The following is a 115,343-nucleotide window of genomic DNA, read 5'->3' as shown; positions in this document are numbered from 1 at the left end:
ACTCAACAAGCCGTCGAGTGAAATCTTCGGAGTTGCAACCTTTTATTCACAGTTCACATTGACACCGAGAGGCGAACACGAAATCTGTATCTGTCTTGGAACGGCGTGTTATGTAAAAGGCGCGGATAAACTTTTGGACGAGTTTTGTAAAACTTTAAATGTAAAGCCGGGCGAAACTACAGCCGACGGAAAATTCTCCGTTATAGAAACGAGATGTGTGGGCGAATGCGGAAGCGCACCTGTTGTCACGGTCGACGGAACAAATATTCCATTTGTCAAGAAGGATATGATTGACCAAATATTATTTGATGCAGAGGGGAAATAATATGAATAGACAAGAACTCACAAAAATTAAAAGCGATACTTATCCTCAGCTCATTGAAAGGCTTGAAAAGGGTGGATTCGTAATTGACGGTGAAGATATTTATCCTGAGGGCGATTTCTACAAAAAACAAAAGAGAATTGTTTTGAGAAACTGCAACGTCATCGACCCTGCTTCAATTGAAGAATATATTGCAAGAGACGGCTATTTCGCACTTGAAAAATGTTTGAATGAAATGAGCCGTGAAGAAATTATCGACACGGTAAAAAAATCCGGGCTTAGAGGACGCGGCGGCGCGGGATTCCCTACGGGCAGAAAGTGGGAAGCGGCATTTGTTCAAACAGAGCCGACGAAATATATAATTTGTAACGCCGACGAAGGCGACCCGGGCGCTTTTATGGACAGGTCGGTTCTTGAATTTGACCCGCACAGCGTGCTTGAAGGTATGGCTATTGCAGGTCTTGCAGTCGGTGCGAAACACGGTTTTATTTATGTCAGAGCGGAATATCCAAAAGCTGTTCAAAGCTTGAATATAGCGATAAAAGAAGCCGAAGAAAAAAATCTTCTCGGAAAAAATATTATGGGAAGCGATTTCGACTTTTCGATTGAATTAAGACTAGGCGCCGGTGCATTTGTTTGCGGCGAAGGAACCGCTCTTATGGAATCCATCGAAGGCAGACGCGGAATGCCACGAAACAAGGAATTCAGGACTACTGAACGTGGACTTTGGGGCAAGCCGACGGTTATAAATAATGTTGAAACTTTTGCAAATATCGCGCAAATTATAAATAAAGGAGCCGACTGGTTCAGTTCAATCGGCACAAAGGATTCACCGGGCACGAAAGTTTTTGCGCTCGTTGGAAAAATTGAGCATTCGGGACTTGTTGAAGTGCCGATGGGAACTTCGATAAACACGATTGTTTATGACATTGGAGAAGGCATTCAAAACGGCAAAAAAGCAAAAGCCGTTCAAACGGGCGGACCGTCCGGCGGGTGTATTCCGACTGAGCTTTTTGACACCGGATGCGATTTTGAATCATTGAAGGCAATCGGCTCAATCATGGGCTCCGGCGGAATGGTTGTAATGGACGAAGACGACTGTATGGTCGACGTTGCAAGATTCTTCCTCGAGTTCTCGGTCGATGAATCATGTGGAAAGTGCACGCCTTGTAGAATCGGAAACAAGAGACTCTATGAAATGCTCGTTGATTTGACGGAAGGAAGAGGCGACGAAACTACGATTGAAAAGCTTGAAACACTTTCAAAAGTTGTTTGCGAAACAAGTCTTTGTGGACTTGGTCAATCGAGTCCGAACCCGATTTTGTCAACGCTCCACTATTTCAGAGATGAATATATGGCCCACGTCGGCGAACATAAAACATGCCCGGCAAAGAGATGTAAGGGCATTCTCGAATATTTCATAACGGACAAATGCATAGGCTGTACAAAATGCGCAAAAACATGTCCGGTAAGTTGTATTTCCGGAGAAGTGAGAGCGAAACACGAGATTGATTCTACAAAGTGCATAAAGTGCGGACAATGTATGGAAGCATGTCCTGTGAATGCAATTATTTTGGATTAGGAGGTCAAAATGATTAACCTTAAAATCAACGGAATAGATATAAGTGTGGAGAAGGGAACTACCATTTTGCAGGCTGCAAATATGATAGACATTCAAATTCCAACACTTTGTCATATGGATTTACACGACATAAAATTTATAAATAAACTTGCAAGCTGCAGAGTTTGTATGGTTGAAGATAAAAAAAGCGGAAAACTCTTTCCGTCATGCGCAACACCTGTAAAGGAAGGAATGATTATTGAAACCGACTCCACGAGAGCTGTTCAAGCGAGAAGAACGGTTGTGGAGCTTCTTCTTTCGGACCACCCGAATTCATGTTTGACATGTGCGAAGAATCTCGACTGTCAACTTCAAAAAATTGCGCACGATCTTGGAATAAGAGAAATTCCTTATCAAGGCGAAATGAGAGAGTTGCCGATTGACGCAAACAGTCTTTCGCTCGTGAGAGACCCGAACAAATGCATTCTTTGCAGAAGATGCGAAACTATGTGTAACGAAGTGCAAACGGTCGGGGCGCTCGCAGAAATCGGAAGGGGATTTTATACTCATGTCGGCAGTACATTTAACAGAACTATGTACGAAACGACCTGTACATTCTGCGGTCAATGCTTGAGTGTTTGTCCGACAGGCGCACTCACTGAAGTTTCGAATGTCAGAAAAGTTTGGAAGGCTCTTCACTCGAACAAAACGGTTATAGTTCAAACGGCGCCGGCTGTAAGAGTTGCGCTTGGTGAAATGTTCGGAATGGAACCGGGAACTGTTGTGACCGGAAAGATGGTCACAGCTCTAAGAAAACTCGGTTTTGATATGGTATTTGACACAAACTTCGCAGCCGACCTCACAATTGTTGAAGAAGCGAATGAATTTGTCGAAAGAATGAAGGGAAACGGCAAGCTTCCGATTTTGACTTCATGTTGCCCGGGATGGGTAAACTTTATGGAGCAACAATTCTCCGATATGATTGACATTCCAAGCACATGTAAGAGTCCACACGAAATGTTCGGAGCAATCGCAAAGTCATATCTCTGCGAAAAGATGAATATAAAACCGGAAGATATGGTTGTGGTTTCAGTTATGCCGTGCATCGCAAAGAAATTCGAAGCGGCAAGACCTGAACTTGAGCACAAGGGTGCGTCCGATGTCGATATGGTTATAACGACGAGAGAACTCGCATCGATGATTAAAGAAGCGGGAATTCATTTTACTGAACTTCCGGATGACGACTTCGACGATCCTATGGGAGAATCGACGGGTGCAGGCGCGATCTTCGGTGCGACGGGCGGAGTTATTGAAGCGACGGTAAGAACCGCTTATGAAACCTTGACCGGAAAAGAACTTGAAAAACTCGAGTTCACAGATTTGAGAGGGCTTACGGGAATCAAAGAAACAACCGTAAAAATCGGCGACAGAGACGTCAGAATCGCAGTTGCAAACGGACTTGGAAACACGAGAAAACTTTTAAACAAAGTTAAGAGCGGCGAAGAAAAGTTCGATGCAATTGAAGTTATGGCGTGTCCGGGCGGATGCATCGGCGGCGGCGGACAACCTTTCCACCACGGTGACATCAGCATTTTAAGACGAAGAGCCGAAGGAATTTACAGTGTCGACCAAAATAAAAAACTCAGAAAGTCACACGAAAATCCAAAGATTAAAGAACTTTACGAAACATATCTCGGCGAAGTTGCGGGACCAAGAGCTCACGAACTTCTTCACACGAGCTATGAAGCAAAACCGAAACTATAGAGACTCTATAATATCTATGTGGGAGTAAAATCCTCCATAGATATTTTTTTTATATTTTTATTCGATTTATTAAAACTAATGATACGATTTTATAAAAAGGTATTGACGTTTTTAAAATTAAATGATATAATAACATATAGAAAGATTTCTATATGAGGTGAGATTTTGGATAAGGTATATAACGATACAGCGAAAATATTGAAAGTGTTGTCCGATCCGAAGCGTTTGCGCATCGTGGATATGCTTTCTTGCGGTGAGCTGTGTGCTTGCGAACTTTTGGAGGCGTTTCATATAACGCAACCTACTTTGTCTCACGACATGAAGCAGCTCGTGAATTTAAAATTGGTGAATTTTCGCAGAGAAGGAAAAAATGTTTATTATTGTCTGAATCAGTCCACTTTGAACAATTTGCAGAAAACTTTAGATATCATGTTCTCAGATAAACCGGATTGTATTTGTCACAAGATTTTAAACACCGGAAGAGAAGGTGATTCCAATTGCGATTGCTGTTGCGACGGCGAAAGTGAATCGGATTGTGGTTGCGAAAGCGATAGAGACTGCAGTTGTGGGACAAAATAAGATTTACAATTCTGTTTGAATTGTATTCATACGCCGATGCATATTTTGGCATCGGCTATAATTAAAAGCCACATATAGAAAATCTTCAATGTATTATGAAGGAGAGATTATTATGAGCAAGATGTGTATCTATGAACCTGCCCTATGTTGTGAAACGGGGCTTTGCGGAGTAAATGTGGACCCTGAACTTCTTCGTATTTCTACAGTTTTGAATACGTTAAAAAATGAAGGGGTAGAAATTGAAAGATTTAATTTAAACAGCGCACCAATGGAATTTGTCAAAAATAATATTGTCAACCAATATTTAAATGATAAGGGTGTCGAAGGTTTGCCTGTTGTGACTTTGGACGGAGAGATTGTAATAGAGGGAAGGTATCCTGCAAATGATGAGATATTGACTCTCTTAAAGCTTCCGGCGGAAATGCTTCTCCCAAAAGGGGCGACATCATGTTGTTGCGGAGATGACGATGACGACACATGTTGCAGCGGAGACGATGGCGACACATGTTGCAGCGGAGACGATGACGACACATGTTGTTGCGGAGACGGAGAGAATAAAGAAGTTTCAAAGAATGACAAAAAAGAAGGCGGTTGTTCTTGTGGATGTTGTTAAGAAAAATGGGGGGACAAATATGTATGAACTTTTTATGCCTGACAAAAACCATCTGACAAAGTATCTTTTCTTTACCGGAAAAGGCGGTGTCGGAAAAACTTCAATTGCCTGTGCCACGGCTGTAAAGCTTGCGGATGAAGGAAAAAAAGTGCTTCTTATAAGCACTGATCCCGCATCCAATTTGCAGGATGTTTTTGATAAGAAGTTGGACAACAAGGGTGTTAAAATCGATGAAGTGAGCGGACTTACGGTTTTGAATCTCGATCCGATAGAGGCGGCAGAGGAATACAAAGAGAGTGTAATTTCGCCGTACAGAGGTAAGCTTCCTCAATCGGTTATTGCCAATATGGAGGAGCAGTTATCCGGTTCGTGCACTGTTGAAATTGCTGCATTTAATGAGTTTTCAAATTTCATAACCGACGGCGAAATTTCTGAAAAATATGACAATATTATTTTTGATACGGCTCCTACAGGGCACACTCTTAGAATGTTACAACTTCCGTCGGCATGGAGCGGTTTTATAAGTGAAAATACTCACGGTGCATCTTGTTTGGGACAACTTTCAGGGTTGGAGAGCAAAAAAGATATTTATAAAAAAGCTGTGGAAACTTTGAGTGATAAGAATCTGACGACACTTATTTTGGTTACAAGAGCCGAGGAAACTCCTATTAAGGAAGCAATGAGAGCGTCTCAGGAACTCGCACAGCTTGATATAAATAATCAGATTATGATTATCAACGGTGTTTTAACGGAGCCGACGGACGAGGTTTCCAAAAAGCTCTTTAATAAACAGCAAAACGCTTTAAAAGATATGCCGGAGCATTTGAGAAGGATGAAGACTTATATTGTTCCTTTAAGAGCGTACAATGTTGTAGGGATAGATAATATTCGTACATTATTTACAGACGACAAAATTTATGATGAGGTTGAAAAATCGGAAGTAGATAAATTGCCACATTTGAGAGAGGTAATTGACGATTTATATAAAAACGGCAGAAAAGTTATTTTCACTATGGGAAAGGGAGGCGTCGGAAAAACAACTGTTGCAGCCGCTATTGCAATGGGAATGGCAGAAAAAGGTGTGAAGGTAAATCTCGCAACAACAGACCCGGCGGCACATTTAAAATATGTTATAAGTGAAAATAAAAATATATCTATGAGTCATATAGATGAAAAAGAAGAGTTGAAAAAATATCAGGAAGAGGTTTTATCGAAGGCTAGGGAAACGATGTCCGAAGATGATTTGGAATATATAAAAGAGGATTTGCGCTCTCCTTGCACACAGGAAATTGCAGTATTCCGCGCTTTTGCGGAAATTGTGGACGAATGTGATGATAAGGTCGTAGTTATAGACACCGCGCCTACAGGACATACGCTTCTTTTGTTGGATTCATCCCAAAGCTATCACAAAGAAGTTCAACGAACACAGGGAGGAAATATTCCGGAATCGGTCAAAAATCTTTTACCGAGATTGCGTTCGGAGGAAACCGAGGTTGTTATAGTAACACTTGCCGAGGCAACGCCTGTGTATGAAGCGCTACGTTTGGAGGACGATTTAAAGAGAGCGAACCTCCCTGTAAAATGGTGGATAATAAATTCTTCACTTTATAAAGCGAACTCGACAGACAAGTTGCTTGCGGCAAAAGGAAATGAGGAAGTCAAGTGGATAAAGAAAGTTGAAGAGCATTCTAATGGAAATTTTGCTGTAATTGAGTGGAAAGCAGATGAAATAAAAGGCGAAAAACTTAAAGAATTATTTTAAAGGAGAAGTAAATGGAGGAAAAAAAATAACCGCATTTCAAAGACATCTATCGCTTTGGGTGCTTTTGTGTATGGCGGTCGGGATTTTAATAGGCAGATTTCTGCCGGGCGTTACGGAGTTTTTAGGTAAGCTTGAAATTTCAAATATATCGATTCCGATTGCAGTTTTAATTTGGATTATGATTTATCCGATGATGATAAAAGTGGACTTTAATAGCGTAAAAGAAGTGGGTAAAAATCCAAAAGGCTTGTATTTGACTTGGATTGTAAACTGGCTAATAAAGCCGTTTACTATGTATGGAATAGTATATTTCTTTCTGTTTGTGATTTTTAAAAACTATATTTCTCCGGACCTTGCAAGAGAGTATCTTGCGGGGGCGGTTCTTTTAGGGGCGGCTCCATGTACGGCTATGGTTTTTGTCTGGAGTGCGCTCACAAACGGAAACCCGGCTTATACGGTTGTACAGGTGGCAACAAATAACTTAATAATACTTGTCGCTTTTGTGCCGATTGTAAAATTTTTGCTCGGGGTTTCAAATGTAAGCGTGCCTTATAGTACTCTCTTTTTGAGCGTTTTTCTGTTTGTTGTAATTCCACTTGTGGGTGGAATTGTGACAAGGATGACGGTTCTAAAAAAACGCGGCAAAGAATATTTCGAAAGCGAATTTGTTCACAAATTTGACGGAATTACGACTGTGGGACTTTTACTAACGCTGGTTTTGATTTTTGCATCGCAGGCGGAAGTGATTCTTTCAAATCCGGTTCATATCATTCTTATCGCGATTCCTTTGATAATACAGACATTTTTTATTTTCTTTGTTTCTTTCGGAGTTGCAAAGTCAATACGTTTACCGTTTGATATTGCAGCACCGGCGGGAATGATTGGCGCATCGAATTTTTTTGAGTTGGCGGTTGCGGTTGCAATTGCACTTTTCGGAACGACAAGTCCTGCAGCGCTTGCGACAACTGTCGGGGTTTTAACGGAAGTGCCGGTGATGCTCACTCTAGTAAAAATTGCAAATAATTCAAAAGATAAATTTGAATGATATTATAAAATATCCGGAAAAATATTTCCGGGTATTTTTTATTGTCTTATTGTTTTAAGTTTTATTTGTAGTTTTATACAAAAAATATTATAATAGAATGAGGAGGATAAAATTATGTATTTAAAAAATGGAAAATATTTGACAAGAGAAGGAATTTTAAAGGATAATCCGGGAATTTTGGTGGAAGACGGAAAGATAAAATCGATTGGAGAAAGTTCAGACAAAGATGTAATCGACTGCACGGGGAAAATTATTTTTCCGGGATTTGTTGAAGCACACTGTCACACGGGTCTTGATGAACAAGATATCGGGTACGAAGGACAGGACTACAACGAAGCAAGCGATCCGATTCAAGCCGATTGCCGCGGAATCGACGCTATAAATCCTTTCGAATCCGGCATAAAGGATGCAATGGAAGGTGGAGTTACAACTTTTAACGCAGGTCCGGGTTCTGCAAATGTTATCGGCGGCACTTTCTGCTGTTTGAAATCATACGGCACATGCGTCGACGAGATGGTTGTAAAAAAAGAGAGTGCAATGAAAATCGCATTCGGTGAAAATCCAAAGAGATTTTACGGTCAGTCTCAAAAGAAAAGCCCTTATACAAGAATGAAAATTGCTTCACTTCTGAGAGAATATATAAATAAAGCTATTGAATATGGAAATGACAAGGACCACAAATTTGATTTGGGACTTGAAGCATTCCAAAAAGTTATAAATCACGAAATCCCTCTAAAGGCACACTGCCACAGAGCGGACGACATTGCAACTGCTATAAGAATTGCAAAAGAATTTGGCCTCGGTCTCACACTCGACCACGTGACGGAAGGACACAAAATTGTGGATTTGATTAAAAATTCAGGATTTAGCTGTATCGTTGGACCGAGTTTCGGCGGAAGAAGTAAAGTTGAACTTAAGGACAAATGCTTTGAAACTGCAGGAGTTTTGGCAAATGCGGGGGTTAAAGTTGCAATTATGACCGACTCGACGGTTATACCTCTTCAAGACCTTACAATGTGCGCAATGCTCGCATACAGACACGGCATGAAAAAAGAAGATGCATACAAAGCAATCACAATTAACGCCGCAGAAATAATCGGAGTTGAAGACAGAGTCGGCTCAATTGAAGAAGGAAAAGATGCGGACTTTGCAATTTTCAACGAAGATTTTATGGAATCCACAAACGCAAGATGCGTAAAGACGATAATTGACGGAAAGGTTAGATTTAGTGAAGAAATATAAGAATCTCATCTTCGACTGCGATGGGACACTCCTCGACTCAAACGAGGCGACTGTCGGAGCTTTTGACGCATTTGCAAGGCTCATGATTAATCGAGGCTTGACGGAAAAAGAAGCGGATGATATTTTTCACGCTTCTTCCGAACAGTCTGTCATAAATCTTGGAATTCCGACGACTACTGCAAATATGCTTAAGCTGCAGGAACTTTATGATGCAAACAGCGGAAGTATAAAGTTTTTCGACGGCATTGAAGATGTGCTTGCAATTTTGAAGGACAAGAAAATAAACATGGGCGTTGCGACAAACAGAAGCGAGAGCGAGACTTTGGTTGCGATGAATGTGAACGGAATCGGAAAATATATCGACAAATTCACATGCAGGGACTACGGCGAAAATCCGAAGCCGTCGGGCGACATGCTTAAATATTATTTGAAAAAGCACAATCTCAAAAAAGAGGAAACGCTAATGCTTGGAAACGCAATTGCGGACCATTTGGCAGCGATTGACGCCGGCATTGACTACGCTTATTGCATGTGGGGCACAAACCTCAAGCACGATGCCGAAGCGATTGAAATTGAAAAACCGGAGGACATTTTAAAACTGGTATGATTATTTTGGGCAGCTCATCTCCGAGAAGAAAAGACATTTTGGACATGATGGGCGTGAAATTTAAAGTTGTAAAACCGATTGTAGACGAGGAGAGCATCCGGGCGAAGTTTGACATAAAAAACGGTGACGACAAATGCGAACTCGTCAAGGAACTATCGCATTCTAAATTAAAATCGATTGAAAAGGACTTTTCAAGCGATACAATTCTCTGTGCGGACACACTTGTATTTTTGGGAAATGAAGCTCTTGGAAAACCGAAAGATCACGAAGATGCGAAGAGAATGCTCCGAGAACTGCTCGGAAAAACTCACGAGGTTATCACCGGTGTTTCGATAAAAAAAGACGGAGAAGTGAGAACATTTTCCGTGGAGACCAAGGTAAAATTTAGAGAAAATTCTGAGCTTATTTCGAGACTCATCGAGGAGTATGTTGAGAGCGGAGAAAGTGACGGAAAAGCCGGAGCATACGGAATCCAGGACAGCGGTGCACTCTTTGTCGACTCGATTGACGGGGACTACTACAATGTTGTGGGACTTCCAATCGACGCGGTTTTGGGTGTTATGGAATAATTTAAGATAGAATATCGGGCAACTGATTTTATTGTCGGGATTTTTGGAAAATCTCGGGAATATTTTCAGTTGCTTTTTGTTTGGGGAGTTGTTTATTTGGATCTACATAAAAAGTGATTAACCAATAGTTTATTTCAACTAAAGGTTAATCACTTTTAGATAATCCTATCTCGTTTTAAATTTTTCATTAAGAGAACGATATTCTACATTAATTCCATAAAAATTCCAACTCACCTGTTGCTTCTTCAAATTTTAGAATCAAATAGTATCGATATTTTTTATCAATATTTATAGTAGCATTTGGCATATTAGAATCCAGGTGTAACAATAATTTTTTGTTATTATCCAATATTTCTGCCAAAACAAGCCCATTTTTAACTATACTGTTTAAGCAAAAATCATAACTGCGATTTTCCTTAAACTTAAGTATTTTGTTAATACAGCCATTGCAGGATACAAATTTTATCCTACATCGTTTCTTATTTTTAAACGAAGCAATGAACAATTTAGCTGTTTTCCTACTTATAATTAAATACCCGTTAATCCACAAAGTATAAAACAATATTATGAAAAAAGTGATAAGTAATATACATATAAATAAGTAATCCATCTTCCTGTCTCCCTCTTTTTTAGATTATTTTTTATAACAAGTGAAAATGTTTAATTCTTTTAAGATAGTTGTACAATCTCTTTACAGCGAATATTTGAGGTGTTCCCAAAAAATTGGACACATTTATACACTTATCCTTAAGCATGCTTTCTATTAGACAGATAAATTTTTGAATTCGAGTGTCAAGCGTTGCGAAGCAACTTGCGAAGCCCTTGACATGAGTAAATTCAAAAAATTATCCGTCTGTGGCTTTTAGCAAATGTTGTTAGTTATGTTTTCTCCCTTAGATACAATTCTACTAGATTATTTTGTTCTTGTAAAGTCAATTTGTTTCTTTTGTTTGAGTCCATGAATGCATAGGGTCCATAGTTGTTGTAGGGTTTAATCCAGGCTTAAGGGGAATTTATATTTATGATTTTAAATGGTTAATTAAAAAAATGAGTGCAGTAGAATAAGAGAAGTGAAAATTAGAATAAAGAAGTGTAAAGAAGAATAGAGATGTGGAAACTAGAATAGAAAAGAGCTGAAGCGTTGAGAATAAGAGAAAAGGTGAGAAGATAAGTGATGTGATTAAGCGAGGAGATGAAAATACGGGATTAAGTGTAGAGCATAAGAGTAGAGATTAAGGAAGAAATGAAGAGAAAGATAGAGAGAAGAGTAGGATGGCAGAAACGGAGTTATAATATTGTGGATTACAGAAATTTTTAGAGAACAACTGAGATTTTACATAAAAGAATTTTTAAAAGCACGTTTTGTCATAGCTTATGTTTTTGCAGTCTAAATTTTAAAAATATCTGAAGATATATAAAAACTTTATACAAAAATAAAAAATTAAGAAATAGAAATGCAATATTAAGATTTCGCAACATTGGGGAATAGGAAGGGGAATTTTTATATTGATGGATTTAAATGGATTATTTAAAAAAATTTGATTGGAGTAGAATAGGAGTAGAATAGGAGAAGAGAAAAGTGGAGTAGGAAAAGAGAAAAATGAAATAGGAAAAGAGAAAAGTGGAATAGAAAAAAGAAGAAATTAAAATAAATTGATTAAGTTCCAAAGTATGCGAAGTAATTGCGAGTTGTATGCGAAACGTATACGTATGGTATGCGACCGTAATGCGATGGCATAAGAAACGAATGGGAATTGAATGCGATTTTATATGAACCGTATACGAATGATATGCGACCGTAATGCGATGACATACGAATGGCATGCGAATGGTATGCGATTTTATGCAAAGAAAAGCAAAGAAAAGCAAAGCAAAGAAAAGAAAAGCAAAGCAAATAAAACAAACAAAAATAAAAAAAGCAAAATAATAATGCATCTAAATTTGTGTGTGTAAAATTTTATTTCAAAGTTAGATTTATTTTGCCTAGCAATTAAGTTAAAAACATTGTTCTTGTAAAACAATCCAAAATGCATTTAAAATCAAAAAAAGTTATAAATATTTTTTATGTGTAGAGTTAGTGGCTTTTATATCAATTCTGTTTTTGGATTCACACAAAGTCAGACAAAAATATTTAAAAGCAATGCAAAATTATTCAATTGCATTACAAACGATATGCAAGTGCATTGCAAGCGGTATGCAAAATGATGCCAAGCAAAGAAAAGCAAAGAAAAGCAAAGAAAAGCAAATAAAACAAAAACAAAAAAATTGTCTTAAAGTTTGTGTGTAAGTTTTAAATCGAGAACTAAAATAAATTTTTATAAAAAACGTCGCTCAAACTGTTTCGGTTCATAAAAACTCGATGTCGAAAATGCACATGCATAATATAACTATGCCAAGCAAAGAAAAGCAAAGTAAAGTAAAGAAAAGAAAAGTAAAGTAAAGAAAAACAAACAAAATAAAATATTCCCTCAATTTCACAATTTGACATTTCTCGGGATATATATTTCCAGAGTTTGATTTGTTTGTGTGTTTGTTTTTGTTTATGTTATGTAATCTGTATCAATTGATATATCGTTTATAAAATGTTATAATATAGCTATATGAAAGGAAGATTATTATGGGGTTATTTGAAAAGATTTTTGGCACACCGTCCGCAAAAGAGTTAAAAAAGATTGAGCCGATTGTGGATGAGGTTATGAGCCTTGAAGATAAATATAAAGCGCTATCCGACGAGGAATTAAAAAATAAGACGCTCGAGTTTAAGGAGCTTTTGAACGAAGGAAAGACGCTTGATGATATTCTCCCTGAAGCATTTGCAGCTATAAGAGAGGCGGATTATCGTGTTTTGAAGATGCGCCCTTTCAGAGTACAAGTAATAGGGGGACTCGTTTTACACCAAGGAAGGATTGCGGAAATGAAGACCGGGGAAGGAAAGACTTTGGTTGCGACTTTGCCGGCATATTTAAACGCACTTTCCGGAAAGGGAGTACACATTGTCACGGTCAATGATTACCTTGCAAAGCGTGACAGAAACTGGATGGGCAAGGTTTTTGAATTTATGGGATTAAAAGTCGGCGTTATCGTTAACGGAATGGATAATGCCGAAAGAAGAGATGCATACGATGCGGATATAACTTACGGGACCAACAATGAGTTCGGTTTTGACTATTTGAGAGACAATATGGTCATTTATAAGGGCAATATGGTTCAAAGGGGACAAAATTTTGCAATCGTTGACGAAGTCGACTCGATTTTGATCGACGAAGCAAGAACACCGCTCATTATAAGCGGTCAATCCGACAAGCCGACCGATCTTTACGGCAAGGCAAAGGCTTTTGCAAGCACTGCAACGTTCAGGTATTTGGACCCGAACGAAAAGCCGATCAGTCCGCTTGATTTCGACAAGGATATGCCGGAAGAAACGGTGGATTATGTCATAGACGAAAAGGGCAATTCCGTTTCGCTCACGGAGCTCGGCACGAAGGACGCCGAAAGGTTTTTCGGGGTTGAAAATCTTGCGGATATCGACAATATCGAGATTATGCACCACATAAATATCGCCCTTAAAGCGAAGGCGCTTATGAAGAGGGACAAGGATTATGTTGTAAAAGACGGCGAAGTTCTTATTGTCGACGAGTTTACAGGACGTATTATGTACGGCAGAAGGTACAGCGACGGGCTTCACCAAGCGATTGAAGCAAAGGAAGGTTTGGACGTAAGAAATGAGTCGATGACTCTTGCGACGATTACTTTCCAAAACTATTTCCGTATGTACGACAAGCTTTCGGGTATGACGGGGACTGCAATGACTGAAGAAAATGAATTCAGAGAAATTTACGATATGGAAGTTATTGAAATTCCGACAAACAAGCCTGTTCAAAGGTTGGATTACGACGACGAAATTTATGCTACAGTTGCAGGTAAGGATACGGCGATTGTTCGCGATATCAAGGAGTGTTTCGAAAAGGGGCAACCGGTTCTTGTCGGTACTATCACGATTGAGGACTCGGAGCATTTGTCTCGTCTTTTAAAGAAAGAAAGAATTCCGCATAGGGTTTTGAATGCGAAGTTCCACGAAAAGGAAGCGGAAATTGTTGCACAAGCCGGACGTTTGGGCGCAGTTACGATTGCGACGAATATGGCAGGTCGTGGTACGGATATCATGCTCGGCGGAAATCCTGAACATATGGCTATGAACGATATTAAACGCGAAGTCGAGGATGAAACTCTTATTCCGAATATCGAAGGTCACGAAAATACGGATGATCCGGCACTTTTGGCATACAGAAAGAAATACCACGATTTGGTTGACAAATACACAGAAGAAATTAAAGAAGAAAAGCAAAAGGTTATGGATGCCGGCGGGCTTCACATTATCGGAACGCAAAGACACGAAAGTAGACGTATCGACAATCAGTTAAGAGGTCGTGCTGGACGTCAAGGGGACCCGGGTTCGTCGAAGTTCTATATTTCAACCGAAGACGATTTGATGAGACTTTTCGGTGGAGAAACGCTAAAGAATCTCATTCAAAAGTACGGCGAAGGCGACGATGTGCCGCTTAAGCACAAGCTTATAACAAAGAGAATCGAAACTGCTCAACGAAATGTCGAAGCAAACAACTTCAGAACTCGTAAGCACGTTTTACAATACGACGACGTTATGAATCAACAAAGAAATATCATTTACGGAGAAAGAAAGAAGTTGCTTGACGAAGGCAATATCAAGTCACAAATTCTCGAAATGATTGATTCGGAAATCGATTTTATCGTGGATTCCGCTGCTTTGGATTTTGAAAAGACGGCAGAGTGGAATGCACCGGCTGCGGCTATTGAATTTGAAAGAGTTTTTGGAGTTGTTCCAAAAGAAGCCGACACGCCGAATGCGATGAAGGAAGAAGCGAAAGATTTGATTCTCGACGAATACAAGAGACGCGAAGACGAATTCGGCGAAGAAAACATAAGAAATATCGAAAGAATTCTTCTTTTGAGAGTTGTTGACGAAAAGTGGATGGACCAAATCGATGCTATGGATCAGCTTAAAACAGGTATCGGGCTTAGAGCATACGGTCAAAAGGACCCGGTTCAAGCATATCAAATCGAAGGTTCACAAATGTTTGAAGATATGAACCGTGAAATACGCTCCGACTTTTTGAGATTCCTATTCCACGTTGAAGACCCGGGAAAGGTTGAAAAAAAGAGGATGTCAAAGAATATCAAAGAAGGCGCTGCGGAAAAACAACAAACCGTGAAACGTCAAGCTCCAAAGGTTGGAAGAAACGATCCATGCCCATGCGGAAGCGGCAAAAAGTATAAAAACTGTTGCGGGAGGAATGAATAATGGAAGTTACTAAGGACGTATATCATCAGATAGACGAGCTTATAGAGAAGGTACAGGAAATCGGGGTGTCTCTTTGACCCTCAAAAAAAGAAGGATCAGTTAAATGAGTTAAAAAAGAAGAGTTTGGAGTCGGGTTTGTGGGACAATCCCGAGGAAGCCACTCTTCTTATGAAAAAGATAAATGACATCGAGTCGGAGTTAAACGACTACAATTCGCTTTTAAAGGAACTTCGGGAGCTTCGATTTATGGTCGAGCTCTCCGAAGAATACGGTGACGAAAAAGAGTATATTATCGAGCTTAAAAAGCTCAAAAATCTCGAGAGGCGAGTTGTGGACTACAGCTACAGCCAAATGCTTACCGGTGAATACGACACGGGAGATGCGGTTGTTCAAATCCACTCGGGTGCGGGCGGTCTTGAGGCGCAAGATTGGGCGGAAATGCTCTATAGAATGTATCAAAGATGGTCCCAACGAAAGGGTTTCAAGATGAACATCTACGACATTTTAAAGGACACCGAAGCCGGCATAAAGAGCGTTACTTTTGCGGTTCAAGGGCGAAATGCGTACGGATATTTGAAAGCGGAAAAAGGCGTGCATAGGCTAGTTCGTATAAGTCCGTTTGATACGGCGCGAAAAAGACACACGAGTTTTGCAAGTGTCGATGTAATTCCGTCGCTTGACGATGATATCGAGGTCTCGATAAATGAAAATGATCTTGAAATCGACACTTATCGTTCGAGCGGTGCAGGCGGACAAAGCGTCAATACGACGGACTCCGCGGTTCGAATAAAACACATTCCGACGGGCATTGTGGTTTCCTGCCAAAACGAAAGGAGTCAGCTCAAAAACAAGGAGGTTGCTCTTAAAATTTTGAAGGGGAAACTCATAGCTTTGAAAGAGGAGGAGCGCAAGGAAAAGATTGAGGACCTTGCCGGGAACTATTCGAAAATCGAGTGGGGCAGCCAAATCAGAAGTTATGTTTTTCACCCGTACAAAATGGTCAAGGACCACCGAACGAACTTTGAAATCGGCGACGTTTCGTCGGTTATGGACGGCGAGATTGACGAATTTATAAGGGCGTATTTGCTCTTTAAGAAAAAGGAAGGCGCAAATTGAAATTCGAATTAAAAAGTTTGGACGACACAACTTCAATTGCGAAGAAAATAGCGGAGATTTTAAAATCGGGCGACGTCGTTTTTTTGGAAGGCGACTTGGGAACGGGGAAGACCACTTTTGTGAATGAAATTGCAAAAATTTACGGAACCCTTGCAAAGAGCCCGACTTTTTCGCTTGTAAATATTTATGACGGCGAGAAAAAAATTTCACACATCGACCTCTATAGGCTCGAGACAATCGACGATGCGCTAAACATCGGCATCGAAGAGATTCTTGACGACGAAACGATTAAGTTTATCGAGTGGCCCGAAATTTTGGGAGATGAGCCGTTTGATTTAAAGCTCACTTTCAAATACGAAGACGGAAAACGCGTGCTCTATCTCGACGGAGCTGCATTAAAAAGAGGAGATTTTTAATGGACAAGGTTTTACTGAATTTACTTACGGGAACGGCATCCACCGGAGTTTCCATTACAAAAGGCGACGAGACTCTGATTTCGATTTCAATCGAAACGGGCATCCGCCAATCGGAAACGATTTTTAAAATGATAAAGGATGCCTTTTCATATGTGGATTTGACAATTAAAGACATTGACGCGGTTTCGACATTAAAGGGTCCGGGCTCTTTTACGGGACTTCGAGTGGGTCTTGCAGCCGCAAAGGCAATCGCTTTTGCCGTTAATGTGCCGATTGTTCTTGTTGACACGATGGACGCGATTTTTTATGAAGCAAATTATGAAAAAGACGTTCTCACAATTATGGATGCAAGGCGCGAGAGAGTTTATTTGAAAAAGCACTACGGCGACGAAAGAACTGATGAGATTTCGGAAGTTGCAGCAATTGAGTCGAGGGAAAACACTGTTGTCGTTGGAGAAAATGCGCTTAAATATAAAGAGATTTTCACGGAAAAAGGATATACTTTTATTCCGAAAAAAGATGTTTACTTAACAATAAAAGGGCTCACCGAGGCGGCGCTTCGAGTGAGTGAGGACGACTATGTCGACAGCCTGCATTCGAGGCTCGAGTATCTTAAAAAAGACAGCGACGTCGTCACAGTTAAAAAAGAAAAACTATGAATCTGAGAACGCTAGAAAAAAATGATGTTCATTGGGTGGGAAAAATCGCTTCTGAAATTTTTCACACAGGCGATTTGGAATCGTTTTTTAAAAACGAAAATTACAAAATCATCGGCATCGAAAATGTGGCATTTGCGATATTTCAACTTGTCGCAGGTGAGGCGGAAATAATTTATATAGCCGTTCGTGAGGAGTTCAGACGGCAGGGCATCGGCGGAAAGATGCTCGAGTATTTTATCGAGAATTTCAAGCCGGAGAGTATTTTTTTGGAAGTCAGAGATTCAAATATAAACGCTCAGAAAATGTATGAAAAATACAATTTCAAAAATATAGGAATCAGAAAAGGCTATTATGAAGGGGGAGAGAACGCTCTTTTGATGGAGTGGAAGATATGTTAACATTAGCAATTGAAACGAGCTGCGATGACACGAGCATTGCGGTTGTCGAAAAACCGAATAAAGTTCTTTCAAATGTCGTGCAGAGCCAAATCGACACGCACCTGAAATATGGAGGAGTTGTGCCGGAAATTGCTTCGAGAATGCACATCGATGCAATTGAAATCTGTTTAAAAGAAGCGCTTCTTCGCGCGGATAAAACGCTGGGCGACATCGATCTTATATCCGTTACACAAGGACCGGGGCTCATCGGCAGTCTTCTTGTCGGCGTTTCGTTCGCAAAGGCGCTCGGCGTCGGAACGGGCATTCCGGTTGTCGGGGTAAACCACATGAAGGGGCATATCGCGTCGAACTATATTTCAAATCCGGATTTAAAACCGCCGTATATCGCGCTTGTCGTGAGCGGGGGACACACTTATATCATAGACGTTGTAGACTACGACGAGTTTCATAAAATCGGCGAGACAAAAGACGACGCGACGGGCGAGAGCTTCGACAAAGTTGCGCGCGTCATGGGAATCGGTTATCCGGGCGGAGCGGAGCTTGAAAAACTTGCGAAGGACGGCGAGGATGTTCTCGATTTTCCGCGTGTTTATCTTTCGAAGGACTCATTCGACTTTTCGTTTTCGGGGCTTAAAACTGCGGTCATAAATTATATCAATACAGAAAATATGAAAGGCAATCCGATAAAGCGCGAAGACGTTGCAAGGAGTTTCCAGGAAGCGGTGATTGATGTAATTGTGGACAAGGTCATAAGAGCGGCAAATATGAAAAACAGAAAGACCATAGCAATCTCGGGCGGCGTTTCAAACAACAAAGCCATTCGAGACAGCATACAAAAAGCGGGCGATGAATTTCAAATAAAAGTTTTGACGCCGGAAGCAAAATACACGGGAGACAACGCTGCAATGATTGGAGTTGCAGGTTTTATACAATACGAAAAATACGGCGAATCGCCAATTGATTTTGTCGCCGACCCGAATATGGGATTGTAGGAGGAATTATGCAGAAGAAACCTTATAAAATAATGACACTTATTGTGCTCGCAATTTATTCGATTCTCATTTTCAGTTTTCTCTCTTTGAAAATTGGAAACTGGTTTGTTGAAAAAAGCGACAATGAGATAGTTGTAAATTCGGAAAAAGAAGAGGGGGAAAGCTTCTCGGAATATGCGAAACGCGTGACGAATCTCGTGCCTTTTAGAACCATTAAAGGCTATATAACACGCCTTAAAAACAAAGACATACTTCCGATTTATGCATTCCAATTTTTTGTTTTAAACCTCATGGCGGCATTTCCGTACGGACTGCTTTTGCCGGTTGCGTTTAAAAAACTGAGACATTTTTGGGGAACGGTCGGATGCGTTTTTGTTATAGCGGCGATGAAAGAAATTTTTAAACTGTTTATAACGGTCGGTAGATGCGACATCGACGCCGTGATTTTAAACGTTGTGGGCGGAATGTTCGGATTTATGATATTCATGCTTATCTACAAAAACCCAAGTATAAAAGAAGAAATTACTGACTAGAGCTGTCCGAAAAGACAGCTTTTTTGTTTGCATTTTTTTAAAAGACATATAAGTAGGTTGTGCGCTTTAAAAAATTTAACATAATTTCAACATTTGGCGGGTAATATGTATTTGAAATTTCGGGAGGGGTGTGATATCATATATATAGATAAGTGAAACAAAAATAACAATCAAAACACATGCATGCTACATATTAAACAAAGGAGGTTATTATGTACAAAAAATTTAGTTATTTTACAAAAAAGGGTAGATTCGAAAGAATTATTTGGACTGCGGCAGTTCTTTTAATCGTGAGTCTTTTTATGGGCTCGGGCGCAATGAAAAGCATCTACGAAAGCGGGCCAAAAAAACTTGAAAGCACGATGAGCATATTAAAAGTGATCGTCGGACTCCACGCAATCTGGTTCGGTTATCTCGGATTTTACGACTTCTTCAACTTTTATTTTTCGGTAAAGAAAAAAATGAGCGGAATCGTACAAATCATTTTTGGAATTGCGGTAATTCTTCAAGTTTATTTCGCAACGCTTTCGATATTTGATTTAATCGGACTTTCAAATATGCCGGATATCCACAACTTGAGCACATTTGAAGGCTTGAATAATTTTAAATTCGTATTTTTGTCGCTCGCTTTTTCAATCGTAACATATTTTATAAGAAGCCATGTTGAAAAGGGAGAATACGATTTAAGAACGACAATTGATGCAAGAATGTAAAACGCAGATGAATGGGCTGTATTGACGGCTCATTTTTTTGTGCAAATGTGAAAAGCGGGAGCGAAATGTGGTATAATATTTATATACAAGGAGGGAAAGATGGTTAAAAAATACAGAAAGCTTTTGGGTTACATAGGACCTTTTAGAAAAAGACGATTTTGGCTTGTAGTGCTTTGCGCAGCTTCGATTTTAATCGGCTCTATAATGCCGTTTTTCATCGGAAAGCTCGTAAATATGGTCACAGTGAGCGCACCTATCGCGGACATTTTAAAATTCGGAGCGCTTTTAATCATAATCGGTCTTTTGGATGCGACTTTAAACTCGACGCAAAACTACATATGGCATATGTACAGCACGGAGTATTTAAACTATTTCAGAACGATTATGCTGCAAGCGGCGCTAAAAAAGAATGTAAAATTTTTCAAAGAGAACGACGAGGATTTCACCAACAGAATTTTGCACGACACGTCGATTCTCTCGTACGACATTTCAATAGGTTTTCCGATGTTCATTTTAAACGTGCTGAGAATTGGGATTGTCGTGGTTTTGATGTTTTATATGAGTCCGATACTCACGATTTTACCTCTTTTGATTGTTCCTATATACACGTTCACATTCCATAGAATCGACAAAAAAATAAGAACGGCATCGAACAAAGAGAGACAACTTTTTACAAGAGTTTCCGAAACCGTAAAGGAATATCTGAACGGAGTTTTGCAGATAAAAATCAACGGCAAGGAAAAATTTTTCCTTGACAATTTTAAAAACACAATAAATGAATACACGAACTCGGCAAAGGATATAAAAAAATACACCGCAATAAGCTACGGTGTGGGCGGATTTACAAAGGCGCTCCTTCCGATAGTTGTGCTCATTTCGGGTGCGATTTTAATTATAAAGGGACAACTCACACTCGGCTATCTCTTTGCGTTTTATTCATATCTCGACTTTTTGTATGAGCCGATGACGAATCTTTCGGATTGGTACACGGGCATAAACGTCAGTCTCGGGATGAGCGACAGAGTTTTGAGTTTTCTTGAGGACGATATGGAAGAAGAGACCGGAGAGAAGATTCGCGGCATAAATTCAATCGAGTTTAAGGACGTTTCTTTTTCGTATGATTCCAAAAAGCCGGTTCTTAATAGTGTGAATTTCAAATTTGAAAAAGGCGACATCGTCGGCATCATCGGACCGTCGGGCTCGGGCAAGTCGACGATTATAGATATAATCCTGAAAATTTGGGACACATATACCGGAGAGGTCATTGTGAACGACACGGAGCTAAGAAAAATCGATCGCTCAAGCTACTACGACAATCTTTCGCTTGTTGAGCAGGAGCCGTTTATTTTCAGAGATACAATTCTTCGAAATATTCAATTTGACAATGAAGTTGTCGACGGAAATGTTTTGAGGGAGAGCGAACTTTCAAATCTCGTCGAGAAAAAAGACGGGAAGCTGAACCACGAGCTTACAACGAACGGAGCAAACTTAAGCGGTGGGGAAAAACAAAGAATCGCACTTGCACGTGCTCTTTACAGCGATAAGGATTTAATCATCCTTGACGAGTTTACGTCGGCGCTCGACAATGAAACCGAGGATAAAATTGTGCAAAACATAAAAAAACTCGGCGAAGAAGGCAAGATTGTAATCATCATAACGCATAGAAAAAGTCCGCTTTCAATAACGAACAAGATAATCGATTTGGAAAAGTTTTAGCCGAACGATTTAAACACAATTTAACACACAATTTAACACACAAAAATAAAGCTGTCCATACGGGCAGCTTTTTGAAATTCAATATTTTACATAAATTCTATTTATTTTGCGAGATTTCAGTTGGAGGGAACATTTCTCCAAATGCGTCGACCATCTTGTCGCCGTCAAACATACATCTTATTTTGTAACTCTTTTTTGCGATTTCGGCTTTTGAGTCGTTGATGAAAGTCACGTCAAAAGTCGCGTCCACGGCGCCTTCTTTTTTGTCCGAAGGCACGGCTTTGAAGTTTTCAATTTTATAGTCCGTGACATTTGATTCATAATACTTCGTGCTCAAAAGTTCCTGGTCGTTTAAGTATTTGATGAGCTGTTCTTCGGAGATGTACTCTCTCATGTCGTCGTAATATTTTTTTACTGTCTTTTTCGCTTCGTCGTCAGCGTTGTCATTCAGTTCTTCCAAAGTGAAGATTCGGTTATCTGTCTTTTGCAAAACTTTTACTTGCTCAAAGAACAGATTTGCAAATTCCTCCGCCTTTTTGCTTCGTGCGTCTTCATTTGTCTTGCATCCGCTAAATATCATCAGCGATATTAAAATTGCAATCATTGCAATTCGTATGGATTTATTTTTCATAATTTCTCCTTTCTACAAAAATATTGAATTCTTTAATATAGTATTACCCAATAAAGTACTATAAACAACAGTTTATATATGACCGTTATACAAAAATAAGCGATAAATTACCGCTTATTTTTTTCTGAATACATATACGGAAACAATCAAGAGAAGAACGCTCATCGCAATTTTTATATATGCCGAGTTGTATCTTGATTTGATGTATCCGTTTTTCCAATTTTCAATTTTTTCGTCAATCTTAACCCACTTCAAATCGCATATGCCGTTTTCATCGGCGCTCATTTTGTCGCTGAAAAGATTTACGGATTCAGGATTTTTAAAGAGCGTACGATTAAACATCATGTCGACGTCTTGCGGCGAGTCCACATATTTTTTAAAGAGCGACTTGTTCACAGGATACAAAATCCCGGAGTCGAAATAGTTCATGTTTTCCAAGAGGTCCGGATAGCTTTGTTTCGGAGCGGTTGTACCGACGATTTTTATCTTGACTATGTGTCCGAAAAGGCTGTCCTCATATGTTAAACCGGTTTCAAACTGCGACGTAAAATTGCTGCCGATTAAAACCGGAATCGGTTCGTCGGATTCGTAGTCGAAATCGAAATAATTTTCGAGCCCTTCTCCGTTTTCAATCTCAGGCGTCACAAGCTCGTACATATCCTTTGAAAAGAAAGTTTGTCTCGGCTCAAGCACGCCGTTTTTGTACATTTGCATAAATGAGGAGTGAGTGTAGTATGGAATGTCATTTTCCAAAAATTCATCCACAAGTTTCAGCGCGTCGTCGGTAAATTCGCTCGGATTTTTTTCGGAAACTGCATCGAGATGGTACAGTTCTTTGTTTGTGAAGACGTCCATCGCATCTTTTGGAGGTGTCGACTTTATCTTTAGAAATGCAAATATCGCAAGCGCAAGAGCGACTATAAATAAAAGCACACCGATTATTTTATTTTTCATAATAGTTCCACCCCAATTCTATAAAATTCGGAAGCTGCCTTTTTCCGAAAATCGAGTCCCAAAAACTTGATTCGATATAATAGAAATCGTCTTTCATGTCCGTCGTCGGTTTCGTGTAAAAAATCGGGCTTTTGTCCAACGCCGGCTCAGATTTAATCCAAATATTTTTAACATGTCTGTTTGATTTAAGTGCGAACGAATCGCCGTCTTTTGTTTCCTGTGAAGGACTGAACTGAATTTTTGTAATCAAATTCAAATTCAAAAGATTTTTAAATGAGTAAAAGTTTGCCATATCCTTGTTTGAATTTAAAAAGATTCGATACTCTCCGTCTGCACGTGAAACTATAGAGTCTCCGATAATCGTGTTCTTCATTTTCTTTTCACCCGCTCCGATTGTGAGCGTTTGAAGAAGTAAAAGCGAAAGAAAAACAAGTGCTGTTTTATAAAAATTTTTCATAATTTCTCCTTTCTACAAAAAAATTAAACTCTTTACTATAATAATACCCAAAAAAACGGATAAACAATTGTATATGTTATGCGGCGCAAAGAGGCCGAATTTATTATTGTAATTATAACACAAAAATATAATATAAATAAAAGTATATTTTATTTGATGTTAATGTTTGATCGTTAAATATGTATGCCGGGATTTTATAATCCCAGCTTGAACCAATCTCTTATTTCTGTGAGGCGTCTTATTCTATGGTGCGGAAGACCGGAGCGGCTGAGCTCGTGGTTTTCGCCTTTAAAGAGTACAAGTCTTGATTCAACTCCGAAATATTTGAGCGCCGTGAACATTTGAAGCCCCTCGGTGTGGTAGCATCTGTAGTCTTCGTCGCTGTTTATGAAAAGTGTCGGCGTTTCGACCTTGTCGGCATATTTGAGCGGGCTTTGCTCCCACATCTTGTCGACACCGCCCCAGCCGGAAACATTGTTCCAAATTGCGGCTCTCGTTTGGTCGTCGGCGAAATAGTAGCCGATGTCCGCCGTGCCCCACATGCTGATCCAGTTTGAAATGGACCTTTGCGAACAGGCGCGTTTGAATCTGTTTGTGTGGCCGATAATCCAGTTCGTCATAAATCCGCCGTAGCTTCCGCCCGTCACAAAAACTCTGTCCTTGTCTATTGCAGGATACTTTTCGAGCACGAGGTCGGTGAAGTCCATCAAATCTTTGTAGTCGATGTCGCCGTATTTTCCGAAAATGTCCATAAAGTCGTTTCCATAGCCGTCACTGCCGCGTGGGTTTGTGAAGAACACAATGTAGCCTTCGTTTGCTAGGAATTGAAGCTCGTGATAGAAGACTGTGCCGTAAACGGTTTTCGGTCCGCCGTGAATTTCAAAAACGGCAGGATATTTTTTCGTCGCATCGTAGTTCGGCGGAAGAAGCACAAATCCGGTGTAGTGGTAATCGTTTTTGTCCCATTCGACGAGCTCAGGCTTTGCAACATAAACATCTTTCAAACCGTCGTTTAAGTGAGTGATTTCAATATGTTCGCCGTCTTTTATCTCGTAGAGCTCTTGAAGCTTTTGCTCGATAAGAGAAATTGCATAAATTTTTCCGTTTTTCACGTCGAATGAATCGACTGAGCCGCCGCAGTTTGTGAGCTGCTCGATTTCGAGATTTTTGTCGACGCGGAAAAGTTCGCATTTATATTCGATTGTGGTTGTGAAATAGAAATAGTCGCCGTCGACTTTGAAAGTGTCGCCTTCTCTGTATCTAACGTCGCTTCCGACGCTCGACCAAAATGAAAAGTCCGGAATAACTTTTTTAAGAATTCTTTTTTCGTTCGGCTCAAACAAAATGAGGTTGCCGTTTTCGTTTATGCCGTGCGACTTCATGTCGGTTGCAAGAGTTATGATGTCGTCGCCCATAAACTTCAAAATTTGATAACTCATCCCGTATAGCGGTGTGATGTCTTCAATTTTGCCGGTTCTTAAATCGAGCATCATCACTTCGCTTGTGAGCGGCATTTTGTCGTTGTAGGCATTTGTTGTGAATGCGATTTTTTCTGTTTTTTTATTTACGTCGACAAGCTCGACATTTCTTTCTCTTTCGGTCAAAATTGTGAGTTCTTTTTTGCCTAAGTCATAGCAGGCGAGGCGACTTCTTTTTTTATTTGTAACGCCGGCGCCGTTTCCCCAAAAAGGAATTTCGTCGAACACATGATAGTCTTCGTCGTCCTTGTTTCTTGAAACCATCGCTTCTCTCGACTTCGAGTCGGTCTTGTCGTAGCCGTCCCAAATCGGGTTGTAGTTTTCTATAAATATAATTTTATTTCCGACAACATCAACGATTGAAAGGTCGGAGTCAAATTCTAAAAACTTTTCCGCTTCTCCGCCGTTTAAATTCAGTTTATAAATCTTTGTTGAAGGTGCGGCGGATTTCTTTTCGGATTTGTCCCTGTCGTCTCTGAAAATGATTTCGTCTTCATTCAAAAAACAAAAACCTTGACCGCTCTTTGTCGTAATTCTTTTTGCGTTGTTGTTTTCAATCTCAAAAAGTCCCGTCTCATATGACTTTTTATCTTCGCTTATATTTGTCACTTCAAATACAAATCTCTTGCCATCCTCTGAGAATGTCGGCTTTGAGAGGAATTTGTATTTTGTGAATGCGTCCAATGTAATTTTATTCATAAAATAACCTCCATGTTTATATTATAACAGTTTTAATGTGTTAAAATCAATTTAAAAGGGTATATAATAAATATAAAGAAAGCAAGGAGGAATATTATGAAACTCACAATTGTAGCAAGAAACTTTGAAATGACGCCTGACTTAAAGGAAATGACTGAAAAGAAACTCTCGAAGCTTGACAAGTTCTTTGCTGAAGATATAACAGGAACCGCAGTGTTCAGAAGAGTAAAGTCGGATGAAATTTTGGAAGTTACGATAACTCTTCCTGACGGACAAGTTCTTAGAAGCGAACAAAAGACAAAAGATTTCTATGAATCTATCGACAAGGTTTTGAACCAACTCGAAAGACAAATCAGAAAACATAAAACAAAACTGCAAAAGAGATACAAAGATACAAAGAGCATAAAATTCGAAGCAATTCCGGATTTAGAGCCGAAAGAAAAAGTTGAAGGACCGAAAATCGTTCGTGAAAAATCATTCTTCTTAAAACCGATGTCAAGAGAAGAAGCAGCTCTTCAAATGGACCTCGTGACACACGATTTCTATCTCTTCAGAGATGCGGACAACGACAAAGTTTCCGTAATTTATAAGAGAGGCGACGGCGACTACGGCGTTTTGAGAGAAGAATAGTGACGAAGATTAAAATATATGACTTTGATAAGACCCTGGTCGACACTGATTCGATCAGGGTTCTTATAAGATTTGCATTAAAAAACGGATATATAAATATTTTCGAGCTCTCGTGGTGGTTTATCAGGGGATTTTTTCTAATGCTTTTCACATTCAAGTTCGAAAATTTCAAAAGCGCATTTGTGAAAGTTGTGGAAGCGGTTCCGGAGGAAGCGTTAAAACAGTTTTCAAAGGAGTTAATAGAGAGCCGTGGCTACAAAAACCTGATTCGAGAAATCCACGAGGACGGCTACACCACAATTCTTTGCTCTGCAAGTCTCTATGGATATATGAAATATGTTAAGGAAATTTTGGGAGTTGATTATCTCATAGCAACGAGTCACTCGGGCGGCAAGGTTATTGGAAAAAACAATACGAAAATGACCAAGAAAGAAAACTTGGAAAAGCTTTTTAAAAACGAGGGGATTGTCGTTTTATACGACGAGTCGAAGTCCTACACCGACAGCTATGACAATGACTTTTGGATGTGCGGTTTTACAAGGAATAAGTATATTGTGAATTCAAAAAAAACATATCCGGATTTTATAAATATCGACGGGATAAATTGAGTTCTTAAATTTAATATGATATAATAAAGAAAGTATAGTTATGAAATGGAGTTAACGGATGAAAAAGTTTAAAGTCGCATTTATAACTGCTTTTTTTGCTTTTACGGCATTTTATATTTTTGCAGTTGTTAAAAATGCACACAATCCTTTTGGAAAACTTATCGGCGTCGAATCCGAGACGGAAAAGCCGACCGATGAGAATATAAATAGTTCAGAAGAAAAAGAAATCGACCTCGAAAAGATGAAGAAGCCGAAAGAGGAGTTTAAAGGCGAAATCACTTTTCTCGTGATGGGAATCGACGGGATGGATTTAACGACTGAGGATGCAAAGCACCAAAGAACCGACACGATGATTTTGACGAGAATAAATTTCGAAACGGGCGAGGTGAGAATGCTCAATTTGCCGAGGGACACGCAATATAAATTTCCAAACGGCAACTATGTGAAGCTGAACGCGGGCCATGCGACGGGCGGAAGTGAGCTTACAATGAAATATATAAACAATCTCACGGGGCTACAAGTCGAAAATTATGCGAAAGTGGACTATATGGCGGTGAAGAAACTTGTGGATTCAATCGGCGGCGTGGAGTTTGAGATTCCTTTCAGAATGAAATATCTCGATACGACGAAGGGCAAGGAGCTTTCGATAGATTTTAAACCGGGACTTCAAACTTTAAACGGGCAACAGGCGATTGAATTTTTGAGATGGAGAAAAAATTCGCCGGGCATACCGATGCCGACAGACGGCTCCGATATCTCGAGAATCGAGCATCAACAACAGTTTTTAAAGGCGGTCATAAGCCAAGCGCTTAGTTTTAAAAATATTTTCAAACTCCCGAAAATTTTGAGAGAAGTGCTTCCAAATGTTGAAACAAACATTCCGATTGAAACTATTTTCAAAATGGCGACATCCGCAGGAAAAATAAATACTGAAAACATTAATGCGATGACTCTTCCGGGACACGCCGAAAACGACGCCGAGGGAATCAGTTATTGGATTATGAACAAGGCTGAAGTCGACAAAATGATTGACGAGAATTTCAGATAAGACCGGACGGAAGTTTGGTCTTTTCTTTTTGGAGGAAAGATGAAAATAGATGTTAAAAATATCACGCTTGAAACAGATAGACTTATATTAAGAGTGTTCAAAATTGAAGACTTAGAGAATTTCTTCGAATATGCAAGAGTGCCGGGAGTGGGCGAAGCGGCGGGTTGGCTCCACCACAACACGATTGAGGACACGAAAAAAGTTGCGGAGATGTTTATAAAAGAGAAAAACGTACTCTCGCTTGTCGACAAAGATACGGGAAAAATGATCGGCACATTGGGACTCCACGAGCCGGACGGCGCGATGACGGAGCTCGTCTATGAAAAGTTTAAAAAGAAAGATATTGTCGAACTCGGGTTTGTGCTTTCAAAAGATTTTTGGGGCAGGGGAATAATGCCCGAAGCGGTCGATGCGGTTCTTAATTATCTTTTCGAAAACGCCGGTGCAGAGTTTGTTATGGCGGGATATTTTAACGAAAACGTGCGCTCAATGAGAACTCAAGAAAAAGTCGGGATGAAAAAGTTTGCCGAAGGAATGGGCAAGGACGCACACAAAAAAGACATAGGCATTTCATTTACAGGGATAACAAAGGAGAAGTATTTTGATAGAACTACCGCGAGATGAGATTAAATCAGAGAGGATAATTTTAAGAAAATGGATTGATTCGGATTTGGAAGCGCTTTACGAATTCGGAAGAGTCGAAGGAGTTGGAGAAGCGGCGGGATGGCACCACTTTTTGTCGGAATACGACGCCCGAGATTTTCTTGAAATGTTCAAGAGCTTAAACACCGTGTTTTGCATCTACCACAGGGGTGATGAAAAAGCAATCGGCACTCTCGATTTTATTGTGGACAAAGATTACCCCGACGGCAAAACCATGTGCATCGGCTACTCTCTTTCGAAGAACTATTGGGGACGGGAGATTATGAAGGAAGCGATTGAAGCGGCAATTCCGTTTTTTAAATCAGAAAATATGTCGAGGCTTTCCGCAAATGTGTACTCGACAAACGCGAACTCAATCAAACTTCTTAAAAAACTCGACTTTAAATTTATGTATGAGTTTGAAGACAAAGACGTGGACGGTCGACCGATTGTCGCGGAGAAATTCGTGAAAGAGATATAATTTGGTAAAAAAATAAAATATTTTTAGGTGTGCTATGTATTAATAAAGCCCACTAATTCTTAATCAGGATTTAATGGGCTTCAATTTTTACATATTTTTACTATCTTATAGGAATTGTTATTCTTATATCTTTTCCGACTTTGTTTCCGTCGTTGTCCGTCGGAGCGTCGATGTTCCATTCTACTGTTTCAACTTCTTTCGGGCGCATATCAAGCTTATCAACAAGCATAAATACATTTTTGGTAACTTTCCCGTTGAATTTTTCATCTAGTTTGTCACTATTGTAGTTGCCGTCTATAACTATTAGGGGTTTATATTGTTTGCCATTTATTTTCAATGATGATTCTAACAGATTTAACATTAAATTTTCTTCCGTTTTGTTTTCAACATCGATAGAAATAGATATTATCGTTTCATAGTTGTAGTGACCTATACTTGAATTAACGTCCTCTACTGCTTCACTTGTTTCGTCTATGTCTATAATGCCTGTTCCGATTGTGAATTTTTTGGTGTCGATTTTTTCTTTTATATATACTTCTCTTGCAGTTCTTATTTGAGTGCCGTCGTCTTGGTTTTTCCAACTTGTTGGCGGCGATATTTCGAGGTCGTCGATGTTTAAACTAAATTTTTTCAACTCCGCCTTTTCCGCCACAAGCAGTTAGTGTAAGTGCTACAAGTATTAATGTTATTATTTTTTTGTACATATTATCTCTCCTTAATCAATGATTACGTTGAAAATTACAACTTTTCCAACAATTTGTAAGTATTCGTCTTTAGGGTAAACGACGAACTTGCCCTCGTGTTCTTTGTTTTTTGAATCATACTTAAACAGTATGGAATCACCTATATCGTAATATCTTTTTACGCCGAAGTCAGAGCCGTATCTATATAGAACAATATCGCCTGCTTTTACTTGCGACAATATATCGTCTGTTACATATCCGATTGTTGCTCCCTCGGGGATTACATTTGTCATCGAATCGCCATAGGTTTTAACGAACTCTAGGTCTTTTCTTCCTTTATACTTGCCGACAAACTCATCGGACAGTTGTATTTTATCCGCATTGGCATAAAATATTGGATCGGCTGACATACCGGCTGATGTATAGTCGGAGCACAGTACATAGTTGTTGAATGATTTTTCTTCTCTTTCGGAATACACGTCGGTCAAACCGGCTAGATAATTCATATCTATATTAAAGGCTTTCGAATATAAAGATAAATTAGTAGCCGAAGGTTCATTGACATTGTTCTCCCACCTATGGACAGTAGATTTACTTATTTTCTTTTCGGAATATTTATTTAAAATTTCCGTTATTTCTTCAATAGTTAAATTTCTGCCTATTCTGATATTATACAGTCTTTTTCCAATATCCAGAGTATCTCTCCTTTCTATGTAATTCTTAATAATATTATACTAAATTTGTACCATTTTATCAATAAGGCATCATAATATTTAATAATGTGACAAAAATTCATTGCAGTAAAACTGTCTTCTAAGTAATGGGTCTTAATTTTTTAACACAAATGACTAAAAACGGAAGAATTGAGAAGATGTCGCCGACTATGCTACAAGCAGGTTTGAAACAAGGGGCGTTCCCCTTTGGAGTAGGATACAAAGGAACGGGAAATACGTATTACTACTATATCCACAAAAAGTTGTTTATCGAATTTTTGAAAGGTAATTTGCCTTTCGGAGCGTTCGGCAGGGCTGTTTTCGGGAAGTAGTTAGAAAATTTAGGGAAAAGACAACATTAGTTGTCATGCGAATATAAAGAGAGTATGATTTTAAAGACGACAAATAATTAATAGCGTTTATTTAATGGATATAAAAATAGAGTAAATTAGATGTATTCTAATATTTTGATTAATGTATGTATAGAATAATAGAAAAGATGTATGACTGATTGTAGAAAGGAATAGGTTAGTAGTACAAAAGTAAAAGTTATTGTAATATTGTTTTAATTGTGATTTTTTTCATAAAGACGGTGGCAATTAAAGAACATGTAATACAAAAAAATAAACTCGGCTGTGTTTTACCACAGACCGAGTTTTTTCGTGTCTATTTTGCGGAAACTTTTCTTATTTCCTTATCAAGTTTTTTCCATTCGTCGAATTTTTTAACCACAGTTCCCGATAGAAGCACAACGCCAATCCAGTTCGGGATGACCATGAGTGCATTGAAGAAGTCGCTGAACATCCAAACTGTGTCGACCGGAATGATCGTTCCGAGGACTATTGCAACGAGAACGAGAATTCTGTATGGTGTGAGTGCTTTTTTACCAAAGAGATACGCGATGTTACTTTCGCCGAAGTAGTACCAACCGACGATTGTCGTGAACGCGAAGAACACGAGAGAAACGGCGAGAAACATGAGTCCTGCATCTCCAAATGCAATTTCAAATCCTTTTTGCGTTACTGCAACAGTTTGCAGGTTGAGTCCTGCGGAGATATTGTGTGCGTTAGTGACAAGAATTATGAGAGCTGTTAAAGTACATATTAAGATTGTGTCGACTACGACTCCCGCCATTGCGACGAGACCTTGGTTAACCGGGTGCGGAACTTCGGCAACTGCGTGTGCGTGTGGAGTTGACCCCATACCGGCTTCGTTTGAGAAAAGCCCCCTTTGAAGTCCGAGTCTGATTGCTTTTTTCATCGAAATCCCGACAAGTCCGCCGAGAACGGCTTCACTTGAAAACGCTGCGGTAAAGATGCCTTTGAATACAGGGATGATTTGGTCGTTGAATTTTACCAAGATTACGATTCCGCCGACGATGTAGATGAGAGCCATTATTGGAACAACGAGTTCCGCAAATCTTGAAATTCTCTCAATGCCGCCGATGACAATCATTCCGACCAAGACTGCAAGCGCGAGTCCAGTGATTACAGGAGTTATGCCGAATCCGTTTTTAAGGGAGAGGGAAATGGAGTTCGATTGAACCATATTTCCGACGAGCCCCAATGCGATGATTATAAAAATTGAAAAAAGTGTTGCAAGAATTTTGCCGAATTTTTTATTTTTTAAACCGTGTGTGAGATAGTAGGCGGGACCGCCGTAGACGGTGTCGCCCTTTTTCTCTCTGTAGGTTTGCGCAAGGACGGCTTCGGCAAAGATTGTGCTCATGCCGAGGATTCCTGAAACCCACATCCAAAATACTGCACCCGGACCGCCGACCATAATTGCGCCGGCGACTCCGCCGATGTTACCGGTTCCGACTTGCGCCGCAATTGCCGTTGCAAGCGCTTGGAAAGGGCTGACACCGGAATTGTCGTTCGGGTCTTTTTTCTTGAAGACTCCACCGAAAGCTTCATTAAAAGCTCTACCTAATTTTGAAATCTGTGGGAAACCAAGTCTTATTGTGTAGAGCACCCCGACTCCGAGAAGCATGTATGCTATAAGGTTGTCCCAAAGAAAACTTGTTATTTTTTGAATGATATCTATCATACCTAACCTCCATAAAGTATGTGAATTTTATAATGTATCAAGCGCTTTGATGATAATACACTAAAGTGAGAATATTTACGTTATACCTATACAGAATTCATATTCATAAATTATGTACAGGAGATTGATTGGGAGGAATCATCTCCCAATCTTTATTTGAGCTCGAGGCTCTTCCAATCATTATATTTATTGACAACTATGTTCGACATAAACATTATTCCAATCCAGTTTGGAATAACCATGAGTGCATTCATAAGGTCGCTTATTGTCCAAAGTGCGTTGAAGTGTGTGACAGTTCCCATGACAACCGCAAGCACAACCAAGATTTTATACGGCACAACCGCTTTTTTTCCGAAGAGATAGACGATGTTGCTTTCGCCGTAGTAGTACCAGCCGAGCATTGTGGTGTATGCAAAGAAGAGAAGTAGAATTCCTAAGAATGCGGTTCCCGTGTCTCCAAGTGCAAGTTCGAATCCTTTTTGCGTTACGGAAATTGGGTTCATAGTAGCATCGAGCGCTGTGTGTGCGTTTGTTACAAGAATTATGAGTGCAGTGATTGTAGAAATTATGATTGTGTCGATAACAACGCTCACCATTGCAACGAGTCCTTGTTTTACAGGGTGGTCAACTTCTGCAATTGCGTTTGCTTGCGGTGTTGCACCCATTCCGGCTTCGTTTGAGAAAAGTCCCCTTTGAATTCCTAGTCTGACCGCTTCTTTGACGCTTATACCGATTGCACCGCCGAGCGCCGCTTGTGCGGAAAATGCGGATGTGAAGATCGATTTGAACGCCGGAAGGATTTCGCCACTGAATTTTGCAAGAATCACAATGCCGACTCCGATATATATTAAGATCATAACCGGAATGATGAGTTCAGCAACTTTTGAAATTCTCTTTATGCCGCCCGAAATTATTATTGCGACAAGTGCTGCAAGAACTATACCTGTGACAATCGGTTTTATGCCGAAGCCTTCGCTCATCGATGCGGAAATGGAGTTTGATTGAACCATGTTTCCGATAATGCCGAGAGAGATTACAATAAGGACGGCAAATATTGAAGCGAGGATTTTTCCAAGTTTTTTATTTTTCATGCCTTTTGAAAGATAGTAAGCAGGGCCCCCGTAAACTTCGCCGTCTTTCTTTTCTCTGTAGGTTTGAGCAAGCACAGCTTCTCCGAAAATCGTTCCCATGCCGAGGATTCCCGAGATCCACATCCAAAAGATAGCGCCCGGTCCTCCGACCATTATAGCACTTGCGATACCGCTTATGTTACCGGTTCCGATTTGCGCTGCAAGAGAAACTGCAAGAGCTTGGAAAGAAGTTACGTGGTCTTTTTCGCGACCGTCTTTTAAATATATATTTTTAAAGGCTTCTTTAAAGCCTCTTCCCAATTTTGTGAATTGGGGAAATCCAAGCTTTACGGTGTAGTAAAGACCGACGATTAAAAGTAGATAAACTACCATGTTGTCCCATAAAAAGTTTGAAATGGTTTTAATTGTATCTATCATGCCATACCTCCCTAAAATGATAAATCAAATAAAGTTAAAGCTTCTTATTCCATTCGTCATATTTTTTGACGACAACTCCCGAAAGAGCAACCAGACCTATGAGGTTCGGAATGACCATGAGCGCATTGAACAAGTCGCTGAAGAGCCAAACTGTTCCCACGGGTACAATTGTGCCGAGAGTAACAAACAATATTGCAACAATTCTGTAGACCGGAAGAGTTTTTCTTCCAAATAAGTAAACAACATTACTTTCACCGAAATAGTACCAACCGATTATGGTTGTGAACGCAAAGAATGCAAGTGCAATCGCAAGGAATATTGTGCCGGCATTTCCGAAAGCGATATTAAAACCGAGTTGTGTGACTTCGACGGTTTCAAGACCGAGATTTGCCGATTCGATGTGAGCACTTGTAACCAAAATTACAAATGCGGTGAGTGTACAAATAAAGAATGTACCGATGATAACTCCAGCCATAGCTACAAAACCTTGGTTGACGGGATGTGGAGCATCCGCAACGGCGTGAGCGTGCGGGGTGGAACCCATACCGGCTTCGTTGGAGAAAAGTCCCCTTTGAAGTCCGAGTCTCATTGCCGTCTTCATCGAAATACCGACCATGCCTCCAAGAACAGCTTTGCTCGAGAAAGCGGCGGTGAATATTGCTTTTATAACAGGGATGAATTGGTCGTGGAATTTTACGACGACTCCGATGCTTGCAAGAATATAAACAACCGCCATAACAGGAACTATTGTTTCTGCGATTTTTGATATTCTTTGAACCCCTCCGAGCACGATTAGACCTACAATAACTGCAAGCACAATGCCCGTGATGATCGGCGCGATTCCGAATCCGTTTTTAAGTGAAAGGGAAATCGAATTCGATTGAACCATATTGCCGACGAGTCCCAAAGCAATAATTATGAATATTGAAAAAAGTGTTGCTAATATTTTTCCTATTTTTTTATTCTTAAGACCGTTTGAAAGATAGTATGCCGGTCCGCCGTATTGTTCGCCGTTTCGTTCTTCTCTATAGACTTGCGCAAGCACCGCTTCCGCAAAGATTGTGCTCATACCGAGAAGTCCTGAAATCCACATCCAAAACACAGCGCCCGGTCCTCCGACCATTATTGCACTCGCAACGCCTCCGATGTTTCCGGTTCCGACTTGCGAAGCAACCGCAGTTGCCAAAGCTTGGAACGAACTGACTTCGCCTTCTTTCTTTTCGCTTTTTTTAAAAAGGTCTCCGAATGTTTCCTTAAAAATATTTGGTAAACGTGATATCTGTGGCAATCGCAGTCGAAGTGTGTAAAGAATTCCGACTGCAATCAGCATGTATGCAATCATGTTATCCCATAAAAAGGTTGTAAAATTTTCTATTATACCTATCATGTAACCCTCCTTTATACACTTTATTATAACATATTTTAATTTATCTGTAAACTGTCACTTTAGCACAAGATAATTTTATATAAAATAAATACAAATAAAAAACCCGGCTAGATAGTCGGGTCGAAAAGTGTTAAATCATATTCTCGAAGTTTCGGAATAATAAAATTTAAAACTACATATGCGTATAAAATTCCACCGATGCAGTCGGCGACGATATGTTGTTTTGTAGTCATTGTCGCAAGAATAATAAGTACCATTTGGACTTGGAAAAATTTTCCGACAAAGCCTTTGTTGTTTGTGTAATGATATGCGATTGTAGCGCACGCGACGTGTGAAGATGGAAAACCGTTGTACGGATTGTCCATTTTATAGGTGAGCATTATAAGTTTTTCATAAAAAGTTCTCGGAACAATTTCATCTCTTATGCTCACGACACTCGGCAGCAAAATGAATGTTAAAATACATAGATATTTCACAATAAAGAGCGCCATTATATATTCGCGGTCGTATTTGTCATCTTTTAAAAAGTACATTATTAAATAAAGTGTCGGATACCACGAATGGTAAATGAGAACCGTCCACGGCATCAGCTTTATTTGATCGTCGAGCCAGAAGCTTAAATCAATCGGATTTACCGGTTTGACATTTGTAAAGTTATACATCATTGCAAGGCTGAAAAAGAGTGCAATTAATTTGAAATTATCTTTGTGAATTTTTGTCAGGTCGTCTTTGTAAAATGGTTGTGTCAAAAAAATCCCTCAACATTTCTAAATAAATTTCCTTTGTTTTGTCATGATAGAGGTCGAAGCGTCCATCCTTTATGATTCTGAGCTCAGCGTTTTTTCCCATACTTGTGTAGAAGTCGACAAGCGCTTCCTGTTTTTTAATTCCGCCGCCGACGCTGTCATTTTCTCCCACCACAAAAAGAAGCGGAAGTTCGTCCGGAATATATTTTTGCGCATTCTCGTCTTGAATTTTTTTCTTTGCAAAGAGAATAGAGCGCCACATTTCAACTGTCGGCACGCCTTTCATAAACGGATTTTTATTTATCTTTTCCTCCTCATATAAATCGGAGGTCATATAAGAAAACATCGAATTTTTTATAAAAGGTTTGTTCAAATCTTTGAGCGCCTTGTCGGCAATTTTTTTCGAGCGATAAGTTTCGCCCTTGTTTGAAATTAAAAAACTTAAAATTTTGCTGTATATATTATATCGAACAGTTCCAATATATTTTCCGGCAGAAACAAGTACAATTCCGTCGGTTTCGTGACCATATTTCAGCGCATATGTTCGAAGTAAATCGCTTCCGATTCCGTTTCCTATAAGAAAATTCGGCTTGTTTTTTTGACGCAAATACGAATTCAAAACGTGAATGTCGTCGGTCGCATTGTTCCAACCGTTAAATTCTCCCAAATACAGAGACTCCGAAGCGTTTTCAATTGCGCGCTTGTGTCCTCTCATATCCATGATTGCAGCGGATGCTCCCATTTTATTCAAATCTTCCATAAGGTCGAAATATCTGTCGCTGCTGTCAAAAAGTCCGTGAACAATTTGGACTGTAAATTTTTCGTCGTCAATTCTACTGCAGTAGACGGGAATTTTATGTCCGTCGGTTCCCTCCAAAAACAACGTCTCCATAATATTAAACATTCTCCTTTATTTTTAACAATATATATATTATAATATAGTATAGATTCATTCAATTGTCAACATTGGCGGTTGTTGTGCTTATTTTATCCAAATTCGGGTAAAAATAAATTAAGATTGGAGGTTTGAATTTTGAAGGACGATTTTTATTATGACGGACCCGATGACGAAATTATTGATGAAGACAGAATCGGCAAAACGCCGAACGACGATGCGCTTCTTTCATTTATTTTCGGAGTTGTGTCCATATTTCTTGTAATTTTTATGAGAAGCGGTATACTTGCCATAATTTTCGGGGCAGTAGCATGGACCAGAGGAAACAAAGCCATGTATGTCGACAGAAAGAATTCGGCGGCGCAAGTTGGAAAGACACTCGGGCTCATTGGAATAATATTGGGAACGATATTTTTTGTGACATGCATTTCGTGCGTTTCATGCCTCGGATGCAGAGGATACGGATATAGACCTATGAATGATATGATGAGACAGTTTAGAGGCAGCTGGAGGTTTTAAGTTTTGAAAATGTTTTTTAATGTGCTGGGAGCTAAGATCCCGGCATATGGTTTTTTTATAGCAATAGGGCTTTGTTTTATAATGCTCTATTTGAGATATCAGAAATATTATAAGGAGCTCGACTTCGACACGGCGCTTAGCGCAATGATTTATGCGCTTCTTGTCGGAGGAGCGGGAGCAAAAATTCTTTATTGGATTACGGACCCGTCAAGTTTTATGATACTTTTCGATTCGAATTACCCGTTTCTTCAAAGATTGCAATACTCGTTTAGCGGGGGCATGGTCTTTTTGGGCGGACTTATTGGAGCCGGAATCGGAGTGGTTATGTTTTTAAAGAAATACAAACACATAAAACCGATGAAACTTTTGGATATATTTGCAATTTCAATGCCGATTTTACAAATGTTCGGAAGAGTGGGTTGCTTTTTTGCGGGATGTTGCTACGGAAGAGCATCCGACTCGTGCATTGCGGTTGAATTTCCAAAGGGCGGACTTGCACCGGCGGGCGTTTCGGTTTTACCGACACAGCTTTTCGGAGTTGTCGGAAATCTGATTATCGTTGCGACACTTTTGATTTATTCCAAAAAGAATAAACGACCGGGCAGAATTTTCGGACTCTATTTAATTATGTACTCAATCGGAAGATTTATTTTGGAATTTTTCAGAGGCGACGAAATCAGAGGAATCTACGGAGCATTCTCAACGTCACAATGGCTCTCGATTCCGCTCTTTATACTTGGAATTGTTTTGTTTGTAAAGGCGAAGGAAGAAGTTTATGAAAAAAATATTGATTAGCACGGGCATGCTCTATGCTGAAGACGACAAATGGAACACGCTTGTACCGATTGCGTATAGCGAAGCGATAAGAAGAGCGGGCGGCGTTCCCGTGATTGTGCCGAATATTTTAGACGACGATTTAATTGATTCATATGTTGAGATGTGCGACGGATTTCTTTTTACGGGCGGCGTCGACATAAATCCGAGGATTTATAACGAAGAGATGATTCTTGAAACCAAGAAATATTCTTTTGAAAGGGACGAATTCGAATTAAAACTTTTGGAAAAAATCAGGGATATAAATAAACCGATTTTGGGAATTTGCAGAGGGATGCAGCTCATAAATTCGGTCTACGGTGGAAGTCTTTATCAGGATATGAAAACGGCGGGATTCAATTTAAATCACAACAATCCTCAAAATATTACGGACGGCACACACTCGATTTCAATTGAAAAGGATTCGATTATGTTCGATATTTTCGGGGAAGAAACGATTGTAAACTCCTACCACCACCAGGCGATAAAGGATGTAGCGGACGGATTTAAAGTTACGTCTCGCGCAAAAGACGGTATTGTCGAGTCGATGGAGTGGACGGGCGAGAGATATATTCATCTCGTTCAATTTCATCCCGAAATGATGATTTATAGATACAAAGAGTTCGAAAAGATTTTTGAGGATTTTGTGAAAAGAGCATGAAGAATATACTTTTGACCGGAGCGAGCGGGGGAATCGGATACGCGATTGCGAGAAAATTTTTGGAAAATAGCGATGCGAAAATGATTCTTCAATACAATGCGCACGCTCAAAAAATTGAAAGTTTGAAGGAAGAGTTTCCGTATAGAATCGATTCCTACAAGGCGGACCTTTCTGATGAAAAGAGCGTTGACGAGTTTTTAAAAGAAATCGACGGCGCATATAAAAAGCTCGACATCATAATCCACAGCGCCGGAATAAGCGTTGTCGACACGATTAACCACACGAAAGTCGAGGACATTTCAAAGATTATAAATGTCAATTTGAAGTCCCCGATTTTAATCACGCAAAAACTTGTGGGAAAGATGATCGAGAAAAAATCCGGAGTTATAATTTTCATCTCTTCGATGTGGGGAATCACGGGGTCGTCGTGCGAGTCGGTTTACTCCGCAACAAAGGGCGGTATCATTGCTTTTTCAAACAGTCTCTCGAAAGAACTCGGACCGTCGAACATCAGAGTGAACAGCGTGAGTCCCGGTTTTATAAACACGGCGATGAATGACAATATAAAAGTGGAAGACAGAGACCTTTTCGTTTCGGAAATTCCGCTTCTAAGAGCGGGAGAGGCGACCGACGTTTCGAACGCGATTTATTTTCTTTGCAGCGACGAAGCTTCGTATATTTCGGGAGCGAATCTCAGAGTTGACGGCGGATATTTATAGAAGAAACTTTTATTATATGTAATTTTTATGCGGAAGAAAATTGAAAAATGTTTATGTGAATTTATATAACACGATTGATGAATTCAAAACATAAAAATAACAGGACTCGAAAGAGCCCTGTTTTTGTTTAGAATTTAAATCTTATATATTTTATTTTAACGCCGTTTTCTCTAAATCTTTCCTCATAGTGGCTTATGGGAGTTGTCGGCGGAGCGTCGTCCGACTGCTCGAGAATTATGCCGCCCACTTCTTCGATGTAGGAAAGAGTGTCCACATAAAGTTCGTCGTCGTCGGTTCTAAAGTCGATTTCGCCGTCCGGTTTTAAAATATTTTTGTATTTTAAAAGCCTCGATGGATAGGTTAGACGTCTGTTGTTTTGTCTGTTTTTCGGCCAAGGGTTCGGAAAGTGAATCGTGATTGAATCGATTTCGTTTTCTGCAAAAATATTTTCAACATGGTCGATTTCACGCGGAATGATTAGCGCATTTTCCACTTTTGATTCCAAAAGTTCGTCGAGCGCATAAACCAAAACGCCAGCTTCCTTGTCCCAAAGTACAAAATTTCTATTCTTGTCTTTTCGCGCAAGAGCAAGACAGTATCCGCCGCTTCCGCAACCTATATCAAGGTGAATCGGATTTTCATTGTTAAATTTTTCGCTCCAACGACCTTTGTTTTCCTCAGGCCAAAAGAACGCCTTGCCGCTGTCAAGTAGCGTGGGCACTGCCCACCATTTTTTTCTCATTCTCATAAAAAACACCTTATATATTTTAACATAAATATAGTAATAAATAAACCAGCGGGGATTTTGGATATGTGTTTATCATTTTAATACATTTGGTTGTGAGTTTCAAAATGGATTTAATTTAGCTCATTAAAAAGTGAATTAATATTAAGAATAAAACTTTAAATAGTGACGGGAATCACTCTTTATACGTAACTTGACTCACATATACTCAAAAGATTACGCTTTTTTATCATTATTTTATATAAAACTGTGTAATTTTTATGAAAGTGTGGTATAATGTATTTAGATGGGATGAGATATCTCATTTCAAAATATAAAGGAGGAACAACTATGACATATCATATTACAGATGATTGCATCGCTTGCGGTCAATGTCAACCTGAATGCCCTGTAGACGCAATTTCAGAAGGCGACATTTACTCAATTGACGGTGAAAAGTGCATCGGATGCGGAAACTGTGCAGACGTTTGCCCAACAGGATCATGTGTACCTTGTGAATAGTAGGTACATACCGACGACACAAGTTGTCGTTTAACAGGAGCCTTTTTATAAGGCTCTTTTTTTTGTGATTTAAATTTCTTTATTAAATATATTTATTCTTGTATGCTATTCTTTATTATTTTTTTATTTACATTTTACAACCTGCAAATATTACAAAAACAATGGCTCGCTATAATGAAAATTAGTTTCAAGGAGGTAATTATGAAACAAAGAATTTTAATTTTATTAATTGTATTTGCAATGCTTCTTACAGCAGGTTGCAAAAAGTCAGGAAGTGCAACAAAAGAAGATGGAAGAACCGTAATAACATTTTGGCACTCCATGGGTGGAAACTTAAACGAAGCAATTGACAAGATGGTTCAAGATTACAACGCATCTCAAGATAAGTATTTAGTAAAAGCTGAATTCCAAGGCGAATATGACGACGCTCTTACAAAATTAAGATCGGCATCGTCGGGCAGCGCTCTTGATGTTGATATAGTACAAGTTTTTGAATTGGGTGCAAGATTTATGATTGATTCAGGTCTAATCACACCGGTTCAAGAAATGATCGACAAGACAAATTTCAACACAGCAGATTTGGAGCCGAATCTTTTGGCATACTATACAATCGACGGAAAGTTGAACTCGATGCCTTTTAACTCATCGACGCCGCTTCTTTATTATAACAAGGATATGTTCGAAAAGGCGGGAATTACAGAAGTGCCGAAGAGCCTTGAAGAAATGGTTGAAGTCGGAGAAAAACTTAAGGCAAAAGGTGTTGAGATGCCGCTCAGTATGTCGATTTACGGCTGGTGGGTAGACCAATTTATGTTAAAACAAGAAAAACCGCTTTTCGATATGAACAATGGAAGAGGCGGCAATCCTACAAAGACAGTATTTGTTGAAAACGGAGGAATGGAAAATATTCTCGAAAGATGGAAAGAACTTGCCGACAAGGGCATTGCTCCAAACGTCGGAAGAACCGGTGGAAAACAAGAATTCGTTTCGGGAGTTTCGGCAATGACTTTCGGCTCGACAGCATCACTTGCAGGAATTTTGCAAGAAGTCGGAGATAAATTCGAAGTTGGAACTGCATATTATCCTGCAGTTAATAAAGACGACAAGGGAATGGTTTCGATCGGCGGTGCATCGCTTTATATGATAGACTCAGGAAGCGACGAAAGAAAAGCCGGTGCATGGGATTTCATTTCATATATGGTTTCTCCAAAATCACAAGCATATTGGAACGCAAACAGCGGATATTTCCCTGTAAATGTGAAAGCACACGACGAAGATGTGTTTAAAGAAAATATCAAGAAATTCCCGCAATTTCAAACTGCAATCGACCAACTTCACGACTCAACTCCGGAAAGCCAAGGAGCAATCTGTGCAGTTTATCAAGAAAGCAGACAAGTGTTTGAAAAATATGTTGAAGATATGCTAAACGGCGTCAAGACTCCGAAGGAAGCGGCGGAAGCAATGCAAAAGGATATTGACTCCGCGATAAACGACTACAACAGGGCAAACAAGAAATAGCGATGAACAGCAAAAACAAATACACAAAATCCGCATATGCTTATATTATGCCGGCGATGATCGGATTTCTCGTCTTCACATTCTATCCGTTCATAAAAACTATTTACAGAAGTCTTTTTTTGACGGACAGAATGGGAAACAGCAATCTCTTTATAGGGCTTGAGAACTACACGACGCTTTTCACATCGCCGTCATTTTATAACAGTCTCGTTGTGACCTTCATGTATGTGTTAATAGTTGTGTTGGTGGGCGTCGGACTAGGCTTTATGACCGCGCTTCTTTGTCAAAGAAGTTTTCCGGGGATCAAAATTTTCTCGGCGGCATACAGCCTTCCGATGGCAATCGCCTCTTCGGGCATGGCGCTTGTGTTTAAAGTTATGTTAAACAGAAGTATCGGAGCTTTGAATCTAATTTTCGGCTCCGACATAAGTTGGCTCGAAGACCCGACAATGGCACTCATATCGGTGAGCGTTCTTACGGCATGGCTAAATTCGGGGATGAATTTTCTATATTTGAGCGCCGGACTCGCCGCAATCGACTCTTCGCTATACGAGAGCGCAAGCATCGACGGAGCGAACGGCTTTCAAAAATTCAGATATATAACTTTGCCGTCCTTGAAACCGATAATGTTTTTTGTAATTGTCACAAATGTAATTAACGCATTTCAATCGTTCGCACAGATAAAACTGCTCACAATGGGCGGACCGGGCGAATCGACAAATGTTATAGTTCACGACATCTATAAAAATGCGTTTGAAAACTATAAATATGGATATGCTTCGGCGGAGTCCATAGTTTTATTTTTTATTGTAATGATTTTTACGATAATTTTGTTTAAGACAAACAGAGGCGGTAAGTCTCTTGCAGAAAGGTGATTTTATGCAAAAGGTACTCGAAAGAGAAAATATAAATATAAAAAGAAACAAGTCTTTTCGCTTCGATTTTAAAAAAGCGCTTCTCATGCTTTTGAATATTATCGTCGTTACAGTTGTACTGTTTCCGATAATCTATGCATTTTTGATGGCGATAAAAGACCCGAGTGAAATTTTCACAAAAGACATAAGTCTTCTTCCACAAAAGCCGACTTTGATGAACTTTGTGAACGTGTTTAAAACGGCACCGATCTCAAGATATATATTAAACTCGATTATAGTTTCCGTAATAATAACGGTTTCACAAGTTTTTACAGCGATTCTTGCGGCATTTGCATTTCACTTTTTAAAATTCAAAGGGGCATCGGTTCTCTTTGCGATAATAATGTCGACGATGATGATTCCGGGAGAAGCTACAATCATTTCGAACTTTTTGATGGTGTCGGGTTGGGGCCTTAGAGATTCGTTTTTGGGACTCGTGCTTCCATATCTCACAACCGCGATGGGAATATTTTTGTTCAGACAGTCGTTTAGATCCTTCCCGAAGGAAATATACGAAGCTGCAAAAATTGACGGTTGCTCGAATTTTAGATTCGTTTTAAACATTTTAATTCCGCTCTCAAGACCGACAATTGCAGCTCTTAGCGTTTCCTCATTTTTGGGTGCATGGAATATGTATATGTGGCCGCTTCTCATTACGGGACTCGACAAATATAGAACGGTTCAAATCGGAATTTCCATGCTTAATGCAGTGGATTCACAGTCGATGGTTTTGATGATTGCGGGAGTTGTAGTTTGTATGATTCCGTCGCTTATGATATTCCTTTTCGCGCAAAAGAATATGATTAAGGGACTTACGGCAGGCTCTGTGAAAGGTTAGGTAAATATGGCAGAAGTAAAATTTAAAAATATAACGAAAAAATATGAAGACGGATATGTCGCTGTGAACGATTTAAATTTAAACATCGAAGACAAGGAGTTCGTCGTGCTCGTCGGACCGTCGGGTTGCGGCAAGTCCACGACTCTAAGAATGATTGCAGGCCTCGAAGATATTTCGGACGGCACACTTTTTATCGGTGAGAATGCGGTGAACGATATCGAGGCAAAAGACCGTGACATTGCAATGGTTTTCCAAAACTATGCACTCTATCCGCACATGACTATAAGGGACAATATGGGCTTTGCGCTCAAAATGCAAAAGGTGCCGAAAGAAGAAATCAAGGAAAAAGTTGAAAGAATTGCAAAAACTCTTCAAATTTCCGATTTGCTCGAAAGAAAGCCGAGCGAGCTTTCGGGAGGACAACGCCAAAGAGTTGCACTCGGACGCGCAATGGTAAGAAAGCCGAAAGTTTTTCTATTGGACGAACCGCTTTCAAACCTCGACGCGAAACTGAGAGTTGAAATGCGCACTGAGATTGTAAAACTTCACAAAGAACTGGACACAACATTCATCTACGTCACGCACGACCAAACCGAAGCGATGACAATGGGAGACAGGATTGCGGTTTTAAATAAAGGTGTTCTTGAGCAGTTTGACACGCCGATTAATCTCTACAACAAACCGAAAAACAAATTTATCGCAGAGTTTATCGGAAGTCCTCAAATGAATATTGTAAAAAGTGAAATAAAAAAAGTGAACGACAAATATCAAATAAACTTTTTGGGAAAATATATAAACTTGCCGAAATATTATTCGACGGCACTCGACAATTTCGATAAAAAAGAGGTTTATCTCGGCGTTCGCTCGGAAGACTTTGTCCTAGACGAAGACGGAGTGGAAGTACTCTTTTCGAATGTGGAATATATGGGAAGCGATCTTTTTTGCTACACATATTACGACGGAGAGAAACTCGTTATGAGGTTTGACCCGGAAGACAGCATTTATGAGGAGAGAGTTTATAAAGTGCTGCCGAATGTGGACAGACTTTATATTTTCGACAAAGCTACGGAAGAGACGATTGTTTTTCCGTCGGGACTTTAGGAGAACAAAATGTACAAGGCGATAATATACGACTGCGACGGAACTCTTCTCGATTCGAAAAATGTGACGATTGAAACATATGAGTATATGATTGGAAGAAAACTCACGGAAGGCGAGATGGAAAAAGTTTTTCATCAAACGCAAATCGAAAGTTTTAAAATGTTTAATCTCAATATCGAAGAGGGAAATCTCAAAAGAATTGAAAATATGTACAAGGAAATTGACGATTCTATAAAACCTTTCGACGGAGTTATGAATCTTTTAAGAGCGGTAAAAAAGCTCGGCATCCACCAGGCGATGGCAACAAACAGAAATGCTGAAGCGGCGGAAATGGCTTTAAACGGATACGGTCTTCAAAAATATATCGAAACGGTTGTGCATGCGGACATGGTTTTAAATCCGAAGCCGTCGGGCGAGATGCTTTTAAAATATATGGACATGATGAAGCTTGAAAAAGACGAGGTGCTATTTGTGGGAAACGCAATCACCGACCATATGGCTGCGATTGACGCCGGTATAGACTTCTGCTACTGCAGCTGGGGAACTGTGGAGTATTTGGAAAAAAGTGCTATAATATTAGATAGACCGGAAGAATTGCTTCAATATGTAAAGGAGGATGTTTATGGCAAAAATTTATGCCCACAGGGGATATAGCGGCAAGTTTTTTGAAAACTCGAGCGAGGCATTTAAGAAATGTTTAGAACTCGATATATTCGGAATTGAAACCGACGTGCAGCTCACAAAAGACGGGGTGCCGGTGATAATTCACGACGAATATCTAAAACGCCTTTTAAACAAGGACGCTTTTGTAAAAGACCTCACACTTGATGAACTCAAAAGTTTGAAATATGAAAACGGCGAAAGCCCGATAACTCTTGATGAATATATAGAAATTTTTAAATATTCAAGACTTGTCAGCAATATCGAACTTAAAACGGGAGTTTTTCTCTATCAGGGAATTGAACAGAAAGTGTACGACGCATTTAAGAAAAACGATATGCTCGACAGACTTTTGGTTTCTAGTTTCAACCACTACAGCCTTTTAAAAATGAAGGAAATCGATTCGGAAATTCCTTTGGGAGCGCTCACGGGCTCGACTCTCATAAGTCCGGAAAAATATTTGAAACAATACGGTTTTCAATTTTATCATCCGGTGTTTAGCTCGGTGAACAAAAAAATGCTTGAGGATTTACACGAAAACAATATACAAGTGAATGCTTGGACAATAAACTACAAAGAAGTTTACGAAACGTCGATTCAAATTGGACTCGACGGAGTAATAACGAATTATCCGGAACTTGATTTTCCAAACTTGGGATACTAAAAGAGGTATCCTTTTTTATTGCAACAAAAAAGACCCCGAACGGGATCTTTAAAGTTTCTAGTGTGAATAATATTCGACAACAAATACGTCTTCGATTTCAATAGGAACTTCTTCTCTTTCAGGCATTTTAACCAATTTAGCTGAGAATTTGTTTTCGTCCTTTGAAATGTAAGGGTATGGGCTGTTTCCACCAACAGCAAAGTTGTCTTTGAACATTTCGTTTGAACGGCTCTTTTCTTTTAATGTCAATTCGTCGCCAACTTGAACTTGGAAGCTTGGACGGTCAACTTTTTTGCCGTTTACTAAAATGTGTCCGTGAACAACCATTTGTCTTGCTTGTCTGATACTTGAAGCGAAACCTGCACGATAAACCATGTTGTCGAGTCTTGTTTCAAGCAATTTTACAAGTGCGTGACCTGTTTGTTCTTTTGATTTTCTAGCCTTATCGAAGTATGCCTTCAATTGATTTTCAGGTACTTGATAATATGCTCTTAATCTTTGTTTTTCGAGGAGTTGTTCGCCGTATGTTGAAAGCTTTTTGTCGCTTCTGGCTGCTCCTTTTTTCATTCCTTTGTTAGCCTTTGGAAGATTGAAAACATTGAGACCGAGTCTTCTTACAATCTTTACTCTGGCTCCTTTTAAACTACTCATTTTTTGAATCACCTTTCCTAAAATTGGATTTGCCGCGGTATTCATTAAAGATTATATATCATACTTATCCGTTTGTCAAGCATTTTCACGCACATTTTATTAAAAATAAAAATTATATTATTTGACGATTTCACGTTCATAGAACTCCAAAAGAGTCGAAGCCGTTTTCACTATATCGTCGTTTTCTATGAATAAAGTTTTCTCGTCAGCTTTGAATCTGTAGTTGTGGTCGTAATACTTTTCGCAAAGAAGCCTTGCAACCTCGTCATAATTTTTTAAAATCATATTTTCTTCGACAGCCGCTCTCGTTTCCTTTCCGAGATATTTCGAAAGATTTTCGATAGCCGCTTCGAGTTCCTCTATAAGTTCCGGCTTTGCATATGTTTGTTTGAGCCTTTCAATTCGCGCACTCATCGGAGTCTCGAGATAAATCTTTTTTGACTCGAGAATTTTTTCGTACAACAAATCCTGCATAACAATATTTCCGATTCTTTTACTTTCGCCTTCGATGAAATAGGTTTTCGGCTCGTCGTCAATCGCCTCAAAGAGAAGTGATTCAAACATCTTTTGCGAGTTTGCTTTTCCAAGACCGACTCCGCCCAAAGTCGAACCCATATGATTCGCGAGATTTTCGAGGTCAATAATCGGAATGTTTCTCGAATTTAAAAGATGAAGGATTTCGGTTTTTCCGGAACCCGTCGGAGCATAGAGAGTTACGAGAGAAATTTTCGATAATTTTTCGGGTAATTTCTCGTTTATATAGTGTCTGTAGGACTTTATACCGCCCTTTAATTTGTAGACATTGTAGCCGAGAGTGAAAAAAAGTGACGCAATAGTTTTTGAGCGGTATCCGCCCCTTGCGCATGTAAAAATTATTCGACGGTCGCGATGTTTATAAATTAAATCCTCGAGTTCCAAAAGCTTTGCCGAAACAAATCGTATTGCACTTCTTTTGGCTTCTCTCTTCGAGCCGTTGTCGTACAAAGTGCCGACGATTTTTCTTTCCTCGTCGTTTAAAACGGGAAAATTTATCGAGCCGGGAATGTGAAAATCGTCAAACTCACCCCTGCTTCTCACATCAATGAACAAATCGTCCTTTGTTGTTTCTTCATAATTTAGTAATTCAAACATTATACCACCCAAATAATTATAAAATTTTTAAAAACTTATTTCAAGGCGAAAATAGGGCGTAAATGTTACAATAAAAAACTTTTTAAAAAATCACTCAAAAACCCTTGACATTTAGTTTATGAAGATATAAAATATATGCAGACTGTTTTTTAAGAAAGGACCCGGAAACCTGTCTTAATAAACGCTACAAAATGCTCGAAAGGAATGAAAATTAATATGAAATCATTTATGGCTAAACCGCAAGAAATCGAGCGCAAGTGGCTTGTTATTGACGCCGACGGATTGGTTCTCGGTCGTCTTGCTACAGAAGTTGCAACGATTCTTCGCGGAAAAAACAAACCGATTTATACCCCGCACGTTGACACAGGAGATTATGTAATCGTAATCAACGCTGACAAGATGAGACTTACAGGAAAGAAACTTGACCAAAAGAGATATTACTGGCACACAGGATATCCGGGAGGATTAAAATCTGTTGATTATAGAACTATGATGGCAAACAACCCGGAAAAAGCTCTTATGATCGCAGTAAAGGGAATGCTTCCAAAGAACTCACTCGGAAGACAAATGCTCAAAAAATTACGTGTATACAGCGGAACTGAACACGGACATGAAGCTCAAAAACCTGAAGTTTATGAAATCAAAGGGGGTAACAGATAATGTATCAATCAGTTGGTAGAAGAAAAACTTCAACAGCTCGTGCTATTTTAACAGAAGGCAAAGGAATGTTTTTTGTTAACGGCAAACCTGTTGATGAATATTTTGACCTTGACACATTGAGAAGACTTGCTAAGAGCCCATTTGTATTGACCGAAACAGAAGGTAAATACGACGTTAAAATCAACGTTCGCGGCGGCGGAAAGTCAGGACAAGCAGGCGCTGTAAGACATGCAATCAGCCGTGCACTTTTAGAAGCAGATCCTGAACTTCGTGCTTCATTGAAACAAGCAGGTTTCTTAACAAGAGACCCGAGAATGAAGGAAAGAAAGAAATACGGTTTCAAAAAGGCAAGAAAATCTACACAATTCTCAAAACGTTAGGTTTTCGAAATACTATAAAAAATATAAACCTTGTAATTTTAACGATTACAAGGTTTTTTGTTACATATGAAAATTTGAATTAATAAAATATGTTATATATTTCGCAAAAAAAACAAATCGGCATTTTATATTGACATAAACTAAATAAAGTATTACAATAAGGATAAGGGATTAAATAATAGATTTTATTTAAATTCTTAATATTTAAGGAGGGATAATATGTTAATACATAAAGAAAGGATGAATAGAAAATGCAGGATAAAGAATTAAAATTACAAAAGAAAGAAATGCTTAAAATAGTGAACAAATGGGGATTTGTTTTACTGTTATTCTTAAGTTTATTGTCCGCGATTCTTTTTGTCATCGCACCGATAACTTTGAACAATGTGGTTGAGAATGTCGGAACTATTGGAGCAAGTGATATAGTAAAGGTTATACTTCTACTTGCGGCGGGATATTTGGTAGAATTTATTTCAGTTTTTATAAAAAATGGGTTGATTCAACAATACCACGGAAGAGCCGCTGAAATTTTATATGCAGATGTATTCAGACTCAATTATGATAAATACATAGAAGAAGGGCCAACTGCAATAAGAGACCTCGTGTGGAACGCGGCCGATGCATACGCGGGATTGTATTTTGATGTAATTCCGAGTCTTATAGTTAATATTGCAACGATTATTGTAAGTATATATATTTCGTTCACTTTAAATCATATTGCTGCACTTTTGATGTTTATAACATTGCCGATTCATTATTTCGGGTTTAAGCTTTTGAACAAAAAACTTGCGCAATTGTCCGTAAAACTCAGACAGGCAAGTTCCAAGTCGCAAAGCAATATTCATTCCGTTGTATCACAAGTCGATTTTATAAAGCAAAACAGTGAAAATGAAAATCTGTTGCCGATGATTAAGAAAAATATTTTAGAATCGGAGGGCGTTCGTAAAAAAGTTAATTATGTTGCAAACGGTGTTTCAGGACTTCTAATCGGTTTAAACCAAATCATTCAATCGCTTACAATTGTATTTTTGGCGGCGCTTGCACTGAAAAACAAGGACGCATTTGGAGGCGTTGTTTATGTAATGCTTGTATTTCCTTATTTTTCAAATGCAATCAGGGGTCTATCATTTACAAACTTGGGCAGTGCCGATGTTATAGCGGCGGATGAATTTTTAAAAACAATGATAGAAAATCGCGAAGAAGACGGAACTTTGGATATGCCGGATGACGTCAGGAGCATAAGTTTCGACATAGATTCAGTTGATATATACGATAAAAATTTATTAAACAATGTTCATATGAGTTTTAAGAAAGGCGATATTGTCGGAATCAAGGGTGAGAGCGGCACGGGCAAGAGCACTCTTGTAAAATTGATTCCAAAATTCAGAAGCGTCGAGGGCATTTATATAAACGATATTCCGATTGAAAAAATAAAAAATGTAGAATATTTAAAAAACATTTCATATTATTCGCAAAACACGCCGATTATTTCCGACACTATTTACAACAATTTGAATTTCGGAAGAAAGCCGGTTCAAAAAAGCGTTTATGAAAATTTAAAATTTTTATCCAAGTTCAACAATTTGGATGAGATGATTATTGAAAACGGAGCAAATTTATCCGGTGGAGATAAACAAAGAATTGCACTTTCCAGATATTTTGTCGAAAATGCAAAGATTGTAATTTTAGATGAACCGACAAGTTCACTCGACAAGGAAACCGAAACGGAAATTATGACGGCGGTTTTAGAAAACAACAAGGACAAGATTATTTTTATCATAAGCCACAACAACGAGATTATGAACTACTGCAACTATATTGTTGAGGTTAAAAATAAAACAGTTGACGTGACGAAAAACGATAAAAAGAATTTTTAATATGTATAGAAAAACATCGATGAAACTTTATGTCTCAATCGATGTTTTTTTTATTCATTATTTATTTTTTACAAATTTTATAACATCTCTTACGAGATATAGCGAGCCGCAGACGAGAATCAAATCGTCCGCTTCGGCAATTGTCGTCGCATAGTTTATAGCTTCAACTCTGTCGGCGATTGCGACAACGTCATCTCGAACTTTTTTCACTTCTTTTTCCAAATCGTAGAGTTTGAAAGCTCGTTCCGGATTGTCGATTGTGGTTATGATAAATTTATCCGTGATTTTTGAAAGCTCTTTTATCGCGTATTCGTAGTCCTTGTCCTTCAAAATGCTGAACACCAAAATGAGGTGATTGTATTTAAAAACTTTGATGGAGTCGACAAGCGCATCCATCGCTTCTTTGTTGTGTGAGCCGTCGACTAAAATTTTCGGCGACTTTGAAATGAGCTCAAGCCTTCCGGTGTTGTGGCTTGTAAAAATCCCTTCTTTAATTATTTCTTTGTTCAAGTGGAACATATCTTTAAAATAATCGAGCACGGTTATTGCAAGTGCGGCGTTGTAAAATTGGTGCACGCCGACAAGACTTGTGCGCATATTTTTGTAGTTTCTGAAGTCGAAATCGTTTTCATGGTCGCTCGTTTCAAGCACTTTCACTTCGTCCTTCGTGAAAGTATAGAGTGGAGCGTGCTTCGAGTCGGCGACGTCTTTAAAGAGTTTGTAGAGGTGTTCGTCTTTCGGATAGAGGAAAACCGGCGCGCCTTCTTTTATTATTCCCGCTTTGTTCATCGCGATTTCTTCGATTGTGTTTCCAAGAATTCCCACGTGGTCCATAGAGATTGTGACGATGACTGAAGCGATCGGTTTTTTTACGATATTTGTCGAGTCCAAAGTGCCGCCCATTCCTACTTCAACAATTGCGATGTCAACATTTTGGTCGTAAAAATACTTGTACATAATCGCGGTCAAAACTTCGAAATATGTGTTTTTATATCCTTCGGCGTCGAGCTTTTCAAGCACGGGCTTAAACATTTCGATGTATTTTACAAAGTCTTCTTCGGAAATCTTCACTCCGTTTATCGTGATAGATTCGGTCATGCATTCCATAAACGGTGAAATAAAAAGCCCCACTTTCGATGTTTTTGAGATTGTGTTCGAAAGGAAGTTACAAGTGCTTCCTTTTCCGTTTGTGCCGGCGACGTGAATGACTTTAATCTTGTCTTGCGGATTGTCAAAAGCCTCGAGCAGTTTTTGTATATTTTTAAGGGTGTGTTTTCCCTTTTTTTCATCTCGCTTGTACATCCAATCGATGTATTTGTCAAAATCTTTCATAGTTCCTCCATTGTAATTTCTTTTAATTTATATTATAATACAAATATCAGAGTAGGTAAAGAGCGTCAAGTGTTAAGCTATGGGTTGTCGAGCTTAAACGAAAGTTATTGACTGCGGTTCTTTACCGCAACCGCTTCGGGTATCACCCTAAGCCCACTTTGAAATATTTTTTTAAGGGGAAACAAATGAATAAGAAATTCACTACCAAGAACTTAGTCATGGCAGGTGTCTTGACTGCGCTTTCTGTCATCTTGACACGTTTATTTTCAGTGCAACTGACGGAATCGATGAGAATCGGCATAGGGCCGCTTCCGATTTTGATGGTCGGAATTGCATTCGGTCCGCTATTGGGAGCAATCTCGGGACTCGGTGCGGATTTAATCGGCTTTATGATAAACGCGGGAGGACAATTTCACCTCGGTTTCACAATGAGCTCACTTTTGACTGGGCTTATTCCGGGACTTGTCGCATGCTATTTTCTAAAGAAGAAAAAGAACCTCAACCTCACAATTATTTTGTCAATTGTTTTGGTTTATGGAGTTGTCCATTTAATTCTTAACAGCTATTGGCTAAACGGACTATATGGAACGCCGTTTACAACTCTTGTCGTCGGACGTGCGACGAAAGTTGTTATCGAAGCTGTAGTTGTGGGAATTATACTTGAAATTCTTATGAGAAGATTTATCAAGTACAGCTTCGGGGAAGAAGGAACTTTTTAGAGTGTTCAAAAGATAAGGCTCATCGATTTTCGGATGAGCTTTTTTGATGCAATTAATTCGGTGAAAGGTATTTTATTTTTGGTTTTTTGTTGAATTAAGTTGCATAATAGGGTATAATAAAGTTAGGTGTCAAGCCCTTTAATGCAGTGAGAAATTTTTTGCGGCTTGAACTGAATTTGATATAAGGAGATGGTTGTATGGCAAAGAAAACACCGCTTTATGATGCTCATGTAAGACTTGGCGGGCATATGACTGAATATGCCGGTTGGGATCTTCCTGTGGAGTACAGCGGACTAAAAGAAGAACATGAGGCTGTAAGAGAAAGAGCCGGAATCTTTGATGTTTCTCACATGGGAGAAATTTGGGTTACCGGAAAGGAAGCCGAAAAGTTTGTAAGCTTTATGATGACAAATGACATCATCCGTCAAAAGGACAATCAAGTACAATACACATTTATGTGTGAACCGAACGGATTTGTTGTGGACGACTTATTGGTTTATAGATATAATAACGAAAAGTATTATTTAGTCGTGAACGCTGCAAATTCTGATAAAGATTTCGCATGGATTTTAGAAGAATCCAAAAAATTTGACGTTGAAGTTAAAAATGTTTCAGATGAAACAGGTCAAGTTGCAGTACAAGGACCAAAGGCTGAAGAAGTTGTTCAAAAATTGACAGACGAAGATTTGTCAAAAATCACTTTCTTCACATTTAAAGACGGAGTTGAAATCGCAGGAAAGAAATGCCTCATTTCAAGAACAGGATACACCGGTGAAGACGGATTTGAAATCTACACCGATTTGGAATCCATAAAAACTGTATTTGACGCAGTTCTTGAAGCAGGAAAGGATGTAAATCTTCTTCCTTGCGGACTTGGATGCAGAGACACACTTCGTTTTGAAGCATCACTCCCGCTATACGGACAAGAAATCGGTCCTGACATCAACCCGATTGAAGCAGGATTTAAATTCTTCGTCGACCTAAAGACAGACAACGATTTCAACGGAAGAAAGGCACTTGAAGAATATGCTGCCGATCCGAAGAGAATTTTAGTCGGTTTCGAACTTGAAGGACGTGGAATTCCAAGAGTCGGATACAAGATTGAAAAAGACGGAAAAGAAATCGGACATGTTACAACCGGATATTTGTCACCGACACTCGGAACAAGAATCGGTAACGCTTTAATCGACAGAGAATACAAGGGTATTGGAAACACATTTGACGTTATGATCAGAAACAAACCGGTACCTGCAAAGATTATTTCAAAGAAATTTCTTGAAGCAAGAGGAAACAAACACACAAAATAGTTTGTGATGTTATAATTTAGGCGAAAAGCCAATATAAGGAGGATTACAATGGAAGTTAAAAAGGATTTATTTTACACAAAGGACCACGAATGGTTAAAAGTTGAAGGCGACGAAGCATATGTAGGTCTTTGCGACTACGCACAAGATCACTTGGGAGAAATCGTTTACGTTGAATTGCCTGACGAAGACGACGAATTTGACGCAGGCGATTCAGTTGCTGCAATCGAATCAACAAAGGCTGCAAGTGACTTATTTGCACCTGTTGCAGGAACAGTTGTCGAAGTAAATGAAGAACTCGAAGACGCTCCTGAAATGCTCAATGAAAAGCCATATGACGCTTGGATTTGCAAAATCAAGATGGAAAATGCTGACGACGTAAATGAACTTATGTCAGCTGAAGATTACGAAAAATTCTTAGAAGAGGAAGCATAGGATGCATCCATATCTACCGCATACTGACAGCGACATAAAGAGCATGCTCGAAGCTATCGGTTTGGAAAGCGTAGATGATCTATATTCAGATATTCCTGAAAGCATGAGAATGAAGGAAGATTTGAATTTGCCTAAAGCAAAATCCGAAATTGAAGTAAGAAATATTATCGGAAAGCTTGCAAAGAAAAATCTTTCATCTGCGGATGTTCCTACATTCCTTGGCGCAGGTCTTTATGATCACTACATTCCAAGCATCATAGCTCCGCTTGTAAGTCGTGGGGAATTTTTAACCTCATACACACCTTATCAACCTGAAGTTTCGCAAGGAACTTTGCAATATATTTTCGAGTTCCAAACGCTTCTATGCGATTTGACCGGAATGGAAGTTGCAAACGCTTCAGTTTACGACCACTCAAATGCCGTAATCGAAGCTGCGATAATGTGTGCATCTGTCAATAAAAAGAAAAAAGTATTAGTAAGTGAAACATTGAATCCAAGCTCCAGAAAAGTTTTGGACAACTATGCAAAGGGCCAAGGCATCGAAGTAGTTCTTATAAACGAAAAGGACGGAGTTACGGATATTGAAGATTTAAAGAACAAGATTGATGACGACGTGGCTTGCGTTATGGTTCAAAGCCCGAACTTCTTCGGAATCATTGAAGATTTGGAAGAATGCGCAAACATCACCCACACCGCAAAGAAGGCATCGTTTGTCGCAGCGGTTGACCCGATCAGCTTGGGAATTTTGAAAAAACCGGGTGATATGGGCGCTGATGTTGTTATCGGCGAAGGACAAGCACTCGGAATTGCCACAGAATTCGGTGGACCGCTCCTCGGATTTATGTGTACAACAGAAAAGTTCTTAAGAAAATTGCCGGGAAGAATTGTCGGACAAACTGTCGACAACAATGGCAAACGCTGCTATGTTTTGACTTTGACAGCAAGAGAACAACATATTCGTCGTGAAAAAGCAACTTCAAACATTTGTTCAAACCAAGGTGTTAACACACTTGCTGCAACAATTTATATGTGTCTTTTAGGTAAGAACGGACTCAGAGAAGTCGCAGTTCAATCCATGTCAAAAGCTCACTATCTACAATCAAAACTTGAAGAAAAGGGCTTTAAACTAAAATGGGATCAACCGTTCTTCAAAGAATTCGTAGTTGAAGGACTTACAGCCGACAAGCAAAGAGAACTCCTTAAAGATAAGGAAATGATCGGCGGTTTCGGTCTAAAGAGATTCTACGAAGATTATGACAATGTAATGTTTGCTGTTACTGAAAAACGTACAAAAGAAGAAATGGACAGATTAGTAGAACTTTTAGGAGGGAAATAATGTTTAGAAAATATGACAAATTAATTTTTGAAGTTTCTACTCCGGGAAGAAAGGGCTACAATTTACCACCTCTTGACGTTGAAGAAACAGATTTAAAGAGTGCAATTCCTGAAAAATATCTTGCGGACTCATGTCCGAATTTACCGGAAGTAAGTGAAGTTGACGTTATCAGACACTTTACCAATCTTTCGAACAAGAACTACGGAGTTGACACGGGACTATATCCACTTGGAAGCTGTACAATGAAGTACAATCCGAGAATAAATGAAGAAATGGCAGCTCTTCCGGGATTTGCGGGAATTCACCCGTACCAAGACGAAGACGAAGTTCAAGGTGCTCTTGAACTTATGTACAACCTTCAAGAACAATTGAAGGAAATCGCCGGAATGGACGCAGTTACCCTTCAACCGGGCGCAGGCGCTCAAGGAGAGCTCACAGGTATAAAAATTATCAAGGCTTACCACGAAAAGAACGGTGACACCAAGAGAAACAAAGTTATTGTACCTGACTCGGCACACGGAACAAACCCTGCAACTTCTGCAGTTTCAGGCTTGATTCCTGTTGAAGTTCCAAGTGATGAAAACGGATTGGTCGATTTGGATGCACTAAGAGCAGCTGTCGGAGAAGACACTGCAGGACTTATGCTTACAAACCCGAATACACTCGGACTATTTGACCAACACATCAAAGAAATCACAGGAATAATCCACGAAGCAGGCGGACTTTGCTACTATGACGGAGCAAACGCAAATGCTATCATGGGACACTGCAGACCGGGTAGAATGGGATTTGACGTTATTCACTTTAACGTTCATAAAACATTCTCAACTCCACACGGAGGCGGAGGACCTGGTGCAGGACCTGTCGGCGTAAAGAAAGAACTCGAAGAATTCCTTCCTGTTCCTGTAGTTGAAAAAGACGGCGACAAGTTCCACTTGAACTATGACAAGGAATACTCCATCGGCAAGATGAAGAATTTCTATGGACACTTCGCTGTTCTTGTAAGAACATATTCTTACATTTTGAGCATGGGTTCAGACGGTTTGAAACAAGCTTCGGAAAGAGCAGTTTTAAACGCAAACTATCTCTTCCATCTTGTTAAGGATTACTATAATGTTCCGGTTGAATCACTCTACAAACACGAATTTGTATTGGGTGGACTTAAAGACTACGAAAAGACGGGCGTAACAACTCTCGATGTTGCAAAAGGACTCATCGACAGAGGTTTCCATCCGCCAACAGTCTACTTCCCGCTAATCGTGAACGAAGCACTTATGGTTGAACCGACTGAAACGGAATCCAAGGAAAGCTTGGAAGAATTTGCCGCAGCTCTCATCGACATTGCAAAGACTGCAAAAGATGATCCGGAAAGCTTGAAGAAATCACCTCTCACAACAGAAGTGTCAAGACCGGACGAAACATTGGCGGCAAGAAAACCGATTGTAAGATATATAAAAGAAGCTGAATAAATTTAATTTAAAATATAATGAAGGACGCGAAGTTAATTTGACAGAGCTTGCACGAGATTTGTTTGATTCTCGCGTCTTTTCATTACATAGAGGTAATTATGAGTGAAAAACAAAATCGACGGAAAAAGGTCGAAAATATTATTAAACAAAATTCTTCAATAAGTAAAAAACAGGTGGCATTTATTATAGTCGGCATTTTGATGATTGCAGCTGCAATTCATTTCTTTTTATTGCCTAGTAATCTTTCCCTTGGAGGCGCGACGGGACTTGCACTTATTCTTGCAAAACTTTTACCGCTCGACACGGGTCCGCTTCTACTTATTGTAAACGCAGTATTATTTATCATAGGATTTATATTAATAGGAAATAAATTCGGATTTTTAACAGTTATTTCGACTCTCGCACTTTCGGGCACTGTTTGGCTTTTGGAAGTTTTGGTTCCAATGAACGAGCCGATTGTACAGAATACATTTTTAAACTTGGTTGTAGCAGTTCTTATCTACGGCATAGGGGTCGGTTTTGTTTTAAACCAGGGCGCATCCACCGGAGGCTCCGACATTATTGCAAAAGTTTTGTATAAATATTTCGGACTCGACCTTGGAAAGGGATGCCTTGTAACGGACTTTTTAATAACTCTTGCCGTCGGATTTACCTATGGCGTTGAGATTGCGCTGTTCTGTCTTATCGGAGTTATAATGAACGGACTCATAATCGACTATACAATCGACGGTCTTACAGCAGGCAAGCTTTGTTTCATTGCAACCGACCACCCGAAGGATGTAAGCACATTTTTGATTTTGCTTGGACGAAGTGCAACAATTTATGAAGCGACGGGCGCTTATACTATGTCTAAAAGAACTATTGTGCAAACTGTTGTCACAAACCGCGATTTTATAAAGCTTAAGAACCACTTGAAAGATTTGGACCAAAATGCATTTATGATTGTTACAAGTGCGCACCAAGTGTTCGGATTCCACTGGAAAAGTTTTGACGATTAGTAAAAAAAGACTTTTATTTTCGATTTAAATGTGGTACAATTGAGTTGTATGGTTGATATATTTAAATATATTTTGTAGGAAGGACTTGGTCGCAAGACTTATATTATAGGGGGGTTAAATGAAAAAACGTTTTTTAGCAGTTATGTTGTTTGTAATTCTTTTCAGTTTTACAGTTAAAGCTGACGAAGAAATAAGCAAAATGACGGGAATAAAAGATCACGAATACAAGATAAAACCCTATAGTGTGAGCGATTCAACGGGCGAAACGATCTATATGATTCCGCTTCGCGAGACGTGTGAAGCGCTTGGTTTTGATGTTCATTGGAACGGCAAAGGTAATATTTCCGTTTCAAAGGGAATGTTTAAGGCGACGCTCACAGTCGGTCAGGACAACTATAAAAACAGATATGGCGATCAGATAAAATTGTATTTAAGTCCGAATATGAAAGACGGAGTGACATATGTTCCTCATATTTTCTTTTACTATGTTTTGGACCTCGATGTATTTTATCTAAATGACAATTTATATTTCAGATATAAGATTGACGACATAATGCCGAAAGTCTACAACAAATATATTTATGAGATAAATAAGGTGAATGAAAAGGACGACGAAGGAAATATTAAAAAAGTTTCTAAAAAAGCTGTTCCCGTAAAATCCACCTATATTGTCTATCCTTATATTGAAAACCAAAAGCATTCATTTGTGAATAAAAAGCTTGAAACATATATAAAAGAAACTTTCAGCGAATACGACTATGACAGGCTTTATGTTAAATATGACATCGGAATTTACGACAAGAATTTTTTGAGTGTCATTTTTGACGGTTTTTTGGAAAAAGGCAAAACCAAAAGAAAGATTTTCAATTCAATAAACTTTGACTTGAAGAAGGGCACTGTTTTAAGTCCGGATGATTTTATAAAAGTTTCTTGGAAAGATAGAGAAAAGATTGTAAACAAACTCAAAGAAAGTTACAAAAGAGGGCAGTTCATGTTCGGAGATTTGAATATGTATCTTATGAAAGATGCGGTTATATTTTTCGTTCCTGAAGCCGACCCGACTCCGATGGAATATTATAAAAACTACGAAATAAATGATATGTTGTCGGAGGAATATAAGAAAAGATTTTAATTAAATTTTTTGAAAAAGTGTATCTAGGGATCCACCCATGGAAGGACCGAGCGATACAAGGGGAGATTATTCTTCCCTACACCGAAGGGAGAAAAGCCCGGGCGGGTAGGTTTTTCCTATCCGTTCGGGCTTATTTTATTTTAACGATTCAATTTTTATGGAGGTATTAAATTGAAAGCAGCAATTATTATGGGAAGCATTTCCGACAGAGAAATCGCAGAAAAAGCAAAGAAAATTTTTGACAAGTTTGGCGTTGAAACACATATGGAAGTTATTTCCGCACACAGAACTCCAAAGAGAGCTTTTGAATTTGCAGAATCAGCTGAAAAAGACGGTATCGAAGTTATTATAGCAATCGCCGGAAAAGCAGCACATTTGGGCGGAGTTATCGCAGCAAACACAATTGTTCCGGTAATCGGAATTCCGGCAAAGACGTCTGTTATGGGCGGAATGGATTCGCTCTTATCGGTAGTTCAAATGCCGAAGGGAATTCCTGTTGCAACTGTTGCAATTGACGGCGGAGAAAATGCTGCACTTTTGGCAATTTCAATGCTCAGTTTAAAATATGATGAACTCAAAAATAAATTGGGCGATTACAGAAAAGAATTACAAGACCAAGTAGTAGAAATGAACAAAGAACTTGAGGCTTAATTTATAAATTTTTCGGAGGACTTAAAATGAGTGGTATAGCGGGTGTTTATTCCGATAAAGACGGAGCTGCAGCATACTTATATTATATGCTCTATGCGCTCCAACACAGAGGACAGCAATCATGTGGTATTGCAACATACAACAACGGACTTATGGATTATTACAAAGAACAAGGTCTGGTGAGCGATGTTTTTAAAGACGACAGAGTCGCTCAAATGAGAGGAAATTTGGCAATCGGTCACGTAAGAATGGCTGCACGAGGCGAAGGCTTTGAATACCCATACAATCAACCGATTGTCGCCGGATACAGACACGGTGCACTTGGAATTGTTCACGACGGTTGTATTACCAATGCCAAAAAACTCAAAGACGATTTACAAATGCAAGGTTATATGTTCCAATCAAACCTTGACACTGAAGTTATTGCAACGCTTATTGTAAAAAACTACAATATGGATTTGGAACATTCAATCATAGACACTCTCGAAACGCTCATGGGTTCATACGCGCTTATCGTTATGGCGGAAAATGTAATTTATGCGGCAAGAGATGAGTACGGAATAAAACCTCTTTCAATCGGAGAGCTGAACGGGCGCTATCTTGTTGCAAGTGAAACTTGCGCATTTGACTCAATCGGTGCGAAATTTGTGAGAGATGTTTTGCCGGGAGAAGTCATAAGAATAACGGACAAAGGTCTCGACATTATAAGAAAGGGCGATGCCTCAAAGAGAAAACTCGGCGTTTTTGAAATGGTTTACATCGCAAGACCGGATTCGATTATCGACGGCAAGAGCATTTATTTGAGCCGTTTGAACGCCGGGAGAATCTTGGCAAAGGAACATCCGCAAGATGCGGATTTGGTAATTGGCGCACCAGACTCCGGAATAAGTTTTGCTGTAGGATATTCCGAAGAATCAGGAATTCCGTACACAGAAGGAATTATTAAAAACCGTTATGTCGGAAGAACTTTTATTCAACCGAATCAAGAACTTCGCGATTTGGGAGTAAAGATTAAACTGAATCCGATTAAAGAATATATTCAAAACAAGCGTTTGGTTTTGGTCGACGACTCAATTGTTAGAGGAACGACTATGAAGCGAACAGTAAAAATGCTTAGAGATGCGGGTGCAAAGGAAATTCACGTAAGGATTGGATGTCCGATGGTTAAATATTCATCAAATCTTATGATGGATACACCTACAAGAGAAGAACTTGTTGCAGCAATGCACACAAAGGATGAAATCAAAAAGATGATCGGTGCAGACAGCCTTGAATACATTTCGCTTGAAGGGCTGTTTAAAGCTTTCGGCGGTGATGACTTTACACAAGGGTGTTTCACAGGAAAATTTCCGGAAGGAACAATTTATAAAGGAGAAGAATAATGGCTATTTCATACAAAGATGCCGGCGTTGACAAGAACGAAGGCTACAAGGAAGTAAAACTTATAAAAGAGCATATTAAAAGAACTCTAAGACCTGAAGTTATGGCTGACATTGGAGGTTTTAGCGGATTATTTAAACTCAAAGATTACAAAAAACCTGTTTTGGTTTCGGGCACAGACGGGGTCGGAACAAAGTTAAAATTCGCATTTATGACTGATATCCACAACACAGTCGGAATCGACGCCGTTGCAATGTGTGTAAACGACATTTTGTGTCAAGGGGCGGAACCTTTGTTCTTCCTTGACTACATTGCAACCGGAAAACTTGTTGCAGAAAAAATGGCTGACATTGTTGAAGGCGTCGCAGAAGGTTGTGTTCAATCGGGATGTGCACTAATCGGCGGAGAAACTGCGGAAATGCCGGGCTTTTATTCGGAAGACGAATATGACATCGCAGGTTTTGCAGTCGGATGTGTTGAAGAAGACGAAATCATAGACTATGAAAAAAGCGTCAAGCCGGGTGACGTTCTTGTTGGACTTCCTTCATCAGGGGTTCACTCAAACGGATTCAGTTTGGTGAGAAAAATTCTCGACACAAAAAACATCGATCTTAAAAAAGTATATGACGGTTTCGACAAACCGCTCGACGAAGTTCTTTTGACACCGACGAGAATCTATAAAAAAGCTGTATTTGAAGCGCTAAAGACAAATGCAGTTCACGGTATGTGCCACATCACCGGCGGCGGCTTCTATGAAAATATTCCGAGAATGATGCCTGAAGGTATGGCGGCAAAGGTCACAATAAAAGATATTAAGACTCCACACATTTTCGATTTGATTAAAGAATGGGGCGGAGTTGAAACAAAAGAAATGTACGGAACATTCAATATGGGAATCGGATTTGTATTTGCGATTGATAAAAATGCAAAGGATGAATTTATTAAAACACTTGAAGCAATCGGCGAAGAACCGGTTGTAATCGGGGAAGTTGTGAACCAAGAAGGCGATAAATGCGTAATCGAAGAGCTATAATTTTGATTTCCGGGTCGGGCACAAATATGCAAGCGATTTATGAAAAAAATAAAGTGATAGACATCATGCATGTTTTTTCCGACAGGGATTGTTATGGTGTTGAAAGAGCAAGGTCTTTGGGACTTCAAGCGGATTATGTAAAAGACGATTTCTTTAAAACGGTTCATGAATATGTTTTAAAAGAAAAAATTGAGCTTATAATTTTGGCGGGTTTTTTAAAGAAAGTGCCTGAGTGGTTTTTCTCGGGCGCTCCGCCGATTTTAAATATTCACCCGGCCCTACTTCCGAAATATGGAGGAAAGGGTTGCTACGGAGAACACGTGCACGAAAAGGTGCTGGGTGCAAATGAAAAATTTAGTGGAGCAACTGTCCATGTCATTGATGAAAATTATGACAAGGGCAGAATTTATCTGCGTTCTTTTGTCAACATCGAGGGGTTAAAGACAAAAGAAGAAATACAACAAAAGGTGCTTCAAACAGAGCATAACGTTTACAATTTGGCTATCACAAGTTTTGTAAGGGAGGAATTATAAATGAAACATGCACTTTTTTCATGCTACTTCAAAGATGGCATTGAAAATTTCGCAAAAGAATTGGAAGAAAACGGTTATAAGATTATTTCGACAGGCGGAACTCTGAAGGCTCTAGAAAAAGCCGGAGTAAATGTGAGCGACGTTTCTGAATTTACAGGTTTCCACGATATGTTGGGCGGAAGAGTTAAAACTCTTCATCCAAAAATTCACGCAGGAATTTTATATCGCAGAGAAAAACCTGAAGATGTGAAGGAAATAAGAGAACTCGGCACAGAACCGATCGACATCGTCGTAAACAATCTCTATCCTTTCAAAGATACTTATCTAAGCGGTGCAAGCGACGACGATATCATTGAAAAGATTGACATCGGAGGACCTTCGATGATTCGTGCAGCTGCAAAGAATTTTAAATACACTACAATCATTACAGACAACGACGACTTTGAAAGAGTTATTGCTGAAATCAAGGAAAATGGAAACACAACTCTCGAAACGAGAAGAGATTTGGCAAGAAAAGCTTTTATGCTCACCGCATATTACGATGCATGGATTGCAAAATATTTCAATGAAAAATGCGGAGTTGAATTCCCTGAAGAATTAACACTTCCTCTAAAGAAAATAAGCGAACTCAGATACGGCGAAAATCCGCACCAAAGAGGATATGCATACACTCTCTACAATGGAGATGATTCAGGAATCGGCGAAGCAAAACAATATCAAGGAAAAGAACTCAGCTACAACAACTACAACGACGCATCTGCAACAATTGAAATGGTCAAGTTGTTCTACAAAAAACCGACCTGTGTCGCCGTAAAACACACAAACCCTTGCGGAATAGGTGAAGCTGACACAATTCACGAAGCATATTTAAAAGCATATGCATGTGACGACCAATCTATTTTCGGCGGAATCGTCGGATTTAACAGAGAAGTCGACAAGGCAACAGCTGAAGAACTTGTAAAACTTTTCTTGGAAGTTATAATCGCTCCTTCTTACACAAAAGAAGCACTCGAAGTTTTTGAAAAGAAAAAGAATTTGAGAGTTCTTGAAGTACCTGGAATTGGCGAAGTAAGAAAAGGCGGACTCGACATGAAAGTTCTTCCGGGAACTGTAATCATGCAAGACCACGACGACAAAGAAGATTGCAAATTAAACGTAGTTTCAAAAGCACATCCGACAGACAGTGAACTTGATGATTTAATTTTTGCACTTAAAGCTGTAAAATTTGCAAAGAGTAACGCAGTTGTTTTGGTAAAAGACGGAGCAACAGTCGGAATCGGTCTAGGAAACGTAAACAGATTCTTTGCTGTTGAAGCAGCTCTTAAACAAGCAGGTGACAAGGCAAAGGGTGCAGTGCTTGCATCTGACGGTTTCTTCCCGTTTGACGACTGCATCAGACTTCTTGCTGAAAAAGGAGTCAAAGCAATTGTTGAACCGGGCGGCTCAATCAAAGACGAACTGTCAATTAAAGCTGCCGACGAACTTGGAGTAGCGCTCCTCTTCTCAGGCACAAGACATTTTAAACACTAATATTTATACGGCGGGGATTTTCCCTGCCGCTTAAATATAATAAAATTTGGAGGTTTTTATGGAAAAGTATTTCAAACTAAAAGAAAACAATACCGATGTAAAAACTGAGATACTTGCAGGTATAACGACGTTCATGACGATGGTTTATATCCTCGCAGTAAATCCGGGCATGCTTTCAGAAACGGGCATGGACTTCGGCGGCGTTTTCACAGCAACAGCTCTTTCAGCAGGTGTTGCAACACTTATCATGGCATTATATGCTAAATATCCGTTTGCACTTGCTCCGGGTATGGGTCTTAACGCATTCTTCACATACAGCGTATGTATCGGAATGAATCAAAGTTGGCAATTCGCACTGACAGCAGTTTTAGTTGAAGGTATTATATTTATTTTATTCAGCTTGTTAAAAGTTAGAGAAGCAATTTTCGACCTTATTCCACTTTCACTTAAAAAAGCTGTTTCCGCAGGTATCGGACTTTTCATCGCACTTGTCGGACTCAGAAACGCAGGAATCATCGTTCCGAACGACGGAACAATGATAGGCCTCGGCGATTTGACGGCAAACTCTTCAATTGTTGCACTTTTGGGACTTGTTATAATTGCAATTCTTTACGCAAGAAATGTTAAGGGTGCTCTTCTTATCGGAATTATCATTGCTACAATAATCGGAATTCCACTCGGAGTAACTACACTTCCGGAAGGATTTACAGTATTCAGTCTTCCACCGTCAGTCAAAGACGTTGCATTTAAATTTGTACCGTTCAGCGAAATAATGACAAAAGATTTCTGGATTATAGTTATCACATTCCTATTTGTTGACATATTTGACACTGTCGGAACTTTGGCAGGCGTTGCTTCAAAATCTGGAATGCTCGACAAAGAAGGAAAACTTCCAAGAGTTTCAAAAGCTCTCACAGCTGATGCTGTCGGAACAATCTTCGGAGCATGCATGGGAACATCAACTGTTACAACATTTGTTGAAAGTTCAGCGGGTGTTGCAGCAGGTGGAAGAACCGGACTCACATCAGTCACAACGGGAATTATGTTCTTACTTTCACTCTTCATTGCACCGTTATTTGCAATCATTCCTGCAGCTGCAACAGCACCTGTATTGGTTGTTGTCGGAGTATTTATGATGAGCGCTGTAATGGAAATAAATTGGCACGATTTGACAGAAGCAGTTCCTGCTTTCTTGACAATTGCAATGATGCCGTTTGCATACTCAATTGCAGAAGGAATCGTATTCGGAATCGTAAGCTACACTCTCATTAAAACATTCACAGGCAAAGCGAAAGACGTATCTGCACTTATGTGGGTACTCTCAGTCCTATTTGTTTTGAGAGAAATATTCTTATAAAAACATTTTTTTATTTGGAGGACATATGCAGATAAAAAATCTTACTATAACATTAAAGAAAGACCAAAGAAAGATTATTGATGACCTCACATTTTCTATCAACGAAAACGAAAAGATTGCACTCATAGGAGAAGAGGGAAACGGAAAGTCGACAATTCTAAAAGCGATTTCAAACAAAAGTGAAAATTTAGAATATGCAAATGTCAAAGGTGAGATCAGTAAAGACGAGTCGACGATATATGTTCCGCAAATTTTAAATGCAGCAGTTCTTGAAAAGAGCGTTGAAGAGCTTCTTTATGATGAAGAAAGCCCCGAAGCCGACGTTTCGGAGTTTTATAAAATTTTAAATCAGTTTGAGCTTGAAATCGATGATTTAACAAGAATGCTCAAAACATTTTCCGGCGGTGAGAGAGTAAAGATTCTTATTTCTCTTGCAATCTCAAGAAATCCGTCGCTCTTAATTCTGGATGAGCCGACGAACGATTTGGACTTCAAATCAATTGAAGCTTTGGAAAAAATCGTAAAAAATTACAATGGAAAAGTTATTTTCGCAAGTCACGACACGCGATTTATTCAAAATGTGGCAAATAAAATCATGCACTTCGAACTTATTGAAAACAAAACAAAATCACGCGTGAATGTCAGCTCAAATGACTATAATACATATGTGCAAAATAGAGAAGAAGCGATTAAAACACAGACCCAGAGAGCGAGAAATGACGAAGCACGTATGAATGAAAAAGAAGAACGCTGGAGAAAGGTTCACGACAAAGTCGAACGGGACTTGAGAGCGGAGAGAAACGACCACATGGGAAGGCTTTTAAAAAAGACTATGCACGAGGTCAAGGCTAAGGAAAAAATAATTGAGCGTGAGAAAGAGTTTATGACGAAGATGCCGGAGTACGAAGAGCAAATCTTTGTAAACTACAACAAAGAAAGGCTTATTGAAAACGGGAAATGCGTTCTCAGTTTAAAGCTACCTGAACTCGAAATTGACGGTAAAGTTTTATCTAAAGATATAAACTTAGAAGTTTTCGGGCCGAAAAAAATTGCAATTGTCGGAATAAACGGCGCCGGGAAAACAACGCTTTTAAATGAAATAAGAAAAAACATCAGCCAAGATTTGAGAGTCGAGTATATGCCGCAAAACTACGAAGACGGTTTGGATTTATACGAAAATGCGATTATGTATCTTAAGAGCGAGCACACAAAAGACGAGGAGACAAAGATAAGAACATATCTTGCGAGTCTCAAATTTACTAAAGATGAGGTCACTCAAAAAACTCAAAACTTGAGCGGCGGCCAAAAGGCGAAACTCTTCTTTGCTAAAATGCAATTAAAGAATCCGAAAGTACTGCTTCTCGACGAACCGACGAGAAACATATCACCGCTTTCACTTCCGATGATTACGGGAGAGATGAGGGAGTTTGGCGGAGCAATCATCTTTGTTTCACATGACAGATATTTTATCGAAGAAGTCGCGGACGAGATTTGGGAACTTGGTGAGAACGGACTTAAAAGAATTTATTTTGAATAGAGAGGGAATATGAGAAAAAGAAATTTAACAAATTTAATTATATTTGGAGTTTTAACCGCTGTGTTTGTTGCAGCCGGAGTATTAATCGGAACGAATTTGAAATTATTGCAGCTTGTCGGAGGATATCTCGTCGCGTCGTCGATTTTGTTCGGCTATGCAAAATGGATAAAAAGAGAATTTATAGTGATTTTTCTCGTCACACTTATCCTCTTTGCGCTTGAATTGCTTTTAATAATAAAAAGTGCGGGTCTTGGAAACACAGCTATAAAAATTTGGACAGTTGTAGTAACAATACTTTTTGTATTAAACTACATCGGCACACTTGTGAGCTTTTTCCACAGAAGAATAAATCCGTATCGTGTGATGAGCCTTGTGTTTTACACGCTTTTCCACATTGTAATCGGATATATTATCTATACTTATATCTCGTTTATATTTTTAATTTAGAGAAATAAAAAATCTGCAAGATTATTCTTGCAGATTTTTATTTTTTATGTCTTTAAAATATTTCGCCTGTGCATAGTAGAGTTCATTATAAAGTTCATTTTCTTTGAGCAGTTCTTCATGTGGACAGAAACCCTTTACCTCTCCCATTTCGAGAAGCAGAACTTTATCTGAAAATCCGCAGGTGCTCATGCGGTGCGTTATAAAGAGTACAGTTTTATTTTGAGTTATTTCGTCAAATTTTTCAATTATTTGGCTTTCGGCAATCGGATCCAGCGCGGACGTCGGTTCGTCAAAAATCATAATTTCGCTTTCCTTGTTCATTGCACGAACCATCGCAAGCTTTTGATACTGACCGCCGGAAAATGAGGTTGCATCGTCATACAAAGCCTTGTTTAGATGAGTGTTGAGACCGTTTTTCAGGCTTACAATTTTGTCTTTCAAACCGACCTCATCAATATAATTTAAAATCTTTTTGTCGTCATAATCCTTTTCAAGTGATATATTTTCTCCGATTGTGAAAGGGAAGAATGAAAAATCTTGAAATATAGTTGAAATCAAATTTAAATAAGCATCTTTTTGAATGTCATTTATATTTATTCCGTTTAATAAAATCTCCCCACTGTCCGGAAGATAAAATCTGCAAATAAGTTTTACAATTGTGGATTTCCCCGAAAGATTCGGTCCGACAATCGAGATTCTTTCATTTTTGTGAATGATGAAAGAAACGTTTTTCAAGGTTTGATTTGTATTTCCGGGATATGTGAAAGAAACATTTTTAAATTCGAGTGTATCAAATTTAAGTGCACTTGAATTGCCGGACTTAACCCGATTTTCGGAATCGAGATTAAGAAATGTTTCGACCGGTTTAAATTCGCTCACAAGTTCTTTGAGCTCCGAACCTGAAACAATCATATCGGTCAAAGAATCTACAACTCTCGGAATAAGCATAACTATTAAAGTGAATAGTTCAACGTCAAATGTTTGTTTGCTGCTCATAAAATACGCCGTCAAAAGGAGTATTATCGTATTTAGACCGCGAAGAAGAGAAATCGCTTCGTCGTATTTGAAAGTCTTTGTTGTTTTTTCAAGCACAAGCGCTCTTTCATCAACTGTGAGAGCATCAATATTTTTTCTCATAAGCTTGTTTGTGTTGTAGACTCTGAAGTCCATTTGGTGAAACGGCATAATCGCTTCAGATATGAAATAAATAACTCGCCAGCTTATAGGCGCGGACTTCGGAGCGTATTCACCCTCGATTTTACCTCTTTTTATTGAGAGAATGATAATCGGACTGAGAATAATAAGATATATCGGAATCAGATAGTAGTTGCTTGTGTTTAGAATTAAAATCGCCGAAATGAAAAATAAAAGGGATTTGGCGAATTTTTCTATATTGTCCAAAATTCCGGAGAGAATGTTCATATTAAAAAGCGCCTGTTCCGCCTCGCGTTTTAAAACATTTGTATTCACATCTTCGACCATATGATATGGAAGTCTTATTGTTTTTAATGCAAACTTATTTTTGTATACGGTATTTATTTTTCGTCCGATTTTATTGTTGTATGTTTCCAAATATTGTGAAATGAAATGAAGGAGTGTCCATACCGCCGCAAAAAGAATTGCGGTTTTAAGTGAATCGTTTCCGTTTTTTAAAATGGAAATCAAAACTACCGGCAAAATTGCGAGAAATAAAGATTCCAATGTTTTGGAAATGCTTAATAGAGCAGATGTGAAAAGGTATTTTCCGTCAATTTTATGAATGTCTTTTAAAATTTTAAATATGTTCTTCATAGCTCGCCCTCAAATTTGTAATAATATGCCTGTTTCTCGTACATACTTTTATAAACTCCATCCTTCATCATAAGCTCGTCGTGGCTTCCTTCTTCAACGATTTTTCCATCGTTTAAAAGCATAATCTTGTCCAAAAATTTGACACTCGCAAGTCGGTGTGTTATAAAAATAGCGCTTCTCTCTTTCAAGACCGAATCAAGATCTCTGTACACACGTTCCTCCGCAATGGAGTCCAGGGCAGCAGTCGGTTCGTCCAAGATTACAATAGGTCTTTCGCTGTTATAAATGACTCTCGCCATGGCAAGTTTTTGATTGCCGCCGCCCGAAAAGACATATCCGGTCGGATTTAATATTTTTGTAAGCGGAGTGTGGATTCCCTCCGGAAGAGTTTCAACAAGTTCATAAAGGCCGACGGTCTTTAGAGCGGAAATAATTTTTTCTTCATCCTGATTTTCTCTTTCACTCGAAGAAACAATTTCCGCAATTGTGAGAGCAAGCGGTTCAACATTTTGAAACATCGGAGCGAAAAGTGCGGAGAGCGATTTGTAGGAATAATCGCTCAAATCGTTTCCGTCAATTAGAATTTGCCCCTTGTCAGGCTTGTAGTAGCCCATCAAAAGCTTTATAACCGTTGATTTTCCGGCACCGTTTAAACCCAAAAGGGCGATGTGCTCGCCTTTTGAAATTTTAAAAGACAAATCTCTAAGAATGACTTCGCTCGAGCCAGGATATGAAAAAGTTACGTTTTTAAATTCGATAGAATCTTTAAAGATTGGGGTCTTATCTATCGGATAACGTTTGTCGGTCGTGGTCATAAATTCATTAAAAACATTGTATCTCAGCTTTTCTTCGTTGTACTGAATAAAACTCTTTAAAGTTATCGAAACAGAGGCACTGAAAATGCTTAAAATTCCAGAGATTAAAATTATACTTTCCACGGTCGAATCCTTTAAAATAAAAATAATTGCGAAAATTGAAATTCCGGTCAATATGCTTAGCATAAGATTGTATACATTTTCCGCTTTATAATATTTATTCATAAATTTTATATAAGTTTCCAAAGTTTCGTTTTGGTATAGCTCATACATCTTGTCCGCCGAAAAAAGTCGAATGTCTTTTGCATTTTTTATGTCTGTTGCAAAATTGGAATAATTTGTAATTTTAAATTCGATTTTTGAGCCGTCTTTTTTATATTTTTCTTTGTATTTTGAAATCAAATCCACAAAAATAAATTCACAAACGACGATAAATAGCAGAGCAAGAAATATTTTAAAGTCCACATATATCGCGACTGCAAAAATTATTAATATAAAAGTGAGATTTGAACCGATTGTAAGGAGTTGATTGTATGCGTTTTGAAATCCGGACTCATAGCTTGCGAGAAAACTATTGCTCTCTTTACCTTTTGACATAATTTCCGAATTTTCGAACATATCATACGGCATACTCATTGAGCGGTCCAAAAACATTTTGAAATATTTATCTTTTAAATCAGCAAACCTCAAAATATTTCGATTCTTTATGAAAAAATCAATCGCAAATATAAAAAGAAATGCGAGAGTGAAAAGAGCAAAAAATTTAACGAAACCGAAGTTTTTAATCTCTTCATTTTTCATCAGTACAAAAACGATGATAAAGATATTAAAAACTTTTAGTAAAGAATCTGCGAGAAATCCGACTGGGATGAGAATTTTGTCAAAAACCCCGAGTTCGGATGATATCTTTTTAAACATAGGAACCTCCGTAATTTTTAATTTAAAAACCGTTATGTAATACAATGTGTCAATCTACTATATATATTATAACACCACCCCTGAAAAAACAACAGTATTATTTATGATATTTTCTGTTTAATTGAATAAATTCTTTTTCATAAAATAAAACCCATCCGATTACAAATTTCGGATGGGTTCTACTTATTTTATTAATTTTAATATTTCTCCAACGAGATAAAGCGAGCCGAAGATGAGGATTGTGTCATCTTTGGCGGCGAGTTCTTTGGATTTTTCGAGAGCGTCTTTTAAACTATAAAAAGAGTAGTCCGCACTCGTTTCTTTTTTCAGTGTTTCAGGGTCCAAAGCTTTGCTGTCGTTGTTTGTTGTGACGATTAAGATGTCCGAATTTTTTCGAACGACCGGCGCAATATGCTCATGATCTTTTCTCGACATTATCGCAAAAACCGTGATAAGTTTTTTGCTGTTTATTTGAGAAACGGATTTGAAAAGTTTTTCAATTGCGTCTATGTTGTGCGCACCGTCCAAAATCGTCAGCGGTTCACGTCCGATGACTTCGGTTCTTCCAATCCACGATGCTGTGTTTAAAGCTTCTACAATCTTGTCGTTGTCATATTCTATTTCAAGTTCTTTTAAAATTGTCACTATTGCGGCGAATGCAAGCGCATAGTTTTCACCGCGGAAAACGCCGAATTGTTTAGGATTTATTTTTATCTTGCGGTCCAAAAATTTCACGCCGAATTCTCCGGAAACCGGAATCATTTCTTTTTCCACAAATTTTCCGTCGACGGTGAACTCGAAATCACTCGAAGTGTAAAGAGTTGTGTTTGTCTTTTCTTTTTCTTCGGACAGCGCTTTTAATGCTTCGCCGGTGTTTAATGTGATGGTTTTTGTGCCGTTCATTATGCCGGATTTATTTTGCGCGATTTTATAAATAGTGTCGCCGAGATAGTCGCTGTGGTCGATTGAAATCGAGGTTATGACTTGAAGGATTGACGATTCGAGCGCCTTTGTGGCGTCGGTTCTTCCACCGACCCCCGCTTCGACAACGAGTATGTCTTCGCCTTTCATTTCAAAGTAAATCATTGCGGCAAGCGTTATCACTTCAAAATATGTGAAAGCGCCGCAGTCAATCTCGTCTTCGTTGTACGATACATATTTCACCAGTTTTAGAAAAACTGAATAGTCGATTTCGCCGTCGTTATCCACAATTCTTTCGGTGTAGTTTACAAGATGCGGCGAAGTGTATAGTCCAACTTTTAAACCGAACGATTTAAGTGTTTCAAAAATCGCATTCGAGACTGTGCCTTTACCGTTTGTTCCGACGATGTTCACGATTTTTTTTGGGCTTATATTGAAAAAATCGATTGCGGTTTTCATTCTCGTCAATGTTCTGTCGGGAATATTTCCGGCTCTCATCTCGAGTTTTTCGATTATTTCGTCTCCGTTTCCGACGTCTATTGAATTTAAAATTTCACAAATTTTTTCATTCATATTAATCCAGGAATCTTCTCCATTTTTCTCCCAAGATTTCGCTAGCACTTGAAACTATAACAAATGCGCGACTGTCTATGCTATAAATATATTCTTTCAGTTTCATATATTCGCGATTGCTTATACATGTGACAATGAGCGTATTTTCCTTTTTCGAATATGCGCCCACATATGGAATAAGGTTTGCGGTTCTGTCGAGTTCATTAACAAGATAGTCCGAAATTTCTTTGTGCTTGAGCGAGTTTATAAATACAAATCTGCTTGTGTTCATACCGCTTATCGTGACACTGACCATAACGCTGTTTACTATGATACCTATTACACTGTACAAAAAGATTTCAATTCCGAATGCATTTGCAGCTGCAAGAACGATTAAAGCATCGGTTATTAGACAACCGGCACCAAGGTCGAGACCGAAAAACTTTTGCAAAATTTTTGCAATAATGTCCGTGCCTCCTGTTGAGGTGTATTGGTTTAAAACTATTCCAACGCCTACTCCTTGAAGCATTGTTCCCATAATTGTATTTAAAAGTAAATCATCTGTTAGTGGGTTTTTGACGGGTAAAAAATATTCCATAAGCCAAACTGCACCGGAGAGGGCAGCGGTTACTAAAACCGTTTTTATGCCGAATTCTTTTCCGATAATCATGAAACCTACAGCAAAAAGTATAATATTTAATAGTGCAAAAATAGGTCCGTAATCAAGTGGAATATAGTGACTAAGAACAACTGCAAGTCCGCTGGCTCCACCGGTTGAAAGATTTGACGGAACCAAGAAAAAGTGTATACCACTTGCAACCATTAAAACTCCAAGTCCAATTAGTAATACTTCCGTAAAAGTAGTTTTGTGTTTGATTTTATCAACACTGATGTCTCTATCCATACCATACCTCCAATAAAAAAATTACATCTCGATATCGAGACCGAGATGCTTCTATATCTATTTTATATTATATCATAAAAAGCGTGTTTTTCAAGAGTTTAAACAACAAACAACGACTCGTCGGCGCTCTTTTCAATCGAGATGAGTTCCATTGTAAGAGTTTCATTTTTTGTTGTCAATTTGACCTCGATAAGTTTTTCATCTTTAAATTTATATTCATAGACGTCGCCGTCTTTTTCAAATTTTTCAATCGTTATGTCGCCGTCTGTCGAAACCTCGGGTGCAGTTTTTCTAAAGAGAAGGATTCCGGTGAATACCCTTCGAAGGTCGTCACCTTGGTAAGAGCCTTTTTGTATAAAATCTTTTTTCACTTCGCCCGATTCGTCGATGGAGTAGAGCGTGCGCTCATTGTCGAAACTTCTAAGTCCGATGGTTCCATCGTTTTTATATGCGGCTCTTGCAAAATTTGAGCCTTTTCTAGAAAAGATAAATTTGTTCGACTCGCCGTCATCTTTTGAAATATTAAGCGTAATCGTGTAGTCCGAGCCGAAGTCATTTTCATTTAAAAATCTTGTATAATTTGAATCCACATCGGGTTTTGAAAGAGCGGAGTTTGAACAGCCGGTGAGTATAAATAATAGAATAAGGAAAATAAATTTCTTCATAAAACCTCCATAAAAGTTTTAAAGAAAAAGCTCACATAAGTGAGCCTTTTTAAATCTTTAATTATTTTGAAAGCAATACTTCCATAATCTTCATCATATCTTCTTGGTCTTTTATGCCGCCTGTTTCAACTGCACTGTGCATGCCCCAAAGCGGATTTCCGACATCGACGATTGGAATGTCGATTTTTGAAGTTGTGATTGATGCGATTGTTGAACCGCCGCGTTTGTCGCTTCTGTTGTGGAAAGTTTGTGTTGAAACTCCCGCTTCGTTTGCGAGTTCTTTAAACACTGCGATTGAAACTGCGTCGGATGTGTATGCGCCGTTTGCAGCAATCTTTATTACAGGACCTTTGCCGATGACCGGTCTGTTTGTCGGGTCTGCGAAGTTTTGATAGTTCGGATGGAAAGCGTGTGCTTCGTCGCTACTTATCATAAATGAATTTGAAAGCGCGATACGATAGTCTTCATATGTTCCGCCCATTGCGACAGCAATTCTTAAAAGTGTGTCGCGAAGGAACGGTGAGAAGGCGCCTTGCTTTGTCATCGAGCCGATTTCTTCGTTGTCGCCCACATATGCGACTGCGGTCATTTCGCCCGCCTTTGCATTTATAAGAGCCATTATATTTGCATATGCCATTGCGAGGTTGTCAAGTCTTCCGCTCATCAAAAACTCGTCGTGAACTCCGACAACATGTGCCTTTTCGCATGAAACAACATAGAGCTCGTGGGAAAGAATTTTTTCTCCGATTTCTTCTTCGATTGATTTTATAAGGTCGAAATCTCCATCCATTGTGCAAACCGGAAGGGTGTTTTCTTGAGGATTTATCTCAACGCCTTTGTTTGCTTCTCTATTCATATGGATTGCGACCGACGGAATAAAAATCATGCCGTCTTTGCCTTTATAGTGAATTGTTTTCGGTTTTAGAGCGGATTCTCCCTTTACAGTCACTTTTCCTTCGACTGTGAGTGGTCTGTCAAACCATGTGCTTAGGAGTGGACCGCCATAAACTTCCGTGTTTAAACAAACTGCGGATGCGCGATTCATCGTCGGATTTTGTTTGATTCTAAAGCAAGGGGAATCGCTGTGGCTTCCGACAAGTGAAAAACCTTTTTTTATATCATGACCGAGTCTAAATGCCATGATTGAAGATTCGTTTTTCGTAATAAAATACTTTCCGCCATCTTCGAGATTCCACTTTTCATTTTCATTAATTTCTTTGAATCCTGCTGTCTCGAGTTCCTTTTTTAAGTTCTCAACTGCACTCATATTTAATCTTGACGAATCAAGAAAATTCATAAAATGTTTTAAATCCATTCTACATACCTCCATAAAATTATTATAACATATTCGTAAAAATAATTCTTTAAATATTGGAGAAAAAATTATGTGATTTATTGAAAAACTGTAACATTTTTTGGTTGAAGAAAATAATAATAAATGATAATATATAGGAGAGGTGTGAAATGTCAAAAAAATATACCGGCTTCATAGTCGCACTGACATTTTTGATGTTGGTTGTCGGGATTTATTTTCTCGACGGACCGGAGGCAATAAAAAACGTAATTTCAAATGTAAATATAAAAACAATTAAAACGGTCATCGTAATGATGATTATGTATTGGCTGATGCAAACTCTTATCACAAAGGAAATCGCAAATAATGTGGGGGAAAATCTCTCCTTCAGACACGCACTCAAAACCTTTATGATTGGGGAATTTTTTAGTGCAATCACTCCTCTTTCAACAGGTGGACAGCCGATGCAAGTTATATACTTAAACAAAAAAGGAATGACAAGCGGAAAGGCGACTTCAATTTTGGGAATTCAACTTTTCTTCTATCACATAGGAAGAATGGTTTTGACTTTGGCGCTCACTATTTATTTCAGGGATTTTTTCTACACAGGCGGTCATCCTTTCACCGTGTTTATCGTGCTCGGGATTATTATGAATTTGGGACTCACGATTTTTATGCTTATAGCGGCGTACAAACCCGAAAAACTCTTAAAATTCTCGACGTCAATAGTAAATTTTTTAGCCAAGATTAAACTCGTAAAAAATAAGGAAAAGCTCATAAGACGTCTTCGAGAAGAAGTTAGCATGTTTTATAACTCAATCAAGGACTTCCGCGGACAGGAAATAAAAGTTTATTTAATACTGATTTTGCAAAACATTATTTCGTTTGTGTTTTTTTATGGAGTCAGCTATTTTGTATTTCTTTCGTTCGATGTGAAAATTGATTCATTCCTTCTTTGTGTTGCGGCGCAAACCACAATTGCACTCGTGAGCGCATACATTCCAATGCCCGGCGGAAGCGTAGGAGCCGAGGGAATATTTTATCTGATTTTCAGTCAAATCGTGCCTGAGGGGGCACCGATTTTGATGGCGATTTTACTTTGGAGACTGATTTCTTACTACTTCACAATCATCGCCGCATTTCCTTTTACACTCAATCTAAAATAGTTTGGAGACATATATGAATTTTTTTGTTATTGGAATAAATCATCACAAGACGCCTATTGAAATAAGAGAGCGTCTTTCTTTCAGAGATACGGATATAATTGAATTTACAGAGAAGTTTGCTTTTGAAAAAAATAATGAAATTGTGATTTTGTCGACTTGCAACAGGTCCGAGATTTATATTTATTCGGACAATATTACAAGTGACGAACTTTGGAACTTTATCGAAAAATATTTCAAGACAAAAATTGACGAGGAATATAGATTCTACAAGACGGGAACCGATGCGCTTCGCCACTTGTTTTATGTTGCAATCGGTCTCGACTCGATGGTTGTGGGCGAAGATCAAATTCAAGGGCAGGTTATAAACGCCTATGAAACTGCAAAACAACTCGGCGGCGCAAAAAAATATTTAAACAAAGTTATGCGTGAAGTGATTTCATTTTCAAAATATGTAAAAACAACTTCGCATGCTTCCGATATGCCGTCTTCAACGGCGTATTTGGGAATCCGAATGATTGAAGAGAAGCTCGAGCTTTTAAACAAGAACGCTCTCATAATCGGCATCGGTCAAATGGGCATGCTCGCATACAAGTACTTAGCGGAAAGAGGCGCAAATATTTCAATTGCAAACAGAACATACGAGAACTCGGTGAAGTTTAAGGGCGACAATGAAGATATAAATATAATTTTATACAGCGATGTCAATAAATACATCAAAGAGTGTGAGGTGGTGGTTGTTGCAACGTCATCGCCGCACACGATTTTGGACGAAGGGGATTTTATTCACTCATCCAAAAAAACATATGTGCTTGACTTGTCGGTGCCGAGAGGAGTAGACAAAAATGCGGGTGAGCTGCCGAATGTTGAACTCTATGACATCGACTCGATAAATATGGTTGCGAAGGAAAACTTGAAAGAAAAAGAGAAGATTTTAAAGGCATATGTTCCCGAAGTTGAAGAAAAAATCGAAGAGATTTTAACTTGGGAAGAAAACACGAGGATGGACCCGGTTTTTAACAGTGCGCAAAACTATATCGAAAGACTTGCGAACGACACTGTTTCATATATAAAGGCAAAGACGAATCTCTCGAGCCACGAGCTTAGAAAGGTTGAAAAAATTGTTAGATATTCAATTAATAAAGCGTCGAGGGAGCCGCTCATTTACGCAAAAGAGATGGAGCCGTCAAAGATGAAAGACGACGTTATAAAGTTTTTTGAGGAGATATACAATGAAAATTAAAATAGGTACAAGAGGAAGCAAACTCGCTCTCACACAGACAAATATGGTTAAAGATATGATTGAAGAGGCGAATCCTGATGTTTCCTGCGAGGTCGTCGTCATAACGACAAAGGGCGACGTCGATTTAAAAAATCCGATTCACAAAGTGGGAAAGGGAGTTTTTGTAAAGGAAATTGAAGACTCGCTCCTTCGTGGGGACATAGATTTGGCAGTTCACTCGATGAAGGATATGCCGAGCGAAGAAACGGAGGGGCTTATGTTTTTTGATCCGCCGAAAGCGGAGGATTCAAGAGACGTGCTTATTTCTTCAAAAAAAATCGAAAAAATTACTGAAATTGAGCCTGGCATCGTTGGCACGGGCTCGCTTCGAAGAAAACTGCAACTCGAAACGCTTTGCCCGAATATTTCTACGACGTCAATCAGGGGAAATATTGAAACGAGAATGTCCAAAGTAGGCGAAGAGGGAATTGTCGGAGTTGTGCTTGCATATGCCGGAATTTTAAGAGGGGGCTATGGCGACAAAGTTTCATATGTGTTTGATAAATCGGAAATTGTGCCCTCAGCTTGTCAGGGAATTTTGGCAATACAGGGCAGAAGAAATGATGAAAAAATTCTTGAGATAGTTTCGAAAATAAGAGACGAGGAAACGACGGTTCGAATGAATATCGAAAGGGCGTTTCAACGTGAGCTGAACGCCGGTTGCCACAGTCCGATGGGCTTTAACGCCGAGGTCGATTTAAAAACGGGTAAGGCAGTTTTAAGGGCGTGTTTCGGAGATGAATCGAAAAATATTCTTTTAAAAAAGAGTATGTGTGTAAAAATTTCAGAAGCGGAAGATGCCGCAAAAAATATTGCGCGGGAGTTTAAAGATGCAATCGGAAAATAGCGTGCAAAGAAAGTTTGTCGTCACAAGAAACCGCGAAAAATCTTCAAGACTTGCATCCGGTTTAAGAGATTTGGGAGTGGAAGTTTTTGAAATTCCGACAATTGAAATTGTTCCGATTAACGAGGATGAATTAAAAAAATGTTTGGATGATTTTTCGTTCACGCATTTGGTGTTTCATTCGCAAAATGCAATAAAGATTTTTATGGATGCGTTTTTAAAAGCGCACGATTTGACGGAATTAAAAAATGTGAAAATATATGTGGTCGGAAAGGCGACAAAAGAGGCAATTGAAAAATACGGTCTTAGCTGTGTCGCACCGAAGGAGAAGTTTACGGGCGATGAACTTGTAAAAATTATAAAAGAGGACGGCTTTAAAGAGCGAAAAATCTTTTTGCCGCACTCACGGCTCACCCGAAAAGAACTTTTGGAGGAGTATAGAACGCTCGGAGAATTTAAAAATATTTCGATTTATGACAGCGTTATTCCAAAAGAAATTGAAGAATTGCCGGAGGAGTTTTCAGATATAATTTTTACCGCAACTTCAACCTTTAAGAATTTTATAAAAATGTATGGCAAAGACAGTTTGTCGGGGAAAAAGATATTTTCAATCGGTCCAATAACGACTGACTCGGTTAACGAGTATGGTTTAGAGGTTTATAAGGAGTCGAAATATTCGACTATAGATTCTATAATTGATTGTGTAGAGGAGGATTTTAGAAATGAGAATGAGAAGAATAAGAAATAATAAGATTTTAAGGGAAATGACACAAGAGACAAGTTTAGATGTAAAAGATTTTATTTATCCGCTTTTTGTCGTTGAGGGCGAAAATATAAAGCGTGAAATTCCTTCTTTGGTGGATCAATACCACTATTCTGTGGACATGCTCGACGCTGAAATTGAGGAACTCGAAAGCCTCGGCATAAGAGCGGTCATACTTTTCGGAATCCCTGATAAAAAAGACAGCGTCGGAAGCGGTGCATACGATGAAAACGGAATCGTTCAACGCGCTGTAAGAGAAATAAAAAAGAAACATCCGGACTTTATCGTTATCACAGACGTTTGCATGTGTGAATACACAGACCACGGTCACTGCGGAATTCTTGACGATTGCGGATGCGTTATAAACGACGAAACTATAAAATATATCGCGCGCACGGCTCTTTCTCATGCAAAGGCGGGCGCCGACATTGTTGCACCGTCAGATATGATGGACTTTAGAGTGAGAGCGATAAGAGAAGCGCTCGATGAAAACGGATTTAAAAATGTGCCGATTATGAGTTATGCCGCAAAATATGCGTCTGCTTATTACGGACCTTTTAGAGATGCTGCAGGCTCGGCACCGAGTTTCGGCGACAGAAAAGGTTATCAAATGGATTTCCACAACTCCGACGAAGCGATGAAAGAAGTGGAATTGGACCTCGAAGAAGACGCCGATTTTATTATTGTAAAACCTGCACTCGCATATCTTGACATAATCCGCCGCGTGAAGGAAACATTCAATACAAATCTCGTTGTTTACAATGTGAGCGGCGAATATGCGATGATTAAAGAAGCGATAAAGAAGGGGCTTTTAAACGAAAGCATTATTTATGAAAATATGATTGCGATGAAGAGAGCCGGCGCAAAGCTCATAATCACATATCATGCAAAGGAAATGGCAAGACTATTAAAGGAGAGAGCATAATGAATTTATATGAAAGAGCTTTAAAAGTTATTCCGGGCGGAGTAAATTCACCGGTCAGAGCATTCGGCTCGGTCGATATGGACCCGATATTTTTTGAAAAAGCTGACGGCGCTTATATCTATGATGTTGACGGCAACAAATACGTCGACTTCATCGATTCATGGGGACCGATGATTTTGGGACATCGCCCGAAAGAAATTGTGGAAAATGCAAAGCACTATCTCGACGAAGCAATAACATTCGGTTTGCCGACGGAAGTCGAAGTTGAGATGGCTGAACTTTTCACAAAGTACACAGGAACCGAAATGGTTCGTATGGTAAACTCCGGAACCGAAGCGACAATGAGCGCAATCAGACTCGCAAGGGGTTACACGGGACGCGACAAATTTATAAAATTTGAAGGTTGCTACCACGGACACAGCGACGGGCTCTTAGTAAAATCGGGCTCGGGCACTCTCACATACAACGCACCATCTTCACTCGGCGTGCCGAAGGGAATTACGGACTATACAATTGTGTGTGAGTACAACAACATCGACGACGTGAAGGAAAAAATTGCAAAATACGGCGACGACATCGCATGCGTTATAATTGAACCTATTGCGGGAAATATGGGCGTTGTTGTGCCGGATATGGAATTTATAAAAGAACTCAGAAAAATCATCGAAGAAAATGGAATCATTTTAATTTTCGACGAAGTTATAACCGGATTTAGAACGCAATTCGGCTCGATTTCAAAGGACTTCGGTGTAAAACCGGATCTCTTTTGTTTCGGAAAGATTATAGGAGGCGGTCTTCCGGTCGGTGCATTTGCAGGACCGAGAAAGATTATGGAAAAGCTGTCCCCGGTCGGAGGAGTTTATCAAGCGGGAACACTTTCGGGAAATCCGCTCGCAATGAAAATGGGAAGGGACACATTAAAGACTCTTGAAGCACACAAGGACATCTACGACAGACTGGAAGAAATGGCAACAAGACTTGAAGCAGGTTTCAACAAAAACCTTAAAGAAACAGGAATTCCGGGAAAAGTCACAAGATATAAATCGATGATGAGTCTTTTCTTCGGTGAATTCGATGAAATAAAATCGTACAACGATGTAAAAAAAGCGGACACAAAAATGTTTGCAAAGTATTTCAGAGAGATGATTAAAGAGGGCTATATGTTTGCGCCGGCACAGTTTGAAGCAATTTTCTTCCAAGCTGCACACACCGACGAAATCATCGATGCCACAATCGAAGCAAACTTGAGAGCGCTTAAGAGACTCTAATGAAACCAAGAATAATCACACGTGAAGACATTCCTGTCGTAATGAAAATGATAAGCGAAGCGAAGGTCAATATGAAGAATATGGGAATTGACCAATGGCAAGACGGAAGTCCTTCTACAGAAACTTTGGAAAAATATGCAAATGCGAAAAACGGTTTTATAAACGAAGATTTGACCGCATTCGGTGCGCTTGTCGAGCACGATCCGGACTATAAAAAATATTTGAGCGGGAACTATGTCGTGCTTCACACATTTGTGGTGGACCAAAGTCTTCGAGGTAAAGGCGTTTCGGACGAATTTTTTGATGCGATTTTAAAAATTGCAATTGAAAGGAAATACGAAATCTTCGGAGTGGACACGCATCGAGACAACAAAGCGATGATGGCGTTTATCGCTCGACACGACTTTACAAAACTCGGAGAAGTTTTTATAGACGGTGTGAAACCGAGAATTGCATTTTATAAAAAACTTTAATTTTTGCTGCGGCAATTGTCGCAGTTTTTTATTGTGGAAAATTGGAGATTGTTGTGCTATAATTTTAGTATAGTTACACGAGGAGGCGAGCGTATGAAATTGGATTGGAAAACCTGCATTAAAGTAGGTATAAGCACAGTTTTGGTTTATTTATTTATTCACTATTGGGACAGTTTTGCAAAATTTGTAAAGTTGGCATTTGTTGCGGCGGCACCTCTAATAATCGGAAGTGCAATCGCTTATGTTTTGAATATACTTATGCGTTTTTACGAATCTCATTATTTCCCAAAATCAGACAAAAAAGCAGTTCGGAAAAGCAGACGAGGCGTTTGTTTATTTCTCTCTTTTCTGACACTCGTGCTTATAATTTTCATACTTGTCCGTTTAGTTGTTCCGCAACTTGTTGCTAGTGTAACGGTTATGGTAAACGGTGCGCCGAAAACAATAAAATCAATCATAAACAAAGTCGAAGACTCAAAATGGATAAATTCAGAATGGCTTGAGCCGGTAAAAAATATCGATTGGAAATCCAAAATTTCGGATTTGACATCAAAGATTACATCCGGATTCGGCGATGCTATGGGCGTTGCTGTAAACGTTGTGGGAACTGTTTTTTCAAGCATTGTTACAGTTGTTCTTTCAATAATATTTGCGATTTATCTATTGGTTGACAAGGAAAAAATCGGAAGACAATTTGACAGAGTTATGAGAAGATATATGAGCACAAAGTTTTACGAAAGAACGAAATATGTGCTTTCCGTTCTCGATGATTCTTTCTCGAGTTTCATCTCGGGACAATGTATAGATGCGATTCTAGTTGGAATTATGTGTACAATCGGAATGCTCATTTTGCGACTTCCATATGCGACAATGATCGGTGCAATAGTTGCATTTACTGCGCTTATACCGGTTGCGGGCTCGTATATAGGTGCGATAATGGGTGCGTTTATGATTCTCACAGTTTCGCCGATAAAATCTCTTATATTTTTGATATTTATTATTGTGCTTCAACAAGCCGACGGTAATATTGTCTACCCGAAAATCGTCGGCTCTTCAATAGGACTTCCGGGTATTTGGGTACTCGCAGCCGTAACTGTCGGCGGAGGTCTTATGGGTGTGCTTGGAATGCTTATCGCAGTTCCTATAGCTGCAACTTTATACAAGATTTTAAGAGCGGATGTGAACGGGAAACTTCATGAAAATATAAAGAGTGCGCAAAAGGAAAACTAAGGAGTTAATATGAAAGCAAAATTTTGGGGAAGACTGAGAATATTTTTGTTCATCGGATATATTATTGGAGCTGCAATTGTTGCAGATCAAGTGAAAAATTCAACGACGTTGACCCTCTTACTCATTTTGCTCGGGCTGTCTTTTCTTATACCGGATTTAATTTTCTGGAGATGTCCGAATTGCAATAGATATTTAGGGAACCGCGTTCCGTTTTATAGGGAACATTTTTACTGCCCGTTTTGCGGCGAAGAAATAGAAGATGAATGACAAATAAAAAGAACGAAATGCATTTAAACATTCGTTCTTTTTTATTATGCCAGATTTATAATTTTATCGAATTCTTTAAGTTCGTCGTCGGAGCGAGGGTGCGTGATGTAGATGACCGTCAAATCAGTTTCCAAGAGAAAATCTTCGATAGAGTCCTTTGTCTCCTTGTCGAGACTCGATGTACCTTCGTCGAGCACAAGCACATTTTTGTCTCTTAGAAGTTCGCGCAAAATTACAAGGCGCTGTCTTTGCCCGCCGGAAATATTTTGCCCGTTGTTTGAAAGCACGGTTTCAATTCCGTCGCTTTGCGAATTGATAAATGCGCGAAGGTCGAGCTTGTCGATTAAGTGCTCCATTTTATCCATCGGTGGATTTTTCAAACCGAGAGTGACGTTTTCAACTATCGAGGTGTTAAAAAGATACGGGTCCTGACTTATGACGCCGATGTTGTCGTATATGCTCCTGTAGTCGACGTCTTCGATATTGACACCGTTTAAAAGAATTGCTCCGGATTTTGGCTCGAGTTCCTTTAAAATACTTTTTATTATCGTGGTCTTTCCGGAACCTGACTTTCCTGTGATTGCAACTTTTTCGCCCTTTCCGATCGAGAAAGAGAGGTCCTTTATAACATCGTGGTCTCCATAGGAAATCGAAATATTTTCAAAGTCTATATTCTTTATATCTTCGAGCTTTTCTCCGGATTTATCTGCGAATATAGGGAACAACTTTTCAAAAATCGGATTTACGGAATTTATTGTGCCAAACCCATTTAATAGGGAAGACACACCGCCGTAAATGGTCTGTGAGAAATTGAAGAGCCCGACAATTGCGCCGACTGAAATATATCCTAGATACACGAGAACAAGACTTGCCAAAACATAAATAAATTGGCTGAAAATACTTGCAAATGAGATAAAACTTTCATAGAGCGACATGTGAACATAATATTCATAGATGTCCGCTTCGAATTTTTCGGAAATATCTCCGATTTTTTCTTTGAAATCTTTTTCGAGATTATTTCTTTTAAATATGCCGAATCCATTTAGGATGTCCGTCAAAAACGAGAGAAAAGTTTCACGTGAATTGCTGTAGAAAGCACTTGTATTCTCGATTTTAGGAGAAAGAAGTTTCGGAGTTATCATAGAAAGCGCCATTGTGAGCGGAAAAATAAGAATATAGCTCCAATGGACAAGCGCAGCTCCGACAAGCGAGAATATAATTGAAACGGCGGCACGAACTATTTGAATATATGCGCCGACCCCGTTGTTTCTTATGTAGCTTGTGTCGGTTGAAAGCTGACTGACATATGAGCCGCTCGAGCTGAAATCGGATACACCGGTTGCATTTATTATTGCAAATGCGGAGTCGTTTCTAATATCGTTTATAACATTTTGCGATAGTTTGTAGCCCGAAAGGGAAGTGAATCTCTTTACAATTACAAGTGCGAGCATTGAGACGAGCGAGTAGACAAGCGTTGTGAGAAACGCACGTTTGTCCTGTGCAATGGCTTCGTTTGTAAGATTTATGTTGAAAAATGTGTTTATAAGCCAAATAAGGTTTTCAACAATTACGAGTGCGAGAAATGTAAAATTCTTTCCGGGATACTTTTTTAAGTACGATTTAAGTGTTTTGTTTATCATGTTCTCCTCCTTAATATGAATTTAATTGTATAAATCGCTATAATATTATTATAACATATTTACAAATATATTCTATCATATATATATATATATATCAACGAAATAAAAATTTATTTTTAACAAATTTAGTCGTATAAAAATATCAAAACTAATCTAAATTAAAATTTCACAAAAAAATACCCCGGACACGCCGGGGCGATTTTAGTTTTTCTTGTCGAGTTGCAGTTGATAGAGTCTGTAGTAGTAACCACGTTTTTCCATAAGTTCTTCGTGGTTTCCGACTTCAACAATCTCGCCTTTATTCATTACATAAATTCTATCCATATCGCTTATTGTAGAAAGTCTGTGCGCAATTGCGATTGTGGTTCTGTCTTTCATAAGTTCCTTTAGACCTTCTTGAATAAGGATTTCCGTTTCCGTGTCGATTGATGCGGTCGCTTCGTCCAATATCAAAATTTCAGGGTCTCTAAGAATTGTTCTTGCAAAAGATAGTAGCTGTCTTTGACCTGTAGAAAGTGTGCTTCCGCGTTCTTGAACAGGTGTGTCGTAGCCTTCACTCAAATTTCTTACAAAGTCGTCTGCGCGCACGCGTTTTGATGCGGCTTCGATGGCTTCGTCGTCAAATTTTTCTCCGAGTGTGATATTGTATCTTATATCGCCCGAGAAAAGGAAAACGTCTTGAAGAACAAATCCGATTCTTCGTCTGAGGTCATCCGTGTCCATAGTTCTTATGTCCACTCCGTCGACAAAGATGTTTCCGGAGTCTATGTCATAAAATCTTGCAAGAACTGACATAATTGAACTCTTTCCGGCGCCTGTTGCACCGACAAATGCAATCGATTCCCCTTTCTTGACTTTGAAATTTATGCCTTTTAAAACTTCTTCGCCTGGAATATATGAAAATCTTACGTCGCGGAATTCAATCGAACCTTCTTCCGTGTCTATATTTTCTTTTGCATATTCAGGAAGCGGCTTTATTTTTGTGTCCGTTTCCAAAAGCTTTATAATCTTTTCAACGCTTGCAAATGCAAGTTGCATTATATTGTATCTTTCTGTGATTTCCATAATCGGCATGAAGAACTGTTTCAGATATGTTATGAAAAGAAAGAGTGTACCGAATTCGAAGTTTGATTTTATAACTTGACCGCCGCCGTAGTAGATTAAAAATGCTTCTCCGAGAGATCTTATGATTTCGATTGTAGGTCTAAAAAATGCGTGGTTTTTAACTTGTTTTAAAATTGTGTCGAGATAGTCCTTGTTCTTTTCATCAAACTTTTTTTCCATCTTCTTTTCTTTACCGAATATTCTTATGATGCTCATGCCGCTCAAATATTCGTTTAGAACTGTGTTTATTATTGAAAGTTTTGTTCTTGTGGCTCTGAAAATTCTAAATTGAATATTTCTAAAAACAACACTTATAGCAACGATTACAGGAATCATTGTAAAACACATAAGAGCAAGTTTGTAATCGAGTCTAAGCATAAGAACCATAATTCCTATGATAACTCCGAAGTCGGCTATAAAACTTATCAAAACGTTTGAATAGAATTCCGACAGTGTTTGCGTGTCGCTTATAACTCTTGTCATAAGTCGACCGACCGGCATATTGTTGAAGAATGTGTGATTTTGCTCAAGCACGTGGTTGAAAGTGAGTTTTCTTATATCGTAGATTATGCTTGCGCCGCTCTTTCCAAGTGTAAAGTTAAAAATCCATGTTGCAAGGAAGTTTGAAAATACTGCAATTAAATAATATAATCCGATTTTTGTTACAGCTGAAATGTCCCTTTGGCGGTAATCCTTGTATACATCATCATCGATGAGTTCAAGTTTTTCTTCGCCTTCCATAAGGTATCTTTCGCCGTCAATTGTGCTTATTGTGAAATTCTTTGCATTTTCAGGAATTTCTTTAAGCTCGGTTGTACGTTTAAAATACCTTCCTCCGACATTAAGCGCATCTTCGCCTGATTCCACTTCGATCATCGGAATGACGTCGCCCGAAATATAATCGTCGATTGCGATTTTTACGAGGTACGGGTTTAAAAGTGAGAGGAGTGTTGAGACAATGACGAAAAAGAGTGCCATCAAGAGCTGCTTTGTATATGGTTTTGCAAATTTTAACAGATATTTGAAGAGTTTCGATTTATCTTCTTTTACTTCAACTACTTTTTGCATCTAAAACCCTCCTTTTAATTCATCTTCAAGCAATTGATTTTGATACATTTTATTGTATTCTCCATCAAGCTCTACAAGTTCGTCATGTGTTCCTCTTTCTTTGATAAGACCGTCTTCGAGGAATATGATTTCATCACAAGCTTTAATAGTTGAAATTCTGTGCGCGATAATTACTTCCGTTGCATTGATTTTATCAAGCGCTTCCAAAATGCTCTTTTCAGTATTTGTGTCAACTGCCGAAAGTGAATCGTCAAGCACAAGCAAGCTCGGATTTTTTATAAGAGCACGTGCAATTGAAACACGTTGCTTTTGTCCGCCCGACAATGTGACCCCTCTTTCGCCGATGACTGTATCGAAGCCGTCTTTGAAATCAATGATATCTTTGTAGACGCCTGATTTTTTAGCAGCCTCATAAACTTCTTCAATATCATAGTCACGCTCAAATGAAAATGCGATATTTTCTTTTAAGCTTTCAGAGAAAAGGAAATTGTCTTGCGGTACATAGCCCGTTTTTTCAGACAAGTCATTTATCCTGATTCTTTCAATCGGTTGATTGTCGATTAAAATTTCGCCCTCATCAGGCAGATATTCTCTAAAAATGAGTTTTAAAATTGTGGACTTTGAACTTCCCGTCTTTCCGACAAGAGCAAGGCTCTTTCCGTTTTCAAGTTTAAAACTGATGTTTTTAAGCGCATAATTTTCTTCGCCCGGATATTTAAATGAAACATTTTTAAACTCAATCGACGTTTTGTCATCAGTCAAGCGAATCGGGTTTTCGACATCTTTGATTGTCGGTTTGTTTTTGAGCATGTCTTCGATTCTAAAAAGACCTGCGCTTCCTTGTTGGATTTGTCCGATAATAATGCCGAGACTTCTTGCAGGCCACATAATAATTCCTACATAAGTATATAGTGCGACAAAATCCCCAAGGGTAATAGTGCCGTCAATAACATATTTAGCCCCGAAAAATATGACAAGCATATAACTGATTCCTGCAAGGAGAATCATAAATGGGAAAAAGAATGTCTGTGTCTTTACAACATTTAAATCTTTGTTATAGTAGTTTTTGTTAGCTTCGTCGAAACGTTTTTTTGTTTCTTCTTCTTCAACAAAAGCTTTTATGACTGAAATGCCCGAAAAACTTTCAGTTGTAACGTCACTTAATTTCGCATAAGCTTCTTGTCTTTTTCTAAATATTCTATAGAATATTTTACCTGAAGCAATAACTATTGCAGCGGTTATAGGAATCGGAAAAAGAGTTGTTGCTGTTATTCTTACTCCGACCGTTCGAATCATCATGATAATTGTGAATATAAGCATGAATGAAGAGTCGACACTCATCATAATACCTTCACCGGTAAACATCCTGACCGAGTTTATATCGTTTGTAGCATATGCCATAAGATCTCCGATTTTGTGGTAGTTGTAAAACTCGTTATCCATACTTAGCCAATGGTTGAAGAGTTGTCTTCTTATGTCATACTCAATTCTTCTCGCACTTCCGAAAAGACACACGCGCCAAAAATATCTTCCGATACTCATTATGAGTCCCGCGCCAATTGTCAAAAGGGCGTAAGTAACAAGTTTGTCTTTTGTAAGAGTGCCGTTTTGATAGTCGTTTGCAAAATTTCTTAAGATTTGCGGCACATAAATCACGAGCGTGTCAATTACTATGAGCCACAAAACACCAATGATATATTTAGTCTTATATGGCTTCATATATCTTGATATCGACTTTAAAAATTTCATAATACCTCCTCATCATTTCGGTAACCGAAATATAATAATAAAAAAATATAATTCATTTAGAATTATTATACCACAAATTTTATAAAAAAACACACAAATGAACTAAAGAAATAAATAGATTAAAATAAAAACGACTTTACATTAATTTAGTGCCATATCTGTTTAAAAAAATACATATAGGGTAATAAATATATAGTTGGATTAAATAAACTCAATAGCAGTTGAATTTATTGATGCAAATATTATAACGGAGGTTTTATATATGAAAATTTTGGACATGATTGAAGCAAAAAGAAGAGAAGAAAAAAGAAAGAAACTTATCGAAGACGGCATGAAATGTTTAACAGGTCTTGCAACAGGTCTTGCAATCGGCGGAGCAGCAGGTATTTTGTTTGCACCTAAGAGCGGAGATGAAACCAGAGAAGACATTAAAAATTTCTACAACGAAAAGAAAGAACAAGCTGAAGAAATGGCATTAAACGCAAAAGAAAAAGTTCAAGATAAGGCACAAGGCATTTATGACAAGGGCAAAAAAGCTCTTGATGATGCAAAGGATAAGGCTGACGATATGAAATTGAAAGCACTTGACAAAGCTGAAGAGGCAATCGACAATACAAAGGAAGGTCTTGAAAAAGCTAAAAAAGAAGCTGATAAAGCAGCTGACAAAGCAGAAGAAAAAATAGAAAAAGCAAAGAAATAGGTGACGATTTATGACAACTTGGGAAATAATTAAATATATCCTGTTATATATCGTTATGGGTGCGGGAGTTTTTGCTCTCGTCGGACTTGGAATGTTTTTGGTAAATCTTGCAAAGACTGTGAAAAGTGCAAAGACAATTTTGGATGATAACAAACCTGCAATAGATCACTCGTTAAGTGTTCTCCCTGAAGTTGTGGAAAATGTTTCCGATATAACTTATAGTGTCGGGGAAATCGCCGAAAAGAGCAAACCTGAAATTGCGACTATATTATCCAATGTTTCAAGCGTTTCAAACGATATATCACATGTAACAGGAACAGCAAAAGATGCGACTGACAGTGTTGCTTATGGAATAAAACAAGTCGCAAGCGGACTTGAAGAAGTCGGAAATAAGACAAAAGAAACAGCCGAAAATGTTTCAAACCTCTTTCAAAGGGGAGTAAACGGTGTAAAATACAATTTCTTTGAAACAAAAAAGGATGTATTAAGTAGAATTATTTCAACTGTTGACTCAATCAAAAATTTGTTTTAAAAAAAGGACATGCCCACTAAGGCGTGTCCTTTTTATGTAAATATAAAAACCGGGGATAAGTATAACCCGGCTAAAAATTTATGAATCGTGAAAGACGCGATTTATTTTTTTCTATTTATTTCATCCATATATCCCAAAAAATCTTTTGCATCGTCATCCTTTCCTCCGTTTGAGCCGGAGTTATTCATGGTTGCAACAACGAGCACAAGGAGCAAGAATATTAAAACAACTCCCATAATATCGAACCTCCTTTTCAATGAATTTATACCCCGAAGTGGGGAAGTTAAATCTTATAAACCGCATTATCACTCATATAAGTGGGGAAGAGTTTAAAAAATTTGCATTCTTTAAAAAAATGATATATAATATTTTATGTTCACAAGAACGGAGGTAATATGCGAAAATTTTTAACTGTTCTCGCTTGCTTAGGTGTGCTCGTTACGACAGCCCTTGCAGAGGGAGAGCTAAAAACAGAAGTTAAGCCAAAAGTTTTTCACAACACAAATATATACAAGACAAATTTACACAAACCTAGCGGCTTGACTTCAGAGGAAATCAATCATATCCTTGATGGCACAAGCCTAAATGGTTATGGTAAGATATTTAGAGAGATGGAAGATAGGTATAATGCAAACGCTGTGTTTGCAATTTCAATTGCATCGATTGAAGGCGGAATCGAATCCGGAAGAGTTGACGGCAAAAACAATTATTTCGGGCTGATGTTTCGTGGAAAGAAAATATATTATAAAGATATAGCCGACAATATTATGGCATTTGGAGAGCTGATGAACAATTCGACCTTTATTAATAAAGAGTTTATGGCTTTTTCAAAATCATATTGTCCGCTGCACGATGCAAAGTGGAGAGATTTGGTTTTTGTTAAATTCTCGAGTTTTATGAATAAACTCAAGAATTTTGATGAAGAAGAAAAGTATGAAACGGTCGATTTAATTGACCCGGTAAGGTACAACGATTTAATATTAAGTTTGAAATTAGAGTCATCTGAATTGGCATGAGGTGAGTTATGAAAAAAATAATGGTTTTGTTATTTACTATTATTTTAATCCTTCAAGGATGCGATAAAAAGACAAATGAAAATATAAATGATGAAACCGAGTCTTCAAAACCTGAGAGCGAAGAAATGGTTGACACTTCAAAGGACAAGTACGGAAGAGAGTACGAAGATGGAAATATTGTCATAAGAAGCGATGAGCTTAGAGATATGACGATTGACTTTTTCACTTGGTTTTCCGTAGGCGACCCGAAAATGCTCGACTGTTTGTATCTCGACGAAGCGAAAAAGGAAGGTTTTAAAAATCTGCTTTCGACCGATGAGGGCAAAAGAATCGTTACTACAGTTGCAAATTCTGTGGATTTTTCGTCGGACGGCATTCCTGATGCTGTATTTTTAAAAGCGGAACTCGACAAGGACGGCAATTGTTTCAAAAATGAGATGCGCACGGGCATAACGCTTAACGGTCCGTGTTATTCAAATTTTATTAATGTTTTGAAGGCGAAAAATGACGAGCCTTTCACAGACTTTAAAGAGTTCAGCGACTATTTGGATCGTTTTGTAGAATTTTATCCTGCAAAAAATGTGGAAGTTGACGCGCTTGATTATTGTTATTATGAGGGAAAACCTCTTATCATGGGCGATAAGTTTCTTGAATATTTCGGGATTTTTAGAGATGTGAACGAATCTACAAAAACTCCGCTCGATTTGGTGAAAAACGGATTTTTAAAATCTGTAGAGCCCGATGCGGAAATGGAGGCAATTTTAAAACCGCTTTCAAAGTCCGAATATGTTAAAACATATGACTTATTAAAAGAAGCAAAGGTGAACAAAAATTGGGACTTCGACCCGAATCCGACTATGAAGGATTTATTCCAAAGGCCGGACGAGGTTAGGGCGAAGTTTCTGTCCGATATGAGAAAGCTTCCAAATCCTCTTATAAAGACTTATGAAGAGGACGGAAAGAAAAAGACACTTGTAATTTATTACTATGAAGATTTATTTGCTCCTGGAGCAACGGGTGTAATTATCGAAGATTTCTTTATAATGGACAGTATTGAAAATTTTTCCGGGGTTGTTTTTGAAAATATCGTTTCAAACACTCTGGCAAAACAGTAAAATAATAAACACAGAAATGAAGCCGTTCTTTTGAGAGCGGCTTTTGCTATTGAAAGGTTAATAATGATTTGATATAATTAAAGTTAGAGGTGAATTTTTTTGCATATAAGATTTATTTATAATCCTAAGAGCGGCAGAGAGAGGTCGCAGGAGAAGGTTTCAAATATTATAAAGTATCTTTTTGAAGACGGGCACGAGGTGAGTATGCGTTTTACGAAACAAGCTCACGATGCGACGGAATTTGCAATTGAGGCGGAAAAGGACAAAGTCGACAGGCTCGTTGTCGTTGGTGGAGACGGCACTGTAAATGAAGTTGTTTGCGGCCTTCAAAAGAGCGATTCGAAAATTCCCGTCATGATTATGCCGGGCGGCACGACTAACGATTTTGCCGTTTATATGGGTCTACAAAAAGATGATTGGGATACATATAAAACAATTGTGAGCGGCCGTATCGAAAGTGTTGATTGTGGAAAGGTTGCAGGAAAATATTTTATGAATGTTGGAGCATGCGGAATTTTGACTGACGTTGCGCACAATACTCCGGTCGGGCTTAAGTCCGCATTCGGAAGAGCGGCATATGTAATGAAAGCTCTGACCGAGCTTACACCTGAAAATTTAAAGCCGATAAAGATGAATATTGAATCGGAGGAAGTGTCGGGCGAGTATATTTCTTATATGGCGCTTGTCGCAAATTCAAAGTCGGTCGGCGGTTTTCAAAAGATGGCACCGCTTGCAAGTGTGAACGATGGACTCCTTGATGTTTTGGTGGTTCGCGAAATGCCAATCTCCGATTTGGTGACTGTCTTTATGAAAATAAAGGCGGGGGAACATGTAAAACATCCGAATGTTATGTATTTTAAAACAAAGAAGATAAGTTTTTCATCTCCGGAAGAAGAGGTTGAGCTTGATGTTGACGGTGAATTTTTCGGAACGCTCCCTGCAACTTTTGAAGTGGTTCACCAAGCGATTAATCTGTTGGTGTAGTTATGGATAAATTGATTGAAATAATTGAAAGAGATTTAAGAATGTCCGACTTTATTATACGAAAAAAAGGTCGTACAATTCTGAAGGATTATGATATTTCACCTGCACAATTCAGAACTTTACAAGTTATTATAAGTCACAACGATGAGATGAATCTGAGCGAGCTTTCGGAAAAAATGGATATGGCGTGCTCGACTGTGACAGAGTCCCTTAAAAGGATGGAGAAACTCGAACTTGTCAAACGCGAAAAAGATGAAAATGATGCAAGATATATAAAAATCAGCGCTCTTCCGAAAGGGCATGAAATAATAAATGAAGTAATAAAAATAAGGCGCGAATACCTTCAAAAAGTGCTCGGCGCCCTCACAAAAGAAGAACACGAAAGCCTTGCAAACAATCTTGAAAAACTTGTCAGTGAACTTCAAAAAACTAAATCTGATTTTATGTAGAATCCCTCAATCGAGGGATTTTTTATTTTTATTTATTTGTCCATCCTTATGACTTCTTCATCCGCCATAATGTCGTCGAGGAAGTTTTGGAATGTGTATTTCTTGTCTTCTTTTGTCGGATATTTTTTATTATAATCCTTTAAAAGACTGTCCACAGCAAAGGTTTCGGCAATGTCTTTTCGGTAGCTTTCGACATATTGCTCCATAGTCCATCCTGTCTTTTTCATAACCGCTTCCGCTTTTTTTGTTTCGTATTCGTCGGAGTCAATAGTTTCCTTGAGTTTTTGAAGCGCTGCATTTATGTCGTCTTCGCTTGGATATAGACCGTTTTTCTTAGCATATGAAATTGCACATGCTTTTTGAATCATATTTTCGAGAACCGCTTCTCTTTCTTTCTTTTCGGTTTCTTCGTCCGGCATTTTTTCCCTTCCGATATTTCGGGACTCGATAACAAAGTCAACGTCGGATTTTAAAACTTCTTCGTCGCCGACTGTCGCAAGCACGATTTTTTTGTCCGGATTTTCTTCGTTTTCTTTTTGAATCACTTTATATTTTTTTATGATTTCAAGAGCGCTGTTTTTAAAATCTTCTTCATTTTTCTTTTGCGAAGCTTCGTCTTGTTCTTTTTTTGAATCGATGGTCGTTTTTTTCTTTTTACAACCCGCAAAGCCAAAGGCAAGTGCGATTGCGATTAAGATTAATAAAATTCTGTTCTTCATACATATCTCCTTTTTGTAAATTATATAAATTATATCATATGCCGTATTTTTTGTAAATTAAAAAGGAATGAAGCGAGGCTCCATTCCATAATTAGTTTAGAAATAATTGTTTAAATTGTCTCCGAGACCTCCGAAGTCGGCGAAGCAGTACATCGTCGCAACGCGCAGGTCTTGTTCTCTCTTTATAATGTCGTAGATTCTTACAGGTTCTTTTGCATTTATCTTAAATATAAATTCGTTATTGTAGTTCATCTCTTCCTTTGCGTCCATCCAACTGAATGCAATAGTACCGCAAGCTCTGCAATAGCCTTCTCTGAAGCCGTCGCTTACTTTGAAAGTGACTTTCTTTAAGTGCGAGTTTAAAAGTCTGTCGAGTTCATAGTATGTGCTTATCGGTTCAAGGTCGAGTTTTTTTATCAGTCTCGTAATTGTCTTTTCAGCAGGATCGGTGTCGTAATAAATATTCATTAAGTTTGTGGAGTGAATGTAGTCGTTGTAAGACTCTTCATCTCCGACATAGTGGTCTGAAAACTTGTCTACAACTTCCATAACGTCCATGAATCCTTCTAAAAATTCTGGTTTTGCATTTTCCTTTTTCAAATCTTCCAAAGTTTCATCGAGAGTTTTCTTAATAACTGTAAATGTTATGTGAGGAAACATAAAAAGTCTTTCTTCCAATATTTTAATTTTTTCTTCGTTTGTTAAATCGGGTAAGTTTAAATTTCTCCTATTTTCCCAGCTTATACTCATAATTTCTCCTTTATATTAAAAATATGGTGTGACGTTTGCCACACCGCAAAACTGTTATTTTTGAGGGATGGCAAAATCAGTTTTTTCTATTGATTTAAAATCAATTTGTTTGTTTACAACTTTCCATGTTGAAACAAATATGAATGCGTACAAAGGAATTGACCAAATTTGTTTTGAGAATGCTTTTAGAACTCTTTCCCAAAAGTTAAAGCCATAAAACAGTTTCATAAAATATGGAACCATAATAACGCTTGTTAAAGTTTGTCCGACAAATATTCCGATTAGAACTTTGACAAAGCTGTGTTTATTTTTAGGGTCATTTCCAAACGTTCTTAGGACCAAAACCGGAATAGCTCCCGTTATGGCGGATGTAAGAGTGAATGCTAAATTGAATCCGTTTCCGGACGGTCTTACAAGAAATCCTAAAAGGTCGCTTACAAGTCCGATAATAAAACCGTAAACTGGACCGAGTGCGAGGCCGCCATATATTATTGGGAAACCTCCGAAAGAAATAGGGCCGACTCTAAGTGTGTTTAAAACTACTGACAATGCGACAAACATCGCCAGATACGAAAGCGTTCTTGCAGAAAAATAATTCTTTTCAACTCTTTCTTCATTTGCAGTTGTGCTTTTTACCTTCAGATAAATATATCTGCCGATAAAAGCCAAAACAATTGCAGATATAAAAAGTAAAAACTTGTACTTGTCCAGGTTCGCCATTGAGTTATTGAAAGTTTCCAATTTGAGAGCCGCCTGTTCTTCTGCGGCAGCTTTTCCCAAAGTTTCGATTGCTTTTTTTGAAGCTTTAAATGAAGGAGCGGCTTTGTAGTTTACTTTGTAAATAATTGCTCCTAAAAAGGCGAGTGCCGATGTAAGCCCTCCGAACGCTGCGCCGTTTAAAGCTCCCGAAAGAGCAGTAAGAATAAGTGCGGACGATATTCCGATCCAAAATGAATCTTTCAGATTCGAAATACTGTAGAACGTAAATATTCCAAGTACAATAGCTGTGACAATATTTGTCCATCCAAGCTCATAGTAATACTTTTTGTTTTTCATATAAATACCTCCTCTATAATGTATAACAGTAAGAAGGAGCTATTAAAAATAGCGGACGCGAATGATCTACCGCGGAATCCCTTCGTTTTGAGACGACGTCCCATTCTCAAACACTTAACGCAAGATCACCTACTCTGTTATATCTATATTATATCAAATTTGAACAAACTTTTCAAGCAAATACTTTTAAGTTCAGTTAAGGTTTATGTTATAGAATTATTATAAGCTTCACAAAGTATAGCTGAATTTACATTAGTTGAATTAATAATGTTTTTATAGTATAATAATTTTTAGATTTGTATTATTTATAATTTTAGATTTTTAAAATATGTTGATTTAATTTCAACTGGAAAGGTTTATGTAATGATAGAATTAAAGAATGTTACAATGGAATATGACCCGCCGAAAAAAGCTCTCGACAATGTCAGTGTTAAGATTGAAAAAGGAGAGTTTGTTTATTTGATGGGACATTCCGGAGCGGGGAAATCGACTTTGACTCGCCTTCTTTTAAAAGAGATTGAGCCGAAGTCCGGGAAAATTTATTTGAACGGAAAAGATATAACCTATGTTTCGGATAGAAAAGTTCCATACATCAGAAGATATATAGGAACGGTTTTTCAAGATTTTAGAATTCTTGAAAAGAAAACCGTTTATGAAAATGTAGCTTTTGCGCTTGAGATTTTGGGCGTGAGAGGAAAAGAAATTAGAAGAAGGGTGCCGATCATTCTTTCACTTGTCGGTCTTACCGAAAAAGCAAAGAGTTTTCCACACGAACTTTCCGGGGGAGAAAAACAAAGAGTTGCAATTGCAAGAGCGATTATAAATGAACCGCCTGTTTTGATTGCGGACGAACCGACGGGAAACCTTGACCTTGAAACAAGCTTCGGTATCATGCAAGTTTTGGAAGACATCAATAATCGTGGCACGACTATTCTTATGGCGACCCACGCAATGGACATTGTAAAAGCGATTCCAAGAAGAATCATAAGACTCGATCACGGTCATCTTGTCACAAGTGAAGAGTTGGAGGACGACTATGAAGCTTAGAGTATTTAAAAATATTATAAAACAAGGGTTTCAAGGAGTTTGGAGAAACCGAGGCATGAGTGGCGTGAGTATTCTTTCCATAGGAATCGTTCTTATGATTTTGGGACTCGTACTGATTTTAGCGCTATCGGTAAATAAGCTTGCAACGGATACAAATAAAATGATTGACCAAATAGACGTTTTTATTTCGGACGATTTAAATGTCGAAGAGATAAAAGCCCTTTCGGACAAGATTGTCTCAATAGGCGGCATAAAGAGCATAAAGTTTAAGAGTAGAGACGAAGGGCTTAAGGAACTTAAGGCCTCATGGGAAGATAATGCATGGCTTTTGGACGGATATGACGACAAAAATCCACTTCCGAACAGCTTTGTCGTGAGAATAAACGACATCAACGATGCAAGGACAATAACAAAGAGAATCGGTGACATCGACGGCGTTATTTTAGTAAATTTCTTTGCGGATGAAATCGATCAAATGCTTAAAATTTCGAGATATATAAAAATCGGCGGACTTGCCGTAGTTGTATTTTTAACTATAATTTCCGTTTTTTTGATTTCCAACACAATCAAACTTGCTGTAAATTCAAGACAGGAAGAAATCAGCATTATGAAGTGGGTTGGAGCGACAAACGGATATATAAAAGGACCGTTCTTTATCGAAGGGATTCTTTTGGGACTCATTGCCTCGGTCATTGCGGCGGGGATTATGTGTCTTCTATATAAATATTTCTACACTGCCGGCACTGTCGACATAAGTCCGATGCTTTTGAGTGCACTTGTAAAACCGGAACTCATATATCAAGATTTGTTTGTAATATTTATTACTCTCGGAGTCGGAATCGGGGCACTTGGAAGTTTGATTTCTCTCAAAAAGTTTTTGAAAGTGTAGGGGTTTTATGAAAAGATTAATCGCTTTTTTACTTGTAATACTTATGGTTTTTGGAACGATAACAACTTCCGCAATAACCGAAAAGGAATACAGAGAGAAAAGAGAACGACTTAAAAATAAAATAAAGGAAAACAATGACAAGAACAAAGAAGCGGAAAGCATAATCGGCGTCGAAGAGAAAAATATTAAAAGCTTGGATGCCGAAATCCGAAACAAACAATCTGAGATCGACATTCTTTCAAATGATATTTCGGTTTCAGAAGGCAATATAAACGCGGCACAGGAAGAAATCGACGCGATGAATAAAAGAATCGCGGAAAAGGAAGAACTTTTCACAAAGAGAATTCGAGCGATGTATATGCGAGGAAATGTCGGATATTTGAGTGTGCTTTTGAATTCGAAAAACATTCACGACTATCTTTCAAACCAAAGTCTTGTGCAACTTCTTTTGAAACAGGACCAAGATTTAATCAAATATATCTCGGACGGAAAAGAAGAAGTTGAAGTTAAAAAGGCTGAGATTGAAAAAGAGGTAGAGGGCTTAAATCAAAAGAAAGACGCAATAGAAGTCGCAAAACAGGAGCAACAAAAAATCCTGAATCAAAAGAGCAACTATATTATAAGCTTGAGACAATCTGTCAAACAACGTGAAAAGGAAAATGAGGAGTTTGAAAGGGACTCAAAGAAACTCGAGTCTGAAATTCAAGCCGCTTGGAGAAAGTACAGCGCACAGATGCAAACGGTAAAATATACCGGAGGTAAGGTAGGATGGCCGCTCGCATCATACGCAAGAATCAGTTCCGGCTATGGATACAGAGGCGACCCGATAAGAGGACATGTTGCATTCCACTCGGGTATCGACATACCGGCACCGATGGGCACGAGTGTGCTTGCCGGTGAATCCGGGGTTGTCATCTATGCCGGATGGATGGGAAGCTATGGAAACCTCGTTGTCATTCAACACTCCGGCGCACTCTCGACGGCATATGGACACAACAGCGCGATAACTGTGCGAGTCGGACAAGTTGTTCAAAAGGGACAGGTTATTGCGAAAGTCGGTTCTACCGGACGTTCAACCGGTCCGCACTGTCACTATGAAGTAAGAATTAACGGAAGAGCTGTAAATCCGCTCGGATATGTAGGAAGGAGCAGTTAATGAAAAAGAGTAAATTTATAATACTTGTGGTATTTGCACTTGTAATTACAAATGTTTCAGCTTATTTTCTCGGAAAGAACTCCGCAAAGGGGTACCAACTTGATTTTTCGAAAAACGAAGCTGCGAAAGATAAAAAACAAACAAGCGATGCGCCTCAATTTTTTGACAGACAAACAATTGACACTTTGGGAGCGGTAGTTAATCATATAAAAAAGAATTACTACAAGGACATCGACAATGAAACTTTAAATACAGGATTAATAAAAGGTGTTGTAAACAGCCTTGACGATCCATATTCTGAATTTATGACAAAGGAAGAACTGAAGAAGTTTATGGAGTCGACAAATGGCAAATATGTCGGAGTGGGTCTTGTGGTAAGTCCCGGAAACGACGGATATATTACGGTTGTTTCTCCGATTAAGGGCAGTCCGGCATACAAGGCGGGAATAAAATCCGGAGACAGGATTATCAAAGTTGATGATGTGGAATATTCAGCAGAAACCATGCAAGACGCTGTAAACAAAATGCGCGGAGAAGAAGGAAAAACTGTAAGCATCACAATTTTAAGAGATGAACAAAAACAAAAGAAGGTTAATGAGTTTAAAATTAAAAGAGAAACTATAAAACTTCAAACGGTTGATGGAAGAATTCTTGAAAAGAATATCGGATATATCGCCATTTCAGAATTTGACAAACCGACCTATGATGATTTTATGAAAGAGCTTGAAGTTTTGAAGAAAAAAGGTGCTCAAAAACTTGTTTTGGATCTCCGCGGAAATCCCGGCGGACTTCTCGATGTATGTACAAAAATTGCAGATGTATTCTTGGATAAGGGAACAATAGTCTATACAAAATATAAAGACGGCAAAAAGGACTATTATTACAGCGATGAAAAGAAAGAAGACATGCCGCTCGTAGTTCTTGTAAACGGCGGTTCCGCAAGTGCGAGTGAAATCGTGAGCGGTGCTTTGAAAGATAGAAAGAGAGCAAAACTTGTCGGAACTCAAACATTCGGCAAGGGAATTGTTCAACGTCTCTTCAATCTTCCATATGAAACGGCTGTAAAACTTACAATCAGTGAATATTTCACTCCAAACGGAAACAACATCCACAAAGTTGGTATCACACCGGACGTGGTGGTTGAGCTTCCTGATAATATAAAGGGAATCGGTCCGGATCACTTGAACGAAGACACACAACTTAAGAAGACATTGGAAATTTTAAAATAAGGAGATTAAAATGGCAGATTTTAAATACGAAATTTTAGATAATGTTGGAGTTTTTTTCAATTCGAAAAACGGTTGGACAAAGGAAATTAATATCATCAGCTGGAACGGCGCGGACGGAAAGGTCGATATCAGATCTTGGAGCCCTGACCACTCAAGAATGGGCAAGGGTATAAGCCTTACAGTTGAAGAGTTCAAAGCTTTGAAGGAACTTATGGACGAAATAAATCCTGACGATTTATAAAATAAAAGACTATGTATGGTTTCTAAATCGACTAAAACCATACATAGTCTTTTTTTGTTTCTAATAAACTTTTACATTTCCGAAATTTGTCGTAAGCACGACGTCAAGAGTGTCGCCGCCGTCTTTATATATCTCTTTGTTACCGGTGGATGAATTTATTAATTTAAAATCATCGGAATAATTTAGAGAGCCGGCGGAGGAACGCATCTTGACAGTTATTTCGTTGTCAAGATTTGAAAGTCCCGCTTTAATATTTCCGGCATCAGTTTTTGCCTCGATTGTGTCGATTGTGTTCGCAAGGTCTTCTATTGCAATTGAGCCTGCGGAAGTTTGCATTTTTAACTCATCCGCAGAAAGTCTGTTTGCACTGATAGAGCCTGCACTCGATTTCATGTTGCAACTGTCGACGTCCGAATTAAATATTTTTAGATTACCCGCGTCTGTCATAAGTTTAATATCGTCACAGTTCACATTGCTTGCAAGAACATTTCCTGCGTCCGAAATGAGTCTTACAAGATCGGCGTTGGCATTGTCGAGCTTAATACTTCCGAAGTCTGCTGTTAATGTCAAATCGTCACAGGTTATATCAAAAGCGTCGATGCTGCCGGCGTCGGTTGTAACAGATAAATCGTCGACATCAATTGAATTCAGTCTTACTCCGCCGAAGTCGGTCACAGCTTTCAAATCCCCGATATCTATGTCGGAAATGCTTATGCCACCTGTTTCTGTGTTTAAATCCAAAAGAGAGATATTGTTTGAACTTGGAATATAGAGTTCGGTGATTGAAGAATAGCTGTAGCCTTTTTCGCTTTTCCCGCCGATAATGTTTATCGAAACGCTTTTACTTCTTTTTATTTGTGACACGCATACGCTGTCGTCACTTCTGTACAAAACCTCAAACTCGGAATTGAATTCTTCCTCTGTAAAATCTTTATCCACCCATACTTTTATAAACGGCGCGTCTTCATCGGTTTCCTTTACAACAATTTGCGATTCTCCAAGGTCGAGCTTAATCTCTTCGATATTTTCATCCAAATCTTTTCGGAAGGATTTTACCATATCGCTTTTGTCTCTTTCTTTCGCCTTAAAATCTCCGAGAAAGCTTGTGCTGCCGGTTGCGGTTTCAATTGCGGTTTGTACGGTCTTTTTTACAAAGTCGCCAATACCTGAGAAGAATCCGTTCATTTTGGAATCGTCTTCCGGTATTTTATATTCTGTATTTTTCTTAGGTTCATCTGAATTTTCGCTCGAATTTTCGTTCACTGCATCAAGGAGCTTTTCAGCTTGTTCAACAGTGATCTTTCCTTGCTCGAGCATTTTTAGAATCATCTTTTTTTCTTCGTTCATTTTTTCCTCCTACATAATATTAATCTTTCCCATTTGTGTTGCAAGGTGGACGTTCAGTCCAATTTCGTCACCTTTTACATAAACTGCTTCGTTTTCGTCACCCGAACCGCTTCTATAATTTTTCGAGCATTTAATCGAAGAGAAAAATTTGTTTGAAGCGCAAAAAGCTTTTACGTTTTGAACGTTTGCTGTATCCAAATTTACACTGCCGGTAGTTGTTGTAAGAGTATATGAAATTGGCTCCCCAATAATTCTTGAAACGTCGATACTTCCTGCAAAAGTTGTTGCAACAAGTTCCTTGATATCAGAATTTGTAACTGAAACGGAGCCTGCCTTTGTGTCCGCTTTTACAGTCGGAGAAATTGTATTTTCAATATAAACAGAACCCGCCATTGTGCTTAATGAAGCGTAGTCGTTCACAGAAGAGTTTTCAATCGTGACAGAGCTTGCATTCGAGCTGAGGTCAGCAATCGAACAATCGATGTCTTTAATTTTAACTCTGCCGGCACTTGCCACAACATTCACTTTTTGAGACAGCGCGGAAGACACTTCGATGTCACCGACGGCTGAGCGCGCGGAGATAAATTCAAAATATTTATCTTTCGGAATTGAAATCTCACAGATGGATTTTCCAAGTGTTAAACCCTGGAATTTGATTCCTAAAAATTCACTTGTCTTTTTGTTTTTCTTTTGCGTAAGTTTAAGCAGTCCGCCTTCTTCGTCGAGAGTGAAATACTTTTCGAGTTCATCCTCTTTGAAAAATTTGTCGGAGCGAATTTTCAGTTTAACTTTTTCCGAGTCTGTTCCGGTTATTAAAATTTTTGAATCGGTCACTTCAATTATTATCTTGTCGATGTCTTCGAACTCCTCCTCATAAGTGGAATTCACATTAACGGTTCTATTCGGAGAAATGACTCCTATAATTTTTTCCGGAATTTCTCTTTCGCTTATACTTTCCGAATATGAATTGAGTTCTTTTCTTAAATTTTCACCGAAAGACGATCCGGTTTCATTTCTTTTTGAGCGTTCGTAATCTCTTTTAGATTTTTCAATTTCTTCAAGAAGTTCAGCGCCTTCTTCGGCAGTAATCTTTCCGTCGCTAATCATTTTTAAAATTATTTCTTTTTCATTCATTTTACTCTACTCCTTATTTTTCGATTTAATTGTTTTAAGCGCATCGTCAAAAGTTATTTCACCGCTGTTTAATTTGTCGAGAGTATCTTTGACGTCCTCCTCGTCTTGAATTTTCGAGCCGGAGAGAATTGATGCAATTGCATTTAGTCTATTTCTCAAAGTCGGATAGGAAAGATCATAGATCTTTTCAAGTTCCTTTAAATTACCTCTGTTTATAAGAAAAGTCACAGCGAAGTCGAGTTGCTCCGGCGTTAAAAGATTTATTTTGTTGAGCGCGAATTCTCCTTCTATTGTAACTTTGCACTTTCCACATTTTGCCTGCGTTATTGTCATATCTTCTCCGCAGTACGGACATTTAAATGAATCAATCATAATATTCTCCTTTCATTAATTACATTATACCACATATTTATAAAAATGAAACATATTTTCTCGAAAAAATTCAAAAATAGAAAAAATAAATAGAATATTATTTAAAATATTGAAAGTATAGTTTTAATTTAATTAAAATTTATTCTGCTCACATTTATTAAATATGATATAATATAAATAAATGAGGTGAAAGTATGGATTTTTTTAGTATGGAACTCGAAAATAAAAGAGAAAAGAATGCGCCGTTTGCGGAAAGGATGAGACCGAAAACTTTTTCGGAGGTTTTGGGGCAGGACCACATTTTGGGCAAAAACGGAATTATAAAAAAAGCTCTTGAAACAAACAGCCTTCCGTCGATGATTTTGTATGGACCTCCTGGAACGGGAAAAACAACAATCGCAGAACTTTTAAGTAAAAGTTTTAAGATGAGTTTTAGAAAAGTTTCCGCGGTTTCCGCAGGGATAAAAGAACTTCGCGAAGTTGTAAGCGATGCACAAAAAAATATCGAGATGGGCCTTGGGGGAACTATTCTTTTTATCGACGAAATCCACAGATTCTCCACAAGTCAACAGGATTTTTTACTTCCTTATGTTGAGAGCGGCGATTTGATTTTGATTGGAGCAACGACTGAAAATCCATTTTTTGCTGTGAATAAAGCGCTAGTTTCAAGACTGATTTTAGTCGAGATAAAGTCGCTTGAAGAAAAAGATTTGATTGAACTTATAAATCGCTGTGAGAAAAAATATGAGGAACTTCACGATATAGAAGTGACGATTGACGACGATGCCAAAGAGTTTTTGGCGAAGAGGTCGGGCGGAGACGCAAGAAGGCTCATAAACAGTTTCGAAGTTTCGGTAATGCAGGCATATGACGGTGAAAAGTCCCACGTCACCTCCGACAATGTTCGAGACAATTTTTTAAATCAAGTTTTAAAATATGACAACGCCGATGAGCACTACGACACGATTTCGGCTTTTATAAAATCCATGAGAGGAAGCGACCCGGATGCGGGGGTTTTTTATCTTGCAAAAATGCTTTTGTCGGGCGAAGACCCGAGATTTATTGCGAGACGAATGGTTATTTTTGCATCGGAAGATATCGGTCTTGCCGACAAACACGCACTTGAAATCGCAACGTCAGCATTTTATGCCACGACAGTAATAGGCATGCCTGAGGTGAGGATAAACCTTTCGCATGCATGCATCTATCTTGCACGCGCAAAGAAAAGCAATTCTTCCTATGTTGCAATCGACAAGGCGATGAGTTTTATAAGAAAGAACGGCGCCGGGAAAGTTCCAAACAATATTCGAGATGCGCACTATAGCGGAAGCGAAAAGCTTGGAGTCGGCGGCTATCTTTATCCTCACAATTACGAGGGCGGAGTTGTCGAGCAAAACTATATGCCGGAAGAATTTATCGGCGAAAAGTTTTACGATGAAAACGATAGAGACTTAAAATAGATTAATTGACATAAAAGATTGATTATTATATACTAATTATATGCTTATTAAAGATATTATAGATGAGTTAAATGCCGACGAAACACTTACAAAAGAGAGGTCGGCAATAATAGCGTTTTCGGGTGGACCGGATTCAGTTTTTGCGGTTGAAATCTTTAGAAATTTTTTTAAAGATTATAAAATTTATCTTTATCATTTAAACCATATGATAAGAGATGACGCGACTCACGATGAAAACTTTGTAAAAAAATATGCCGAAGAAAACGGCATAGAACTTTTTTTAAATAGGTGCGACATTCCGAAGTTTTCAAAAGAGCACTCAATTGGGCTTGAGGAAGCGGGGCGCATCGTTCGCTACAAAGATTTGGAAGAACTTTCAAAAAATACGAAAGTAAATACTATTGTAACGGGTCACCATTTGAATGATGACATCGAAACGTTTATTTTAAATTTCAAAAGAGGAAGCGGACTTAACGGCTACTCTTCGATTAAAAAACGTGACGGCAAGTATTTAAGACCGCTTTTGGGTGTGACAAAAAGAGAAATTTTGGATTATTTAAACGACAGAGAAATTGAGTTTTGTATCGACAGGACAAATTTCATTGACGATACAAACCGAAATAAAATTCGTTTAAATGTGATACCGGAGCTTGAAAAACTCGATGAAAAACTTTATGATGATTTTGGACGTTTTTTAAATTCAATGAAAGCGGAGATGAGTTTAAAAAATTCGCTTATTTCAGGATTTGTTTTTGAGCATAATCTTTCGAAAAATTTGGAGGAACTATGTTTTAAAATCGAGGATGTTAAAAGATATTTCGGAGATGATTTTTCGGCTTTATATATGGAAGCGATAAAAATTCTTCGAGGAAATACAGTCGACATCTACAAAAAAGCGCTTGACTCAATTTTGAATATTATCGACGGGGAAGAGGAAAAAAGAACTTCGGTCGGCGGAGTCGTTGCAATTAAAAGCTATGAAAATTTGATTTTTAGGCGCGACATTGAAAATGATGCGCGAAAAATATATCTCTCGAGTGAGGAGACGAAAAACACAATTGGATTTATAAAAACCGATTCAAATATCGAGGATTTAAAAATAAGAAATAGAGAAGCGGGCGACGAGGTCAAATTTAAAAACAGACCCGCAAAACGTTTAAAAAAGTTTTTAATTGAGGAAAAAGTTCCGGCTTTTCTGAGAGATGATTTAATAATAATTTCAGATGATGAAAACATTCTGTATGTAGAAGGTTTCGGACCGACTATAAATGGAATTGAAGGAAAAAATAAAATATATATCAATGAAAGGAAGAAAGATGAATAAGGCTTTAAAAGAAATATTATTTTCAGAAGAAGAGATAAGAGCAAAAGTTAAAGAACTCGGAAAAGAAATCACGCACGATTATATGGACAAGGATTTGTATGTGGTTGGGATTTTAAAGGGCTCTTTTATTTTTATGGCGGATTTGGTAAGAGAGATAAGCCTTCCGCTACTTGTTGATTTTATGAGCGTTTCAAGTTACGGAAGAAATGCAAAATCAAACGGTGAGGTTAAAATTTTAAAGGACTTGGACTTCTCGGTTGAAGGAAGGGATGTTCTAATCGTTGAAGACATAATTGACTCGGGATTTACTCTAAAATACATCGAGCAAATGTTTAAGACGAGAGGAGCAAATTCCGTAAAATTTGCCGCTTTTTTGGATAAAAAGGAATCCAGAAAAGTCGAAATGGAAGTTCACTACAAGGGATATGAAGTACCTAATGACTTCATTGTCGGATATGGACTCGATTATAGCGAAGAATACAGAAATCTTCCGTACATTGCGACACTAAAGGAAGAGGTTTATAAGTAATGAAAAAAATAAGATTTTCTCCATTCACATTCGTCTGGATCGCACTTATTATCATGCTTCTTCTAAGACCGATTTTCAACGGACTCTTTACAAGCAGTATTGATATATCAAAGGCGATAACTTTGATTCAAAACGACAGAGTTGACGAGGCGTCGATAAATGGAGATACACTTTATATTAATGATGTTACAAACAGCGCAAATGTCACGTACAAGACGGGCATACCGAAGCAGCTTCAGGACAGTTTTTACAAGGACTATTTAAAAGACAAAGTTGAGTCCGGTAAAATAAAATTCACTGCAGTCGGAGATGAAGAAGAAGGACTTCTAAAAACAATTCTTCCGTATGCTTTTATGGGAATATTGTTCTTTTTTATGATGAACATGATTTTCAAGCAAACGGGTTCACAAAACAAGGAAATGAACAATTTCGCAAAATCAAAGGCGAAACTGTTTAATAAAAATGACAAGGAAAAGGTGACGTTCAAAGACGTTGCCGGACTTGAAGAAGAAAAAGTTGAACTCTATGAAATTGTGGACTTCTTAAAAAATCCTGCAAAATATGCAAGGATGGGGGCAAGAATTCCGAGGGGTGTGCTCTTGGTTGGACCTCCGGGAACCGGAAAGACTTATATTTCAAGAGCGGTTGCAGGGGAAGCGGGTGTTCCGTTTTTCTCAATTTCAGGCTCGGAATTTTTGGAAATGTTTGTCGGCGTAGGCGCTTCGAGAGTTAGAGATCTCTTTGACGTTGCGAAAAAGAATTCGCCGTGCATTATCTTCATCGACGAAATTGACGCTGTCGGAAGAAAAAGAGGCTCGGGCCTCGGCGGCGGTCACGACGAAAGAGAGCAGACACTGAATCAACTTTTGGTTGAGATGGATGGGTTTGAAAAGAACGAAGGAATCATAATGATGGCGGCAACAAACAGACCGGACATTTTGGACGATGCGCTTTTAAGACCTGGCAGATTTGATAGACGTGTCACAATCGGACTTCCGGATGTGAGAGGAAGAGAAGAAATTTTAAACATCCACACAAAAGATAAGCCTATGGCGGCGGATGTGGATATAAAAAATATTGCAAAAAGAACTCCGGGCTTCACTCCGGCGGATCTTGAAAATCTTGTGAATGAAGCGGCGATTTTGTCGGCAAGACATGGACAAAACTCAATCACAAAGAGTGTTCTTGAAGAGGCCAGCATAAAAGTTTTAGCGGGACCTGAAAAAACTTCAACCGTCATCACGCCTGAAGAAAAGAAGCTCGTCAGTTTCCACGAAGCGGGACATGCGATTGTTACAAAATCTCTTCCGGACACAGATCCGGTTCAAATGGTAACGATTGTGCCGAGAGGCTCCGCTGGCGGATTCACATACACGGTGCCTGAGGAAGAAAAGTATTATTACACGAAGTCAAAAATGATAAATGAAATAATTATTCTTCTTGCAGGAAGGGCGGCTGAGGAGTTAAAACTTGAAGACATCTCCACGGGTGCGTCAAACGATATTGAACGAGCGACGAAGATTGCGCACGCTATGGTTTCAAAATACGGAATGACTTCCGCAATCGGCACACTCGATTTTACGGAAGACAACGAAAATATTTTCATCGGAAATGCAATAACACACAGCAAAAATGTTTCGGAGGAAACTTTAAAACTCATCGACTCCGAAATGAAGAGAATTGTTGACGGATGTTATGAAAAAGCAAAGGAAATCCTAAGGGAAAACGATGAGAAATTGACAAGGCTTGCAAACTGTTTACTTGAAAAAGAAACGGTTTACAAAAAAGAATTCGAAGCTATCTACAGCGGTGATTACGACCCGAGCAGTTTCGAAGACGAAAAAATTAATATATTTTAAAGGAGAATTAAAATGGGTAAGACAAAAAAACTGGTTGTATCCGCAATTTTACTTGCATGGATTTTAGTTTTAGGAATGACACAGTTGGGGCTTATACCTGTCGGTCCTGTAAGAGCGACGACTCTTCACATACCGGCACTTATTGCGGCGATTTTATTTGACAAGTATATGGGAATGTTTTTGGGACTCTCGTTTGGACTTTATTCGTGGTACCAAAATTTCAGAGCGCCTACGGTTTTGAGTTTTGTATTTCAAAACCCGGTTGTGAGCGTTCTTCCAAGAGTTATATTTCCTATAATCGCATATTACTTGTATCAATATCTGAAAAATAAAACGCATAGACAAATTCAAATCTTCGGAAGTGTACTATTTACGGCGCTATCCGCTGAGTTGATTTATTCACTCTATAAAGCGTATGTTTCAGAAAACAAGTCCGGATTTATCGTCGGAGCAATTTTACTTTTGTTTGTAATTGCCGTTTGGATTTACAGCTTGAGAAACAAAACTGTCATGGCTCCGGGATTTATGGCGGCGGCGATCGCAACTATATGTCACACAATAATGGTCATGGGACTGATTTATATAATTTATCTGCCGAAATATATGGAGGCGATGAATATGAAGAGAACTCTCGCAACAGATGCAATTTTGACAACTGTTGTCGTGAACGGAGTTCCGGAAGCGGTCATAGGCGGTCTTGTTGTGGCAGCTCTTTTAAAGAGAAAGGAAAGTTATGATTTTAACCGTTGATATTGGAAATACAAATACTGTTGTCGGAATTTTTAAAGGCGAAGAACTCATCGAGTCTGTCAGACTTGAATCGAACAGAAGCAAGACGGTTGACGAATACCATCTTCTTTTGACGGATTTGCTGGACTTAAAGGACATCGACATCGAAAGTTTTGAAGGTGGAATAATCTCTTCGGTTGTTCCAACATTAACCGGAACTATGGAAAAAGCTGTTTCAAAAATTATAGGAATGACTCCGATTGTAGTCGGTCCCGGCACAAAGACCGGACTCAACATTATGTACGATGACCCGAAGGAAGTGGGTGCGGACAGAATTGTGAATGCGGTCGGTGCGATTAAAAAATATGGATATCCGCTTATTATAATCGACTTCGGAACGGCGACAACATATTGCGTTATAGATAAAAACAAAAACTATTTGGGTGGAATTATTGCACCGGGCATCGGGATTTCTGCTGAAGCATTGTTTCTTAAAGCTGCAAAACTTCCTAGAGTTGACTTGGTGCCGCCTGAGAATTATTTAAACAAAAACACTGTCGATGCCATAAAAGCGGGAATAATATTTGGAAGTGTCGGCGAGGTCGAGTATATTGTGAAACATTTAAAAGATGAAGTAGGTGTGCCCGATGCGAAAGTCATTTCGACGGGAGGCATTGCCCCGACGATAAATGAACTCACAGAGTCAATTGACATCTACGACAACAATTTGACATTATTTGGTTTAAGGGATATTTATGAGAAGAACACTAAAAATAGGAAGTGATGTTCCACCGATATTTTTAGCTCCTATGGCAGGTTATACCGATTTTGCATATCGAAAAATATGCTTTGAACTTGGGCTTTCGTTTGCTGTCACTGAAATGGTCAGCGCGAAAGCCTTAAGTTATGGTGACGAAAAAACCGAAAGCATTTCAAAAAGCGAAGGCAGAACCGGAATACAGCTTTTCGGGCACGACATTTCAGCACTTCAAATCGCCGTGGAAAAACTTAATGAGCGAAGCGATTTTTTGTGGTATGATTTAAATTTCGGATGCCCCGCACCGAAAATTGTAAAAAATCACGACGGAAGTTCGCTATTAAGTGATTTGCCGACTCTAAGACAAGTGATAGAGTGCGTGAAAAAATATTCGAACAAGCCGGTGTCCGCAAAGATGAGACTGGGCTTTAAAGAGGGCGATGATTTTATTGAAATTGCAAAGACAATCGAGGACTCTGGTGCGGATTTTCTGACTGTGCATGGCAGAACGAGGGAAATGTATTACACCGGAGAGGCCGACTGGGAAGCGATTTATAAAATAAGAAATGCGGTCTCGATTCCGGTCATTGGAAACGGTGATATAAAAAATGCCGATATGGCGAGAGAACTTTTGGAATCGGGCGACATTGACGGTATTGCAATCGGAAGAGCTGCAATTGGAAATCCGTTTTTATTTGCGGAACTTTCAGGGACGGAGTATTCGAGCAAATATGATGTTATAAAAAGACATTTCGAGTATATGTGCGAAATAAAAAATGAAAGAGTTGCGGTGAACGATTTTAAGAAACATTTAATCAAGTATCTTAACAATCGACCGGAAGCTAAAAAAATAAGACAAGAATTACAAAATATAACAAATATTGAAATTATGGAAGAATGGATAAAGAGTCTGTTTTATTTTGACAAAATCTGATAAGTAATGTATAATATAGTATTATTTTAACTATGCTTTTTAGATTTATGCTAATCTACTGAGTTTAAGCCATTTCAATGGGTTGAGTGGCTTTTTATTAAATCTTGAAATCGATTAAAAATGGACAAAATTTTTGCGGTTGCTTACACGTTGCTTACAAAAAATATTTGCCCATTTTTTTATATTCTCTTAAAATCTCATCTTTATCTTTATGAGTATAAACTCTTTCTGTCATATCTTTAAGAGAGTGCCCGAGGATGAGTTTTTTGATTATAGGTTTTATATTTTGGTTATCCATTAATGAGGCTAATGTATGTTTTGTGTCGTGGGGTAAGTGTTCCATTTTATATTTCTTCATCGCTTTATCCCACCTAATGTTTCTGAATGAGAGATATAGTATTTTTTTATTCTTATTTTTTTCGCACAGGTATTTTTTATTAGTGTTAATTCTTTCGGCGATTATAGGTTTCAGTTCTTCAAATATTGGAATTATACGTTTTTTGCCCGCGTCTGTTTTATTACCGCCTATCATATAGCTTTCGTCTAAATGAATGTTCTTAATTTCGATATTCAAATACTCGTCAACTCTTAACCCCGAGTATATCATTATGAGTATATCTTGACAAGCGGGGTCATCAAGGTTATCCCACAATATTTTAAGTTCGTCGTTATTAAACGGCGTTCTTTTTGTTTTCTTTCCTTTCGTTTCGTCGAACTCGATATATTCGCTGAATTTTACAAGATTTTCACCCGTTGATTTGATTACGAAATCGTACATTTGGTTTAACAAGTGTTTTATCTGTTTTTGCGACGATACCCCAACGTCTAAGTCATCTATAACACTCTGTATTTGTGGCAGTTTCAATTCACGAAAAATTTTATCGTGCAATGCTTTAGAATTATTGAAAGCGGTTGTGTACGAGAGATATGCTCTTTTGGAAAGGTCTTTACGTTCTTGTCTTTCATAAAATGCACGATATACATCCTCAAATGTCGCTTTGTAATCTTCTACGGAAATTCCAAGTCCATAAAAGTCGTTTAAGGCTGCTTCTGCTTCTTCGTATGTTTCGTAAAATCCGAGGGTAGTTCTTGTCTTTTCACCCGTTACGACGTCGGTCGATTCTGCGAGTACCGCTTGATACCTTTTACGGCGGTTTCCGCTCTTTAAATATACGATTGAACCCGTGCCGTTCGGTCTTTTAAGGCGTTTTCTTCTTTTTGCGCGTGCCATTGCTTTTCTCCTTTCTTTTATGATATAATGATTTTAGGGTACAAAAATAACAGCTTGTACTTTATAGAGAACTTTCGAGGAGTGGTATTTTTGAGAGTTCTCTTTTTTTATTTATCTTATAGGGATTGTTATTCTTATATCTTTTCCGACTTTATTGCCGTCGTTGTCAGTCGGAGCGTCGATGTTCCATTCTACTGTTTCAACTTCTTTCGGGCGCATATCAAGCTTATCAACAAGCATAAATATATTTTTGGTAACTTTCCCGTTAAATTTTTCATCTAGTTTGTCACTATTATAGTTTCCGTCTATAAGTATGAGGGGGTTATATTGTTTACCGTTTATTTTTAAAGATGATTCTAATAGATTTAAGATTAAGTTTTCTTCCGTTTTGTTTTCAATATCGATAGAAAAAGATATTATCGTTTCATAGTTGTAGTGTCCGCGTGAACTAACGTCACCGACCGCTTCGCTTGTTTCGTCTATGTCGATAATGCCTGTTCCGATTGTGAATTTTTTTGTGTCGATTTTTTCTTTTATATATACTTCTCTTGCCGTTCTTATTTGAGTGCCGTCGTCTTGGTTTTTCCAACTTGTCGGCGGCGATATTTCAAGGTCATCGATGTCGAAACTGAATTTTTCAACTCCGCCTTTTCCACCGCAAGCGGTTAGTGTCAATGCTACAAGTATTAATGCTATTATTTTTTTGTACATATCATCTCTCCTTAATCAATAATTACGTTGAAAATTACAACTTTTCCAACAATTTGCAAGTATTCGTCTTTAGGGTAAACGACGAACTTGCCCTCGTGTTCTTTGTTTTTTGAATCATACTTAAACAGTATGGAATCGCCTATATCGTAATATCTCTTTACGCCGAAGTCCGAACCGTATCTATATAGAACAATATCGCCCGCTTTTACTTGCGACAATATATCATCTGTTACATATCCGATTATTGCACCCTCGGGAATTACATTTGTCATTGAATCGCCATAGGTTTTAACGAACTCAAGGTCTTTTCTTCCTTTATACTTGCCGACAAACTCGTC

At 38.6% G+C, this 115,343-nt stretch carries 115 protein-coding genes, 1 pseudogene and 2 riboswitches (1 of these 118 running past the window's edge); of the genes and pseudogenes, 81 read left to right on the top strand and 35 right to left on the bottom strand.

From position 1 onward, the window contains the following. From SPI61_RS06615 to SPI61_RS06570, 10 genes and pseudogenes are all read left to right on the top strand, one after another. On the top strand, positions 1–325 hold the 3' portion of the coding sequence (locus SPI61_RS06615) for an NAD(P)H-dependent oxidoreductase subunit E (protein ID WP_321137331.1). Its footprint begins 161 nt before the window's first position; the window shows 325 of its 486 coding nt (coding positions 162–486); its start codon lies off the left edge, out of view; the stop codon is at positions 323–325. Position 326: 1 nt separating this feature from the next. Beyond that, positions 327–1,904 (top strand): NADH-ubiquinone oxidoreductase-F iron-sulfur binding region domain-containing protein, encoded by a 1,578-nt coding sequence (locus SPI61_RS06610; RefSeq protein WP_321137330.1) that lies wholly within the window; start codon positions 327–329, stop codon positions 1,902–1,904. Between the two features lie 9 nt (positions 1,905–1,913). Beyond that, positions 1,914–3,647, top strand: coding sequence for an NADH-dependent [FeFe] hydrogenase, group A6 (locus tag SPI61_RS06605; protein WP_321137329.1), 1,734 nt, complete (start codon positions 1,914–1,916; stop codon positions 3,645–3,647). Positions 3,648–3,812: 165 nt separating this feature from the next. Next, positions 3,813–4,046: pseudogene (locus tag SPI61_RS07725) on the top strand (ArsR/SmtB family transcription factor); the annotation flags it as partial. 292 nt (positions 4,047–4,338) lie between these two features. Beyond that, a complete protein-coding gene (arsD, locus tag SPI61_RS06595) occupies positions 4,339–4,839 on the top strand; it encodes an arsenite efflux transporter metallochaperone ArsD (protein WP_321137327.1) in 501 nt (166 codons plus the stop codon). 19 nt (positions 4,840–4,858) lie between these two features. Beyond that, positions 4,859–6,601 carry an arsenical pump-driving ATPase gene (arsA, locus tag SPI61_RS06590; protein ID WP_321137367.1) on the top strand — a complete coding sequence of 581 codons (1,743 nt, stop codon included), beginning with the start codon at positions 4,859–4,861 and terminating at the stop codon, positions 6,599–6,601. 25 nt (positions 6,602–6,626) lie between these two features. Continuing rightward, complete coding sequence (arsB, locus tag SPI61_RS06585) at positions 6,627–7,646, top strand: ACR3 family arsenite efflux transporter (RefSeq protein WP_321137366.1); 1,020 nt, start codon at positions 6,627–6,629, stop codon at positions 7,644–7,646. A 114-nt stretch (positions 7,647–7,760) separates the two neighbouring features. Beyond that, positions 7,761–8,888, top strand: a complete 1,128-nt coding sequence (locus SPI61_RS06580) for an amidohydrolase (RefSeq protein WP_321137326.1) — start codon at positions 7,761–7,763, stop codon at positions 8,886–8,888. Next, positions 8,875–9,495 (top strand): HAD family hydrolase, encoded by a 621-nt coding sequence (locus SPI61_RS06575; protein ID WP_321137325.1) that lies wholly within the window; start codon positions 8,875–8,877, stop codon positions 9,493–9,495. Before SPI61_RS06580 ends, SPI61_RS06575 begins: the two co-directional genes overlap by 14 nt. After that, entirely contained in the window at positions 9,492–10,064 is a 573-nt protein-coding gene (locus SPI61_RS06570; RefSeq protein WP_321137324.1) for a Maf family protein, read from the top strand. Before SPI61_RS06575 ends, SPI61_RS06570 begins: the two co-directional genes overlap by 4 nt. A gap of 208 nt (positions 10,065–10,272) precedes the next feature. Here SPI61_RS06570 and SPI61_RS06565 read toward each other — a convergent pair whose 3' ends face one another. Then, positions 10,273–10,674, bottom strand: coding sequence for a hypothetical protein (locus tag SPI61_RS06565; protein WP_321137323.1), 402 nt, complete (start codon positions 10,672–10,674; stop codon positions 10,273–10,275). Between the two features lie 2,007 nt (positions 10,675–12,681). Between SPI61_RS06565 and secA the strand changes: the two genes are divergently transcribed. From secA to SPI61_RS06520, 9 genes are all read left to right on the top strand, one after another. Further along, positions 12,682–15,402 (top strand): preprotein translocase subunit SecA, encoded by a 2,721-nt coding sequence (secA, locus tag SPI61_RS06560; protein WP_321137322.1) that lies wholly within the window; start codon positions 12,682–12,684, stop codon positions 15,400–15,402. Continuing rightward, a protein-coding gene (gene prfB / locus SPI61_RS06555; protein ID WP_321137321.1) for a peptide chain release factor 2 occupies positions 15,402–16,518 on the top strand; the annotation gives its coding sequence in 2 pieces (ribosomal slippage) (positions 15,402–15,476 and positions 15,478–16,518; 1,116 coding nt in all). The genes secA and prfB overlap by 1 nt, the downstream gene beginning before the upstream one ends. Further along, complete coding sequence (tsaE, locus tag SPI61_RS06550; RefSeq protein WP_321137320.1) at positions 16,515–16,934, top strand: tRNA (adenosine(37)-N6)-threonylcarbamoyltransferase complex ATPase subunit type 1 TsaE; 420 nt, start codon at positions 16,515–16,517, stop codon at positions 16,932–16,934. Before prfB ends, tsaE begins: the two co-directional genes overlap by 4 nt. Continuing rightward, the gene (gene tsaB / locus SPI61_RS06545) at positions 16,934–17,593 is read left to right on the top strand and encodes a tRNA (adenosine(37)-N6)-threonylcarbamoyltransferase complex dimerization subunit type 1 TsaB (protein WP_321137319.1); all 660 of its coding nucleotides are present in this window, start codon (positions 16,934–16,936) and stop codon (positions 17,591–17,593) included. The genes tsaE and tsaB overlap by 1 nt, the downstream gene beginning before the upstream one ends. Beyond that, on the top strand, positions 17,590–17,991 hold the full coding sequence (rimI, locus tag SPI61_RS06540; RefSeq protein ID WP_321137318.1) for a ribosomal protein S18-alanine N-acetyltransferase: 402 nt from the start codon (positions 17,590–17,592) through the stop codon (positions 17,989–17,991). Before tsaB ends, rimI begins: the two co-directional genes overlap by 4 nt. Then, a complete protein-coding gene (tsaD, locus tag SPI61_RS06535; RefSeq protein WP_321137317.1) occupies positions 17,976–18,983 on the top strand; it encodes a tRNA (adenosine(37)-N6)-threonylcarbamoyltransferase complex transferase subunit TsaD in 1,008 nt (335 codons plus the stop codon). Before rimI ends, tsaD begins: the two co-directional genes overlap by 16 nt. Positions 18,984–18,991: 8 nt before the next feature. Further along, a complete protein-coding gene (locus tag SPI61_RS06530; protein WP_311443267.1) occupies positions 18,992–19,516 on the top strand; it encodes a VanZ family protein in 525 nt (174 codons plus the stop codon). Positions 19,517–19,728: 212 nt separating this feature from the next. Then, on the top strand, positions 19,729–20,229 hold the full coding sequence (locus SPI61_RS06525) for a hypothetical protein (protein ID WP_321137316.1): 501 nt from the start codon (positions 19,729–19,731) through the stop codon (positions 20,227–20,229). 99 nt (positions 20,230–20,328) lie between these two features. Continuing rightward, a complete protein-coding gene (locus SPI61_RS06520) occupies positions 20,329–21,945 on the top strand; it encodes an ABC transporter ATP-binding protein (RefSeq protein WP_321137315.1) in 1,617 nt (538 codons plus the stop codon). Between the two features lie 97 nt (positions 21,946–22,042). Here the strand turns inward: SPI61_RS06520 and SPI61_RS06515 are convergent, their stop codons facing one another. From SPI61_RS06515 to SPI61_RS06500, 4 genes are all read right to left on the bottom strand, one after another. Then, positions 22,043–22,576, bottom strand: coding sequence for a hypothetical protein (locus tag SPI61_RS06515; RefSeq protein ID WP_321137314.1), 534 nt, complete (start codon positions 22,574–22,576; stop codon positions 22,043–22,045). A gap of 114 nt (positions 22,577–22,690) precedes the next feature. Beyond that, entirely contained in the window at positions 22,691–23,530 is an 840-nt protein-coding gene (locus tag SPI61_RS06510) for a hypothetical protein (RefSeq protein ID WP_321137313.1), read from the bottom strand. Further along, positions 23,520–23,987 (bottom strand): hypothetical protein, encoded by a 468-nt coding sequence (locus tag SPI61_RS06505; RefSeq protein WP_321137312.1) that lies wholly within the window; start codon positions 23,985–23,987, stop codon positions 23,520–23,522. Before SPI61_RS06505 ends, SPI61_RS06510 begins: the two co-directional genes overlap by 11 nt. Positions 23,988–24,181: 194 nt before the next feature. Next, a complete protein-coding gene (locus tag SPI61_RS06500; RefSeq protein ID WP_321137311.1) occupies positions 24,182–26,164 on the bottom strand; it encodes a S9 family peptidase in 1,983 nt (660 codons plus the stop codon). Positions 26,165–26,260: 96 nt separating this feature from the next. On the opposite strand from SPI61_RS06500, the gene hpf reads away from it, so the two are divergent. Genes hpf through SPI61_RS06475 form a run of 5 tightly spaced genes read left to right on the top strand, consistent with a single transcriptional unit; the run spans position 26,261 to position 29,573 of the window. Further along, positions 26,261–26,794, top strand: a complete 534-nt coding sequence (gene hpf / locus SPI61_RS06495; protein ID WP_321137310.1) for a ribosome hibernation-promoting factor, HPF/YfiA family — start codon at positions 26,261–26,263, stop codon at positions 26,792–26,794. Next, positions 26,794–27,402: an HAD family hydrolase gene (locus tag SPI61_RS06490; protein ID WP_321137309.1), complete on the top strand. Its 609-nt coding sequence runs from the start codon at positions 26,794–26,796 to the stop codon at positions 27,400–27,402. Before hpf ends, SPI61_RS06490 begins: the two co-directional genes overlap by 1 nt. Positions 27,403–27,460: 58 nt before the next feature. Beyond that, positions 27,461–28,450 carry an LCP family protein gene (locus SPI61_RS06485; protein WP_321137308.1) on the top strand — a complete coding sequence of 330 codons (990 nt, stop codon included), beginning with the start codon at positions 27,461–27,463 and terminating at the stop codon, positions 28,448–28,450. A gap of 39 nt (positions 28,451–28,489) precedes the next feature. Continuing rightward, entirely contained in the window at positions 28,490–29,074 is a 585-nt protein-coding gene (locus SPI61_RS06480) for a GNAT family N-acetyltransferase (RefSeq protein WP_321137307.1), read from the top strand. Next, a complete protein-coding gene (locus SPI61_RS06475; protein ID WP_321137306.1) occupies positions 29,052–29,573 on the top strand; it encodes a GNAT family protein in 522 nt (173 codons plus the stop codon). Before SPI61_RS06480 ends, SPI61_RS06475 begins: the two co-directional genes overlap by 23 nt. A gap of 100 nt (positions 29,574–29,673) precedes the next feature. On the opposite strand, the gene SPI61_RS06470 is transcribed toward SPI61_RS06475, so the two are convergent. Then, entirely contained in the window at positions 29,674–30,207 is a 534-nt protein-coding gene (locus SPI61_RS06470) for a hypothetical protein (RefSeq protein WP_321137305.1), read from the bottom strand. Between the two features lie 81 nt (positions 30,208–30,288). Further along, positions 30,289–30,933, bottom strand: a complete 645-nt coding sequence (locus SPI61_RS06465) for an XRE family transcriptional regulator (protein ID WP_321137365.1) — start codon at positions 30,931–30,933, stop codon at positions 30,289–30,291. A gap of 143 nt (positions 30,934–31,076) precedes the next feature. Here SPI61_RS06465 and SPI61_RS06460 point away from each other — a divergent pair, with 143 nt between their 5' ends. Next, positions 31,077–31,301, top strand: a complete 225-nt coding sequence (locus SPI61_RS06460) for a hypothetical protein (RefSeq protein ID WP_321137304.1) — start codon at positions 31,077–31,079, stop codon at positions 31,299–31,301. Positions 31,302–31,635: 334 nt separating this feature from the next. Here SPI61_RS06460 and SPI61_RS06455 read toward each other — a convergent pair whose 3' ends face one another. From SPI61_RS06455 to SPI61_RS06435, 5 genes are all read right to left on the bottom strand, one after another. Next, complete coding sequence (locus SPI61_RS06455; protein WP_321137303.1) at positions 31,636–33,018, bottom strand: sodium:alanine symporter family protein; 1,383 nt, start codon at positions 33,016–33,018, stop codon at positions 31,636–31,638. A 152-nt stretch (positions 33,019–33,170) separates the two neighbouring features. Further along, the gene (locus SPI61_RS06450; protein WP_321137302.1) at positions 33,171–34,526 is read right to left on the bottom strand and encodes a sodium:alanine symporter family protein; all 1,356 of its coding nucleotides are present in this window, start codon (positions 34,524–34,526) and stop codon (positions 33,171–33,173) included. 34 nt (positions 34,527–34,560) lie between these two features. Then, positions 34,561–35,913 carry an alanine/glycine:cation symporter family protein gene (locus tag SPI61_RS06445; RefSeq protein ID WP_321137301.1) on the bottom strand — a complete coding sequence of 451 codons (1,353 nt, stop codon included), beginning with the start codon at positions 35,911–35,913 and terminating at the stop codon, positions 34,561–34,563. A gap of 107 nt (positions 35,914–36,020) precedes the next feature. Further along, entirely contained in the window at positions 36,021–36,662 is a 642-nt protein-coding gene (locus SPI61_RS06440; protein WP_321137300.1) for a phosphatase PAP2 family protein, read from the bottom strand. Then, a complete protein-coding gene (locus SPI61_RS06435) occupies positions 36,613–37,551 on the bottom strand; it encodes an alpha/beta hydrolase (protein WP_321137299.1) in 939 nt (312 codons plus the stop codon). The genes SPI61_RS06440 and SPI61_RS06435 overlap by 50 nt, the downstream gene beginning before the upstream one ends. Before the next feature lie 141 nt (positions 37,552–37,692). On the opposite strand from SPI61_RS06435, the gene SPI61_RS06430 reads away from it, so the two are divergent. Genes SPI61_RS06430 through ymfI form a run of 4 tightly spaced genes read left to right on the top strand, consistent with a single transcriptional unit; the run spans position 37,693 to position 40,266 of the window. Next, a complete protein-coding gene (locus tag SPI61_RS06430) occupies positions 37,693–38,073 on the top strand; it encodes a DUF4190 domain-containing protein (RefSeq protein ID WP_321137298.1) in 381 nt (126 codons plus the stop codon). Between the two features lie 9 nt (positions 38,074–38,082). Continuing rightward, positions 38,083–38,868, top strand: coding sequence for a prolipoprotein diacylglyceryl transferase (locus SPI61_RS06425; RefSeq protein WP_321137364.1), 786 nt, complete (start codon positions 38,083–38,085; stop codon positions 38,866–38,868). Next, positions 38,849–39,547: a gamma-glutamyl-gamma-aminobutyrate hydrolase family protein gene (locus tag SPI61_RS06420; RefSeq protein ID WP_321137297.1), complete on the top strand. Its 699-nt coding sequence runs from the start codon at positions 38,849–38,851 to the stop codon at positions 39,545–39,547. Before SPI61_RS06425 ends, SPI61_RS06420 begins: the two co-directional genes overlap by 20 nt. Then, the gene (ymfI, locus tag SPI61_RS06415; RefSeq protein WP_321137296.1) at positions 39,544–40,266 is read left to right on the top strand and encodes an elongation factor P 5-aminopentanone reductase; all 723 of its coding nucleotides are present in this window, start codon (positions 39,544–39,546) and stop codon (positions 40,264–40,266) included. Before SPI61_RS06420 ends, ymfI begins: the two co-directional genes overlap by 4 nt. A gap of 127 nt (positions 40,267–40,393) precedes the next feature. Here the strand turns inward: ymfI and trmB are convergent, their stop codons facing one another. Further along, on the bottom strand, positions 40,394–41,014 hold the full coding sequence (trmB, locus tag SPI61_RS06410; protein WP_321137295.1) for a tRNA (guanosine(46)-N7)-methyltransferase TrmB: 621 nt from the start codon (positions 41,012–41,014) through the stop codon (positions 40,394–40,396). Positions 41,015–41,341: 327 nt separating this feature from the next. Between trmB and SPI61_RS06405 the strand changes: the two genes are divergently transcribed. The 7 genes from SPI61_RS06405 (at position 41,342) to SPI61_RS06375 (ending at position 47,207) form a co-directional block, all read left to right on the top strand. Next, a complete protein-coding gene (locus SPI61_RS06405; protein ID WP_414601520.1) occupies positions 41,342–41,512 on the top strand; it encodes a DUF362 domain-containing protein in 171 nt (56 codons plus the stop codon). A gap of 201 nt (positions 41,513–41,713) precedes the next feature. Then, positions 41,714–43,030 (top strand): ABC transporter substrate-binding protein, encoded by a 1,317-nt coding sequence (locus tag SPI61_RS06400; protein WP_321137294.1) that lies wholly within the window; start codon positions 41,714–41,716, stop codon positions 43,028–43,030. 2 nt (positions 43,031–43,032) lie between these two features. Beyond that, complete coding sequence (locus SPI61_RS06395) at positions 43,033–43,905, top strand: sugar ABC transporter permease (protein WP_321137293.1); 873 nt, start codon at positions 43,033–43,035, stop codon at positions 43,903–43,905. Positions 43,906–43,909: 4 nt separating this feature from the next. Next, a complete protein-coding gene (locus SPI61_RS06390) occupies positions 43,910–44,782 on the top strand; it encodes a carbohydrate ABC transporter permease (protein ID WP_321137292.1) in 873 nt (290 codons plus the stop codon). A 6-nt stretch (positions 44,783–44,788) separates the two neighbouring features. Continuing rightward, complete coding sequence (locus SPI61_RS06385) at positions 44,789–45,883, top strand: sn-glycerol-3-phosphate ABC transporter ATP-binding protein UgpC (protein ID WP_321137291.1); 1,095 nt, start codon at positions 44,789–44,791, stop codon at positions 45,881–45,883. A gap of 9 nt (positions 45,884–45,892) precedes the next feature. Beyond that, the gene (locus SPI61_RS06380) at positions 45,893–46,537 is read left to right on the top strand and encodes an HAD family hydrolase (protein ID WP_321137290.1); all 645 of its coding nucleotides are present in this window, start codon (positions 45,893–45,895) and stop codon (positions 46,535–46,537) included. Next, positions 46,506–47,207 (top strand): glycerophosphodiester phosphodiesterase family protein, encoded by a 702-nt coding sequence (locus SPI61_RS06375; RefSeq protein ID WP_321137289.1) that lies wholly within the window; start codon positions 46,506–46,508, stop codon positions 47,205–47,207. The genes SPI61_RS06380 and SPI61_RS06375 overlap by 32 nt, the downstream gene beginning before the upstream one ends. Before the next feature lie 57 nt (positions 47,208–47,264). Here the strand turns inward: SPI61_RS06375 and rpsD are convergent, their stop codons facing one another. Next, the gene (gene rpsD / locus SPI61_RS06370; protein WP_321137288.1) at positions 47,265–47,858 is read right to left on the bottom strand and encodes a 30S ribosomal protein S4; all 594 of its coding nucleotides are present in this window, start codon (positions 47,856–47,858) and stop codon (positions 47,265–47,267) included. Positions 47,859–47,975: 117 nt separating this feature from the next. Continuing rightward, positions 47,976–48,989 carry a tRNA 2-selenouridine(34) synthase MnmH gene (gene mnmH / locus SPI61_RS06365; RefSeq protein WP_321137287.1) on the bottom strand — a complete coding sequence of 338 codons (1,014 nt, stop codon included), beginning with the start codon at positions 48,987–48,989 and terminating at the stop codon, positions 47,976–47,978. Between the two features lie 216 nt (positions 48,990–49,205). On the opposite strand from mnmH, the gene rplM reads away from it, so the two are divergent. From rplM to SPI61_RS06350, 3 genes are all read left to right on the top strand, one after another. Beyond that, positions 49,206–49,649, top strand: a complete 444-nt coding sequence (rplM, locus tag SPI61_RS06360; protein ID WP_321137286.1) for a 50S ribosomal protein L13 — start codon at positions 49,206–49,208, stop codon at positions 49,647–49,649. Beyond that, positions 49,649–50,029, top strand: a complete 381-nt coding sequence (rpsI, locus tag SPI61_RS06355; RefSeq protein WP_034544852.1) for a 30S ribosomal protein S9 — start codon at positions 49,649–49,651, stop codon at positions 50,027–50,029. The genes rplM and rpsI overlap by 1 nt, the downstream gene beginning before the upstream one ends. Before the next feature lie 251 nt (positions 50,030–50,280). Further along, entirely contained in the window at positions 50,281–51,906 is a 1,626-nt protein-coding gene (locus SPI61_RS06350) for an ABC transporter ATP-binding protein (RefSeq protein WP_321137285.1), read from the top strand. Positions 51,907–51,963: 57 nt separating this feature from the next. On the opposite strand, the gene SPI61_RS06345 is transcribed toward SPI61_RS06350, so the two are convergent. After that, entirely contained in the window at positions 51,964–53,238 is a 1,275-nt protein-coding gene (locus SPI61_RS06345) for a folylpolyglutamate synthase/dihydrofolate synthase family protein (protein WP_321137284.1), read from the bottom strand. Between the two features lie 45 nt (positions 53,239–53,283). After that, positions 53,284–53,376, top strand: a riboswitch (THF riboswitch). Between SPI61_RS06345 and SPI61_RS06340 the strand changes: the two genes are divergently transcribed. The 15 genes from SPI61_RS06340 (at position 53,346) to SPI61_RS06270 (ending at position 69,099) form a co-directional block, all read left to right on the top strand. After that, positions 53,346–53,957 (top strand): folate family ECF transporter S component, encoded by a 612-nt coding sequence (locus tag SPI61_RS06340; RefSeq protein WP_414601519.1) that lies wholly within the window; start codon positions 53,346–53,348, stop codon positions 53,955–53,957. Its footprint overlaps the riboswitch before it by 31 nt. Positions 53,958–54,154: 197 nt before the next feature. After that, positions 54,155–55,264 carry a glycine cleavage system aminomethyltransferase GcvT gene (gene gcvT / locus SPI61_RS06335; RefSeq protein ID WP_321137282.1) on the top strand — a complete coding sequence of 370 codons (1,110 nt, stop codon included), beginning with the start codon at positions 54,155–54,157 and terminating at the stop codon, positions 55,262–55,264. Between the two features lie 48 nt (positions 55,265–55,312). Continuing rightward, complete coding sequence (gcvH, locus tag SPI61_RS06330; protein WP_321137281.1) at positions 55,313–55,696, top strand: glycine cleavage system protein GcvH; 384 nt, start codon at positions 55,313–55,315, stop codon at positions 55,694–55,696. 1 nt (position 55,697) lies between these two features. Continuing rightward, positions 55,698–57,032, top strand: coding sequence for an aminomethyl-transferring glycine dehydrogenase subunit GcvPA (gene gcvPA / locus SPI61_RS06325; protein ID WP_321137280.1), 1,335 nt, complete (start codon positions 55,698–55,700; stop codon positions 57,030–57,032). Then, positions 57,032–58,501 carry an aminomethyl-transferring glycine dehydrogenase subunit GcvPB gene (gene gcvPB, locus SPI61_RS06320; RefSeq protein ID WP_321137279.1) on the top strand — a complete coding sequence of 490 codons (1,470 nt, stop codon included), beginning with the start codon at positions 57,032–57,034 and terminating at the stop codon, positions 58,499–58,501. Before gcvPA ends, gcvPB begins: the two co-directional genes overlap by 1 nt. Before the next feature lie 98 nt (positions 58,502–58,599). Beyond that, positions 58,600–59,499, top strand: a complete 900-nt coding sequence (locus SPI61_RS06315) for a YitT family protein (protein ID WP_321137278.1) — start codon at positions 58,600–58,602, stop codon at positions 59,497–59,499. Between the two features lie 118 nt (positions 59,500–59,617). Then, positions 59,618–60,631: a copper amine oxidase N-terminal domain-containing protein gene (locus SPI61_RS06310; RefSeq protein ID WP_321137277.1), complete on the top strand. Its 1,014-nt coding sequence runs from the start codon at positions 59,618–59,620 to the stop codon at positions 60,629–60,631. Between the two features lie 171 nt (positions 60,632–60,802). Then, positions 60,803–61,282, top strand: a complete 480-nt coding sequence (gene purE / locus SPI61_RS06305) for a 5-(carboxyamino)imidazole ribonucleotide mutase (RefSeq protein ID WP_321137276.1) — start codon at positions 60,803–60,805, stop codon at positions 61,280–61,282. A 26-nt stretch (positions 61,283–61,308) separates the two neighbouring features. Then, a complete protein-coding gene (gene purF, locus SPI61_RS06300) occupies positions 61,309–62,664 on the top strand; it encodes an amidophosphoribosyltransferase (RefSeq protein ID WP_321137275.1) in 1,356 nt (451 codons plus the stop codon). Next, entirely contained in the window at positions 62,664–63,695 is a 1,032-nt protein-coding gene (purM, locus tag SPI61_RS06295; protein WP_321137274.1) for a phosphoribosylformylglycinamidine cyclo-ligase, read from the top strand. Before purF ends, purM begins: the two co-directional genes overlap by 1 nt. Then, complete coding sequence (locus SPI61_RS06290; RefSeq protein WP_321137273.1) at positions 63,674–64,228, top strand: formyltransferase family protein; 555 nt, start codon at positions 63,674–63,676, stop codon at positions 64,226–64,228. Before purM ends, SPI61_RS06290 begins: the two co-directional genes overlap by 22 nt. Beyond that, entirely contained in the window at positions 64,229–65,758 is a 1,530-nt protein-coding gene (gene purH / locus SPI61_RS06285) for a bifunctional phosphoribosylaminoimidazolecarboxamide formyltransferase/IMP cyclohydrolase (protein ID WP_321137272.1), read from the top strand. A 58-nt stretch (positions 65,759–65,816) separates the two neighbouring features. Next, entirely contained in the window at positions 65,817–67,115 is a 1,299-nt protein-coding gene (locus SPI61_RS06280; protein WP_321137271.1) for an NCS2 family permease, read from the top strand. A 25-nt stretch (positions 67,116–67,140) separates the two neighbouring features. Continuing rightward, positions 67,141–68,652 carry an ATP-binding cassette domain-containing protein gene (locus SPI61_RS06275; protein WP_321137270.1) on the top strand — a complete coding sequence of 504 codons (1,512 nt, stop codon included), beginning with the start codon at positions 67,141–67,143 and terminating at the stop codon, positions 68,650–68,652. 9 nt (positions 68,653–68,661) lie between these two features. Further along, positions 68,662–69,099: a hypothetical protein gene (locus SPI61_RS06270; RefSeq protein WP_321137269.1), complete on the top strand. Its 438-nt coding sequence runs from the start codon at positions 68,662–68,664 to the stop codon at positions 69,097–69,099. A 21-nt stretch (positions 69,100–69,120) separates the two neighbouring features. Here the strand turns inward: SPI61_RS06270 and SPI61_RS06265 are convergent, their stop codons facing one another. The 6 genes from SPI61_RS06265 to SPI61_RS06240 form a co-directional block, all read right to left on the bottom strand. Then, a complete protein-coding gene (locus tag SPI61_RS06265) occupies positions 69,121–70,890 on the bottom strand; it encodes an ABC transporter ATP-binding protein (RefSeq protein ID WP_321137268.1) in 1,770 nt (589 codons plus the stop codon). Further along, positions 70,887–72,623 (bottom strand): ABC transporter ATP-binding protein, encoded by a 1,737-nt coding sequence (locus SPI61_RS06260; RefSeq protein ID WP_321137267.1) that lies wholly within the window; start codon positions 72,621–72,623, stop codon positions 70,887–70,889. The genes SPI61_RS06265 and SPI61_RS06260 overlap by 4 nt, the downstream gene beginning before the upstream one ends. 183 nt (positions 72,624–72,806) lie before the next feature. Next, positions 72,807–74,117: a bifunctional folylpolyglutamate synthase/dihydrofolate synthase gene (locus SPI61_RS06255; protein WP_321137266.1), complete on the bottom strand. Its 1,311-nt coding sequence runs from the start codon at positions 74,115–74,117 to the stop codon at positions 72,807–72,809. Position 74,118: 1 nt separating this feature from the next. Then, positions 74,119–75,000, bottom strand: a complete 882-nt coding sequence (locus SPI61_RS06250; RefSeq protein ID WP_321137265.1) for a YitT family protein — start codon at positions 74,998–75,000, stop codon at positions 74,119–74,121. A 98-nt stretch (positions 75,001–75,098) separates the two neighbouring features. After that, positions 75,099–75,665, bottom strand: a complete 567-nt coding sequence (locus tag SPI61_RS06245) for a hypothetical protein (RefSeq protein WP_321137264.1) — start codon at positions 75,663–75,665, stop codon at positions 75,099–75,101. A gap of 61 nt (positions 75,666–75,726) precedes the next feature. Further along, a complete protein-coding gene (locus tag SPI61_RS06240; protein WP_321137263.1) occupies positions 75,727–76,980 on the bottom strand; it encodes a M18 family aminopeptidase in 1,254 nt (417 codons plus the stop codon). A gap of 149 nt (positions 76,981–77,129) precedes the next feature. On the opposite strand from SPI61_RS06240, the gene SPI61_RS06235 reads away from it, so the two are divergent. From SPI61_RS06235 to SPI61_RS06195, 9 genes are all read left to right on the top strand, one after another. Continuing rightward, the gene (locus SPI61_RS06235) at positions 77,130–78,125 is read left to right on the top strand and encodes a lysylphosphatidylglycerol synthase transmembrane domain-containing protein (RefSeq protein WP_321137262.1); all 996 of its coding nucleotides are present in this window, start codon (positions 77,130–77,132) and stop codon (positions 78,123–78,125) included. A gap of 13 nt (positions 78,126–78,138) precedes the next feature. After that, positions 78,139–79,365 carry a glutamyl-tRNA reductase gene (hemA, locus tag SPI61_RS06230; RefSeq protein ID WP_321137261.1) on the top strand — a complete coding sequence of 409 codons (1,227 nt, stop codon included), beginning with the start codon at positions 78,139–78,141 and terminating at the stop codon, positions 79,363–79,365. Beyond that, entirely contained in the window at positions 79,355–80,251 is an 897-nt protein-coding gene (gene hemC / locus SPI61_RS06225) for a hydroxymethylbilane synthase (RefSeq protein WP_321137260.1), read from the top strand. The genes hemA and hemC overlap by 11 nt, the downstream gene beginning before the upstream one ends. Beyond that, the gene (locus tag SPI61_RS06220) at positions 80,235–80,996 is read left to right on the top strand and encodes a uroporphyrinogen-III synthase (protein ID WP_321137259.1); all 762 of its coding nucleotides are present in this window, start codon (positions 80,235–80,237) and stop codon (positions 80,994–80,996) included. The genes hemC and SPI61_RS06220 overlap by 17 nt, the downstream gene beginning before the upstream one ends. Then, the gene (gene hemB, locus SPI61_RS06215) at positions 80,971–81,936 is read left to right on the top strand and encodes a porphobilinogen synthase (protein ID WP_321137258.1); all 966 of its coding nucleotides are present in this window, start codon (positions 80,971–80,973) and stop codon (positions 81,934–81,936) included. The genes SPI61_RS06220 and hemB overlap by 26 nt, the downstream gene beginning before the upstream one ends. Then, positions 81,936–83,204, top strand: a complete 1,269-nt coding sequence (gene hemL, locus SPI61_RS06210) for a glutamate-1-semialdehyde 2,1-aminomutase (RefSeq protein ID WP_321137257.1) — start codon at positions 81,936–81,938, stop codon at positions 83,202–83,204. Before hemB ends, hemL begins: the two co-directional genes overlap by 1 nt. Then, positions 83,204–83,677, top strand: coding sequence for a GNAT family N-acetyltransferase (locus tag SPI61_RS06205; RefSeq protein ID WP_321137256.1), 474 nt, complete (start codon positions 83,204–83,206; stop codon positions 83,675–83,677). Before hemL ends, SPI61_RS06205 begins: the two co-directional genes overlap by 1 nt. A gap of 93 nt (positions 83,678–83,770) precedes the next feature. After that, positions 83,771–84,907 (top strand): AI-2E family transporter, encoded by a 1,137-nt coding sequence (locus SPI61_RS06200; RefSeq protein ID WP_321137255.1) that lies wholly within the window; start codon positions 83,771–83,773, stop codon positions 84,905–84,907. Between the two features lie 9 nt (positions 84,908–84,916). Further along, positions 84,917–85,174 (top strand): hypothetical protein, encoded by a 258-nt coding sequence (locus SPI61_RS06195; protein ID WP_321137254.1) that lies wholly within the window; start codon positions 84,917–84,919, stop codon positions 85,172–85,174. Between the two features lie 44 nt (positions 85,175–85,218). Here SPI61_RS06195 and SPI61_RS06190 read toward each other — a convergent pair whose 3' ends face one another. The 3 genes from SPI61_RS06190 to SPI61_RS06180 form a co-directional block, all read right to left on the bottom strand. Then, entirely contained in the window at positions 85,219–86,814 is a 1,596-nt protein-coding gene (locus tag SPI61_RS06190) for an ABC transporter ATP-binding protein (RefSeq protein WP_321137253.1), read from the bottom strand. A gap of 201 nt (positions 86,815–87,015) precedes the next feature. Then, positions 87,016–88,986, bottom strand: coding sequence for an ABC transporter ATP-binding protein (locus tag SPI61_RS06185; protein ID WP_321137252.1), 1,971 nt, complete (start codon positions 88,984–88,986; stop codon positions 87,016–87,018). Beyond that, positions 88,987–90,735 (bottom strand): ABC transporter ATP-binding protein, encoded by a 1,749-nt coding sequence (locus SPI61_RS06180; RefSeq protein WP_321137251.1) that lies wholly within the window; start codon positions 90,733–90,735, stop codon positions 88,987–88,989. 262 nt (positions 90,736–90,997) lie between these two features. Between SPI61_RS06180 and SPI61_RS06175 the strand changes: the two genes are divergently transcribed. Further along, the gene (locus tag SPI61_RS06175) at positions 90,998–91,435 is read left to right on the top strand and encodes a YtxH domain-containing protein (RefSeq protein ID WP_321137250.1); all 438 of its coding nucleotides are present in this window, start codon (positions 90,998–91,000) and stop codon (positions 91,433–91,435) included. A gap of 10 nt (positions 91,436–91,445) precedes the next feature. After that, complete coding sequence (locus tag SPI61_RS06170; protein WP_321137249.1) at positions 91,446–91,967, top strand: hypothetical protein; 522 nt, start codon at positions 91,446–91,448, stop codon at positions 91,965–91,967. Positions 91,968–92,068: 101 nt separating this feature from the next. Here SPI61_RS06170 and SPI61_RS06165 read toward each other — a convergent pair whose 3' ends face one another. Further along, the gene (locus tag SPI61_RS06165; protein ID WP_321137248.1) at positions 92,069–92,203 is read right to left on the bottom strand and encodes a hypothetical protein; all 135 of its coding nucleotides are present in this window, start codon (positions 92,201–92,203) and stop codon (positions 92,069–92,071) included. 159 nt (positions 92,204–92,362) lie between these two features. Between SPI61_RS06165 and SPI61_RS06160 the strand changes: the two genes are divergently transcribed. The 4 genes from SPI61_RS06160 to SPI61_RS06145 all read left to right on the top strand — a co-directional run bounded on the left by SPI61_RS06160 (position 92,363) and on the right by SPI61_RS06145 (position 95,531). Then, entirely contained in the window at positions 92,363–92,983 is a 621-nt protein-coding gene (locus SPI61_RS06160) for a hypothetical protein (protein WP_321137247.1), read from the top strand. Positions 92,984–92,991: 8 nt separating this feature from the next. Then, complete coding sequence (locus SPI61_RS06155; protein WP_321137246.1) at positions 92,992–94,098, top strand: hypothetical protein; 1,107 nt, start codon at positions 92,992–92,994, stop codon at positions 94,096–94,098. Between the two features lie 99 nt (positions 94,099–94,197). Continuing rightward, the gene (locus SPI61_RS06150; RefSeq protein WP_321137245.1) at positions 94,198–95,082 is read left to right on the top strand and encodes a diacylglycerol kinase family protein; all 885 of its coding nucleotides are present in this window, start codon (positions 94,198–94,200) and stop codon (positions 95,080–95,082) included. 2 nt (positions 95,083–95,084) lie between these two features. Next, positions 95,085–95,531 (top strand): MarR family transcriptional regulator, encoded by a 447-nt coding sequence (locus tag SPI61_RS06145; RefSeq protein WP_321137244.1) that lies wholly within the window; start codon positions 95,085–95,087, stop codon positions 95,529–95,531. A gap of 32 nt (positions 95,532–95,563) precedes the next feature. Here SPI61_RS06145 and SPI61_RS06140 read toward each other — a convergent pair whose 3' ends face one another. The 3 genes from SPI61_RS06140 to SPI61_RS06130 all read right to left on the bottom strand — a co-directional run bounded on the left by SPI61_RS06140 (position 95,564) and on the right by SPI61_RS06130 (position 98,056). Further along, the gene (locus SPI61_RS06140; protein WP_321137243.1) at positions 95,564–96,250 is read right to left on the bottom strand and encodes a SurA N-terminal domain-containing protein; all 687 of its coding nucleotides are present in this window, start codon (positions 96,248–96,250) and stop codon (positions 95,564–95,566) included. A gap of 96 nt (positions 96,251–96,346) precedes the next feature. After that, the gene (locus SPI61_RS06135) at positions 96,347–97,000 is read right to left on the bottom strand and encodes a hypothetical protein (protein ID WP_321137242.1); all 654 of its coding nucleotides are present in this window, start codon (positions 96,998–97,000) and stop codon (positions 96,347–96,349) included. 54 nt (positions 97,001–97,054) lie between these two features. Further along, a complete protein-coding gene (locus tag SPI61_RS06130; protein WP_321137241.1) occupies positions 97,055–98,056 on the bottom strand; it encodes a folate family ECF transporter S component in 1,002 nt (333 codons plus the stop codon). A 47-nt stretch (positions 98,057–98,103) separates the two neighbouring features. Beyond that, positions 98,104–98,195, bottom strand: a riboswitch (THF riboswitch). A gap of 224 nt (positions 98,196–98,419) precedes the next feature. Between SPI61_RS06130 and ftsE the strand changes: the two genes are divergently transcribed. The 5 genes from ftsE to SPI61_RS06105 are packed head-to-tail and all read left to right on the top strand — an operon-like array spanning position 98,420 to position 102,618. Next, on the top strand, positions 98,420–99,103 hold the full coding sequence (gene ftsE / locus SPI61_RS06125; RefSeq protein WP_321137240.1) for a cell division ATP-binding protein FtsE: 684 nt from the start codon (positions 98,420–98,422) through the stop codon (positions 99,101–99,103). Beyond that, positions 99,093–99,992 (top strand): permease-like cell division protein FtsX, encoded by a 900-nt coding sequence (gene ftsX / locus SPI61_RS06120; protein ID WP_321137239.1) that lies wholly within the window; start codon positions 99,093–99,095, stop codon positions 99,990–99,992. The genes ftsE and ftsX overlap by 11 nt, the downstream gene beginning before the upstream one ends. A gap of 7 nt (positions 99,993–99,999) precedes the next feature. Further along, entirely contained in the window at positions 100,000–101,148 is a 1,149-nt protein-coding gene (locus SPI61_RS06115) for a murein hydrolase activator EnvC family protein (protein WP_321137238.1), read from the top strand. Then, complete coding sequence (locus SPI61_RS06110) at positions 101,148–102,377, top strand: S41 family peptidase (protein WP_321137237.1); 1,230 nt, start codon at positions 101,148–101,150, stop codon at positions 102,375–102,377. Before SPI61_RS06115 ends, SPI61_RS06110 begins: the two co-directional genes overlap by 1 nt. Before the next feature lie 10 nt (positions 102,378–102,387). After that, a complete protein-coding gene (locus SPI61_RS06105) occupies positions 102,388–102,618 on the top strand; it encodes a YdbC family protein (RefSeq protein ID WP_321137236.1) in 231 nt (76 codons plus the stop codon). Between the two features lie 60 nt (positions 102,619–102,678). Here the strand turns inward: SPI61_RS06105 and SPI61_RS06100 are convergent, their stop codons facing one another. The 3 genes from SPI61_RS06100 to SPI61_RS06090 are packed head-to-tail and all read right to left on the bottom strand — an operon-like array spanning position 102,679 to position 105,471. Then, the gene (locus SPI61_RS06100; RefSeq protein ID WP_321137235.1) at positions 102,679–103,965 is read right to left on the bottom strand and encodes a DUF4097 family beta strand repeat-containing protein; all 1,287 of its coding nucleotides are present in this window, start codon (positions 103,963–103,965) and stop codon (positions 102,679–102,681) included. Between the two features lie 9 nt (positions 103,966–103,974). Then, entirely contained in the window at positions 103,975–105,099 is a 1,125-nt protein-coding gene (locus tag SPI61_RS06095; protein WP_321137234.1) for a DUF4097 family beta strand repeat-containing protein, read from the bottom strand. 6 nt (positions 105,100–105,105) lie between these two features. Continuing rightward, the gene (locus SPI61_RS06090) at positions 105,106–105,471 is read right to left on the bottom strand and encodes a DUF2089 domain-containing protein (RefSeq protein ID WP_321137233.1); all 366 of its coding nucleotides are present in this window, start codon (positions 105,469–105,471) and stop codon (positions 105,106–105,108) included. Between the two features lie 194 nt (positions 105,472–105,665). Between SPI61_RS06090 and SPI61_RS06085 the strand changes: the two genes are divergently transcribed. The 7 genes from SPI61_RS06085 to SPI61_RS06055 are packed head-to-tail and all read left to right on the top strand — an operon-like array spanning position 105,666 to position 113,063. Further along, positions 105,666–106,931 carry a replication-associated recombination protein A gene (locus SPI61_RS06085; protein WP_321137232.1) on the top strand — a complete coding sequence of 422 codons (1,266 nt, stop codon included), beginning with the start codon at positions 105,666–105,668 and terminating at the stop codon, positions 106,929–106,931. Positions 106,932–106,971: 40 nt separating this feature from the next. Beyond that, positions 106,972–108,255 carry a tRNA lysidine(34) synthetase TilS gene (gene tilS / locus SPI61_RS06080; protein WP_321137231.1) on the top strand — a complete coding sequence of 428 codons (1,284 nt, stop codon included), beginning with the start codon at positions 106,972–106,974 and terminating at the stop codon, positions 108,253–108,255. Further along, complete coding sequence (gene hpt / locus SPI61_RS06075) at positions 108,248–108,784, top strand: hypoxanthine phosphoribosyltransferase (protein WP_321137230.1); 537 nt, start codon at positions 108,248–108,250, stop codon at positions 108,782–108,784. Before tilS ends, hpt begins: the two co-directional genes overlap by 8 nt. Further along, a complete protein-coding gene (gene ftsH, locus SPI61_RS06070; protein ID WP_321137229.1) occupies positions 108,784–110,643 on the top strand; it encodes an ATP-dependent zinc metalloprotease FtsH in 1,860 nt (619 codons plus the stop codon). Before hpt ends, ftsH begins: the two co-directional genes overlap by 1 nt. A gap of 12 nt (positions 110,644–110,655) precedes the next feature. Next, positions 110,656–111,393, top strand: a complete 738-nt coding sequence (locus tag SPI61_RS06065; protein ID WP_321137228.1) for an ECF transporter S component — start codon at positions 110,656–110,658, stop codon at positions 111,391–111,393. Further along, positions 111,377–112,156 (top strand): type III pantothenate kinase, encoded by a 780-nt coding sequence (locus SPI61_RS06060; protein ID WP_321137227.1) that lies wholly within the window; start codon positions 111,377–111,379, stop codon positions 112,154–112,156. The genes SPI61_RS06065 and SPI61_RS06060 overlap by 17 nt, the downstream gene beginning before the upstream one ends. Further along, positions 112,128–113,063: a tRNA-dihydrouridine synthase family protein gene (locus tag SPI61_RS06055; RefSeq protein WP_321137226.1), complete on the top strand. Its 936-nt coding sequence runs from the start codon at positions 112,128–112,130 to the stop codon at positions 113,061–113,063. Before SPI61_RS06060 ends, SPI61_RS06055 begins: the two co-directional genes overlap by 29 nt. Positions 113,064–113,217: 154 nt before the next feature. On the opposite strand, the gene SPI61_RS06050 is transcribed toward SPI61_RS06055, so the two are convergent. From SPI61_RS06050 to SPI61_RS06040, 3 genes are all read right to left on the bottom strand, one after another. Next, positions 113,218–114,294 (bottom strand): tyrosine-type recombinase/integrase, encoded by a 1,077-nt coding sequence (locus tag SPI61_RS06050; RefSeq protein WP_321137225.1) that lies wholly within the window; start codon positions 114,292–114,294, stop codon positions 113,218–113,220. Positions 114,295–114,405: 111 nt separating this feature from the next. Continuing rightward, positions 114,406–115,005, bottom strand: coding sequence for a hypothetical protein (locus SPI61_RS06045; RefSeq protein ID WP_321137224.1), 600 nt, complete (start codon positions 115,003–115,005; stop codon positions 114,406–114,408). An 11-nt stretch (positions 115,006–115,016) separates the two neighbouring features. Further along, positions 115,017–115,343 (bottom strand): S24 family peptidase (locus tag SPI61_RS06040; protein ID WP_321137223.1); only part of this gene is annotated, 327 nt, incomplete at its 5' end.

This window comes from Ezakiella sp. (genome assembly GCF_034180565.1).
Lineage (GTDB): Bacteria > Bacillota > Clostridia > Tissierellales > Peptoniphilaceae > Ezakiella.
Note: the sequence above shows the minus strand (reverse complement) of the source record. Positions and strands in the feature narration are given on the sequence as shown.

Excerpts from the sequence above, each read along its gene's own strand:
- SPI61_RS06405 (WP_414601520.1), top strand. The coding sequence starts at position 41,342 with ATGACATATCATATTACAGATGATTGCATCGCTTGCGGTCAATGTCAA.
- SPI61_RS06315 (WP_321137278.1), top strand. The coding sequence starts at position 58,600 with ATGAGTGAAAAACAAAATCGACGGAAAAAGGTCGAAAATATTATTAAA.
- SPI61_RS06580 (WP_321137326.1), top strand. The coding sequence starts at position 7,761 with ATGTATTTAAAAAATGGAAAATATTTGACAAGAGAAGGAATTTTAAAG.
- SPI61_RS06375 (WP_321137289.1), top strand. The coding sequence starts at position 46,506 with ATGGCAAAAATTTATGCCCACAGGGGATATAGCGGCAAGTTTTTTGAA.
- SPI61_RS06425 (WP_321137364.1), top strand. The coding sequence starts at position 38,083 with ATGTTTTTTAATGTGCTGGGAGCTAAGATCCCGGCATATGGTTTTTTT.
- SPI61_RS06190 (WP_321137253.1), bottom strand. The coding sequence starts at position 86,814 with ATGATAAACAAAACACTTAAATCGTACTTAAAAAAGTATCCCGGAAAG.
- SPI61_RS06505 (WP_321137312.1), bottom strand. The coding sequence starts at position 23,987 with ATGAAAAATTTTTATAAAACAGCACTTGTTTTTCTTTCGCTTTTACTT.
- SPI61_RS06450 (WP_321137302.1), bottom strand. The coding sequence starts at position 34,526 with ATGATAGATACAATTAAAACCATTTCAAACTTTTTATGGGACAACATG.
- ftsE (WP_321137240.1), top strand. The coding sequence starts at position 98,420 with ATGATAGAATTAAAGAATGTTACAATGGAATATGACCCGCCGAAAAAA.
- SPI61_RS06280 (WP_321137271.1), top strand. The coding sequence starts at position 65,817 with ATGGAAAAGTATTTCAAACTAAAAGAAAACAATACCGATGTAAAAACT.
- hpt (WP_321137230.1), top strand. The coding sequence starts at position 108,248 with ATGAATAAGGCTTTAAAAGAAATATTATTTTCAGAAGAAGAGATAAGA.
- SPI61_RS06110 (WP_321137237.1), top strand. The coding sequence starts at position 101,148 with ATGAAAAAGAGTAAATTTATAATACTTGTGGTATTTGCACTTGTAATT.
- tilS (WP_321137231.1), top strand. The coding sequence starts at position 106,972 with ATGCTTATTAAAGATATTATAGATGAGTTAAATGCCGACGAAACACTT.
- SPI61_RS06380 (WP_321137290.1), top strand. The coding sequence starts at position 45,893 with ATGTACAAGGCGATAATATACGACTGCGACGGAACTCTTCTCGATTCG.
- SPI61_RS06155 (WP_321137246.1), top strand. The coding sequence starts at position 92,992 with ATGAAAAAAATAATGGTTTTGTTATTTACTATTATTTTAATCCTTCAA.
- SPI61_RS06275 (WP_321137270.1), top strand. The coding sequence starts at position 67,141 with ATGCAGATAAAAAATCTTACTATAACATTAAAGAAAGACCAAAGAAAG.
- SPI61_RS06270 (WP_321137269.1), top strand. The coding sequence starts at position 68,662 with ATGAGAAAAAGAAATTTAACAAATTTAATTATATTTGGAGTTTTAACC.
- SPI61_RS06290 (WP_321137273.1), top strand. The coding sequence starts at position 63,674 with ATGCGTAATCGAAGAGCTATAATTTTGATTTCCGGGTCGGGCACAAAT.
- trmB (WP_321137295.1), bottom strand. The coding sequence starts at position 41,014 with ATGAGAATGAGAAAAAAATGGTGGGCAGTGCCCACGCTACTTGACAGC.
- hemB (WP_321137258.1), top strand. The coding sequence starts at position 80,971 with ATGAGAATGAGAAGAATAAGAAATAATAAGATTTTAAGGGAAATGACA.
- SPI61_RS06090 (WP_321137233.1), bottom strand. The coding sequence starts at position 105,471 with ATGATTGATTCATTTAAATGTCCGTACTGCGGAGAAGATATGACAATA.
- SPI61_RS06175 (WP_321137250.1), top strand. The coding sequence starts at position 90,998 with ATGAAAATTTTGGACATGATTGAAGCAAAAAGAAGAGAAGAAAAAAGA.
- SPI61_RS06160 (WP_321137247.1), top strand. The coding sequence starts at position 92,363 with ATGCGAAAATTTTTAACTGTTCTCGCTTGCTTAGGTGTGCTCGTTACG.
- SPI61_RS06205 (WP_321137256.1), top strand. The coding sequence starts at position 83,204 with ATGAAACCAAGAATAATCACACGTGAAGACATTCCTGTCGTAATGAAA.
- SPI61_RS06265 (WP_321137268.1), bottom strand. The coding sequence starts at position 70,890 with ATGAAGAACATATTTAAAATTTTAAAAGACATTCATAAAATTGACGGA.
- hpf (WP_321137310.1), top strand. The coding sequence starts at position 26,261 with ATGAAACTCACAATTGTAGCAAGAAACTTTGAAATGACGCCTGACTTA.
- SPI61_RS06260 (WP_321137267.1), bottom strand. The coding sequence starts at position 72,623 with ATGTTTAAAAAGATATCATCCGAACTCGGGGTTTTTGACAAAATTCTC.
- SPI61_RS06165 (WP_321137248.1), bottom strand. The coding sequence starts at position 92,203 with ATGGGAGTTGTTTTAATATTCTTGCTCCTTGTGCTCGTTGTTGCAACC.
- SPI61_RS06460 (WP_321137304.1), top strand. The coding sequence starts at position 31,077 with ATGGGTCTTAATTTTTTAACACAAATGACTAAAAACGGAAGAATTGAG.
- rpsD (WP_321137288.1), bottom strand. The coding sequence starts at position 47,858 with ATGAGTAGTTTAAAAGGAGCCAGAGTAAAGATTGTAAGAAGACTCGGT.
- ftsH (WP_321137229.1), top strand. The coding sequence starts at position 108,784 with ATGAAAAAAATAAGATTTTCTCCATTCACATTCGTCTGGATCGCACTT.
- gcvH (WP_321137281.1), top strand. The coding sequence starts at position 55,313 with ATGGAAGTTAAAAAGGATTTATTTTACACAAAGGACCACGAATGGTTA.
- SPI61_RS06250 (WP_321137265.1), bottom strand. The coding sequence starts at position 75,000 with ATGGATAGAGACATCAGTGTTGATAAAATCAAACACAAAACTACTTTT.
- arsD (WP_321137327.1), top strand. The coding sequence starts at position 4,339 with ATGAGCAAGATGTGTATCTATGAACCTGCCCTATGTTGTGAAACGGGG.
- SPI61_RS06235 (WP_321137262.1), top strand. The coding sequence starts at position 77,130 with ATGTCAAAAAAATATACCGGCTTCATAGTCGCACTGACATTTTTGATG.
- SPI61_RS06530 (WP_311443267.1), top strand. The coding sequence starts at position 18,992 with ATGCAGAAGAAACCTTATAAAATAATGACACTTATTGTGCTCGCAATT.
- SPI61_RS06525 (WP_321137316.1), top strand. The coding sequence starts at position 19,729 with ATGTACAAAAAATTTAGTTATTTTACAAAAAAGGGTAGATTCGAAAGA.
- ftsX (WP_321137239.1), top strand. The coding sequence starts at position 99,093 with ATGAAGCTTAGAGTATTTAAAAATATTATAAAACAAGGGTTTCAAGGA.
- purM (WP_321137274.1), top strand. The coding sequence starts at position 62,664 with ATGGCTATTTCATACAAAGATGCCGGCGTTGACAAGAACGAAGGCTAC.
- SPI61_RS06500 (WP_321137311.1), bottom strand. The coding sequence starts at position 26,164 with ATGAATAAAATTACATTGGACGCATTCACAAAATACAAATTCCTCTCA.
- SPI61_RS06570 (WP_321137324.1), top strand. The coding sequence starts at position 9,492 with ATGATTATTTTGGGCAGCTCATCTCCGAGAAGAAAAGACATTTTGGAC.
- SPI61_RS06135 (WP_321137242.1), bottom strand. The coding sequence starts at position 97,000 with ATGAGTATAAGCTGGGAAAATAGGAGAAATTTAAACTTACCCGATTTA.
- ymfI (WP_321137296.1), top strand. The coding sequence starts at position 39,544 with ATGAAGAATATACTTTTGACCGGAGCGAGCGGGGGAATCGGATACGCG.
- SPI61_RS06390 (WP_321137292.1), top strand. The coding sequence starts at position 43,910 with ATGCAAAAGGTACTCGAAAGAGAAAATATAAATATAAAAAGAAACAAG.
- hemL (WP_321137257.1), top strand. The coding sequence starts at position 81,936 with ATGAATTTATATGAAAGAGCTTTAAAAGTTATTCCGGGCGGAGTAAAT.
- SPI61_RS06185 (WP_321137252.1), bottom strand. The coding sequence starts at position 88,986 with ATGCAAAAAGTAGTTGAAGTAAAAGAAGATAAATCGAAACTCTTCAAA.
- SPI61_RS06060 (WP_321137227.1), top strand. The coding sequence starts at position 111,377 with ATGATTTTAACCGTTGATATTGGAAATACAAATACTGTTGTCGGAATT.
- purF (WP_321137275.1), top strand. The coding sequence starts at position 61,309 with ATGAGTGGTATAGCGGGTGTTTATTCCGATAAAGACGGAGCTGCAGCA.
- SPI61_RS06420 (WP_321137297.1), top strand. The coding sequence starts at position 38,849 with ATGAAAAAAATATTGATTAGCACGGGCATGCTCTATGCTGAAGACGAC.
- SPI61_RS06395 (WP_321137293.1), top strand. The coding sequence starts at position 43,033 with ATGAACAGCAAAAACAAATACACAAAATCCGCATATGCTTATATTATG.
- arsA (WP_321137367.1), top strand. The coding sequence starts at position 4,859 with ATGTATGAACTTTTTATGCCTGACAAAAACCATCTGACAAAGTATCTT.
- SPI61_RS06605 (WP_321137329.1), top strand. The coding sequence starts at position 1,914 with ATGATTAACCTTAAAATCAACGGAATAGATATAAGTGTGGAGAAGGGA.
- SPI61_RS06350 (WP_321137285.1), top strand. The coding sequence starts at position 50,281 with ATGCAGGATAAAGAATTAAAATTACAAAAGAAAGAAATGCTTAAAATA.
- rplM (WP_321137286.1), top strand. The coding sequence starts at position 49,206 with ATGAAATCATTTATGGCTAAACCGCAAGAAATCGAGCGCAAGTGGCTT.
- SPI61_RS06510 (WP_321137313.1), bottom strand. The coding sequence starts at position 23,530 with ATGAAAAATAAAATAATCGGTGTGCTTTTATTTATAGTCGCTCTTGCG.
- SPI61_RS06435 (WP_321137299.1), bottom strand. The coding sequence starts at position 37,551 with ATGGAGACGTTGTTTTTGGAGGGAACCGACGGACATAAAATTCCCGTC.
- secA (WP_321137322.1), top strand. The coding sequence starts at position 12,682 with ATGGGGTTATTTGAAAAGATTTTTGGCACACCGTCCGCAAAAGAGTTA.
- SPI61_RS06480 (WP_321137307.1), top strand. The coding sequence starts at position 28,490 with ATGAAAATAGATGTTAAAAATATCACGCTTGAAACAGATAGACTTATA.
- SPI61_RS06145 (WP_321137244.1), top strand. The coding sequence starts at position 95,085 with ATGGATAAATTGATTGAAATAATTGAAAGAGATTTAAGAATGTCCGAC.
- SPI61_RS06310 (WP_321137277.1), top strand. The coding sequence starts at position 59,618 with ATGAAAAAACGTTTTTTAGCAGTTATGTTGTTTGTAATTCTTTTCAGT.
- SPI61_RS06255 (WP_321137266.1), bottom strand. The coding sequence starts at position 74,117 with ATGAATGAAAAAATTTGTGAAATTTTAAATTCAATAGACGTCGGAAAC.
- SPI61_RS06220 (WP_321137259.1), top strand. The coding sequence starts at position 80,235 with ATGCAATCGGAAAATAGCGTGCAAAGAAAGTTTGTCGTCACAAGAAAC.
- SPI61_RS06130 (WP_321137241.1), bottom strand. The coding sequence starts at position 98,056 with ATGAAAAACAAAAAGTATTACTATGAGCTTGGATGGACAAATATTGTC.
- SPI61_RS06400 (WP_321137294.1), top strand. The coding sequence starts at position 41,714 with ATGAAACAAAGAATTTTAATTTTATTAATTGTATTTGCAATGCTTCTT.
- SPI61_RS06085 (WP_321137232.1), top strand. The coding sequence starts at position 105,666 with ATGGATTTTTTTAGTATGGAACTCGAAAATAAAAGAGAAAAGAATGCG.
- hemC (WP_321137260.1), top strand. The coding sequence starts at position 79,355 with ATGAAAATTAAAATAGGTACAAGAGGAAGCAAACTCGCTCTCACACAG.
- SPI61_RS06065 (WP_321137228.1), top strand. The coding sequence starts at position 110,656 with ATGGGTAAGACAAAAAAACTGGTTGTATCCGCAATTTTACTTGCATGG.
- SPI61_RS06245 (WP_321137264.1), bottom strand. The coding sequence starts at position 75,665 with ATGAAGAAATTTATTTTCCTTATTCTATTATTTATACTCACCGGCTGT.
- SPI61_RS06105 (WP_321137236.1), top strand. The coding sequence starts at position 102,388 with ATGGCAGATTTTAAATACGAAATTTTAGATAATGTTGGAGTTTTTTTC.
- tsaB (WP_321137319.1), top strand. The coding sequence starts at position 16,934 with ATGGACAAGGTTTTACTGAATTTACTTACGGGAACGGCATCCACCGGA.
- rpsI (WP_034544852.1), top strand. The coding sequence starts at position 49,649 with ATGTATCAATCAGTTGGTAGAAGAAAAACTTCAACAGCTCGTGCTATT.
- SPI61_RS06180 (WP_321137251.1), bottom strand. The coding sequence starts at position 90,735 with ATGAAATTTTTAAAGTCGATATCAAGATATATGAAGCCATATAAGACT.
- SPI61_RS06385 (WP_321137291.1), top strand. The coding sequence starts at position 44,789 with ATGGCAGAAGTAAAATTTAAAAATATAACGAAAAAATATGAAGACGGA.
- purH (WP_321137272.1), top strand. The coding sequence starts at position 64,229 with ATGAAACATGCACTTTTTTCATGCTACTTCAAAGATGGCATTGAAAAT.
- SPI61_RS06520 (WP_321137315.1), top strand. The coding sequence starts at position 20,329 with ATGGTTAAAAAATACAGAAAGCTTTTGGGTTACATAGGACCTTTTAGA.
- SPI61_RS06485 (WP_321137308.1), top strand. The coding sequence starts at position 27,461 with ATGAAAAAGTTTAAAGTCGCATTTATAACTGCTTTTTTTGCTTTTACG.
- hemA (WP_321137261.1), top strand. The coding sequence starts at position 78,139 with ATGAATTTTTTTGTTATTGGAATAAATCATCACAAGACGCCTATTGAA.
- SPI61_RS06045 (WP_321137224.1), bottom strand. The coding sequence starts at position 115,005 with ATGTACAAAAAAATAATAGCATTAATACTTGTAGCATTGACACTAACC.
- SPI61_RS06445 (WP_321137301.1), bottom strand. The coding sequence starts at position 35,913 with ATGATAGGTATAATAGAAAATTTTACAACCTTTTTATGGGATAACATG.
- gcvPB (WP_321137279.1), top strand. The coding sequence starts at position 57,032 with ATGTTTAGAAAATATGACAAATTAATTTTTGAAGTTTCTACTCCGGGA.
- SPI61_RS06095 (WP_321137234.1), bottom strand. The coding sequence starts at position 105,099 with ATGAATGAAAAAGAAATAATTTTAAAAATGATTAGCGACGGAAAGATT.
- SPI61_RS06140 (WP_321137243.1), bottom strand. The coding sequence starts at position 96,250 with ATGAAGAACAGAATTTTATTAATCTTAATCGCAATCGCACTTGCCTTT.
- SPI61_RS06100 (WP_321137235.1), bottom strand. The coding sequence starts at position 103,965 with ATGAACGAAGAAAAAAAGATGATTCTAAAAATGCTCGAGCAAGGAAAG.
- rimI (WP_321137318.1), top strand. The coding sequence starts at position 17,590 with ATGAATCTGAGAACGCTAGAAAAAAATGATGTTCATTGGGTGGGAAAA.
- gcvPA (WP_321137280.1), top strand. The coding sequence starts at position 55,698 with ATGCATCCATATCTACCGCATACTGACAGCGACATAAAGAGCATGCTC.
- SPI61_RS06170 (WP_321137249.1), top strand. The coding sequence starts at position 91,446 with ATGACAACTTGGGAAATAATTAAATATATCCTGTTATATATCGTTATG.
- SPI61_RS06195 (WP_321137254.1), top strand. The coding sequence starts at position 84,917 with ATGAAAGCAAAATTTTGGGGAAGACTGAGAATATTTTTGTTCATCGGA.
- SPI61_RS06200 (WP_321137255.1), top strand. The coding sequence starts at position 83,771 with ATGAAATTGGATTGGAAAACCTGCATTAAAGTAGGTATAAGCACAGTT.
- SPI61_RS06240 (WP_321137263.1), bottom strand. The coding sequence starts at position 76,980 with ATGGATTTAAAACATTTTATGAATTTTCTTGATTCGTCAAGATTAAAT.
- SPI61_RS06115 (WP_321137238.1), top strand. The coding sequence starts at position 100,000 with ATGAAAAGATTAATCGCTTTTTTACTTGTAATACTTATGGTTTTTGGA.
- SPI61_RS06610 (WP_321137330.1), top strand. The coding sequence starts at position 327 with ATGAATAGACAAGAACTCACAAAAATTAAAAGCGATACTTATCCTCAG.
- SPI61_RS06050 (WP_321137225.1), bottom strand. The coding sequence starts at position 114,294 with ATGGCACGCGCAAAAAGAAGAAAACGCCTTAAAAGACCGAACGGCACG.
- SPI61_RS06345 (WP_321137284.1), bottom strand. The coding sequence starts at position 53,238 with ATGAAAGATTTTGACAAATACATCGATTGGATGTACAAGCGAGATGAA.
- gcvT (WP_321137282.1), top strand. The coding sequence starts at position 54,155 with ATGGCAAAGAAAACACCGCTTTATGATGCTCATGTAAGACTTGGCGGG.
- mnmH (WP_321137287.1), bottom strand. The coding sequence starts at position 48,989 with ATGTTTGAATTACTAAATTATGAAGAAACAACAAAGGACGATTTGTTC.
- SPI61_RS06565 (WP_321137323.1), bottom strand. The coding sequence starts at position 10,674 with ATGGATTACTTATTTATATGTATATTACTTATCACTTTTTTCATAATA.
- SPI61_RS06455 (WP_321137303.1), bottom strand. The coding sequence starts at position 33,018 with ATGATAGATATCATTCAAAAAATAACAAGTTTTCTTTGGGACAACCTT.
- SPI61_RS06055 (WP_321137226.1), top strand. The coding sequence starts at position 112,128 with ATGAGAAGAACACTAAAAATAGGAAGTGATGTTCCACCGATATTTTTA.
- SPI61_RS06515 (WP_321137314.1), bottom strand. The coding sequence starts at position 22,576 with ATGAAAAATAAATCCATACGAATTGCAATGATTGCAATTTTAATATCG.